Origin of the sequence: Methylocystis sp. H4A, assembly GCF_015709545.1 — a bacterium.
In the GTDB taxonomy this organism is placed as follows: domain Bacteria; phylum Pseudomonadota; class Alphaproteobacteria; order Rhizobiales; family Beijerinckiaceae; genus Methylocystis; species Methylocystis silviterrae.
Genome location: NZ_JADNQY010000028.1, coordinates 233,441 through 348,783, shown reverse-complemented (window position 1 = coordinate 348,783; position 115,343 = coordinate 233,441). Strand labels below are relative to the sequence as shown.

The following is a 115,343-nucleotide window of genomic DNA, read 5'->3' as shown; positions in this document are numbered from 1 at the left end:
TTTCCGCGCACGGCAAATGCGCCAACCGTGATTTTTATTCATGGGGCTATCAAAACTCGCCATTTCACGCAGCGCCTCGCGCCCCCTAGGCTTGCTGAGAGTTGCGCCGTCTCGTCGTTCGCCATTCTGGCCGCCGTTCGGGAAAGAGCCGCACAGAGAGCTAACTTTCGTGGAGGACCGCATGACTGGCAAATCCCTGGATATTCCAGCACGGCGATATACAGGGGAAAAGGCGAGACTGAGCCGCGCCTATGATTATCTGATCCTGGTGCTCGCGTTATTCCTTTTCATTGGCTCCTTCCACTTGCATGTCGCTCTGACGGTCGGCGACTGGGATTTCTGGCAAGACTGGAAGGATCGGCAATGGTGGCCGCTCATCACTCCCCTGATGATGATTACCTTCCCCGCGGCGGTACAGGCCGTGCTTTGGCCAAACTTCAGGTTGCCGCTTGGCGCGACGCTTTGCATCTCATGCTTGCTGATCGGCACATGGATCACGCGCTTCTTCGCCTATCACATGTGGAACTTTTTCCCGATAAACGAAGTCTTGCCAGCCACGATGTTGCCGAGCGCGCTCGTCCTCGACGCGATTCTGATGTTGAGCAACAGCCTGACTGTCACGAGCATCTTTGGCGGCATGGCCTTCGCCCTGCTTTTCTATCCGACCAATTGGCCGATTTTCGGCATGTTTCATGTGCCGGTGGAGTATGGCGGCGCACAGCTCACCGTGGCCGACATCTTCGGCTTTCAATACATCCGCGCGGGGACGCCTGAATATCTTCGCATTATCGAGCGTGGAACGCTGCGAACCTACGGCCAATATGCGACGCCGTTGTCGGCGTTTTGTTCGGCGCTGCTTTGCACCCTGATGTATCCACTCTGGTGGTATCTGGGAAAAGCATTTGCCACGACAAAATACGTCAAGAATATCTGAGGGAGAGGCAACGAGATGAAAAAGACGCTCAAGACTCTCTTCAGCGCCGCGTGCCTCGGATTATGCGCCGGCGCGCTCGCTCCCGAAGCAGCGCTCGCCCATGGCGAAAAGGCCCTGGAACCTTTCGTCCGCATGCGTACCATCCAATGGTACGATGTGGCGTGGTCGAAGGCAAAGCTCAATGTCAATGAAGAGGTTGTCATCACCGGTAAGTTCCACGTCAACGCGGACTGGCCGCGCGGGGTGGCGCAACCGGACGCGACCTATCTGAATGTCTCCGCTCCGGGGCCCGTCTTCATTCGGACCGAGCGCTACCTCAACGGACAATCGTCCGTCAGCTCCTCCGCTTTGAAACTCGGCGGCGACTATGAGTTCAAGATTGTGATGAAGGCCAGGATCCCTGGTCGCTTCCATCTTCATCCTTTCTTCAATCTGCATGATGCGGGCTCCGTCGTGGGCCCGGGCCAATGGATGGAAGTCGAGGGCGATGCCTCCGCATTCACTAACCAGATCAAGACGCTCGATGGCAGCGTGATCGACATGGAGACATATGGGCTCGCGAATGGCGTCGCCTGGCACGGCTTCTGGATCGCGCTCGGTTCGGCGTGGCTGCTTTGGTGGGTCAGGCGTCCGCTGTTTATTCCACGCTATAAAATGCTGCATGCCGGCCAGGAGGCGAGACTTGTCTCCCCGCTCGACCAGATGATAGGCGCGGCGATCATCTTCGCAGTTCCGATGATCGTATTCGGCGCGAACTTCGTAACGGATCTAAAATATCCAAACGCCATCCCGCTGCAAGCCGCAATGGATCAGATCGATCCGCTTCCGCCTGCCGTCGACATTGGAGCGGTGCAGGTCAAGATTCAGCGCGCCGAATATAATGTGCCTGCTCGTGCAATGATCATGACCGCGCTGCTTCATAACGGCTCCGACCATCCCGTCCGGGTTGGCGAGTTCGCGACCGCGAATGTGCGCTTCCTCAACCCCGCGGTTATCCAACCGCCACAAGGCGAAGGCGCCACTTTGGCTGCACGCGAAGGCCTGAGCATCGACACGGCCGATCCCATCGCGCCGGGCGAGACGAGAACGATCCGCATCACGGCTGAGGATTCGCTTTGGCAGCGGGAGAGGCTCGACGGCCTGATCCGCGACGCGGATACGCGGATGGGAGGCTTGCTTTTCCTCTATGACAACGCGGGCCAACGCTATGTCTCCAGCGTATCCGCTCCGGTCATCCCGAAATTCTACTGACAATCTCGCGCGGCGGGGCAAATAGCGTCGCGCGCGCGAAAACACTTCAAGCCAACCAAAGGAGCGGCCATGAGCATCACCGCGCAAACAATCGCCCGAACCACACCGCGGGCGCCGTTCAATCTGCCCTGGTATCTGAGAGACCTACCGAAGTATCTCCTGACTTTTGCCGTGATGACCGTCATCTACGTCGGGTTCAGAATGTATCAGGGCGCCTATGCCATTTCGACTGGTCTAGATTCTTCCGATCCTGCGTTCGATGTTCATTGGATGCGATTGCTCTACCTCGAAGGCGCATTTCTGGCGATCGTGTTTCCGACGCTGTGGGGCTATCTCTGGTTCACCCGCGACCGAAACCTCGACAAGATTACGCCAAAGGAGGAGATTACGCGCTACTTCACGCTGACGATGTGGATCAGTATCTACACATTCGCTGTTTATTGGGCCGGCAGCTATTTTGCGGAGCAGGACAATTCCTGGCATCAGGTTTCCGTCCGCGACACGCCTTTCACCGCCAACCACATCATCGAGTTCTACTTCAACTTTCCCTTCTACATCCTCATGGGCGGCTCGGCGTGGCTGTACGCGAGGACGCGCCTTCCGCTTTACGCCGATGGGATTTCTCTCCCTCTGACGCTTGCGGTCGTCGGTCCGTTCATGATCTTCGTTAGTGTGGGATTTAACGAGTGGGGCCACACCTTCTGGTTTCGCGAGGAGTTCTTCGCGGCGCCGATTCACTGGGGCTTCGTCACTGGCGTGTGGTTTGCCCTTGGTGTCGGCGGAATTTTGCTGCAACAGGTGATGCGTCTCATTCAACTGTTGGACCAGATCGAGGACGCGGCCTGACACAGGCGTCTGCAGCGAGTGCGTGCGTCCCGACGAACCCTCGGGGCGCCCGTTTCCAAGATGCGATCCGCATCGAAGCTTGCGCCCGGTTCGCACCCGCTAAAATAGGAGAGATCAAATGCCTCTCGTGCGCATCGATCTCATCAAGGGCAAGCCTGTCGAATATTGTCGTGGCGTCGGCGACGTCGTCTATCACGCGATGATCGAGGTCCTGAAGGTTCCAAAGGACGACCGCTTCCAGGTGATCGCCGAACATCCAGAACACGCCCTCATTGCCGCCGAGAATTACCTTGGAATCAAACGCACGCAGGACTGCGTGTTCATTCAGATCACGCTCAATGCAGGTCGGTCAGTCGAGCAGAAGAAATCCTTTTATCGAGCGGTGGCGAAAGAACTTCATTCCCGCCTGGGACTTCGCGTTGAAGACGTCTTCATCAGCCTCGTCGAGGTTCCTAAGGAAAACTGGTCGTTCGGGAACGGCGAAGCGCAATACGCTGATATGTGAGTCTTGGAATGACAATTGGCCGATTGACGATCAAAAGCATCAGGGCGCGGCCCTTGATCCTCAAATTGGAACGCCCGATCGTCGCCAGAATAGCGACGATCTCCGACTGGCCTGTGATCCTCATCGATCTTTTCACGAATGAAGGAGTCGTTGGGCGAAGCTACCTCGAACCGTACACGGCAAAGGCGATGAAATACATCGTCGCCGCCTTGGAGGATTTTGGCGAGCTTCTCGAGGGTCATGCCGTCGCGCCGACCGAGATATTCGAGCTCACCCGCAAGTCTCTCCATTTCGTTGGCTACCAGGGCGTGAGCATGATCGCCGTTTCGGGTCTCGATATGGCGGCGTGGGACGCCTTGGCGAAGGCCGCGAATCTGCCGTTGTGCGTGCTCCTCGGCGGCGCGGTTGGGCCAGTGAAGGCATACAACAGCAACGGTCTTTGGCTGACTGATCCAGCGCAGTTAGGGGAGGAAGCAGCGAGACTAATCCAAGAAGGAGGATTTGCCGGACTGAAGATCCGGCTAGGCCGCGCAACCGCAGATCTGGATTTGCGCGCTGTCGAGACTGTACGCGCTGCAATTGGCCCCGATGTTCATTTGATGGCGGATTTCAATCAAGGGCTCGATCTTGCTGAAGCGCTCGTGAGGTGCCAATCGGTCGACAGCTTGGGCCTGGATTGGATCGAGGAACCCATCGTTTACGACAATCTGGATGGATATGCGCGCCTCGCTTCGCAACTGAAAACGCCGTTGCAGATAGGAGAAAATTTCTACGGTCATCGGGATCTGCACCGTGCGCTTCAAATGAAGGCGTGCGACCTCGTTATGCCGGATTTCATGAGGATCGGGGGCGTAACCGGCTGGCTAAAATCGGCAGCGATTGCGGCGGCATTCGGGGCGCCCATTTCTACGCACCTCTATCCAGAGGTCGGCGCCCACGTCATGCGGGTTTCAGAAACGTCGCATTGGCTCGAGTGGCAGAATTGGGTCAATCCAATCCTGAAGCAGCCCTACGAGGTCGTAGACGGCATGTTGCATATACCCGCTGTCGCCGGAACTGGCCTTGATTGGGACGAAGCTGCTATTGGACTCAGGGACTGACTGCTTCTGCGGCGCGCGCTCCATGCAAACGGCGTGGATGCGAACCCTCGAAATGGCGACATGCGGCGGGAAGCTGAGACCCTGATATCGGCGCGTTCAATGCACAAAAACCATTTCAAAATCTAACGCTTGTCTCAAGAATCGTATAGCCTCCCTGACCGCTATACTGATCACGTACATAGCCGCCCGCGACACTCGCATAGAACGGTCCGATCTCCATGAGCGTGATATGCGCACCAAACATTGGCTGAAGGTCGCCCTTATAAGAATTTAGCGCCGCATGCGGTCCAAAGAATAATTTTCCCTTCAACAAAACTGGGAGCGAGTCGTTGAATGGAAATAATACTCCCGGCTTTACTTCAAAATACCCCCATCGGAATGCTGTCGTGTAGATCGCTGACGCGAAGAGCATCAGATGATCATTCGGCGTGGCCCTGAACTCCAGACTTCCTAAAACGCCAAACTCGGTTGCGGCGAAATCGCTTATGTCGGCTGGCGGAATTCGCAGCGCGGAACTCCGCATATTCGCGCCGAGGTAACCTTCAGTGGTTATTCCCACCCCGAGAAATCCGCTCACCTCCCATTTCTTATCGATGAGCGCGTAGCCAATCTGCGCGCCGACAAAACCATCTGACCCGTAGTATTTGCCGACCGTGCCGATATGGGGAAGCGCGATGTCATCCACCTCCATTGCAGAGGCTATGACATTCTCGGCATCGCTCCCCTTCACATCAGAAGCATAGCCCCCGAAACCGCCTGTTGCTCGAAGCCGCCAGCCCGACTCTTCAAGCGAAGACTCGATCGCAGCCGTTGCAGTGAGCCACTCGTACCATGATCTTCGAGTCGTAGCCCATGACCAAGAGTAGAACTCAACGCTGGGTGATCGCCTCAGTGGCTGGGCGATCGCACTTTTCGTAGTTTCCTGCCCAGCGAGGTTCGAAACATCTACCGCTTTCGGCGACATCAATAGTGAACAGATTGCTGCAACGCCGCTCGCGCAATTCATTCTTGGGCTCCCGGGCTTACGCTAAGCCTCGATCCAGGGATTTTCCGGGCAATTTTTAAAGATGAGGGAGATTTTCAGTTTGAGTGCTTTTTTCGCCACACATATGCGTCGCGGCAGCTCCTCTCCAACGAGATCGTGGGCAAACGCGTCGCCTCGTATTCCGCCGCGCGCTCCAGTCGGTCTTGCAGACTCATTCTCTAACGCGCGGTCGTTTAATATCTTGGTCCTAGCAAAGCGGTTCCGAGATGAAATTCAATTTTTTGACTTAGAGCATCGATCAGAACGACTTCGTTTCTCGAACAGCCATCGTGGCTATGGTCGCGGCGACGACCATGGCGGTCGCATTCGTCATTTGGCAACTGACGGACCTTCTCCCAGCGGTTTTCGCGACGATTCTCATCGCGCTCGCTTGGCGTGGCGTCGCCGGGCGAGTTTCCGCGAGCCGATGTGTCCAATGGCGAGCGCCGCGCGCGCGACTTCAGGACGCGTCGTTGCGGCCGCGAACCCCGTCATGCGAAATCCTAAGACCGCTTCCTGCGCTTCATGAATAAACGCGCCAGAAGGCCGGCGAGATAGCCGCCGATCGTGATCGCGAAATAGACAATAATCACGAAGGCCCAGCGGTCACTCGCGGAAGCCACTCTGCGGAATACATCCGTGAGGTAGTTTAGATCGATGAACCTGTTCGCGAACAGCCCGCAAGCCACGGCGAGCACTGGCGCGATCCACCAAGGAGCCCTGAAATAGCCAAGGAGCATGGCGAGCACAAATACGATCAAACCGAAGATGTGCACAAATTCTAGGAAAATCGCTTGGAAAAGCAAGCCGATGAATCGGATCAGCCAAAGCATCTGACGCCTCTCTGCGCGAGCTCAGACCATTATGTTATCCGAATTCAACCGCAGCAACCATATGGTTTGCCCGGCGCGTCGACCGGGATCGTTCAATGAGCGTCGCCTTGATCGTGCAGCGCGCGCCAAGGCCGCGGGCGCCAGACTATTTGGAGCGAAGCGCGGAAGCCCCCTGCGCCGCTCAGGCGGTTTGCCGGGCCGAGGCGCATATTGCCCATTTTCATCGACCGTGGCGCGCCAAACGGCGTCGCGCGCCTGTTCCGGACGATTCGTCGGGATCACGCGAACGAATACGCGTGAAGCTCGTCCGAATCGACGGCTTCGCTCATCTCAGGCCAGCCGCCTTCAAAATGGCGTCGGCGTCCGCCAGCCATACAGCGTCGTCTTCCTTGAGGCGCAAAAGAACGCGCCGCAACGCGAAGGCTCCGTCAGGCGTGCCGACGACAAAGGGATGAATTCCGATGACCACAGTCGTGGCGCGTCGCGCTGGATCGGCGCGAGCCTCAATGACCAGTTCCGATATATAGTCTAACCAGAGCGTCTCGATCTCTCTGGTCGTTTTCATCCGCGCCAGATATTGCCCCATGTCGACGGTCACGGCCGGATAGGGCAGCAGGATGAGCGAGCCTTCCGGCGTCTTCAAACGTGAGATGACATCCGAATCCATCTGGTCGAGCGTGTAGGCGACGCCTTCGGCGGCCATCGCCCGCATCGTGTCGCGATTGGCGTAGACGCTCGGACTCGACCAGCCCGTCGGCCTGACGCCCGTGGCTTCGGCGATGAGATCCAATGTGCGGCGAATGTAGGTCTTCTGCGCAGCGATCCCACTCCGGAGCGGCAACATGCGGCTTGTGTTGTTCATGCCGTGCGCGATGAGCGGCGCATTCGGCAGCATCGAACGGAACTCCTTCCAGACCGATGGGCGCTTGCCGAAAAATTCCGCATTCACCACGATGGTGAGCGGCACATTCAGTTCTTTAAATAGCCGGCCGACGCGGACAACGCCCCAGTCGATCCCGTATTGACGGAACGCCTCGTTCACGAGGTCAGGCTTTCGCGACGCAAGATCTGGACGGAAGATCGGACCTTTGCCGAAGCCGAACTCCTCCACGAAGAACGCAAAGCTGACTGCGACCTTTTTGCCGCCAGGCCAGGCGGCGGTGTGAATCGCATCGCGCTCGAAACCCGTGACGGGGTCAATGCGATCTTGCGCACCGCTCTCGAGGGGAAGCAGAACGGCAAAAAGGAGCGCAACTCCGACGATAAAACGAGGTTCAGGAGCCTTTCGAGCCGTGACCGCGGCTACAGGATTCGAATTCACGGAAGATCGCTCAAGCTCTTAGCGCCGGGCCCCGGCGTGATCAGCGTCGGCCATTGACGCGAGCCGAACGGCACTTGCGGCGGCAGGACCACATTCATCTTGCGCTTCGCGTCTTCGTCGATGATCGCTTGCCGCGCGTCTCCGCCCATCAATTCATAATCCATGAGGTGGTAATTGCCGAAGAATGCGGCGCCCACCGATCGGTCGGCGATGATGCGCGTCAGCGAGTCCAACATATCGTCGGGCGTCGTGGTGAAGGATATCGTCTCGATCAGCATCAAGCGATCATTGATGGCCTCGGGGCCGAAGAACTGCGCGAGCACGCTAAACAGGACGTTGTTCTGGCGGGCGACATAGATCGTATTGCTGGCCGCATAGGTTTTGTCCCAGTCGGCGCCAAGCATCTCTTTCCATCCGCCGATGACATCCATCCAATGGGCGACCTGGGTCTGCGCCGCCCAGGCGATATTTTTCTTCAGCAGCGGCGACTGCGTCTTGGTGAATTTTTGCAGGCCTTCCGCTGAGATCGCATTGCTTTTCAGGCACTCGTCCATGAACGCGATATTGTTTCGCAGAATGCTTCGATTGTTTGTTCGCCAGTCTTTTTGCATTCCGCTCGCATCAAGCGTGTCGAGCGCGGATTGCATGCGGCTCCTATACGCCGCCAACGCGCCGCGCCATGTCGTGTCCTTGGGACTGTTCAGATACGGAACGACGACTTCGGCCAACGCCATGGTGCTGTGGCCAACCGATTTCAGCAACTGGTAGACGATCGGCGCCTGCGGCGCCTCAATCGGCGCCATGCCGGGGCGATAAAGGATAAATCGCCCGCCGGCGCCGGAAAACAGTCCCAGAATGACCGGATGCTTGGCGAGGATGTTTTTCTTGAAGATCTGTGCGGCGTCGCCATACAGCTGGAACATCGTCGTATTCAGCTGCAGCACATTTTTGTTGGCGATTTCGGCCGGGCTGGCCGTCTCGACGCCGACAAGTCCTGTGAAATAGCTTGGCGACTCCGTCGCGCACGCGGGCGAAGCCGATAATCCAAAGACGACAATCGACGACAGCAGCTTGCGGAGACCGCTCGTCGTGAGCGTGATGGGCATCATGAGACTCTCCAGTGAGATGAGGACAGCATAGGCGCGGCACGGACGAACTGTGTCGACGATAGATTCGGGGGCGTCGTGCGATCGCCGGAAGGCGCGCCGGGTTCGCTTATCCTCCGCTATTTCGGGCATACTGCCCCGGTGTTGATCCAGGCCTTCACGAGCGCCCCCGCCTCCTTCTGCGTTCCCGGCGCGGGTTGGCGGCCAAATCCTGGCGACCAGGCCCAGCCTACGAGCGTGTCGCCGCCAATGTGACGTGCAAGCGCGTCCAGCGAACGGCCGCCATTGCGCGCCTGATCTTTGATCTGCGCGCAGATCTCACCGAGCGTTTTGCCTTCCCAGGCCGTCTCACGCGGCGCGAGACGCCATTCGTGGTGACCGGGAACGCGGCCGGGATCAAAATTCGCGTCCTGATGGCAGATCGGACAGCGCATCGCCGTGAGGCCTCGGCCATCGGGTCCTCGCTCGACCGGCGGCTGGTGAATCCGGCCCAGTTCACCCTGATGCGGGCGATCGCCGGCGGGATGGCAGTTGACGCAGCGCGGGTTGGTCAGGACCTTGCCAAGCTCGGTAAACAAAGCCGCGGACCGCGTCGCGGCGTCGCTAATGGCGGCAAAACTTTCTGGAGTTGCGAGCGTCGCCGATCGGCTGTCGGACGTCACGCATGTCGCCAGCCCCACGACCGCTGCGAGAACCGCAAATTTCATCTTCGGTCCCCCTCCTGCGCCGCACTCCTGCGAAACGCGTTTCGCTAGGTCAAATATCGTCCCGGATTGGCGAGAATGACGTCGCGCACGGCCTCGTGATATTTGATGTAGCCCGTGCACCGGCACAGATGCCCGTCAAAAGCGTCAGCGATCGTTTTCTCGAGATCGGCGCGCGCCACCGGCGTCTTCGCCAGACGCTCCAGCAGAACCTGTCCCTCGTTCAAGAAGCCGGCTGTGCAATAGCCGCATTGGAAGGCGAAATGGTCGATGAACGATCTTTGCAGCGCAGTGAGCTCGCCGTTCGTCGCAAGCCCTTCCACGGTCCGAATGGATTTCCCGTTGAAGCTCGCCGCCGGAACGATGCAGGTTGGGCTGGTGTGGCTCGTCCCGTCCGGATCGTCGATGATCACCGCGCAACTGAGGCACTGACCGGCGCCGCAGCCAAACTTTGTGCCGGTGAGCCCAAGGCGCTCGCGCAAGAAGTCATTCATGGTCAGCTCGTCGCGCACCTTCACCGGGCCGTATGCGCGGCCATTGATCCTCATGCGCACAGTCGTCACGTGAGCGCTCCCTTGAGCATTTGTTGAGTCACCGGCAAGGCCTGGAAGCGACGCCCCGTCGCGTCGAAGATCGCGTTCAACAACGCCGGAACGATGGGAATCATGACGACCTCAGCCATGCCCTTTGGCGGATCGTTCGGCAGCGGGGGCAACAGTTCGATCTCGAGTCGCTGCAAAGGCAGGTCGGACCCGCGCGCGATCAGGTATTGCCCGAGATTCCACTGCCCATTGCCGGGTCCATCTTCATAAAGCGGCAGCGATTCGAGCAGCGCGTAGCCGACGCCCATCGCGAAACCGCCCTGCGCCTGGCCAAGCACGATTTCAGGCGTCAGCGCGCGACCACATTCGAGGACGGTATATGCCCGGTCGATGCGCAAGGCGCCGGTGTCGCGCTCGATCTCGACACGGACCAGCGCGCCGCACAGCGATGTGTAGGAGGTCCCGAACCGGTTGAACACGGTGGGTGGGTATTTGACGTCGGCGCGATCTAAGCGAACGAATTTTCCCGAGCCTTTTCGCACGGCCAGCGCATCAATTGCCGCCGTCCACTCTTGTCCGCCGATCGCAAAGGTCGCTTTCGACCATGCCCAGCGAGAGAAGCTGTGCGCCATCGCCGCGGTCACGCCTTTGCGCGCATGGGCCCTTGCGGCGATCTCCGATAGCGGCAAAGGTCTCAAACCCGGCATCACGAGCCGCCCCTGCTCCCAATGCGCCGCCTCCCATTTCGCGGCTCTCGGATCGGTTGGCGCGAGTCCCCACAGTTCGAGCGCGGCGGGCCACAACCCGAACCGGAAGATGACGCGGGCCGCTTCGGACGCCGAATGAGTCCCCGCGTGCGCGCCAATCGAGGAACTGGTTGGCGAACTGATCGCCGGAACCCAGCGCGGATCGCGTTGCGCGGCGTCCTGCGTCGCCTGGTCCATCGTGTAAGGGTCGCCGGAGGTGACGAGCCCGAGCGCGGCGAAACGGTCGACTTCCGCAACTGCGACTTCGTCGGCGACGGCGCCGAGATGGGCCGCGACCCGGTTCGCAAGCGCCGTCCCTATGCCGTTCCCCATCTCGACGTGATCGCAGTGGATGGAGATCCGACCCTTCGGGTCGATGTCCACCGACGACAATGAAGTGTCGGCTCCACTGCCGTAATCCTTGGTGACGCAAGCCACGCCCGTGCCGACAACACTTCCTGGGCGCCGCCCACGCGCTTTCTCTTCGGCGCGCTGTCGCCAGATCGCATGCTTTTCCAGTCTGTCGAGGATCTCGGGCGTGCGAACCACGACGTCATACGTGTTCCCCGCCATTGTCCGACCGCCGGTCTTCAGCGCGTTGCGTCGGCGGAATTCGATCGGATCGATCGCCAGCGTCGACGCCGCTTCGTCAATCAACACTTCCAGCGCCGTCATCGTCTGCAGCGTGCCATAGCCGCGCATCGACCCTGCCGTCACGCCGCGTGAATGCAGCGCGACGGTGGTGACGTCGACTTTTGGAACATCGTAGACGCCGATCGCGGCGTTTGCGGAAACGGCCGCCACGCTGGCCGAATAATTGGCGAGGCCGCCGCCATCCAGCACATGGTCAGCGGCGAATGCGGAAATTTTGCCTGTCGCTCGATCAACGCCGATGCGCGTGTGTATCTTGAATGCATGCCGCTTAATTCCCCCCTGGAACTGCTGATAGCGATCTTGGGCGAGCCGCACGGGGCGGCCGCGAAGGAACATCGCCGCCAGCGCGACGTAAAGCGGAAACGGCGTATGGTCGCGTCCGCCAAATCCGCCGCCCATATATGCGAAATGCGCATTGATATGCGCCGGCTTGAAGTTGGCGCGGGCGTTGCCCAGCAGCGTTGCGACTGAGGTTGCGGCGTCGTATGGCGACTGCACGCCGAGCACGAGCTCCAGGTTTTTGCGGTCGGCGTCATACCAAGCGAGACCGCATTCGGGCTCGAGAAACATTGGATCAACGGATTGGGTCTCGAATTCGCGATCGAGAACGAGAAGGCTTGGAGTGTTGGCGTCTAGTTCGGCGCGGATCTGTTCGCCGTAGTCTGCCGCTTTAACGTAGGCGCCGCCCGTCGGCTCCGGGAGCCGCGCCCATATTGGACGCTCTCCATTTTGAAAGAAGCCCGGACTAACCCAGCCTTCCTTGACCGGCGAGTACACATCGGGCGCATCGGGCGTTGCGCCGGCAACGCGCGTGAAACGAAACGCGCCGTAATTACGCTCGACGACGGGGCCGGTTTCCGCGCCGAATTTCAGGAGCGTTTCATTGCGTAACGCGAGCCGCGCCTGATCGAAAGCGTCGAAGCTTTCATAAATCAACAGAGCCGCCGGCTGACCGAGATACAAGGGTGTCTTGCCAACCGGGCAAAACAGGTCGCCTGAATAAAATTCGGGAACGCGAGCGCCGATGCGCGCGAGATCCGTCGCGGTAACGACCACGGAAGGCTTCAGCGCGCCGCTCAAGCGCGTGAGATCGACGCCCTCATATATGTGCGTGGCGTTCGCCGTCCGAATGAGCATGGCGTGCGCGGTATGCGTCGGCCATCCCGGGAGATCCGCCGCGCGGAAATCGGACGCGTACAGCTTCGCGCCTGTGACTTTCGCGACTCCATCAATCCGGCCCGCGCCTGTGGCGGCCGGATTCCAGCGTTGTCTTCCGGGCAGCGTCTCGCGTGCGGCGAAACCGGGTTCATTCGCTAGGGCGAGACGCGACAGGCTGAGCGCAATGCCGCTCGCGGTGACCAATTTGGCGAACTCGCGTCGAGAAGCTTTCACGCTCCGACCTCTTGGTTCCACCTCGGCGACCGCCATCGGCGATGCTTTCATTCGCACGGGCATAGACCGCCGGCAAGCTCGACGCTCCGGGCCTTGGTCTTTACAAGCGCAAGTCCGCCGGAGACCAACCGACCAAATTGACGATGCAGTCGCCGTAAGCGCTTTGCGCGATTGGCTTCTCACCAACCGCATCGCAACGCCATCGCGTTTAGCCGCCCGACAGGTCGGTCGTCGTTCACTGCGACGGCGTTATCGCAGTCGTCGATCACAGCGAAGGGATCGCCGCCGTGACGAAGTCGCGGCCAACGGGCGTCGCGCTCGCTACACCGTCGCGCGCAGTTGCGCGACCCGCACCGGCACGGGCGGATGCGAGAAATAGAAGGTGGCGTAGAGCGGGTCCGGCGTCAGCGTTGCGAGGTTGTCGCGCGTCAGCCGCGTCAGGGCCGAGATCATCGGCTCCTTGCCGACGATATCGCGGGCGAAGGCGTCCGCTTCGAACTCCGCCCGGCGCGACCGCCACGCCAGCAAAGGCGACAGGACATGCGAAATCGGCTCTCGCGCAAGCAGCAGCGCGACGAGCACCACGCCGGGGTCGTTCGGCAGGCCGAACCAGCCGGCGAAGACATCCGAGCCGAAGGCCCACCACAGCACAGCGAAACCGACGAAGGCGATCGCGGCCGCCAGCGCCAGCATCTGCCGCACATGGCCGAATTTAAAGTGGCCAAGTTCATGAGCGAGAATCGATTCGATCTCGTCCGGCGAATGTTTCTCGAGCAGCGTGTCGAAAAAGACGATGCGCTTGGCTTTGCCGAAGCCGCTGAAATAAGCGTTGCCATGCGTGGAGCGCGTCGAGGCGTCCATCACATAGAGGCCTTTCGACTCGAAGCCGCATCTGACGAGCAGCGCCTCCATGCGCCGCTTCATGGCGCCGTCTTCAAGCGGCGAAAATTTATTAAACAGCGGCGCGATGACCGTCGGATAGATCACTGTCATCGCAATCGCGATGGCGATGAAGACGACATAGGCGATAAGCCACCATGTGTCGGGGGCGGCGCCTAGAAGCCAGAACATGCCGAAGAGCAAGGGCGTCGAAATGGCGAGTTCCAGCGCGCCGGACTTTGCTTGGTCGACGAGAAACTTTTGCGGCGTCAGCCGGTTGAATCCGAACTTTTCTTCGAGCCAGAAGGCGCGCGCTGCGGCGAAGGGCATGTCGATCAAACTGCCGATCACGCCGAAGACGAGAACGAAAAGAACGCTGCGAACGAGGCCAGGTTCGACGAAGGCGGCGATCACCGCATAAAGCGGCGCGAGCCCCAGCGCCAGCCACGCGATAGAAATCACGGCGTCGAAAATCGTTTCGGCGACGGAAAATTCTGTTTTTGCGATCGTATATTCGGCGGCGCGGCGATGATCGTCGAGCGTGACTTCCTGCGCGAAATCCGCAGGCACCTGATTGCGATGGGCCTCTACGGTCGCCGTCTGCCGCATGCGCAGATACACGCCAAGTCCGGCGGAGGCGGCGATCGCCAGACAAATCACGACGCCCATTGCGCTCATTCTTCTCTCCCGCAAACTTTCATGCGGCAATATAGGAAAGCGCGCCCTGCTTTGCGAGAGCGCCGCCTTATGTCGCCGCCGAGCTGGGCCGCTGTGCGCGCGCGCCGTCGATAGCGCGCATCTCACGTTTCATGCAGACGAGGGCTTCTCCTGACCGGTTGTATGGACGAAAGCCTGGACACAGTTGATGTCGTCGGCGCTTCGGCTTGACCACGACGTCGGCGCGCTGTTTGAAAGCGCGATCTCGACCCGCGGCGGGTGAGCGACTTCGATCTCGGCGCGGAGACGCGCGCGACAAGCGAACCCATCTGCGATGCGACGAACGCGTCGAACCGCCATGAAGAACGCTGGTCGAGTCTGCTCGATGTCTATAATTTGGCGATGACGCCTGCGACTCTCCTTAAGGCTGAGAACGCCATCCAGCGGAGGCGCGAAACGGAGTTTGCCTTTGAGACTGTCGTTCGCCATCGCGACTATCGCCGCTCTTCAAGGAGCGGCCGGCGTGTCTCTCGCCGCCGCCGCGGCCCATGCCGACGCGAGTCCTTTTCTCGCGACCGCAAGCCAATTTCTCATGATCCACGCCGCCGCCGGCGTCGGCCTCGCGACGCTTATACGCACGACGCCGCGGCCAAAGGCGAATTGGCTCGCGGCTATCGCGCTGGCGCTCCAGGCGGGGGTCACGCTGTTCGCGGGCGACCTTGCGGCCCGGGTCTTTTTATCGGGGAGACTGTTTCCTCTCGCCGCGCCGATCGGCGGCGGGCTGACGATCCTGAGCTGGTGCGCTCTCGCCGTCTGGGCGGCGTTCGCCATGTTCGCAGCAAATTCGCTGCAAAAGCCGCCCGCAAGCTAGACAACTGCGGCATTCCGCCCCACCATTTATTCATGTCGGTTTCCAGCTCCGGCCTTTCGTCCTCGGCCGCTCCAAGCGATGACTCCCAGCGCACGAGCGATCCATTGCTCGGGCGACGGCTGCTGATTGTCGAAGACGATCCCTATATCGCGCTGGCGCTGGAAGAGACCCTCGCGGAATTCGGCTTAGTTATCGCGGGGATGGCGCGCAGCGTCGACGAAGCGGTGCGGCTATCCCGCGAGGACGGAGTCGATTTGGCCTTGCTCGACGTCAATATCGGCCACGAGAAGATTGATCCGGTCGCCGACGCGCTCGCCGCCCGCGGCTGCCCCTTCATTTTCACGACGGGGTGCGGGCGCGCGGGACTGCCCGAGGCGCATCTTGAGCACGCCATGGTCGAAAAACCGTTCTACGTCGAGGAAATCCTGACCGCGCTCCGCAGCGAACTGTCGCGCGCCGAAGAGCGCTAGGCCCAGCCTTTTCGTCACTATTTTTCGCCACTATATCGCCGCCCTTGGCCGCGACAAGCGACGTCTCAAGACTCGCTTCAGGAGCACGCGGCTGCAGCCCTCCGCCATAACCGACAAGCCCTCCGAATCGCTGAGAGCGCGCCGCCCTTCAGGCGCTGCGCTTCGGCTGTTGGCGACGGCCTTGGCGGCGGGGGCAGCCCTGGCGGCGATCGCCGCCGTTGTTGCGCCGTGGCTGTTCTCGCCCGGCGCTCTCATAGACGCCGTCGCCGATCAGCTCCAAGGCTCTTCGGGGCTTTATGTCGCCGCGCGCGGCCGAACGAGCTTCTCGCTCTTTCCGCGTCCAAGCATCGCGGTTGAAGGCGTCGCCTTCGCCGATCGCAATGGCGCGCTGCTCATCGAGTCGAGCGAGCTGCGCGGCGACGTCGACGTTCTGCCGCTGATCGCGGGGCGCCTCAGAGTCGCGTCGGTGAAGCTCATACGGCCGCGCGCTCACATCGATCTTGACAGAAAGCCGGCCGGAGCGCCCGGCGCAGCCGCCCGAGCGGCCGCCGCAAAGCCGGCGACGCTCGAAGCCGCAGCGGCCGATAACGTGCGGTTTGGCGTGGTGTCGATCGTCGACGGCGACGCACGGATCACCTACCGCAGCCGCGTCTATGCGCTGGAGCGAATCAGCGCGAATTTTGAATGGCGCCGCATCGGCGAGGCGGCGGCCCTGACCGGCGCGTTCGATTTCAACGGCGAACGGCTCGAGGCGATCTTATGGGTCGCGCGTCCAGGAGCGTTGTTGCGCGGAGAACCCTCCGTTGTGACGACCCGGCTTGACGGCAAGAGCCTTCGGGCTGAAGCGCAAGGCGTGGGACAACTCGGAGCCAACGCCCGCTTTGAGGGGCGCGCAGCGGCCAGCGCGCCTTCGGCGCAACAGGCGCTGCAGCTCTTCGGCGTCGCCGCGCCCCTGCCCGGCCCCTTCAATGACGCGCAATTCTCCGCGCAAGCGACGCTCGCGCCCGGAGAGGCGCACTTCAAGGGCGCACGTCTCTTTGTCGACGGAAACGAGTTTCGCGGCGATATCGACCTGCAGAAAGAGGACGGCCGCCCAACGCTGACGGCGGCGCTCCAAAGCGAATTCCTCTCACTGCGGCCGTTTCTCGCCGACGCGCCGCCGCTTGTCGCCGCGAACGGACAGTGGAGTAAGCAGCCGTTCAATCTCCCGGACCTCTCCGGCGCGGACGTTGATCTGCATCTCTCCGTCGGCCACGCCAGGCTTGGCCGACTCAAGGTCGAAGACGCCGCCATCGAAGTCAGTTTGCGCGACGGCGCCGCGGAGTTCGCGATAACGCAGGCGCACGCCTATCGCGGCGGACTCAAGTTTCGGGCCTCGATCGCGCCTTCGCCCGATGGGCTGGCGCTGCGGGCCGATGCGCAAACAACGGCGGTCGAAGCAGGCCCGCTGCTCTGGGACGCTTATGGAAAACCTGTTCTGGCGGGAGCGCTTAACGCCACTCTCGCGGTCGACGGCACGGGCGATCGGATGGCCGCGCTGATGCAGAGCCTGAACGGGCGCGCCAGCGTCGCTCTCGTCGACGGCGAGATATCCGGCGTCGATCTCGAGAAAGCGCTGCGTCGATTGGAGACGCGGCCTCTATCGAGCGCCGTCGACATCCGCTCGGGCCGCTCGACGCTCGACGCCGCGAGCGCCACCGTAAAGATAGAGAACGGCGTCGCCGACATCGCCGAGGGCGTCGCGCGAGGACCCGGCTTTACGCTTGCCTTCGGCGGCTCGGCGCGCCTTCCGGAGCGCAGTCTCGCGGTCAGAGCCGTTGCGCGCAAAGCCGACAGCGCCGGTCTGACCGCCGAGTCGGCGCCAAGCATCGCCCTCGAACTCGCCGGCCCCTGGGACGAATTGGCGTTGGGGCTGGACGCGCAAGCCTTCATCCGCCGCTCCGACGCGGCCGCTCCGCTGCTGCCGCGACTGAATCCGCCGCCGCAGGACGGACCGGCGGCGCAATGACGCGAGAAGGTTAAACGTCCTCCAACTGCGTTTCGTGCAGCAGCCTTGTCAGTTCGTCAGGGATATCGAGATAGCGAAAGCGGCGAAGCTCGAAACCAACCTCGACAACGCCCCAGGGCGGCGCATAGGTCCGCCAGGGCGAAACTTCCCCAAGAATGACGACGTGACCGCCATCGATGCCGCGGGCGATCCGCGCGACCGTGTAAATGGCGCCACGGGCCAAGCCCTCGCAACGACCATAGGGGCCCGCGGTCGCGTCTACGCAAACCACCTCGGCGCCAGGAGGCGTTTCAGGACTGATCATTTAGCGACCTCGTTCTGCGGCGCGATGAACGCGCGCTCCTAATTCAATTATGGAGCGCGCGTCGGCGGACGAAAGAGCCGACGCGCCGCATAGCGATCACCAGACTTTCAAAAAGCCTAAAAATCCTCTCTTCAGCTTCTTGCGGTCGAGCGCGCTGAGTTCGTCATAGACGCGGCGCGCCGAGGCCCGCAGTTCCAGGAGCCTGTCGTCCGAGACGTCGAAATCAAGAACGGCGGACTTCAACTCGCGGCGCGCCTGGTCCAGCCGCGCCTGCGCATCCGCAATCAACGCATTCAGCATCATTACCCTCTTCGATGGTGACGTCGCCCCGAACTATAACGCAACTGCGGAGAAAACGAATCCGAATGCGGCGCCTGTGGGCCGCGCGGTCCGCTCCATCTGCGCTATCGTTAAGCGCGCGCCTTCAAATTGACGGCGCCCATTTCTCGCGTGAGAAAGGCGAGGCCTCGGAGGGAATCGAACCCCCGTACAAGGATTTGCAGTCCTCTGCGTAGCCACTCCGCCACGAGGCCTTAGCACGGCGTGCGCCGCGTGGGCTCGCTCATACAGGAGGCCGTCATGGCGAGCAAGCCAAGTCGCGCGAGCCAAGTCGCGCGAGCCAGCTCGCGCGAACACGCGCGTCAATAGGGACGGCCGTCCTTATGCGTCATGATCCAGTGGCCGTCCGGGCCGAGCGCCGCGGCGAGGTCGTCGTCGGGATAGCTCGCCGCGTCGCCAGCCGAGCGGTCGCCAATTTCCAGATAAACGACGTCGCGATCGGTCCGATTGACAAGGCAGTGGGCTGCGCCCTGCGCGGGGAAGCCCGCGCACATGCCGGCGCGCAGGAGGATCTCTTCATCGTCGCGCAGCAGCGTCGGCTCTCCCTCCAGGATAAAGACGAATTCGTCCTGCCGGCTGTGGCGATGCTTCAGCGCCGACTGCGCGCCGGGGGCGAGCGTCGTGAGATTGACGCCGAAATTGGTCAGCCCAAAAAAGTCGCCAAGCGACCGTTTCTCGCGCCCACGAACCCGCGCCGCGAACGGGTCCGGGTAGCTCGAGCGCTTGGCCCGAGGGGCGACATCCGCCGCCTCGACTGCGGCCGACATGGGCCTATTTGGCTTTTCCATGGCGCAGCTTTCCTTCAGGCCCCTGGACGAGCCAATTTGACAGGGGGCGCCCATTTTGACCATCTTCCGCCGCTCGCCAAGCCGGCGCGCCTCCTGGAATAATCACGAAATGAATGTCGTAATCGTCGAATCAGCGGCCAAAGCGCAGACGATCAACAAATATTTAGGCAAGAATTTCAATGTGTTGGCCTGCTACGGCCATGTTCGCGACCTTCCCGCCAAGGACGGATCGGTCGACCCCGACCAGGATTTTCTCATGGTCTGGGAAATGGACGCCAAGGGCGCAAAGCGCGTCGCCGCCATCGCCGAGGCGGTGAAGGGCGCCGACAAAGTTATCCTCGCGACCGACCCCGACCGTGAGGGAGAGGCCATCTCCTGGCACTTGCTCGACATTTTGAACAAGAAGCGCGTGCTCAAGGATAAGAAGATCGAGCGCGTCGTCTTCAATGCGGTCACCAAGTCCGCGATCCAGGAGGCGATGGCGCATCCGCGCGAGATCGATCAGGCGTTGGTCGACGCCTATCTCGCGCGCCGCGCGCTCGACTATCTCGTGGGCTTCACCCTGTCGCCGGTGCTGTGGCGCAAACTCCCCGGCGCCCGTTCGGCCGGCCGCGTGCAGTCCGTCGCGCTTCGCCTCGTCTGCGACCGCGAGCTCGAAATCGAGAAATTCGTCGCACGCGAATATTGGTCGCTCGTCGCCCATCTGAAGACCAAGGCGGGCGAACCCTTCACGGCGCGACTGGTCGGCGCCGACGGCAAGAAGATTTCGCGGCTCGACATCGGCGCGGGCCAGGAGGCCGAGGACTTCAAGAAGGCGCTGGAGACCGCCGCCTTTGTCGTGCGCTCGGTCGAAGCGAAACCCGTCAAGCGCCACCCTTACGCGCCCTTCACGACCTCCACCTTGCAGCAGGAGGCCTCGCGAAAGCTCGGCCTCGCGCCGGCGATCACCATGCGCATCGCCCAGCGGCTCTATGAAGGCGTCGACATCGGCGGCGAGACGGCGGGTCTCATTACTTATATGCGAACCGACGGCGTCGACATGGCGCCCGAAGCGGTCGCCAGCGTACGCGGCGTGATTGGAAAGACCTATGGCGACCGTTTCGTTCCCAAGGTTCCGCGCAAATACACGACGAAGGCCAAGAACGCGCAGGAAGCTCACGAGGCGATCCGCCCGACCGACCCCACGCGACTGCCCAAGGAAGTGGCCAAATATCTCGAACCCGAACAGGCCAAGCTCTATGAGCTGATCTGGACGCGCACCATCGCCAGCCAGATGGAGTCGGCCGAGATGGAGCGAACCACCGTCGACATCGACGCGAAAGCCGGAGACCGCGCGTTGGAGCTGCGCGCGACGGGTCAGGTCATTCGCTTCCCAGGCTTTCTTGAACTCTATCAGGAAGGCCGCGACGACGGCGAGGACGAGGACGGCGGTCGCCTGCCGGCGATGGCGCAGGGCGAGCCGTGCACGCGCGAAAAAATCGACGCCACCCAACATTTCACCGAGCCGCCGCCGCGCTTCACGGAAGCGACGCTCGTCAAGCGCATGGAGGAGCTCGGCATCGGGCGCCCCTCGACCTACGCCTCGACGCTCGCCGTGCTGCGCGACCGCGACTATGTGCGGATCGACAAGAAGCGCTTGGTGCCCGAGGACAAGGGACGCCTCGTCGTCGCCTTCCTCGAAAGCTTCTTCTCGCGCTACGTCGAATTCGACTTCACCGCCGACCTCGAAGAAAAGCTCGATCTCGTCTCCAATAATGAGATCGACTGGAAACAGGTGCTGCGGGACTTCTGGAAAGATTTCTCGGCCGCCGTCGACGGCACCAAGGATTTGCGCGTCAGCGAGGTGCTCGACAGCCTCAACGAGCTGCTGGGTCCCCACGTCTTCCCGCCGAAGGAGGACGGAAGTGATCCTCGGCTCTGCCCCGCCTGCAATAGCGGTCAGCTCTCGCTGAAAGTCGGCAAATTCGGCGCCTTCGTCGGCTGCTCCAACTATCCCGAATGCCGCTACACGCGCACGCTATCGCCGCCGACGGGCGACGCCGCCGACGCGGCGAGGCCGGGCGTGAAGGTCCTAGGCGTCAATCCCGAAACCGGCGCGGAAGTCACGCTGCGGGATGGCCGCTTCGGCGCCTATGTGCAGGAAGGCGAGCAGGAAGAAGGCGGCGAAAAGCCCAAACGCGCTTCGCTCCCCAAGAGCATCAGGCCTGACGATCTGACGCTGATGCAGGCCATCGCCCTGCTCGCGCTGCCGCGCGAAGTCGCCAAACATCCGACGAGCGGCGAACCGATCGTCGCCGGCATCGGGCGCTTCGGGCCCTATGTCCAGCATGGCAAGACCTACGCCAATATCGGCCGCGACGACGACGTGCTGAGCATCGGAGCCAACCGCGCGATCGATCTCATCGTGCAAAAGGAATCGGGCGGCTCCCGCTTCTCGCGCGGGTCCTCGGAGCCGGCGCGCGTGCTGGGCGATCACCCTCAGGGCGGATCGGTGACCGTCAAGGCCGGCCGTTTCGGTCCTTATGTGAACTGGGGCAAGGTCAACGCCACGATCCCGCGCGCCGTCGATCAGGCGTCGCTGACGCTCGAACAGGCGCTCGAGCTTCTCGCCGAGAAGGCTGCCGGCGGCGGCGCGACGGGCGGCGGGGGACGCTTGCTGGGCGAGCATCCCGAGGGCGGCAAGGTCACGGTGCGCCCGGGCCGCTTCGGCCCTTACGTAAATTGGGGCAAGATCAACGCGACGCTGTCCAAGGGCGCTTCGGCCGAGGACGTGACTCTGGAAGAGGCCCTGCAATTGATCGAAGCCAAGGGCGGCGCGCCGAAGAAATCGGCGAAAAAAGCGCCGGCCAAGAAGGCGCCCGCCAAAAAGACGCCGACCAACGCCAAGAAGAAAATCGAAGACAGCGATGAAACGCCTTTTGACGAATCCCAGCCCGTAAAGGTCGCCGGGACGGTCGCAAAGAAACCTGCGGCCAAGAAGGCGCCCGCAAAAAAGCTGGCGACGAAAAAAGCTGCGGCGAAGTAGAGGAACGCCTTCTCGAATTTCGTCGATCTTGAAGCAGCGTTTCAACTTTGTCGCCAGCGTCCTATATGTGTGATGCCGAGTCCGGTTGAAGTGCAGCCCGCCGCGTCGAACGGCGATTTTCTTGCCTCTTTTGAGCGAGCCCTTGGCGAAAGACGACACAGCAAAACACACGCCCTCCCGCGAAGACATCCTCGCCTTCATCACCCGCGAAACCGAGGCGGGCGGCCCGCGCAAGATCGGCGTGCGCGAAATCGCCCGCGCCTTCGGCGTCACTGGCGATGACCGGATCGCCATCAAGCGCCTGCTCGCCGAGATGGCGGACGAAGGCATCCTGGAAAAGCGCGGCAAGCGCGTGAACCGCAAGGGGACGCTGCCGCCGGTTGCGCTCGTCGACATCATCGCGCGCGACCGCGACGGCGAGATGATCGCCGCGCCCGTCGAATGGGACGAGGACGAGCTGGGGCCGGCGCCGCGCATCCGCATCCACGCGCCACGCCGCGCCCGGCCGGGCGAGCCCCTGCCCGGCGTCGGCGATCGCGCGCTGGTTCGCGCCGAACCCGACCGCGACGCCGGACCGGACGAGCCGCCCTATGTCGGACGCGTCGTCAAACTCCTGTCGCGCCAGCGGCAACGTGTGCTCGGCGTGCTGCATATCGAAGCGAACGGCGCCGGCCGCATTCAGCCGATCGATAAGAAGCAGGCGGGACGCGAACTCGCCGTCGCCGCAGCCGACATCGGCGCAGGCAAGCACGGCGACCTCGTCTCGATTGATCTCATCGGCAAGACGCGCTTTGGCGCGCCGCGCGCCCGCGTGCGCGAAACGCTCGGCTCGGTGACGGGCGAAAAGGCGGTGAGCCTCATCGCGCTGCGCGCGCATGACATTCCGGATGTGTTTCGCGCCGAGGCGACGGCGGAGGCCGAGCGCGCGCAGCACGCGTCTCTGCACGGCCGCGAAGACTGGCGCGATCTGCCGCTCGTCACCATCGATCCGCCGGACGCCAAGGACCACGACGACGCGGTTCACGCCGCGCCCGACGGCGCGCCGGACAATGACGGCGGCTTCGTCCTTACGGTCGCGATCGCCGACGTCGCGCATTATGTGACGCCGCGCTCGGCGCTCGACCGCGACGCCTTGGAGCGCGGCAATTCGGTCTATTTCCCGGATCGCGTCGTGCCGATGCTGCCCGAGCGCATCTCCAACGACCTGTGCTCATTGCGGCCCAATGAAGATCGGCCGGCGCTCGCCGTGCGCATGCGCGTCACCAGCAAGGGCAGGAAGATCGACCATAGTTTTCATCGCGTGATGATGCGCTCGCACGCCAAGCTCGCCTATGCGCAGGCGCAGGACGCGATCGAGGGGCGCACGGATGAAACGACGAAGCCGCTGCTCGGCCCGGTGCTGCGGACGCTTTACGCCGCGCATGAAGCGCTGCAGCACGCCCGCAATCTGCGCGCGCCGCTCGATCTCGATCTGCCCGAGCGCAAGATCCTTTTGAAGAAAGACGGCTCCTTCGACCGCGTCATCATTCCGCCGCGGCTCGAAGCGCATCGGCTCATCGAAGAATTCATGATTCTGGCCAATGTCGCGGCGGCCGAAACCTTGGAGCAGCATCGCCAGCAGCTGATCTATCGCGCCCATGACGAACCTTCGCGCGAGAAGGTCTCGGCGCTCTCGGAATTCCTGGCGACGATCGGCGTCAAGCTCGCCAAGGGCCAGGCGCTGCGCCCCGCGCATTTCAATGTGATCCTGGGTCGCGTGAAGGGCTTGGAGCATGAGAACATCGTCAACGAGATCATTCTGCGCACGCAGGCGCAGGCCGAATATACGCATGAAAACTACGGGCACTTCGGCCTCAATCTGCGCCGCTACGCGCATTTCACCTCGCCCATTCGCCGCTACGCCGATCTGATCGTGCATCGCGCGCTGATTCGTGCGTTGAAATTCGGCGAAGGCGCCTTGCCGGAAATGCCGGTTGGCGAACTCGCGGAGATCGCCGCCCGCATCTCGGCCGCCGAGCGGCGCGCCATGGCGGCGGAGCGCGAGACCGTCGATCGGCTCATCGCGCATCATCTCGCCGACCAGATCGGCGCGCGTTTTCAGGCGCGCATTTCCGGCGTCACGAGATCCGGTCTGTTCGTGCGCCTCGCCGAGACAGGGGCCGATGGATTCGTGCCGGCGGCGACGCTGGGCCGCGAATATTACGCCTATGACGAAGCCGCGCATGCGCTCACCTCGCGCTCCGGCGTCAGCTACCGGCTGGCGGATATTATAGAAGTGAAGCTGATCGAGGCGGCGCCGATCGCCGGCGCCTTGCGCTTCGAAGTCGTGAGCGGCGGCGAACGCCGCGCGCCGCCGCCGCCGCGGGCGAAAAAGGAACGTGAGCGAAAGCCCGCGCGCCGCAAACGATAGTTTGGTCGGGGTCTGGCTGATCCGTTCGCTTGGGCCGCTGTCATTCCCGACAGGCCGAAGGCCTTATCGGGAATCCAGAGCCGATTCCAAGAACGCTGGTTTGCTCTGGATTCCCGATCGCGCGCTTTGCGCGCGTCGGGAATGACTGGCGAGCCGTTCAAACGGATGTTGTTGATGATCTAGCCCTACGATTGACCAGTCACAACACTCTCGATTTCTCGCCAAACGCCGTTGCGCTTCTCAAGAATTACCGCCTCGATAAAAGATTCGGGGGGTAACGGCGTCACCTTACCGTCTCGCGATCGGATGAATTGCCGTTCTTGAACGAATTTGACGAACGCAGCCTTGCGAAATCTGGTGTCGAACACCGGAAAAGAATATTCTGAACGTCTATAGTAATCAGACAGAGGAGAAGCTTCAATCTCACGTTTGTCTAGCAATTTCGTTTTGCTCTCGAATGCTTCAAACAACACGTGATATTCCTCTTTGTCCTGATCCTCAGTACAGAAAGCTTCAGGCTGCTTACCTTCCGGATCGAATATTTTCTTGACTTCATAAAAACCTGAAGGATTTTCAGCGACCAATCCCGCCAGCGCCTTGATTCCGAAATATTTCCGCGATAAATCCTCGGGAATACTCGTCCACCTCCAGGTCGCCGCATAGAAGCAGCGCGGCACTGAATCGCGAGCCACTTTGGGGTGCATGACCCCATAGGCGCGAAAGAGCGCGATAGCCTCTTTCACGACCCGCTCCTCCGCCTTCTCCGCCAGAGCGACGCCTGAAAGCAATATGGCGGCGAGCGCGAAAGCGGTCGCTATGCGATGTTTGAAACTCAATTTGGCCTCCATCGAAAAAGTTGAGTTCACGCCTTCGAGAAAACGCATAGCTCCGCCGCAGGGCTATTGTGTCCGAAGTTACGCGGAGCGCGCCGCGCCCTCCAATGATTCTACGCGAGCGAAAAGCCGATAGGCTCAGCGCGCTTCACGCGCCCCTCGCGCAGATGAAGACCTGGCGGCGCCGGCCCCAGCACTCGCCTGTTCGATAGACCTTGCCGAGGCTGCGGCCGCCGAGGCTCGCCGTCCACGTCCGTCCATGATCTTGCGTCAGAACAACGGCGTCGTCTCCGGCGTTGAGCGTCAGCGTTGAGCGCGTGGGCTGGCGGAGCATGCAGCTGCGCTCGAAGAGAACCCGTCCATCGACCTTGACGAAGCATTTGGCGCGGCGACCCTCGTTCGCGGGCTCGTCCTCGCGCTGGCTTTCGCGCGCCGCAGTCCGCGCCGCTGGCGCCTCGTCGCCCGGCTCCGCCGTCGCGGCCGTATCAACGGGCGGTGCGTCGTCGAAGGCGGTTTTCGGCAGCGCCGCATCGAGCGGCGGAACCGTCGCCGCGCCGAGCGCCGGCGCGGCGGCGGGAACGTCGGTTTTTTGGGGCGGCGGCAGCGGCTCGGGCAAGGGCTCCGCAGCGGCCTGAGCCTGCAGAAGCCGTTCCTTCAGCTCCTTGGAGTCGAGCGTCGACGGCGTCGGAGGCGCAATTGAGTCCGGCGGGGCGCTAACGGTAAGCGCCGAGGATGGCGCGACGTCGGCGGCCTGCGCGGCCTCGGTCACGGGCGCCGGCGGCTCGATCCGCACAGGCGTCGTCGGCGTTTCGACCTGACGCACCGTCGCGCCATCGGCGCGCGGCGCGCCTCTCGAGGCGAAAGTCGCGACGACGCCGACGCCTCCGAGCAGGATGGCCCCGGCGACGACATAAAACCAGATCGGCGCTCTGAATGACGCGGCGCCCTGGACCGCGCGCCACTCGCCAGCGACGTCGCTCGAAAAATCCTTGATCCAGGCCATCGCGCGCGTGTTGCGGAAGGGCTTTTCCAAGCTTTCGAGCTCTCTTAAGAGGCGCCGCTTCTCTTGGAGTATCCGCCGTTCAAAATTCTCCAACTCCGCGACTTTGCGCCGCTTTTCGAGTGTTACGCTCATACTACTCACTCCAAGCGCATTCGCGTGAAGACGAAGGAAGCACTTCTTCACGTCGATACATGCAGGCGCTGCGCTTCGACGACGCGCGCGAGCACCAGCTACTTACGAGATATTTCCTCCCGCCCGAGTATTGCCGCGCAATTCGCCGGAGTCGTTCCAGCCACACGCCGCTTCTCTTGTGGATTAACCAACAAAATTATGGCTGTTCTTTGCCGCATCCTCTTGACGAGGCTCGAATCGCTCTTGGCTCAGGACTGGCCCGGCGCGCCTTCTTGACATCGTTCGCGCCGCACGTATGTTGCCGGCCAATTCGCTCCCGGCGCGTTCAGCGACCGGGACGATTTCATTTCTCTGATAGACTGGGATGAGCAATGGCCAAGTCCGCCATGATCAAGATCAAGCTCCTGTCCACGGCGGATACGGGCTATTTCTACGTGACCAAGAAGAACGCGCGCACCAAAACGGAAAAGCTCGTCTTCAAGAAATACGATCCCGTCGTGCGCAAGCACGTGGAATTCAAGGAAACCAAGATCAAGTAAGCGCGCGCAGATACAGCGCGCGCCTCGTCGAGGCGTTCGTCACAATCGCTGGTCTAGCCAGAAGGAGCGTCGCCGCAGTGACGCTCCGATATTTTTTGGCTGGAGAAGAAACCGCCTTGGGGAAGGCGGCCGACTGACGATGGCTTCAAGGAGGCCACTCCAACCACCGCCAGTCGGCCAACCCCACGGACCCAGGAGATGCGGCGGACCTGAGCACTCCGCAGGGTATTCAAAGTTGTGCCGAATACGCATCAAACGCTTACGCACGCCATGGGTCTTCTTACAGGCCCTTCGACGCCGCCAGACGCGCAACTCATTTGGCGCAGTCACGTTACTCCGGCTGCACAAAAATGCAACTATCTGATATGAATTTTCACAGACGCTGAGTTGTGAAGCGTTTGTGCGATATCGAAACAAATAACATCGCGCTGCGATGAACGCGGCGCCGGAGGAGTAGATGGCTTCTGGATTCCGCTTTGTTCTCGGCCTTGTGGCCGGCGTCTCGATCGCCCTGACGCTTTCCGCTTGCGGCGAACATATGCCCGGCGACGCCACGGGCGCGAAGGTCTTACGCAATCTTCTGGAGAAGAATGGCGTGGACGCCAAGCTCGTGTCCTTCAAGAAGGTGCAGGGCCGCGAAGTGAAGCGCGAGAACGTCGACGCTTACGAATTGATGTATGAGGCTGAAATTCTGTTTCCCGAGGGGTTCGAAGCCAAATGCGCTGATGAGCGCGAGCGCGGAACCTGCGCCTTTCTCGGCCTCGACAACGATCGGACATTCACCAAGGCCGAAGTGCACACGAGCGAAGGCACACTGCATTTCGTGAAGAGCGAAAAGGGCTGGATGGCCGAGGATAGCAACGCCTATTAGCGCCGTGCAGGCGCTCGCGCCGATCGTCATTATTCCGGCGCGTCTACGCTCGACGCGTCTGCCCGGCAAGGCGCTCGCCGAAATCGACGGTCGGCCCATGATCGTCCATGTCTGGGAGCGCGCATGCGCCGCAGCGCTCGGACCTGTCGTGGTCGCGACCGACTCTCCCGAGATCGCGCGCGCGATCGAGTCGGTCGGCGGACACGCGGCGCTTACGCGCGGCTCTCACGCTTGTGGCAGCGATCGCATCGGCGAAGCCTTGCGGGCGCTCGACCCACATGGCCGCCATGGCGCCGCCGTCAATCTGCAGGGCGACCAGCCCTTCCTTCCCGATGGGGCGCTCGAAGCAGCGCTCGCGCTTCTCGACGATCCAGCCGTCGACATCGGCACCCTCGCCTGCCCGGCGCGCGCCGAAGACGCTGGCGATCCCAACGCCGTCAAGCTCGTCGGAGCCTCGCTCGCGCCTGAACGGGTTCGCGCGCTTTACTTTACGAGAGCGCCCGCCCCCCATGGCGATGGGCCGCGATTGAAGCACATCGGCGTCTACGCCTTTCGCCGCGCCGCTCTGGAACGATTCGTCGCGCTTCCGCCCTCTCCGCTCGAATTGCGTGAGCGCCTCGAGCAGTTGCGCGCGCTCGAGGCCGGCATGCGCATCGACGCCGCTGTGCTGGACAAAGGCGCCCCATCGGTGGATACGGAACGCGATTTGACCGCGCTGCGCGCCACGGCGCGCGAACAGGACGCAAAGTGACGCAATATATCGCCTACCAGGGAGAGTCCGGCGCGAACTCCGACCTCGTCTGCCGTCAGGCCTATCCGCAACTGACGCCGCTCCCTTGCGCAAGCTTCGAGGACGCCTTCGCGTCGGTGACCGAGGGGCGCGCCGCGCTCGGCATGATCCCGATCGAAAATTCCATCGCCGGACGCGTCGCGGATATTCATCATTTCCTGCCGCATTCGGGTCTGCATATCGTCGGCGAACACTTCCTGCCGATCCATTTTCACTTGATGGCGCCCAGGGGCGCGACGCGGCAGGGGCTCAGAAGCGTCTACAGCCATGTCCATGCGCTGGGTCAGTGCCGCCGCGCCATCCGCCAATTCGGCCTCGCGGCGCACACCGCCGGAGACACTGCCGGCGCCGCGCGCGAAGTCGCCGAATGGGGCGATCCGACCAAGGCCGCGATCGCGCCGCGACTCGCCGCCGACATCTACGATCTCGACGTGCTGGCGGAGAACATCGAGGACGAGGCGCATAACACGACGCGTTTCATCGTGCTGTCGAAGACCAAGCATTGGGCGGCGCCGAGCGCGGGGTCGACCATCACCACCTTCATCTTTCGCGTGCGCAACGTGCCGGCCGCGCTCTACAAGGCGCTTGGCGGCTTCGCCACGAATGGCGTCAATATGACCAAGCTCGAAAGCTACATGGTTGACGGCGAATTCGCCGCGACGCGCTTTCTCGCCGACGCCGACGGACATCCCGAGCAGCCGGCGATGGCGCGCGCGCTCGAAGAACTGCAGTTCTTCTCCAAGGAAGTGGAGATTCTCGGCGTTTATCCCGCGAGCGATTTTCGCCTCACCAATATCCGCGCCTTCGCCTTTGGGGATTGACAGGCCTCAAGAGCAATTGCTTTCCTTGCCGGCCTTCTTCAGCGGGAACGGACTGTCGCCTCAAGCGACGCTTCGTTCGCGCCATGAGCGACGTCCTTCGAGACGCAAGCGCCCGTCAGAACGGCCAAAATGGTTTTAGGAGCAAGCGCTCGAAGGGAACAGCCCATGGCCGTCGCCTATGATCCCAACAATATTTTCGGCAAGATTCTGCGCGGAGAAATCCCTGCGCATAAGGTCTTTGAGGACGACGTCTCGCTCGCGTTCATGGACATCATGCCGCGCGCCGAGGGCCATGTTCTGGTGATTCCCAAGGAAGGCGCGCGCGGCCTCCTCGACGTCTCGTCGGAAACGCTCGGCCAATTGATGAAGCGCGTGCAGCACGTCGCCAAGGCGATCGAAAAGGCGTTTGCCGCCGACGGCCTGACGCTGCATCAATTCAACGAAAGCGCCGGCGGACAGGTGATCTATCACCTGCACTTCCACCTGTTGCCGCGTTGGGACGGCGTCGCCCTGCGCCCTCCGGGGACCATGGCGGACGACGCTAAGCTCGCTGAACAGGCGGAGAAAATTCGCGGCGCAATGGCGCCGTTCGAAGGATGAGGTTGCTGCGGGGCCGGCTTGCCTGATCGGGCAAGCCTTTGACCAGGCGAGCCTTGCTGGAAAAAACTATTCTTCGCCGACCTTCGCCGGCCTCAGCGCCACCGGGCGCAGCAGGAAGGACGGCACGTGGTCGCCCAGTCCTATGACGGGCGGCCCATCGTCTTCATGATGGCGCTGGCCGCGTTCACGGCGCTCTGCGGCCGGCGGCGCGGCCGGCGCCCCATAGGCCGGAGGCCGCACGCCTTCTCCATCGGCCTTGACGCGGCCGCCCCGCTGACGGCCCATGCTCACGGGCCCCTCGCGTTCGGCGGCGGCTGGCCGGCGGTTGACGGGCGCTTCGCGATCGGTGGCGGCTGGCCGGCGGCGGCTGACGGGCGCGTCGCGCTCGGCGGCGGCGTCTGGCCGGCGGTTGACGGATGCTTCACGGTCGGCGGGGGCGGCTGGCCGGCGGCCGCGCTCCCGGCGCGGCCCGCGTTCGGCGCGCTCGCCGCGGCGCTCTTGCGGGCGGCTCGTCTCCATCGGCGGCGGCAAGGCGTTGAAGCCCGGCCCCTCCCAATCGATCGCCTTGCCGATGAGGCTCTGGATCTGGTCGATATATTTCATGTCGTCTTCGGTGACGAGCGTGATCGCCACGCCCGACCGGCCGGCGCGGCCGGTGCGGCCGATCCGGTGCACGTAATCTTCGCTGTGCGTCGGGACGTCGAAGTTGAGCACATGGCTCACGTCCGGAATATCGAGGCCGCGGGCCGCCACATCCGAACACACGATCAGCGACACATCGCCAGTCTTGAACGCGTCGAGCGAGGCCATGCGCGCCAGCTGATCCATGTCGCCGTGCAGGGCGCCGGCGGAAAAGCCGTGCTTGACGAGCGAGCGATGAAGGGTCGCCACGTCGCGCTTGCGGTTGCAGAAGATGATCGCGTTCTTGAAGTTATCGGCGTCGCGAATGAGGTTGCGCAACGTCTCACGCTTGTCGGCGTGGCCCCGCGAAGCGACGAGAACCTGCCGGATCGTGGTCGCCGTCGTCGCGGCGCGCGAGACTTCGCACCGGATCGGATTATGCAGAAAGGCTTCAGTCAGCCGCGTGATTTCGGGCGGCATGGTCGCGGAGAAGAAGAGCGTCTGCCGCGTGAACGGCACCAGCTTGCAGACGCGCTCGATGTCGGGAATGAAACCCATGTCGAGCATACGGTCCGCCTCGTCGATGACGAGAACTTCGATGCCGGTGAGCAGCAGCTTGCCGCGATCGAAGAAGTCAAGCAGGCGGCCCGGCGTTGCGATCAGCACGTCGGCCCCGCGCATGATTTTGGTTTCCTGCTCGCCGAAGGCGACGCCGCCGATCAGCAGCGCGACATTGAGACGATGGTTCTTGCCGTATTTTGCGAAGCTTGCTTCGACCTGCGCGGCAAGTTCGCGCGTCGGCTCCAGAATGAGCGTTCGCGGCATTCTGGCGCGGGCGCGGCCGCTTTCGAGACGGCTCAGCATCGGCAGGGTGAAAGCGGCGGTCTTGCCGGTGCCCGTTTGGGCGATGCCGAGAATATCGCGCCCCTGCAAGGCGGGTGGAATGGCCTGCGCCTGAATTGGCGTGGGGGTCGTATAGCCGGACGTTTGGACGGCTGCGAGAACCTTTTGGGAAAGGCCCAGTTCTTCGAATGTCATTAATTATCCTGAATTACGGCCCGCATGTGCGGAAATTCCGCTTGCGCGCTAGCCGTAAAGAAGCGCGCGTGGATGTTGAGAGAAGTCGCCGTCGTCGCCGCAACGGCTATCTGGCCCGCCGACGGTCCGCCGCAAAGAAGCGCGGGCGATAGCCACGGGAATGCTTTAAGGGCAATTGCCAGATTGTCAATAAATATATGCGCACGTCGGGCCGCGCACACGGGGGTTGGTCGCAAAAAAACTAATGATCGGCGATTTCGCCAGCTTCGCCGCAAGGCGTCAACGCCTTCCGCTCTTTGCGCTTGTCTGGGATCGTGCCTGTCGGCAAACGGTCGACGTCGGCCTCGCGTTGTTCTGTCGGCGCCGGCGCCTCGTGTTGCGGCGCCGCCTTGGCAAGGCCGCGCAGATCGGCTTCTGCGCCCCTCGAAAAGCGCGCCGGCGCTCGCGTTTGGGGAGGCTCAAACATATTTGAGAGCAGCTTGGCGCCGAGCACGCTGCACAAACAAGCGGCGATCGACAGCGCCGCGAGACTCCAGACGCCCGCCGGAAGGCCGGCGCGGGGGTGGCTTAAACGGCGATGCTCGAGGGGTCGACGCACTTGAATGCCTGAAGGTTAGCGGTGTGACGCTAATCTAGCGGAGGTGAATTTTTTATTGATGCGGCTTTCGACAAAACTCGCCGACGGCGCGTCGCGCGACCCCTTGCCAAGCCGCTGGGAAAGCTCAAAACTAGCGATGTTCTTGATTTCCCTCACCGTGGAAATGGCCCAGATTCTGCGAGGCGACCCTAAAAGAACCACTGAGCCGACCTACATGAAAAGGATCGAAAGGGTGAAGACGTGGCGGCGGAGGATTTAACGCTAGCGATGGCGGCTAGTGCGCCGCGAGCGGCCAAGGAGCCGCGCAAGGGAGGCGACGTCGGTCCTGGGGCCGGAACAGCGCTCGTCACGCGAACGCGTCCTCAGACGCGCAAGCCCAATATGTATCGGGTGCTTTTGTTGAATGACGACTACACGACGCAGGAGTTCGTGGTGATCGTGCTGCGGAAATATTTCAACAAGTCCGTCGAGGAAGCCACGCGCATCATGCTCCACGTCCACAATCACGGCGTCGGCGAATGCGGCGTCTACACCTACGAGGTCGCTGAGACCAAAGTCACCCAGGTCATGGATTTTGCAAGGAAGCATCAGCATCCTCTGCAGTGCATCATGGAAAAGAAATAGGACGAGCGCATGCCGACCTTCTCGCGCAATCTCAAGCAGACCCTCGACCGTGCGCTCGCCTCCGCCCGCGAGCGGCGCCATGAATATGCGACGCTCGAGCACCTCCTGCTGAGCCTCGTCGAGGACGTCGACGCGTCGGCGGTGCTCCGCGCCTGTTCGGTGGATCTCGACGTCCTGACCAAGAATTTGCGCGACTACATCGATCGCGAGCTCGACAACCTCGTCAACGAAGACGCGGATGAATGCAAGCCGACCGCCGGGTTCCAGCGGGTCGTGCAGCGGGCGATTATCAGCGTCCAGTCATCTGGCCGCGAAGACGTCAGCGGCGCCAATGTACTTGTCGCGCTGTTCGCCGAGCGCGAAAGCCACGCCGTCTATTTCCTGCAGGAGCAGGACATGACGCGCTATGACGCCGTCAATTTCATCAGCCATGGCATCGCCAAGCGTCCGGGGCTTTCGGACGCCAGCCGGAGTCCGCGCGGCGTCGAGGAAGACGGCGAGCGCAGCGAAGGCCGCGAGGGCCGCGACGGCGAGAGCCGCAAGAAGGAAGGCGCGCTCGAGGCCTATTGCGTCAATCTCAACAGGAAGGCGCGCGACGGCCGCATCGACCCGCTGATCGGCCGCGAGCCGGAAGTGCTGCGCACGATCCAGGTTCTGTGCCGCCGGCAAAAGAATAATCCCTTGCTCGTCGGCGATCCCGGCGTCGGCAAGACGGCGATCGCCGAAGGCCTCGCGCGTAAGATCGTCTCCAACGAGGTCCCGGAAGTTCTCGCCGGGGCGACGGTGTTCGCGCTCGACATGGGCGCGTTGCTCGCCGGCACGCGCTATCGCGGCGACTTCGAAGAGCGCCTGAAGCAGGTCGTGAAGGAAATCGAGAATCACAAGAACGCGATTCTCTTCATCGACGAGATCCATACGGTGATTGGCGCGGGCGCCACCTCTGGCGGCGCGATGGACGCCTCCAACCTCCTGAAGCCTGCGCTGGCGCAGGGGGTGCTGCGCTGCATCGGCTCGACGACCTACAAGGAATACCGGCAGTATTTCGAGAAGGACCGCGCGCTCGTTCGCCGTTTCCAGAAGATCGACGTCAATGAACCCTCGATCCCCGATGCGATCGAAATCGTGAAGGGGCTCAAGCCCTATTTCGAGGAGTTCCATAAGATTCGCTACACCAACGACGCGCTGAAGGCGGCGGTGGAGCTCTCGGCGCGTTACATTCATGACCGCAAGCTGCCGGACAAGGCGATCGACGTGATCGACGAAACCGGCGCGGCGCAGATGCTGGTCGCGGAAAACAAGCGCAAAAAGACCATCGGACTGAAGGAGATCGAAACGACGATCGCCACCATGGCGCGCGTGCCGCCGAAGACCGTCTCCAAGGACGACGCCGAAGTTCTCGCGCATCTCGATGAGACGCTGCGGCGCGTCGTCTACGGGCAGGATAAGGCGATCTCGGCGCTGACGTCGGCGATCAAGCTCGCGCGGGCGGGTCTGCGCGATCAGGAGAAGCCGATCGGCTGTTATCTCTTCTCCGGGCCGACCGGCGTCGGCAAGACGGAAGCCGCGCGCCAGCTCTCGACATCGCTCGGCATCGAGCTCGTGCGCTTTGACATGTCGGAATATATGGAGCGCCACACGGTGAGCCGGCTGATCGGCGCGCCTCCCGGCTATGTCGGATTCGATCAGGGCGGACTGCTGACCGACGCCATCGACCAGCATCCGCATTGCGTGCTGCTGCTCGACGAAATCGAGAAGGCGCATCCCGATCTCTACAACATCCTGCTGCAGGTGATGGACCACGGGAAGCTGACCGATCACAATGGCAAGACGATCGACTTCCGCAACGTCATCCTCATCATGACGACGAATGCGGGCGCGCAGGATCTTGCCCGCACGCCGATCGGCTTCACGCGCACGCGCCGCGATCTCGACGACAGCGAAGCGATCAATCGGCTCTTCGCGCCGGAGTTCCGCAATCGTCTCGACGCCATCGTGCCTTTCGGTCATCTGCCGGTCGACGTCATCAAGCGCGTCGTCGACAAATTCATCATGCAGCTCGAAGCGCAGCTTGCCGACCGCAATGTCACGATCGAACTCACCGACGAAGCGCGCAGCTGGCTCGTCGAGCACGGCTATGACGAATCGATGGGCGCGCGGCCGATGTCGCGGGTCATTCACCAGCACATCAAGACGCCGCTCGCCGACGAGGTGCTGTTCGGCCGCCTCAAGAATGGCGGCGCTGTGCGCGTCGTCGTCGTCGGCGACGACACCGGAGCGAAGTCGCTGGGCTTCGTCTTCCCGGAGGGTCCGGTGTTGCCGCGGCCTGAGCGCGACATCTTCGAGGCCGGCAAGAAGCGCGCCGCGGAGGAAGCCGCGGAGGGAGATGACGCGGCGATTCGCGCTGCGGATGCGGAACGCGACGAACGTCCGGCGCCGCTGAAGAACTAAACGCCCAACGCAGCGCGCCCCGCACAACAAACATGGGCCGCATCGCATGCGCTGCGAGGCGGCTCCTACTTTTGAGGCGAAGGCGTGGCCGCGGCGGCCGTGAGGGACTTTAAAGCGTCCGCGCTTTCTTGGGTTTCGCCGGCGCCGGCGCCGCCACGGATGGTTTGCGCGCCATCGCTTCGGCGAGATAGCGCCCCGTGTGGCTGCGCGTCTCCTTGATGATCTGTGATGGCGGTCCGGTCGCGACGATCTCGCCGCCGCCGTCGCCGCCCTCCGGGCCCATGTCGATGATCCAATCCGCCGTCTTGATGACTTCGAGATTGTGCTCGATCACGACCACCGTATTGCCCTGCTCGACGAGTTCATGCAGCACTTCGAGCAGCTTGGCGACGTCATGGAAATGCAGACCGGTCGTCGGCTCGTCGAGAATATAGAGCGTGCGGCCGGTCGAGCGGCGCGACAGCTCCTTGGAGAGCTTGACGCGCTGGGCCTCGCCGCCGGACAGCGTCGTCGCCTGCTGGCCGACATGGATATAATCGAGGCCGACGCGCTTTAAGGTTTCCATCTTGTCGCGGATCGACGGCACCGCCTTGAACAGATTCGCCGCCTCCTCGACCGTCATGTCCAGCACGTCGGCGATGGACTTTTCGCGATATTTCACTTCAAGCGTCTCGCGATCGTAACGCTTGCCCTTGCACACGTCACAAGTGACGTACACGTCCGGAAGAAAGTGCATCTCGATCTTGATGACGCCGTCGCCCTGGCAGGCTTCGCAGCGCCCGCCCTTGACGTTGAAGGAGAAGCGTCCCGGCGCATAGCCGCGCGCCTTCGCCTCCGGAAGACCCGCGAACCATTCGCGAATAGGCGTGAAGGCGCCGGTATAGGTCGCCGGATTGGAGCGCGGCGTGCGGCCGATCGGCGACTGGTCGATGTCGATGATCTTATCGATCTGCTCGAGTCCTTCGAGGCGATCGAAGGGCGCCGGGTGCTCATGCGCGCCGGAGAGTCGCCGCGCGACCGCCTTGTAGAGCGTTTCGATGACGAGCGTCGACTTGCCGCCGCCCGAGACGCCAGTAACGCAAGTGAAAAGGCCAAGCGGCACTTCCGCCGTGACCTCCTTGAGATTATTGCCGCGCGCGCCGAAGAGCTTGAGCCAACGCCCGGCCGTCGGCTTGCGCAGCTTGTGACGAAGGATCACCTGCTTCTCGCCGGTCAGATATTGCCCGGTGAGCGAAGCGGGATCGTTCATGATCTCCTGCGGCGTCCCTTGCGCGACGATTTTACCGCCGTGAATGCCGGCGCCGGGTCCGACATCGACGACATAGTCCGCGGCGAGAATCGCGTCCTCGTCGTGCTCGACGACGATGACGCTGTTGCCGAGATTGCGCAGCCGCCGCAGCGTGTCGAGCAGACGATCATTGTCGCGCTGATGCAGCCCGATCGACGGTTCGTCCAGCACATAGAGAACGCCGGTCAGCCCCGAGCCGATCTGCGACGCCAGGCGGATCCGCTGGCTTTCGCCGCCCGACAGCGAGCCTGAATTGCGCGACAGCGTCAGATAGTCGAGGCCGACATCGACGAGAAAATTTAGCCGGTCGCGAATTTCCTTCAGGATGCGGAAAGCGATTTCATTGCGCTTCTTGTCGAGCGCGTCGGGCAGCGCGCGAAACCAGTCGAGCGCGGCGCGCACGGAAAGCTCCGAGACTTCGCCGATATGTTTGCGCGCGACTTTGACGGCGAGCGCTTCGGGCTTCAAGCGAAAGCCTTCGCACGCGAGGCATGGCGTCGCCGACATATAGCGGCCGATCTCGTCGCGCGCCCATTCGCTGTCCGTCTCCAAATAGCGGCGTTCGAGATTGATGACGACGCCTTCGAACGGCTTCTTCACGTCATAGGCGCGAAAGCCGTCGTCATAGGAAAAGCGGATCTCCTCCTCGCCCGAACCGTAAAGAATGACGTTTCGCGCCTTGTCGGAAAGCGTCTCCCACGGGACGTCGAGCCGAAACTTGTAATGCTTGCCGAGCGCTTCGAGCGTCTGCTGATAATAGGGCGAGGTCGATTTCGCCCAGGGCGCGATCGCGCCTTTGCGCAGCGTCAGCTTTGGATTGGGCGCGACGAGGTCGGCGTCGACCTTCTGCTCATGGCCGATGCCGCCGCAAACCGGACAGGCGCCGAAGGGATTGTTGAAGGAAAACAGCCGCGGCTCGATCTCGGGGATGGTGAAGCCCGACACCGGACAGGCGAATTTCGACGAAAACAAAATGTGATGCGGGGCGTAATGCGTCGAGACGTTCGCCGCCGGCTGCACGGGCGCGATTAGGACGTTCTGGCCTTTCGGGACATCGGCGAATTCGACGACGGCGAGGCCGCCCGACAAGTCGAGCGCGGTCTCAAAACTGTCGGCCAGTCTCGCGCTCATGTCGGGACGCACGACGATGCGATCGACCACGACATCGATGTCGTGCTTCAATTTCTTGTCGAGCGCCGGCACGTCGGCGATCTCATGATAGGCGCCGTCGATCTTGAGGCGCTGGAAGCCCTTTTTCGTATATTCGGCGATCTCCTTTCGGTATTCGCCTTTGCGACCGCGCACGACCGGCGCGAGCAGATAGAGCCGCGAGCCTTCAGGAAGCGCCAGCACGCGATCGACCATCTGCGAGACGGTCTGGCTCTCGATCGGCAGCCCTGTCGCTGGCGAGTAGGGCACGCCGACGCGGGCCCAGAGCAGACGCATATAGTCGTGAATCTCGGTGACTGTGCCGACGGTCGAGCGCGGGTTTTTGGATGTCGTCTTCTGTTCGATGGAGATCGCCGGCGAAAGCCCATCGATCTGATCGACGTCGGGCTTCTGCATGATCTCCAGAAATTGCCGCGCATAGGCTGACAGCGACTCGACATAGCGGCGCTGGCCTTCGGCATAGATGGTGTCGAAGGCGAGCGACGACTTGCCCGAACCGGACAGGCCGGTGAACACCACGAGCTTATCGCGCGGAATCGTCAGATCGACGTTCTTGAGATTATGTTCGCGCGCGCCGCGGATGGAGATGGATTTAGAGTCGCTAGGCTTAATTGATGCGCCCGCTCGCGCGTCCTTTTGCTTGATGATCGCCATTCACAAAGGCCGGAAGGAGAGTGGAAGCGTCATTTAGGCGCTGAGCAAGGCAAATGCCACGCGCCGATGGATAAATCCATCTGAAGCCTATCCGATGCTTGATCAGCTCCTTTGCATGTCAGCCTTGATATCGCGCCCGCATAGCGATATCATTGATATCAGACGCGGAGGCTGGCGTGCCTGACATTCTGTTGAGAGACGTTCCCCCGGAAATGAAGCGGCAGATCGAGGATCTGGCTCACGGGCATAAGCGCAGCATTTCGAGCGAGGCGAAAGTGTTGCTTGAACGCGCTTTATCCCAGGCTGTCCGGCCAGAGCGCGCTCGAGGCGCCGGAGGACTCGGAACGCGGCTCAAGGGTCTCGTGCCGCAAGAGGATTGGACGGACGATTTCATTCAGCCTCGTGATCAAAGCGACCGCGCCCCGCCGGATTTCGAATGATCTTGCTCGACACGAACATCGTCTCTGAAATGATGAAACCGACGGGCGACGGTAACGTCCGACGCTGGATGGACTCCTATTCTGAGGTCGATTTCTTCATCGCGACGCCAGTCATCGCGGAGCTTCGTTTTGGTCTCGCTCTGCTGCCCGACGGCCGCAAGAAGGAGGCGCTGACCAGGGCTTGCGATACGATCGAAGCGGAGATTTTCGCCGGCCAGATACTCACTTTCGATCAACGCGCGGCGCATGCCTTCGCGCGGCTGCGGGGGAAGCGGCAGGCGCTCGGCAAACCGCTCAATGTCATGGACGCGCTGGTCGCGAGCATCGCCTCGGCGCACGCCATGACTCTCGCGACGCGCAACGTCGCGGATTTCGTCGATCTCGACATCGCCGTCGTCAATCCGTTCGAAGCGCGCTAGCTATACGCTTTGGAAATCCCCCGCAGTCATTGCGAGGAGGCGCTGCCGACCAAGCAATCCAGAGGCGGCGGCGGACGGCTGGATTGCTTCGCTTCGCTCGCAATGACGGGCGGTTTTGACGCGAAAGGTGATACTAAAGTATTGCGTTGCTCCCGTTACGCGCGGCAGGCGCCAATACCCTCATGACCGCCAATCCCTCCGCCACCCGCAAACCCCTCTACCGCCACCTCTATGTCCAGGTGCTCGCGGCCATTGCGCTAGGCGCGCTGTTCGGCGGGCTGGCGCCGGAGGCCGCCGCGCAGGACTGGGTGAAGGCGCTCGGCGACGGATTCGTCAAGCTCATCAAGATGGCGATCGCGCCGATCATTTTCTGCACGGTCGTCTCCGGCGTCGCCCATATCGAGGACGCGCGCAAGGTCGGCCGCGTCGGCCTGAAGGCGCTCCTCTATTTCGAGATCGTCTCCACATTCGCCCTCGCGCTTGGCCTGCTGATTGGAAATCTTGCGCAGGTCGGCGCTGGCTTCGCCGGAAAACCCGACCCTGCCGCGATCGCCAAATATACGGCGCTCGCGGAAAAGCGCGGCGGCGTCGATTTTCTTCTCGACATCATTCCCGACAGCGCGATCGGCGCCTTCGCCAAGGGCGACATTCTGCAGGTTTTGTTGTTCTCGCTGCTCTTCGGCTTCGCGCTTTTAGCCCTCGGCGAGCGCGGCCGCGCGCTGCGGGTGATCATCGACGACGTCGGCCACGCCATGTTCGGCGTCATCGCCATCATCATGAAGGCGGCGCCGATCGGCGCGTTCGGCGCCATGGCCTATACGGTGGCGAAATACGGCTCAGCCGCGCTTCTGTCGCTCGCCGGACTCGTCGGTCTGTTCTATCTCACGGCCGGGCTCTTCGTCGTCTTCGTGCTGGGCCTCATCGCGCGCGCGGCCGGCTTCAACATCTTCAGCCTTATCGCCTATCTGCGCGACGAGCTGCTGATCGTGCTTGGGACATCCTCATCGGAAAGCGCCCTGCCCGCTCTGATGGAGAAGCTGCAATGGCTCGGCTGCTCGAAGTCGGTCGTCGGACTCGTCGTGCCGACCGGCTATTCCTTCAATCTCGACGGCACCAACATCTATATGACGCTGACGACGCTGTTCATCGCGCGCGCGATGGGCGTCGAGCTTGATCTGTCGCATCAGGCGACCATCCTCATCGTCGCAATGCTGACGTCGAAGGGCGCGAGCGGCGTTTCCGGCGCGGGGTTCATCACCCTGGCGGCGACGCTGATAGCGGTCGATCCGCAGCTGGCGCCGGGCATGTCGCTCGTGCTCGGCGTCGATAAATTCATGAGCGAGTGCCGAGCCTTGACGAACTTCATCGGCAATGGCGTCGCCACCATCGTGGTCGCCGCCTGGGAGGGCGAGCTGGACCGCGCGCGGCTGACGGCGGGGCTCGCACGCAAGATTGATCCTTCCGATGTCGCGATCGGCGTCACGACGGAGTGAGGCCGGGAGCCCGCAGGCGCACCTAGCCGTTAAGCTTAGGAAAAGAGAACAAAATTCCGCTGTGCTTGCATGACGTTACGACCGATGCTAGAACAAAAAATGAACATCAATGGTCTCCTGGCGCCACATCAGCTGTGGACAAGCCGAGCCGGCGCGCCCTAGGACCGGCCTTTGCACTAGAGTGCCACGCGTCAACAAGCGGAGAGCGATATGGCGGGCAGCGTCAACAAGGTGATCCTGATCGGCAATCTCGGCCGCGATCCTGAGGTGCGGACGCTGCCGTCGGGCGATCGCGTCGTCTCTTTTTCGGTGGCGACCACCGAGTCCTGGCGCGATAAAAACACCGGCGAGCGCAAGGATCGCACCGAGTGGCACAATGTGTCGATCTTCAACGAAAATCTCGGGAAGATCGCCGAGCAATACTGCCGCAAGGGCTCCAAGATCTATCTCGAGGGCCAGTTGCAGACCCGCGAATATACCGACAAGGACGGCAATCAGCGCAAGGCGACCGATGTCGTGCTGCAGCGTTTTCGCGGCGAGCTGACTCTGCTCGACAGCAAGGGCGGACGCAGCGAGGGCGATTACGACAGCGGCTATAGCCAGAGCGGCGGCTCCTTTGGCCGCTCCTCGCCGATGGAGCGCGGTCCCACCGAGCGGCGTCCCGCCCCGGCCGGCAAGCTCTCCGACCAACTCGACGACGACATTCCCTTCTGATCCCAGAAGCGTCCTAAGACCGCCCGCGCGACGCATATTCGAGGATGATGTCAGCCGCCCGAGCGCTCGGCGTTCGACCTCTCTCGAGCAGGCGCGCGCGGACGCGCTGGAAGGCCGCGAGCTGCGCTTCGCGCGCGGCGCTCTCGCGCAAGAGCGGCCTCAGCGCCTCGGCGAGCGCGCGCGGCGTCGCGGCCTCCTGCAGGAATTCCGGCACAATATTCTCGCCGATGATGAGATTGGGCAGCACGATCGATTCGACTTTGACGAGAAAGCGCAGCAGCGATTCGGCGCGCGAGACCTTATAGGCGACCGCCATGGGAACTCCTGCGAGGGCCAGCTCCAGCGTCGCGACGCCGGACGTGACGAGCGCGGCGCGCGCATTTCGGAAGGCGGCGAATTTCTCCGCCTGGCCAATCAGACGCGGCGTCAACGGCCATCCCAGCAGTTCGCGTCGCAAGGTCTTCTCAACATTCGGCGCGACAGGAATGACGACCTCGAAGTCGGCGCGTTCGCGCAAGAGAAGTTCGAGCGCATCGCCGTAGATCGGCGTCATGCGCCGCACTTCCGCAAGACGCGACCCGGGCAGAACGAGCAGCGACCGCGCCGCGCCGCGATCGTGAGAATGCCGCGTCAGCTCGTCGAGCCGCTCGACGAGCGGATGGCCGACGTAGACGCATCGCGGGCCGCCAAGGCGAAGATGCGCCTGCGGCTCGAAGGGCAGCAGCGCCAGCAGGCAATCGACATAATCGCGCATTGCGCGCGCGCGGCCGGGCCGCCACGCCCATACGGTCGGGCTGACGTAATCAACGATCGGCAGATCAGGTCGGGCGGCCCGGACGCGGCGCGCGACGCGATGGGTAAAATCCGGCGCGTCGATGATGACGAGACAATCCGGCGCCTCATCGACGACCGCGCGCGCCGTCTGTGCGATGCGCCGGACAAGGCGCGGCAGCCGCGCCAAAACAGGAACGAGGCCCATTACCGCGATGTCTTCGAGCGGAAACAGCGACGCAAGGCCCTCGCGCGCCATCGCCTCGCCCCCGACGCCGGCGAAAACGGTCTCCGGACACGCGGCGCGCAAAGCCCGCATCAGCGCTGCGCCGAGCTGATCGCCAGAGGCTTCGCCGGCGACAAGGAAGATGCGCGGCGCGCTCATGGCGATTCAGCGCGCGCGCGAGGCGCGCAAAGCGGCCGCGTCGACGGCGCGCGCAGAAATTCTATGATCGCTGCAATGTCTGCGTCGCCGGCGAAATCCCGTGACAGACAGTCGATGCGTTCGCTCAGCGCGCGCGCCTCTCGCGCGAAGAGCAGACGATACGCCCGGCGTAGCCGCTCGATACGCTCCGGCGCGAAACCGCGCCGCTGCAGGCCGACGCGATTGAGGCCGAAAAGATGGGCGCGGTTGCCCGACGCGAGCGTAAAGGGAACGACGTCGGCTTCGACGCCCGAGAGGCCGCCGACGAAGGCGTGCGCGCCGATGCGCACATTCTGATGCACCGCCGTCGCGCCGCCGATCATCGCATGGTCCCCAATCTCGACGTGCCCGCCCAGCAGAACCTGATTGGACAGTATCACGTCGTCGCCCAGCCGACAGTCGTGAGCGACGTGCGACGCGGCAAGAAAGACGCAGCGCGCCCCAATACGCGTGCCCTCCCCCGCGCCTGCATTGATCGTCACGCCTTCGCGAATGACGCAATCGTCGCCGATCGTCAGCGCGCCCTGCGCAAGCGCAGCCTTGATATCCTGCGACGGCAGTCCCGCGGCGGCGAAGGGGAAAATCCGGGCGCGCGCGCCGATCCGCGTTCGCCCGCCGACGACGACGTGGGAGAGGAGAGTCGCGCCGTCGCCGATCTCGACGCCCGCGCCGATATGGCAAAACGGGCCGATGGCGACGCCGGCGCCGAGCCGCGCGCCGTCTTCGACGACACAGGACGGATGAACCGAAGGGTTCAATGTCGCACTCGCCGCGCCGGCGCTAGAGCGCGTTGCGAAAAAGTGGATTCCGGTTTTTCGCTCAAAGCGCGCTCTAAACTTTGGGAATCGATCACGTTATCTGCATTTGGGCGATTCCGCCCAAATGCAGCGTGATCTAGGCGCCCATCATGACGCTGATCTGCGCCTCGCAGACCAGCGCGCCGTCGACCATCGCGCGCCCGGAATACCACCAGATGTTTCGCTTCTGCGCGGTTTTGGCCATGTGGAATTCGACGCGGTCGCCGGGCGTCACCGGCTTGCGGAATTTCGCATTGTCGATCGTGACGAAATAAACGAGACGCGACCGATCCGCGCCTTTTAGCGCGCGGATGGCGATGACTCCGGCGGTCTGCGCCATCGCCTCGATGAGCAGGACGCCGGGCATGATTGGACGCTCGGGAAAGTGCCCCTGAAACTGCGGCTCGTTGATCGTGACGTTCTTCACGCCGACGCATGATTCGTCGCCGCGGATGTCGAAGATGCGATCGACGAGCAGGAACGGATAACGATGCGGCAGTTGGCTCATGATCTGCAAAATGTCGGCGCTCTCCAGAGTCGCGCCGGCCGCGGCCTCGGGCATTTCTTCCTCCTTATCGAGGGCATGGCGAGCGCCATCCCATGTGTCTTGATTGTCTTACGTCGGCTTGTCCTTGCGCGCGAGTCGGTCGAGCAGCGCCGCGCCGCGCAAGAACCGCCGCAATGGTCGCGCTGGCGCGCCGCCGACCCGCGCCCCGGCCGGCAGGTCGCGCATCACCCCGGATTTGGCCGCAACCGCTGCGCCTTCGCCGATTGTGAGGTGGCCGCCGACGGCGGATTGCCCGCCAAGCGTGACGAAATCGCCGATCTCACAGGAGCCGGCGAGTCCAGATTGGGCGACGATGGCGCAAAAACGGCCGATCACCACGTTGTGGCCGATCTGCACGAGATTATCGATTTTCGTTCCCTCGCCGATAATCGTGTCGCGCGACGCGCCTCGATCAATCGTCGTATTGGCGCCGATCTCGACATCGTCCTGCACGATCACGCGACCGACCTGCGGCGTCTTGAGATAGCCTTCGCGAGTCGGCGCGAAGCCGAAGCCATCCTGCCCAAGCCGCGCCCCCGGGTGAATGACGACGCGGTCGCCGATCAGCGCATGCGTGAGGCTTGCATGTGCGCCAATCGAACAGTCGCGGCCGATGCGCACATGCGGACCGATCACCGCCTGCGGCCCGATAATCGTTCCCGCGCCGATCTCAGCGCCCGGCCCGATCACGGCGCCGGGATCAACGACCACGCCCGGTTCGAGTCGCGCCTGCGGATGCACCGCCGCTCCCGGAGAAACGCCGCTGGATTGGAATAAGGAGCCGGGCCGCAGCGCGTCCGGAAAGAGATGCGCGGCCGCGAGCGTCATCGCGCGCTGCGGATCGTCGACGAGAAGCGCGACGACGGCGTTAGGCAGCAGGTCAAGATGGCGCTCGCGCAGGAAGCAGGCGGTCGCTCGGCACTCCGAGAGCGCCTTGCGATAGCGCGGGTTGTCGTAGAAGCAGAGGTCGCCCGGCCTGCTCCAATCGAGCGGCGCGACGCTTATGATGAGGGGCGGCGCGAACTCGCCCGCCGCGGGCGCGCCGTCAGGGCCGCCGCGAATTTCTGCGCCGGCGATCTGCGCAATCTCGCTCAACGGCGCGGGCCGCGCCAACGGAAAGAAGGCCGCTGCGCTCACGCTGTAAGGACCTGTGCGGCGGCCCAAGCCGGCCCTTGAGCCGTCCGCCGGGCGTGGTTCGCCCGGCGATCGTCTCCGATCATTAGAAGTTGGTGCCGCCGCTGAAGCGGAAGTTCTGCGTGATGTCGCCATAGACCTTCGAGGTCACGACGGCGTAATCGAAGCGGATTGGTCCCATCGGCGAATTCCACAGCACCGAGGCGCCGACCGACGAGCGGATCGCGAACTTGTTCGCGATCGGCACCACGCAATTGCCCTGGCCGAAGCCCGCCTGCTCCGTATAGGCGCCGATGCAGGTCACGCCGGGAATCGTCGGCATATTGTTGGCGAAGTTCGTCTTACCGCTGAAATTCCATAGCGAACCGGCATCGGCGAAGAGCGCGCCTCTCAGCCCGAGATCCTTCGGCAGGCCCCAGAACGGGAACTGAACTTCGAGCGATCCGCCGACATAGTTGGAGCCGCCCAGCGAGTTGCCGCGGTTGTTGTTGAAGCTCGTCAGAACGTTCGAATCGCGCGGACCGATGCCGCCCGGCGCGAAGCCGCGCACCAGGCTGGGGCCGAGGTTGAAGTTGTCCTGAATACGCGGCTTGTAGCCGCCGAAGGTCGACAGATCGCCGCCCTGCAGACGGGCGATGCCGACCACATCGTCGAGATAGGGAATCTCGCGGAAGTAGCGAATGTCGCCGGTCGTGCGCAGATAGCGCGTGCCGCCGCCGAGACCGGCCACGTCCTGATTGAGCGAGGCCAGCCAACCATTATGCGGGTTCTTGAAGTTGTCGATGGTGCTGTAGTTCAGCGAATAGCCGACAAGCGACGTCAGCAGCCCCCCCTGCGACTCCTTGATCGCGAGCGAGGCTTCGCCGTTCGATTGGCAGTTGACCAGGAGGTTCGGATAGCCGCCGGACTGCGGGTAGAACGGACTGAAACCAGGCGTGTAGCCAAACACCGGCACCAAACAGTCGTTGTAAGGACGATTCTTGTCGTTCGGGATTGAGATCGTCGTCTGATAGATCGAGTAGTGCGGCGAGAAGCTGAGCTCTTCGGTGATCGGTATGCCGAAGCGCAACGTGCCGCCGTAGGACGTCGAACTGTAGATCGAGTAGTTATAAGCGTCCTGTCGACGCACGAAGACGTCGAAGCCGGCGGCGATGCGCTGGTCGAGGAAATAAGGCTCGGTGAAGCTGAACGTCACGCCGCGGGCGATCTGGCCGCCCTGCACCGAAAGGCGAACCGCCTGGCCGCGACCCATGAAGTTGCTTTCCGACACGGACACTTCGGCGATGAAGCCCTGGTTGGTCGAATAGCCGCCAGAGACGCCGAAGTTGCCGGTGGGCTGATCTTCAACGTCGACGTTCAGGATCACGCGGTCGGGCGATGAGCCCGGCTCATTGGTGATTTTCACCTTTTTGAAATAGCCGAGGCCATTCAGCCGGCGTTCGGCGCGGTCGATCAGGACGCGGTTATAGGCGTCGCCCTCGCCGATATCGAACTCGCGGCGAATGACATAGTCGCGCGTGCGCGTGTTGCCGCGAATGTTGATGCGTTCGATATAGACCCGGGGTCCTTCCTCGAGCAGGAACTGGATCGCGACCGTCTGATCGGCCGGATTGCGTTCGCCGCGCGGGCGCGCCTGGGTGAAGGCGTAGCCCCGCTTGGCGATTTCGCGCGACAAAGCTTCGACGGTCTTCTCAACCGCGTCGCCGTTGTAGACGTCGCCCGGCGCAAGCCGCAGCAAATCGTTCAACGCCGCGCCGTCGACGTCGGGCAGATGGGATTCGACGCCAACGGACGACACGCGATACTGCGGGCCTTCGTTCACGACGATGGTGATGATGTAGCCGGCGACCGTCGGATCAAACTGCACGTCGGAGCTGATCACGCGGAAATCGGCATAGCCGTTCTTGAGATAGAATCGACGAATGAGTTCGAGGTCCGCCGCGATGCGGTCGGGATCATAAACGTCGCTTGTCTTGAGGAACGACAGGAAGTTCATTTCCGTCGTCTCCATCATGCCGACGAGACGGCGTGTGGAATAGACCTCATTGCCGATGAATCGGATCTCCTTAACGCCGGTCTTGTCGCCTTCAACGACGGTGAAGACCAGGTCGATCCGTCCGTTCGGCAGATCAACCGTCCGATAGCTCACTTTCGCCGCAGCGCGTCCCGACCGACGATAGACTTCCGTCAATCGCGCGACGTCGGCCTCGGCCAGCTGCGGGTTGAATGCTGTGCGGGCGCGCGAGCGCACCTGCTCCTGCAAGATGTCAGTCTTGACCTTGCTGTTGCCCTCAAATGCGATGCGATTGATGTCGGGCGCGGCGAACGCCGGAACGCTAAACGCCAGCAGAGCGGCCACAACCGCGAACAGGAACGATGATTTCCAAATGCCGCTGATTGAGCGCATATAGTGCAGGTCCTCGTCGCAACGTCGCCGCCCGGGCCGCGGCGCGAAACTCATGTAAATTCGCCGACGATCGGCGCTTCGCCAGCGTTGAGCGATTCTTTCTACAAGGTTTGCCCGACCCTGCAAATGCAGAATAAATGGTGTTTCCGCAATTTGTCGAAGGCGTGACGTTAAAGCCACGATTCATGGTCAGCGCATGGTTAAGACGTGGCGCCGCAAGCGTCATCATGTCCAAATTACGACAGGAATGGCGCGCTTACACGGCGTCCTGCGCGCCGCATAGTTACAACCGGCTGCGTGCGCGCTAAAGCGCGTGCCGATCACATGGAATCATGTGATCGATAAGGAAGCTCAAAATCAAAATAGCGAGCAGGCTCTCATCGAAAAAGTCTGTCGACTTTTTCGGAACCTACGCTACGAGCCTGAGCCGGTGAGCTTGTGAATGAGTCGCGCGATGTCGTTATAGGTCGAGAAAATCATCAGCGCGCCGACCATCGCGAGACCCACTCGGAAGGCGACTTCCTGCGCGCGCTCGTTGAGCGCGCGGCCGCGCGCCGCCTCAATCGCGAAGAACAGCAAATGTCCGCCGTCAAGCAGCGGCACCGGCATGAGATTGAGCAGACCGATCGAGACTGAGAGAATCGCGATGAGGCTCAACAGCGGCGCGATGCCCACCTTGGAGACCGCCTGCGCCATTTGCCCCGAGACTTGCGCGATGCCAATCGGTCCGGAGAGCTGATCGGCGCTCTCCCGACCGGTGACGAGTCCGCCGATGTAATTTCCCGTGCGGCGCACGACCGTCCATGTTTCCTGCACGCCCATCGCCACCGCGTCGGCGGGTCCGTAGCGTTCCTGGCGGATGTCGGCCGCGGCCTTTGAGGCCTGAATGCCCAGCATGCCGATTCGGATTTTGCCGATCGCGCTTTCGACCTCGCGCAGGGCGGGAACGACCGGAAGCGTCAGCTGCTGATCGCCGCGTTGAATCACGAAGATCAGTTTCTTGTCGGCCGAACTCGAAACGATTTCCTGCAGATTCGAAAAGGAGCCAACCGGCGCGCCGTCGACGGTCAGCACCAGGTCGCCGGCCATGAAGCCCGCAGCGGCGCCAGCCCCATCAGGGGTCAACGAGCCGACGCGCGGCGCATAGATCGTGCGTCCGTAAACCCCGAAGAGAACTGCGAAAATCGCGATCGCCAGAACGAAATTCGCGAAAGGACCGGCGAAGACGATGGCGGCGCGCTTCCATACCGACTGCGCGGCGAACGTCACTGCGCGCTCGGTCTCCGGCATCGCGCGCACGGCTTCGGGGTCCGGCGCGCTTGCGGCGTTGGCGTCCCCATGGAAGCTGACATAACCGCCGAGCGGAATGCTGGCGATGCGCCAGCGCGTGCCGAGACGATCCACCCGAGACCACAGCTCCGGTCCGAAGCCTATGGAAAAGGCGTCCACCTTCACGCCGCACCACCGGCCAACGATGAAGTGTCCAAATTCGTGCACAAACACGACCAGCGTGAGAACGAGCACGAAGGGGATGAGATAGAAGGCGGAGGTCGTCAGGAAGTCTAGCAAAGCGCTGTCTCGCAGGTCTCGCTTGCGCCAAGCCTGCCGGCGGCGCGCGCCATGATCACTGAAGCAACATGCCTGAAGCGGCACGCCCGGCCAAGGCCGATCGTGATCTTTCTCTGACAATATGGTCCACCGCGAGGGCATCCTCAACTGTTGCGGGCGCATTTGCGGTTCCGTCGCGCAAAGCGGCCTCGCAGGCCTCGGCCACATGGCGAGCGATCCCGTCGAAGGAAATGCGGCGATCGAGGAAGGCTTCGACGGCGATTTCATTGGCGGCGTTGAGCACCGTCGGCAGGCCGCCGCCGGCGCGCAGGACCTCGAGCGCCAGTTTGAGCGCCGGAAACCGTTCAAAATCAGGCGCCTCGAATGTCAGCGTGGCGATTTTCGCCAGATCGAGGCGCGGCGTCGGGGTCGTCAGCCGATCAGGATAGCCGAGACAGTGGGCGATCGGCGTGCGCATGTCCGGCACGGCGATTCCCGCGGTCACCGAGCCGTCGGCAAAGGCGACGAGGCCGTGGATGATCGACTGCGGATGGACCACGACTTCGAGCTTTTCGGCCGGAATGCCGAAAAGATGATGAGCCTCGATCAGTTCGAGCCCCTTGTTCATCATGCCGGCCGAATCGACGGTTATTTTCGGGCCCATCGCCCAATTGGGATGATTGAGCGCCTCCTCGACGCTCGCCTCGGAGATGCGCTCCTTGCTCCAGGTGCGGAAGGGGCCGCCGGAGGCCGTGACGATCATGCGTTCGATGCGGGAGGGGTCCTCGCCGCCAAGCGCCTGGAAAATGGCGTTGTGCTCGCTGTCCATCGGCAGCAGTTGCACGCCCATTTCCGCCGCCTTCCGCATGAAAGGCACGCCGGCGCAGACGAGACATTCCTTATTGGCGAGCGCCACGTCGCGGCCGGCGGCGAGCGCGGCGTAGGTCGGCTCGACGCCGGCCGCGCCGACGATGGCCGAGACCACGAGATCGGCGTCGCGCAGCGCGGCCTCGATGATCGCCTCGCGACCCGCGGCGACCTGAATGTTGGTCCCGGCGAGCGCCGCCTTGAGCGCCGCATAGGCGCTCTCGTCACGGATGGCGGCGAATTCGGCCCTGACCGCGCGGGCGACGCGCGCGAGCGCCTCGACATCGCGGCCGCCCGCCACCGCCGACACCGAAAATCCTTCCGGATCGCGTTCGAGAAGGTCAACTGTCGAGCGGCCGATCGAGCCCGTCGCGCCCAGCAGCACGATGCGGCGCGGGACCGGCGCCGGCGGCTGGGCCGGGGCGTGCGCGTGAAACTGTCCGTTTGCTAATGTCATTGGGTCCCGCCCTACCAGAAGAAAAGACCGGCCGCCACCGACGGCGCGCCGCGCAGCAGGCCCACCGCCGCCGCGAAGGCGCTGGCGAAGATGAAGCCGTCGAGCCGATCCATGGCGCCGCCATGGCCGGGAATAAGCTGGCTCGAGTCCTTCACGCCGAAGCGGCGCTTGACCGAAGATTCGAAAAGATCGCCGACTTGCGAGAAGGCGGCGGCGGCCAGTCCGACCAGGAACACACGCCAGCTCGCAAGTTGCGGGCCGGCGCCGAGATAGACGGCGACGAGGCCCAGAAATGCGCCGCAGAGAACGCCTGTGATCGTGCCCGACCATGTCTTGCCGGCCGAGACGCGCGGCCAAAGCTTCGGTCCGCCGATCAGCCTGCCGCCAAAATAGGCAAAGACATCGGTGCCCCAGACCACGGCGAACAGGAAGGCGATCGCGAGCGCGCCGAAATCGGGCGACTCGCGCAAAAGACATACGGAGAAGGCGAGCGCGCCGGCGTAGACAACGCCCGTCGCCGCCCAGAGGCGACGCTCGGCTCCCGCCAGCGCCGCGCCCGCAAGGGCAAAAACCGCAATCGCGAGCGCGGCGGCGCCCGGCATGAAGACGCGTCCGAACGCCGTTGCGGCGGCGACCGCCGCGCCGCCGACGGCGATTCTGGCGGCGCGCCCGTCGCCGCCGATCAAGCCCTGCCACTCCCAATTCACCGCGAAGGCGGCCGCCAGCCAGAAGAGCGCGAAGACGTCGCCGCCAAGATAGAGCGCGCCGAGGGCGGCGATGACCATCGCTGCGGCGGATGCGAGGCGCGGCCCAAGGTCGGCGAAGCCTCCGGCAGACGGTTTTTTAGGCGACTGGCCGGCGCGGCTTAGGTCGCTTCGATCCGCCGTCATGAAGCGGTCTTGGCGCTGCGCGCCGCGGCCTCAAGCCCGCCAAACCGGCGATCCCGATGGGCGTATTCGGCGATCGCCGCCGAAAGCGCCGCTTCGTCGAAATCCGGCCAGAGAATCGGCAGGAAGACGAATTCGGCGTAAGCCGCCTGCCAGAGCAGGAAGTTCGACAGCCGCTGTTCGCCCGACGTGCGGATGATCAGGTCCGGATCGGGAATGTCCGCGGTGTCCAGCCGCCGCGCGATCGCGTCGGCGTCGATCTCCTCGGGTCTCAGTCGGCCTTGCGCCACCATTTCCGCAAGCGCGCGGGCCGCCGCCGCGATCTCCTGCCGCGCGCCGTAGTTGAACGCGACGACGAGTGTGAGTCCGGAGTTCGCCTGCGTCATCTGCTCGGCCTCGCGCAGCAAGTCCGAGATGTCGGGTGCGAGGTCGGCGCGCGCGCCGATGACGCGCACACGCACATTGCTCGCGTGCAATTCCGCCAGATCGTTGCGGATGAAGCGGTGCAGCAGCGTAAGAAGGCTTTCCACCTCCTCGCGCGGTCGCGACCAGTTTTCCGCCGAGAAGGAATAGACGGTCAAATAGCCGATATTGAGCTTGATCGCCGCCCGCACGGTGCGGCGCAGCGCCTCGACGCCGCGCCGGTGTCCTTCGAAGCGCGGCAGGCCCCGCTTCGCCGCCCAGCGGCCGTTGCCGTCCATGATCAGCGCGACATGACGCGGCGCCGTGCGCGCGCGCTGAGCGTTCGTTTGCGCCTCCAAAATGTCGCTTTCCGTCATATTCGAGTTCCAAATGGCCATAGGACCTGCGCCAGACGACGCCGCAGCTTCCTAGACCTGCATGATTTCCTTTTCCTTGGCGGCGAGCGCGGCGTCGATCTCCTTCACCGTCTCGTCCGTCGCCTTCTGCACCTCTTGTTCGTGGCGCTTCTCGTCGTCCTCGGGAATCGCGTGATCCTTTAGCAACTTCTTGAGAATGTCGAGGCCGTCGCGGCGCACGTGGCGCACGGAGACCCGCGCCTCCTCGGCGTATTTATGCGCGACCTTAACGAGTTCCTTGCGGCGTTGCTCGTTCAGTTCCGGCATGCGGATGCGCAAATTTTGACCTTCCACCGTCGGCTGAAGACCAAGATTGGCCTCGCGGATCGCCTTGTCGACGGCGATGACCAACGCCTTGTCCCACACCTGCACCGAAAGAAGGCGCGGCTCGGGCACGCTGACGGTGGCGACCTGATTGAGCGGCGAAACCTGCCCATAAGCTTCAACATGAATCGGATCGAGCAAGCTCGTCGAGGCGCGTCCCGTGCGAAGCCCGCCGAATTCGTGCTTGAGCGTCGCGACCGCGCCCTGCATGCGGCGCTTCATATCGGCAAGGTCAAAAGTTTCCGCCATGTGCACAACCTGTCTTTGATCTGTCGCCGCTCTCACGAACTCTCGCGCGGCTCGGCTTCTTATAATTTCGAACGTGGCGTGGCAAAAAGGCGCACGCCGCCGCCTTCGCCGGCGCTGCGGCTCCGCGGCGCAAGATTTATTGCACGATTTGTCGTCGGGCGCGAAAGGGTCTTACGGCGCAACAAGGGTCGCGCGCGCCCGACCGGAAAGCGCCGCGTCGATGGCGCCGGCCTCGGCGATCGAAAAGACGAGAATCGGGATCTTGTTCTCACGGGCGAGCGCGAAGGCCGCCGTATCCATCACCGCCAGATTTTTGGCGATCGCCTCGTCATGGGTCAAACGGTCGTAGCGCTCCGCGGTGGGATCGCGCTTGGGATCGGCGGTGTAGACGCCGTCGACCTGAGTGGCTTTGAGCACCGCGTCGGCGGAGAGCTCCGCGGCGCGCAACACCGCGCCGGTGTCCGTGGTGAAGAAGGGATTGCCGGTGCCTCCGGCCGCGATGACGACGCGTCCCTTGGCCAGATGATGCAGGGCGGCGCGACGCGAAAAGGATTCGCATATGGATGGCATGGTGACCGCGGACAGGCAGCGCGCCTGCCGCCCCTGCCCTTCGACCGCCTGCTCCAGCGCCAGCCCGTTCATCACCGTCGCCAGCATGCCGATCGAATCGGCGCGCGCGCGCTCGATGCCGGTGTCGGCGCCCTTGATGCCGCGAAAGAAATTGCCGCCGCCGACGACGACGGCGATCTCATGTCCCGCCGCCGCGGCGGTCGCGAGGTCGGCGGCGATTCGGGCGATCGTGACGGCGTCGAGACCATGCGGCGCAGAACCCTGCAGGGCTTCCCCGGACAGTTTGACGACCACACGCTTGAATCGTCGCGTCGACGTGAGGTCGGACATGAGGCGGATCTCGCTGGCTGAGGCGGGGCGCGTTCTTCATACGGAGGCCGGGCGGCGCCGGCAAGTGAGGCGCGTCACCCAAGCTCTGGATGAGGCCTGTGTATCGAGCCCGTGGGAGCCGACTCAGCCAAACATGCCGACACCGACATGGAGAACAAACCAACCGCCACGCGCCGGTCAGGGCGTTATTCACGACACTTGATTACGGCCCCACCTCGCCGCCGGTCGCGCCGAACACCTGGCCTGTCGCGAAACTCGCTTCGCTGGACGCGAGCAGCACGTAAAGCGGCGCGATCTCCGCCGGCTGTCCCGGGCGGCCCAGCGGCGTGTCGGCGCCAAATTCGGCGAGGTGATCGGGAAACTGTCCGCCGCTCGGCTGCAGGGCCGTCCAGAACGCGCCCGGTGCGACGGCGTTGACCCTGATGCCTTTGTCGGCGAGCTGCTTCGCCAGACATCTGGTGAAGTTGAGAATGGCGGCCTTGGTCGCGGAATAATCCAGCAGATGCGGCGAAGGGTCGAAGGCGACGATCGAGCTCGTATTGATGATCGACGATCCCGGCTGTAGGTGCGGAAGCGCGGCTTTCGTAATCCAGAACAGCGCGTAAAGATTGGTTTGAAACGTCCAGTCGAGATCCTCGGTCGTAAGGTCGAGGATCGATTTGCGCGCATGCTGACGCGCGGCGTTGTTGACGAGAATATCCAGGCCGCCGAGATCGCGCGCCGCGTCGTCGACGAGCTTGCGGCAAAAGCCTTCGTCGCGAATATCGCCCGGGAGCGCCACCGCATTGACGTCGGCCTCGCCCATGAGGTCCATGACCTCCTTCGCGTCCGCCTCCTCCTCCGGCAGATAATTGATCGCGACGTCAGCGCCTTCGCGCGCAAAAGCGATCGCCGCGGCGCGGCCAATGCCGCTGTCGCCGCCGGTGATGAGCGCCTTGCGGCCAAGGAGACGCCCCGAGCCTCGGTAACTCTCTTCGCCATGATCGGGACGCGGCGTCATGAGGCCGGCGAGACCCGGCCAGGGCTGCGTCTGCTTCTCGAAGGGCGGCTTGGGATAGAGTTCGCGCGGATCGCGCAGTTCCCGCGCGGACGGCGCATCGTCAAAGCCGAGCACGGAGGTCGCGGCGTCGATCGCGCTCTCAACGCGCGGTCCGCGAATCGTTGCGTCGGCGGCGGTCTTCTTGGCGCGCATGCGCTGCTCCCTCTGCTCGATCTTCGCCCTGCGACGAAGATCAGGTCAGGAGCTAAACGCCGCGCGGCTGCGATTGTTTCGCGAGGCCGCGACAACCAAAAGCATCGCCAACAGCTATTGCATCTTCTTTGCGCACTCGGCCCCAAGGATAAGGCGAAGGCGAAAGTCGCGGCGGCGATGTGTGGGGAGTGACGGCGCGGACTTTCAGCCGTCATGGCCGGGCTTGTCCCGGCCATCCACGCGGCGCCGCTGAGTAGACCCGTGGATGCCCGGCACAAGGCCGGGCATGACGCGGAGAGGTTCGCGGAAACAAAAAAAGGCCGGGGTAAACGCCCCGGCCCGCACTAACCTTTTCACCACAAGCGGAGGAATGTCTTACCCCTTCACAGCCGCCGCGACCTCGGCGGCGAAGTCGCTCGTCTGTTTCTCGATGCCTTCGCCGAGCGCGTAGCGCACGAAGCCCTTGATGGCGATCGGCGCGCCGGCCTTGCCTTCGATCTCCTTGACCGCCTGGGCGACGTTCTTGCCGCCGTGATCCGGGTGGTTCGAGACCTGATCGAGCATGCAGACCTCCTTGGCGTAGGTCTTGATGCCAGAGTCGATGATCTTCTGCAGCACGTTTTCCGGCTTGCCGGCGTTCTTCTCGGCAAGCAGCTTCTTCTCGCGCTCGACCGTCGCCGGATCGAGTCCCGAAGCGTCAAGCGCCAGCGGATTGGCCGAGGCGACATGCATCGCGAGCTGGCGCGCGAGCGTCGCCAGCACGTCCTTGTCGCCTGTCGATTCGAGCGCGACGATCACCGCGATCTTGCCCTGGCCGTCGACGACCTGCGCATGCACGTAACGGCCGACGACGCCCGCGCCGACGCTGAGCGCGGCGGCGCGGCGCAGCGTCAGGTTCTCGCCGATGCCCGCGATCGCATGGGTGATCGCTTCGCTCACTGTTCCGCCGCCGGGATAGGCTTCCTTGCCGAGCGCCTCGACGTCGCTCGCGCCGCTCTTTAAGGCGACTTCGGCGATGTTCTTCACAAGCGTCTGGAAATCGGCGTTGCGGGCGACGAAGTCCGTCTCCGAATTCACCTCGACGACGACGCCCGAATTCTCTGAGACGAGCGCGGCGACAAGCCCTTCGGCGGCGACGCGATCGGCTTTCTTCGCGGCCTTGGAGAGGCCCTTCTTGCGCAGCCAGTCGACCGCCGCTTCGAACTCGCCGTCCGTCTGGGTGAGCGCCGCCTTGCAATCCATCATGCCCGCGCCGGTGCTCTCGCGCAGTTCCTTCACAAGGGCGGCGGTGATCGTAGCCATGGCTGAAATTCCTTCTCGGAGAGTCATGCGACGACGCCGGCCCACTGGACCGGCGCGCGCGTCTTAAGCATTGGACTTGACGGATTGATCAGGCTGCGAGGAGCGCCTTCGCCTGATCGACCCAGCCGTCGCGCGCAATGCGGCCGTTCAACTTCAATTCGCCGTCGAGTTTTTCGACGTCCGCCGGAGTCATCGCGGCAAGCTGCCAATAGTGGTAGACGCCGGCGTCGTTCATCTTTTTGACGAGCTGCGGGCCGACGCCGTGCAGCTTGGCGAGATCGTCCGGAGCGCCGCGCGGCGCCGACAGCAATTCGAAGGCCTCGACAGGCGTATCTGCTTCCGCGCCGGCGACCTCGGCGGGACGCAAATCTTCGCGGACCACCGGGCGCGCCTCGAGGGCGGGCTCAAGCGCCGGCGACTCATCGGCGCCGATATCGATTCCCACCGAGCCCTGGCTGCGCGAAATGCCGTCGATGGCGGCTCTCGCCACGAGATCGCAGTAGAGCGCGATGGCGCGGCCCGCGTCGTCGTTTCCGGGGATCGGATGGCTGACGCCGTCCGGATCGCAATTGGTGTCGAGCACGGCGACGACCGGAATCTTGAGGCGATTCGCCTCCTTGATCGCGAGCTGCTCTTTGTTGGTGTCGATCACGAAGATCAAATCCGGCGTGCCGCCCATATCCTTGATGCCGCCGAGCGCCTTTTCGAGCTTGTCGCGCTCGCGGGTCAGCAGCAGGCGCTCTTTCTTGGTGATGCCCGATGCGCCGGCCGAAAGCTGCTCGTCGAGCTTGCGCAGACGGGTGATCGATCCGGAAATCGTCTTCCAATTGGTGAGCGTGCCGCCCAACCAGCGGGAATTGATGTAATATTGAGCGCTCCGCTTGGCGGCGTCGGCGATCTGTTCCTGCGCCTGGCGCTTGGTGCCGACGAACAGCACGCGTCCGCCTTTGGAGACAGTGTCCGAAATCGTCTTCAGCGCCTGATGGAGCAGCGGCACCGTCTGGGCGAGATCGATGATGTGGATGTTGTTACGGGCGCCAAAGATATAAGGCGCCATCTTCGGGTTCCAGCGATGCGACTGATGGCCGAAGTGAGCGCCGGCCTCCAGGAGGCCGCGCATGGTGAAATCGGGCAGAGCCATAGTGTCTTTTCTCCGGTTGAACCTCGGCGAGAGATGAAAGAGGCCGGAGAACCGGCCACCGGAGCGACGTCTTGAGGCAGACGCCGCGTAACCCTCGCCTGTGGAATGCCGCGCTTATAGGCGATGCGCCTACGTCCGGCAAGGGCCGCCGCCGACCAACCCGCGCGGACGCTTTAGCCGTTCGATGCGTGGCTGGCGGATCGGCGTTCGAAGGGAACGCGAGGACAGGAAATGCGCTTAATTTTTTGCAACGTCCGCGACCTCTTGTCGCATGTTAACGATTTGAATCTCAACGGTAATATTGATTTTTTGGCGGCGCTTTGAGCCCCCGCAAGAGCGCATTGCCATCCGATCGGAAACAAGCTAGGCTCCCTCTCGATGCGGCAAGCATTCACGTAAAATCAAGAACAGGGGGAAAACGCATGGCCGTCAACGTTCACAATACCGGCGATATCGGCAAGATGCTGCTTTGGATCGCCGCCTTCGTCGCGTTCGTCGTCGTCGCTCTGACCTGGGTTCCGGACTGGATTTCTCCTGAAGGAACCAACGGCACGGGCAACCGCGGCGGCATCCAGGGCGATGGCGTTGGCTCTACCGCCCGCATGATCCAGTAAAACATACCCCTGCCGAAAAGACTCGCCGGGCGCGCAAGCTCCCGGCCCTTGTCTTTCTGGCGGGCGATCGGCCGGTTACCGCGCAGATCATTTTGGAGCCGACGTTCTCGACGTGATCGAGCGTCGGCTTCCACTTTTTCGGACGCTTAGAGCGCTTCCTGATCACAGGGAATCATGTGATCGATAAGGAATCGCTCAAAATCAAAATGCTGGAGCAGGTTCTCCTCGAAAAAGTCTGTCAACTTTTTCGGAACCTGCTCTAACGCGCCCGACTCCACACTTGCGACAGCCGACTCCAATATTGCGACGCCCAAATATTTTGCGCGGCCGGTCCAGCTTCGACGAAGACGGCGCTGAGCAGGATCAGCAACCCGCCCAGCATCGCCGGCCCGGTGAGGCGCTCGGACAGCAGGATGGCGCCCGACAAGGCTGCGAAAACGCTCTCCAGCGACATGATGAGCGCGGCTTCGGCCGCTGGCGTATAGTTGAGCGCCACGATTTGAAGCGTGAAGGCGATCCCCCCGGAGCAAAGCCCCGCATAGAGAATCGACGGCAGGGCGGCGATCAGGCCATCGAGCGAAAAAGGCTCGGCGCCAAGGCCCACGACGGTTCCAAGAACGCCGATGACGCCAAACTGCGCGAAAGCCAAAAAATACGGCCGATCGGTACGAGCGAGAAAGGTCGGGACGAGACTGATCCCGGCCGCCCACGCAATATCCGCAATCAGAACCAAGGCGTCGCCCGACGTCCAACTCTGGAGCTGCGCGTTGTCCGTGAGAAGCCAGGCGCCCGCGATAGACCCGAGGCCCGCGACGAGAACGACCTGCCGGGGTCTAACGCCGGTCTGCGCAAAGACGAACACTGGAACGAGCACGACATATAGCGCCGTGAGAAATCCGCCGTTTGTCGCCGTTGTCGTGGCAAGGCCGACTTGCTGCAAAGCGGCGGCGGCGAAGACGCAAAAGCCGATAAGGCCGGCGAGAGGCAAATCGCCCTTTTTCAGCGGAGAGCCGCTGTGACGGCGCTCGTAGAGCGCCAGCGGCGCGAGCGCGGCGCACGACAGGAGAAAACGGACGCCGACGAAGGTGACGGGGCCCATAAGCTCGCCGGCGTTTTTTTGGGCGATAAAGGCCGTCCCCCAGATGAACGCCGCCAGCACAAGCAGCAAATCGGCGCGAATGCGGCTCATAATATGCCTGTGCTCTTTAGCCTTTGACGTCGCTGCTCCAGTCGCTCACTCCCTGCATTCCACGCATCGGCGAGCGCGCGCCAGAACGCGAGGGCGGCTCTATAAATTGGCGTCGCCAATAGTCCGAGCGACGAATGCGGGTCCGCGGCGTCTTCCTCGACCCCGTATTTAAGGCGCGGGTTCTTGGTCGATGGCATCTCGAGCGATCCGAACATCCAGTCCCAAATGGCGAGAACGCTGCCAAAGTTGCGATTGAAGTGCTGCGGATCTGTCGAATGATGGATCTGGTGATGCGCGGGGCTTAGGACGACGTGTCCCCAAATCCCGCGAAAGGGAATCCAGAACTGCGAATGTTGAAGATGCCCGATCGTCCAAAGGAAGAAGATGAAAAGGATGTTCTTCCCGTCGACCGTGAAGGATTCTGTGGTTCGCCCAAAGACCCAAGCCAATATGCCTGACGCGGCACCAATGAACGTCGCGAGCATGTAGCCGAAAATGATGTTGTCGATCGGATGATTGCGAAAGTTCGTCACCGGGGTAAGCACCTCGGCGGTGTGATGAACCTTGTGGAACTCCCACAAAAACGGAATTCGATGCTTGAGGTAGTGATCGACCCAATAGCCGATCTCATAGGCCAAAAAGAGCGCAGCGGTAGAGAAGAGCTTTATCGAAAGGTCACAGCAAGAGACCGGCGCAAAAGCGCCAAACGAACCGCGCAGCGCGGCGCTCACGAGCGTCGCGACGGCATTCGACGATAGAACGAGCGCGCCCACCACGACCGGCATGAGAACGACGCTCAGGATGAAGAGCTTGACGTCCGCGGCAAACGATTTGGATAGCAGAAGTCGCTTGTCGAAGATCGCCCGCGCCATGGCCCGCGGGTTGACGCGCCCCCGGCGCATCTTGCGCTGATAGGCCAGCGCGACAACGGCGATGAGAAACGTCGTCGCCAGGGAATAGACCGAAAAAATCGATCCCGCCGAAAACAGTTCGTTGGAGATCCTCGCAGCGGAAAAGCGGAGCGCGCCGTAAACGTCCATCGAGCTTTCGGGTCCAGATGATGTTGAGAGTTCAGCCTAGGACTGACGCGCCTCGGGATGCCTGCTCGCGTCGCTGGCGCGCGTCCCTGTCCGTCACGGAACTGCCTGCCCGCAAAGCGTATTCTCTACGCGAGCCGCTGCCAAGAGCGATATGCCGGCGGCCTTCAGAGCATAGGCTCCAGATTAGAATTCGATTCCCTCCTGCGCTTTGACGCCGGCGCCGAAATGGTGCTTGACGAGAGTCATCTCGGTCACGAGATCGGCTGCGGCGATGAGCTCCGGCTTGGCGTTGCGTCCGGTCACGACGACGTTGAGATCGTCGCGACGCGCGGCGAGCGCGCCCAGCACCTCCTCCAGCGGCAAATGCTCATAGCGCAGCGAAATGTTCAATTCGTCGAGCACCAGTAGGCGAATGTGAGGGTCGTCCATCAGTTCGCGCGCCTTCTCCCAGGCGCGCCGCGCCGCCGCCGCGTCGCGCGCGCGGTCCTGGGTCTCCCAGGTGAAGCCCTCGCCGAGCGTATGCCAGGCGACTTGACCGAATTCTTGACCGAACTCTTGGCCAAGCTTTTCGAGCATATTGCGCTCGCCGGTGCGCCACTGGCCCTTGCCGAACTGAACGACGCCAATCTTCCAGCCATGGCCGAGCGCGCGAAGCGCCAGCCCGAAGGCCGCCGTCGACTTACCCTTGCCGGCGCCGGTGTGGACCATCAGCAAGCCTTTGCGGGCGACCGTCTTGCCGGCGACCTCGGCGTCCTGGACGGCCTTGCGCTTCTCCATCTTGAGACGATGGCGGCGCGCCTCGTCGTCTACATTCATCTCGGTCACAAGCGCTCCTCTGCCCGTTTGACGGAAGCCTAAGCCGCGCATATGACTAGTCGAGACGGTCCTTCGCAAGAAGTGAAAAGGGAACGCGGCGCGGGCATTACGCCTTTTTCCGCGGCTGCCCCCGCAACTGTAGCCGGCAAGGTCCGCGCCATCTGCCACTGAGCGTGATGCTTGGGAAGGCGGCGCGGTCCGACGACCCGGGAGCCAGGAGACCTGCCGTCAGGGCGATCGTTTTCGGATCGCCGCGCGCATCGCATCGCCGCCGGTGGGGCGGCAGGGAGACCGATATGAACGTCAAATCCGTTAATTCCACCGCCTTCGCCGCTTCGAGACTCGACGCGCTGAAGGCCGCCGTCGTTGCGCTCACTCTCGGCTTTGGCCTTGTTTGGCTTGCGGGCTTCGCCTATCCAGAAAGCGTGCATGACGCGGCGCATGACACGCGCCACGCGCTCTCCTTCCCCTGTCACTAGGCCGCAACGCGCTTGATCGCGCGCGTTTTGACGACCGGCCTTATCGCCGGCCTTGTCGCCGGGCTTGCGGTCGCAGCCCTGCAGCACTTCACCACGACGCCGCTCATCCTCGCCGCCGAGGTCTATGAGGCGGCGCAGCATGCGCATGACGGCGGCGACGCGGGCGCAGCGCTTTCCGGCCTGAGCCGCACAGCGACGACCAGCCTCGCGACGATCGCTGTCTCGATCGGCTACGCGCTCATATTGCTCGCCGCGATGCTTCTCTCTGGCGACGCCATCGCGCCGCGCCGCGCCGCGCTGTGGGGCGCCTGCGCCTTCGCCGCGACGGGGCTCGCGACGAGTCTGGGCCTCGCGCCGCAGCTTCCCGGCATGGCGGAAACCGAACTCGCCGCGCGTCAAATCTGGTGGCTCGCGACCGCGCTGTCCACCGGCGCCGGACTGTTTGCCCTGTTGCGGCTTGACTCGACGGCGGCAAAGATCGTCGCCGTCGCGCTGATCGTCGCGCCGCATTTCTTCGCGCCGCAGCCCGCGACGCCCGAGAGCACGGCGCCGGCGGAGCTCGCCGCGCGCTTCGCGGCCGCCTCGCTCGCCGTTCAGGCGATCAGCTGGGCGCTCGCCGGCGCGCTCGCCGGTCTCGTCTGGCGACTCTTATCGCGTGAACAGGAGGCGTCATGAGCGGCACCAAAATCCCTGCAACGATCGTCACCGGCTTCCTCGGCGCGGGGAAAACGACGCTTATTCGTCATGTGCTCGAGAACGCCAAGGATCGGCACCTCGCGCTCGTCATCAATGAATTCGGCGACGTCGGCGTCGACGGCGAAATCCTGCGCGCCTGCGGCGTCGAAAACTGCCTGGAAGAAAACATCGTCGAACTCGCCAACGGCTGTCTGTGCTGCACCGTCGCCGACGATTTCATCCCGGCGATCGAAGCGCTGCTCGCGCATGAAAAGCGTCCCGACCACATCATCATCGAAACATCAGGACTGGCGCTGCCCAAACCGCTGATAAAGGCGTTCGATTGGCCGGCGATCCGCTCGAAGCTGACCGTTGACGGCGTCATCGCCGTCATCGACGGCAAGGCCGTGGCGGAGGGCCGTTTCGCCGACAATCTCAACGCGATCGCGCAAGAGCGCGAAGACACGCGGACGATCGATCACGACAATCCGCTTGAAGAGGTGTTTGACGATCAGCTTGCCTGCGCCGATCTCATCATCCTCAACAAGACCGATCTGCTGGGCGCCGACGAAGAACGCGACGTCGCGGATCGTCTGGCGCTCGGCGCTCGGAAAGCGGCGAAGATCGTGCGCGCCAGCGGCGGGCGAGTCGATCCGCTCGTGCTGCTCGGCCTGTCGGCGGCGGCGGAGGATGATCTGGCCACCCGTCCGTCGCATCATGACGCCGAGCCCGGACACGACCATGACGACTTCGACAGCTTCGTCGTCTCTCTCTCGGCCGTCGCCGATCCGGCGGCGCTGGTTGCGCGACTCGCTGAAGCGGCGCGCGCGCATGACGTGCTGCGCATCAAGGGCTTCGTTGAAGTCGTCGGCAAGCCGATGCGCCTGCTCGTGCAAGGCGTCGGCGCGCGCATCGAACATCATTTCGATCGGGCGTGGAAGCCCGATGAGCCGCGCATGAGTCGCGTCGTGATCATCGGCGAGAAAGGCCTTAATCGCGACGCGGTGATCGCGACGCTGGCGCAGCCGTGATACGCCATGCATCTTCTGCCGCGCGATCTCCATAATCTCGACGACGCCGGCGCCGCCGTCGATCTCGGACAATCTCCAGCAGAGATCGTGTTTCTGTCCTTTTCGGATTCCGAGCTGCGGCTGCTGGCGCGACTTTATGAGCAAAGCGGCGCGAGCCTCCCGAGCTTTCGCTGCGCGTCGCTGACGCAATTGAAGCACCCCTACTCCGTCGATCTCTATCTCGACGCCGTGGCGCGACATGCGCGGCTGATCGTCGTGCGGCTGCTCGGCGGCAAGGACTATTGGGCTTATGGCGTCGAACAGCTTGAGGCGCTTGCGCGCGCGAAGCGTATTGCGCTTGCGATCGTTCCCGGCGATATGCACGACGACGCGCGTCTGAAGCAAGCGTCGACGCTCGGCGCGGAGACGCTCAATCGAATCTGGCGGTTCTTTCAGGACGGCGGTCCCGACAATCTGCGTTCGTTTCTCGGTTATGCATCGACTCTCATCGGCCGTCCGGCGCAGTGGCGGGAAAGCCTTCCCGTCGCCAACGCCGGACAATTCGAATTCGCGCGCCGCGCCGGCGGCGAATTGCGCGCGACGATCGTCTTCTATCGCGCCATGTTCCTCGCCGACGATGTCGCGCCGATCATCGCGCTCGCCGACGCGCTGGCGCAGCGCGGCTTCGCGGTCGAGGCGGTTTACGTGGCGAGCCTGAAAGAGGCCGAGAGCGAAGCTTTCGTATCGCGTGCGCTCGAGACTTTCGCGCCCAACGTCATCCTCAACGCCACGGCCTTTTCGGCGCGGCGCGACAGCGGAAGCGTGCTCGATTGCGCGGACGCGCCGGTGCTGCAGGTCGCTCTTGCCACCTCTTCGCGCGATGCGTGGGCCGCTTCGATGCGCGGCGCGAATGGCGCAGATCTCGCGATGAATGTCGTCTTGCCGGAAGTTGACGGTCGCATCTTCACGCGCGCGATTTCCTTCAAGGAGGAAGCGCCGCTGCGTCTTGCGGCGGAATTCAGCGAGACGCGTCACGCGCCTGAGCAATCGCGCATCGACTTCGTCGCGGACCTCACGTTGAACTGGGCGCGGCTGCGCCGCAAACCCAACGCAGAAAAAACCCTCGCGCTCATTCTCTCGGATTATCCGGCGCGGCGCGGCCGCGGCGGCTACGCCATCGGCCTCGATGCGGAAGCAAGCGTGCATGAGATCGTCGCGGCGTTGATCGATGCGGGATATGACCTTGGCAATGACGCTGACAACGCGCTCCCCTCTCCCGCGGGCGGGAGAGGGTGGCCCTGCGCAGCAGGGTCGGGTGAGGGCCCTCATCCGTCGTCGCTCCGCGACGACACCTTCTCCCGCCAGGGGGAGAAGGTGCACGCGTTATCTTTGTTGCGATGCCTTGAAGACCAGACGTTCGTCGTCAGTTTTTCGCTCGCCGACTATCTGGCGTTGCTCTCGAACGTCTCCCCCGACTTCGTCGCAAGCGTCAACGACGCCTGGGGCGCGCCGCAGGATGATCCTGCCGTCGTCGACGGCGCCTTCCGCTTTTCCTGTCTCGAAGCCGGCAAGCTCTTCATCGCGCTGCAGCCCGATCGCGGCGCGCGCACGGAGCGTTACGAGACCTATCACGACGTGCAGCGCCCGCCGCGTCACGCCTATGTCGCCTTCTATCTTTGGCTGCGGCATATGCGAAAGATTGACGCGCTCATTCATCTTGGCGCGCATGGCACGCTGGAATGGCTTCCCGGCAAATCGGTCATGCTGTCCGAGGCGTGCGCGCCGGAAGCCGTGCTCGGGCCGACGCCGCTCATCTATCCGTTCATCGTCAATGATCCCGGCGAAGCCGCGCAGGCGAAGCGCCGCACATGCGCCGTGACCATCGGTCATCTGACCCCGCCGCTCGTCGACGCCGAACTCTTCGACGCCGCGGCGAAAGTTGAAACGCTGCTCGACGAATATGCGACGGCGAGCGCGCTCGACGCGCGCCGCGCGCGACTCGTCGCCGGCGCCATCATCGATGAAGCCGAGCGCAGCGGCCTTGCCGTGGAATGCGGCGTCTCGCGCGAGATGGACATCGCCGAGACATTGACGCGCCTCGACGCCTGGATGTGCAACCTGAAGGACATGCGCATCGGCGACGGACTCCATGTCTTCGGGCGCGCCCAAGCAAATTCAGACGCGGATACCGCGCGCGACGCCTGCGCGCGCGCCGAATGCAACGCGCTCATCGCCGCGCTTGCGGGCCGCTTCGTCGAGCCCGGCCCGGCCGGCGCGCCATCGCGCGGGCGCGCCGACGTTTTGCCGACCGGCCGCAATCTTTATTGCATCGATCCGCGCCATGCGCCCACACAAACGGCCTATGACATTGGCCGTCGCGCCGCCGCCGAGGTGATGACGCGCCACGCGCAACTGCATGGCGAATTCCCGCGCTATATCATGCTCGACCTGTGGGGCAGCGCGACGATCCGCACCGGCGGTGAGGATTTCGCGCAAGCGCTCGCGCTTCTCGGCGTCGCGCCGCGCTGGGACACGGCGAGCGCGCGCGTCATCGGCTTCGAAATTTTGCCACAGGCGCGGCTCGAGTTTCCGCGCGTCGACGTGACGCTGCAGGTCTCGGGGCTGTTTCGCGACATGTTCGGAAATCTCATCGCGCTGTTCGACGACGCCGTGCGCGCGGTCGCCGCGCGCGATGAAGACGCTGAAATCAATCCGCTGAAGGCGGCTGACGATCTGCGCCGCGTCTTCGGGGCTGCTGACGGCGCTTACGGAATTGGCGTGAGCGATCGCGTGCTGCGCGGCGAATGGTCGGACCGCGACGATCTTGCGCGCGCCTATCTTTGCGCCGCCGGTCACGCCTATGATCGCGCGGGCGAAAGCGACGAGGCTGTCGCCGCGTTCAGCGCGCGCGTCGCTGACGCCGACGCGCATATCCATGTGCAAGACATGGCGGAAGTCGACGTTCTGATCGGACCCGCCTTCGCCGATTACGAGGGCGGTTTCGCCGCCGCCAACGCCATGCTTGGCGGCGACGCCGATTTGGTGCATATCGATGCGACGCGGCCGGAACGGTTACGGCCGCGCGCTCTGAAAGACGAAATCGCGCGCGTCCTGCGCATGCGGCTCGCCAACCCCCAATGGCTTCAAGGCCAGAAGCGGCACGGCCACCGCGGCGCCGGCGAAATCGCCGAGACGATAGACAATCTCTATGCTTTCGCCGCGACAAGCGGCCTCATCAGCGATGCGCAATTCGATCTCGCTTTTGACGCGACCTTAGGCGATGATGCGACGCGAGTTTTTCTCGCCATGGAAAATCCTCGCGCGCTCACCGCAATCGCGCGCGTTTTTAGCGAAGCGCTCGCGCGCGGCTTGTGGAATACGCAACGCAACAGCGTGCGCGGCGCCTTAAGCGATATCGAACGCCAGGAGGGAGGGCGTCTTGCAGCCGAGGCCTGAGATCAAGGGCTGGTGTCCCGGAGCCTTCGCGCCGATGCCGAGCGGCGACGGTTTGCTGATCCGCGCCAAGGCGGTCGGCTCTCGCATGAGCGCGGCGCAGGCGCGCGAGATCGCGAGAATTGCGGACAACTGCGGCAATGGGCTGATTGATCTCTCGCAGCGCGCGCAACTGCAACTGCGCGGGATCAGCGAGGCGACGATCGCCGAAGCCCTGCGCGGCCTCGAGGCGATCGGCATGCTCGCGCCGAGCGCCGACGCCGAACGCGTGACGAATGTCATCGCGTCACCGCTCGCCGGCCTCGTCGCCGGCGCTTTCGACGCCAACGTCATGGCTGTGGAGCTTGCTGCGGAATTGCAGCGCGACGCGGCGCTTCGCGCGCTTCCGCCGAAATTTCTGTTTCTTCTGGATGATGGCGGCGCGCTGTCGCTTGCCGACGTCGAGGCCGACATTCGGATCGAAGCAATTGCAAACGGCGATGTCGCAATTCGCATCGCCGGCGTTCCTGATCGCGCCGTAGTCGTCGCGGCCGGTGACGCGCTCGACGTTGCGTTGCGCTTTGCGCGCGCCTTCGTGGAGCTGCGCGACCGTCATGCAAATAGCTTCAGGCGCGTCCGCACGTTGGTCGAGGCGCTCGGCGCCGACGCGCTGCCACGCGCGGCCGGGCTCGTCATGCGCGTCTCCAGGGAAGCGCCGGCGCCCGCGTCCCGCGCGCATATTTATGGGGCGCAACGCTGCGGCGCGCTCGCTTTCGCCGGCGTCGGCGCGCCCTTCGGTCGCTGGCGCGCAGATGAACTCGCCGCCGTGGCCGATCTTGCACAAAGCGAGGGAACCGGCGAACTGCGCCTCACGCCGTGGCGCGCCTTGCTGATCGTCACGCCCGATAAAGACAATGCGCGACGCGTCGTCTCGCGCGCGCAAGACCACGACCTCATCACGTCGGCCGACGACAAGCGCCTCGCCGTCATCGCCTGTCCCGGCGCGCCGGAATGTCCGCAGGCGATCGCCGAGACGCGCGCGCATGTGATGGATCTCGCGCCGCTTGCGCAGATGATCGGCGGCGCTGACGGCGTTGGCCTTCATCTTTCGGGCTGCGCGAAAGGCTGCGCCCGGCAGAGCGCCTCGCCGATCACGCTGCTTGCCAACGCCGAAGGGTTCGATCTCATCGAGAATGCCGGCGCCGACGGCGCGCCGAGCTTCAGATCGCTGACCTTCGAGGCCGTGATGCGCGAACTCTCCGCGCGCGCAAGCGGTCGGACGCAATGAGCCGCCGCTTCGACTATATCCACGAAGGCGCGCAGATTTATGCGCGCTCTTTTGCGACCATTCGCGCCGAGTCGAACCTCGCGCGTTTCACGCCCGAGCAGGAAAAGATCGCCGTGCGCATGATCCACGCCTGCGGCATGGTGGAACTCGCCGACGACATCGAGTTCTCGCCGGATTTTGTTGCGGCGGCGCGCGACGCGCTGCAGAAAGGCGCGTCGATTCTATGCGACTCCAACATGGTCGCGCATGGCGTCACCCGTTCGCGTCTGCCGACGGAGAACCAGGTGGTCTGCACGCTGCTTGAGCCGCGCGTGCCGGCGCTCGCCGCCGAGATCGGAACCACGCGCAGCGCCGCGGCGCTGGAGCTGTGGCGCAACCGACTGGATGGCGCATTGGTCGCGATCGGCAATGCGCCCACCGCGCTGTTCCGTCTCCTCGAGATGATTGACGAAGGCGCGCCGCCGCCGGCCGCCATCATCGGCATGCCGGTCGGCTTCGTCGGCGCGGCGGAATCGAAGGACGCGCTGCGCGAATATGGGCGCGTTCCCTTCGTGATCGTGAAAGGCCGCAAGGGCGGCAGCGCCATGGCCGCCGCCGCCATCAATGCGCTGGCGAGCGAAAAGGAATGAACGCGCTCGCCTCGACCTCGCATGAAGCCGTCGCGACGCTCGGCGCGCTGATCGGCGTCGGACTCGGTCCTGGCGATCCGGAGCTTGTGACGGTGAAGGCCGCGCGCCTCATCGGCGCGGCGAGCGTCGTCGCTTTCTTCGCCAAGCGCGGACGCGCAAGCCACGCGCGCGCGATCGCCGCGCCCTATCTCGCGCCGGGGTGCGAAGAGATTGCGCTGCTCTATCCGGTGACGACGGAGATTCCTTTCGATCAGCCGGAATATGTCTCGTCGCTTCAGCACTTCTATGAAGATTGCGTGATGCGCATTCGCGCCCTGCTCGAAGCCGGTCGCGACGTGACGCTGCTCTGCGAAGGCGATCCGCTGCTCTACGGCTCCTTCATGCATATGTTCGCACGGCTTGACGCGCGTTTTCGCGTCGAGATTTGCGCCGGCGTCTCCGGCATGTCGGGGTGTTTCGCCGCGGCGCGCCAGCCGATGGCCTGGGGCGACGACATTCTCACCGTTCTGCCCGCGACGCTCGACGAAGACAGACTTGCGTCGCGCCTCGCCGAAACCGACGCCGCGGTGGTGATGAAGCTTGGCGGCAATTTCGCCAAGCTGCGCCGCGCGATGACTCGCGCCGGCGTCATCGATCGCGCAATCTATGTCGAACGCGGCGCGATGCCCGGCGAAAAGATCATGCGCTTCGCCGACAAGCGCGACGATGACGCGCCCTATTTTTCGATGGCGCTGGTGCCGGGGCGAGGCCGACGCCCTTGAGCGGCGCGCTTGACATTGTCGGCCTCGGTCCGGCCGACGCGCGATGGCTGACTCACGAGGCGCAGGCGGCGCTCGACGAGGCGCAGGACATTATCGGCTATGCGCCTTACGTCGCGCGCGTTCCCGAGCGCGCAGGACAGACACGGCTTGCAAGCGATAACCGCGTCGAGATCGACCGCGCGCAGGGGGCGCTGGCGCGCGCCGCGCAGGGTCGCCGCGTGGCTGTCGTCTCCGGCGGCGATCCCGGCGTCTTCGCCATGGCGGCGGCGGTGTTCGAAGCGGTCGATTGCGGCCCGCGGGAGTGGCGCGATCTCGACATTCGCGTGCTGCCCGGCGTCTCGGCGATGCAGGCGGCGGCGGCGCGGCTCGGCGCGCCGCTCGGCCATGACTTTTGCGCGATCTCGCTCTCCGACAATCTCAAGCCGTGGGACGTCATCGCCAAACGGCTGGAACATGCCGCGCAAGGCGACTTTGTCATCGCGCTATATAATCCCGCGTCCCGCGCGCGGCCGACGCGCATCGACGACGCCTTTGCGCTGCTGCGTCGTCATCTTCCCGGCGAGACTTTCGTCGGTCTGGCGAAGTCCGTCGGGCGTGAGAATGAGGAGATCATTCTGACGCGGCTCGACGAAGCCGCGGGCGACAAGGTCGATATGTCGACGCTTGTCGTGATCGGCGCCAGCGGCACGCGGCGCATCGCGCGCGAGGGCGCGCGCGACTGGGTCTATACGTCGCGGAAGGCGACATGAACGCGCCATGGCTGTCGCTGATCGGCCTCGGCGAAGACGGCGCCGACGCCCTCACGCCGGCGGCGCGCGCGCTCGTGGCGCAGGCCTCGCTGATCGTCGGCGGCGCGCGACATCTCGCGATGATCGACGCGCCGGCGGAGCGCCTGCAATGGCCCTCGCCGCTCTCTGACGCATTGCCCAGAATTCTCGCGCAGCACGGCAAACCCACGGTGGTTCTCGCCTCAGGCGATCCCTTCTTCTACGGCGTCGGCGATCTCATCGCGCGCCATGTCGCGCGTGACGAGATTTTCTGCGTTCCGTCGCCCTCGGCGTTTTCACTCGTGGCCGCGCGGCTCAAATGGAGCCTGCAGGATTGCGCGCTGCTTTCGCTGCACGGCCGCGCGTTTGAGCTTGTGACGCCGCATTTGCAGCCGCGCGCACGAATTATCGCGCTCTCCTGGGACGAGACGACGCCGGCGCGCCTCGCGCGCCATCTAGCCCTGCGCGGCATGGGCGGATCGCGCCTCCATGTGCTCGAGCGGCTCGGCGGCGCTAAGGAGCGGCTGCGCGCTGCGCGCGCCGACGCCTTCGGGCTCAATGACATTGCGCCGCTCAACACGGTCGCCGTCGAAGTGGAAGCCGGCGAAGACGCAGCGGTCATTCCGCTTGCGCCGGGCCTGCCCGACGATTGGTTCGAACACGACGGGCAGCTCACCAAGCGCGACATCCGCGCCGTGACGCTCTCCGCGCTCGCGCCGCGCAAGGGCGAATTGCTGTGGGACGTCGGCGCCGGCGCCGGCTCCGTCGCCATCGAATGGATGCTGAGCGATCCCGCAAACCGCGCCATCGCCATCGAGCGCGACGCGGCGCGCGCGGCGCGCATTGCGCGCAACGCGCTGTCGCTTGGCGTTCCGGATCTGCGCGTCGTCGCGGGCGAAGCGCCGCAAGCGCTCGCCGAACTCGATGCGCCACAGGCGATCTTCATCGGCGGCGGCGCCGATGCGGCGACGCTCGCCGCCGCATGGGACGCGCTCCCTCGCTTCGGACGCATCGTCGTCAACGCCGTTACGATTGAGACTCAGTCGCTGCTCGCCGACGCCTATCGCGACAATGGCGGCGAGCTCATACATCTGCAGATAGCGCATGCGCGTCCCATCGGCCGCTTCCATGCGCTCGATCCAGCAATGGCGGTCACGCAATGGCGAGCGACAAAGAGATGAACGCGACATACGCCTTCGGGCTCGGCGCAAGACGCGGCGTCGCCGCGAACGATATCGTCGAACTCGTGCGCCGCGTCGCGCAGACGCATAACGTCGATCTGAGCGAGGCGAGGCTCTATGCGCTTGAAAGCAAGGCGCAGGAAGCCGGGGTGCACGAGGCGGCGCGCGAACTTGGGCTTGAACTTGTCTTTCTGCCGCTCGCCGCGCTGCGCGCCCGCAAGGCGACGGCGGCGACGCATTCGCCGCGCGTGCAGGCGATGTTTGGAGTCGGCAGCGTCGCCGAAGCCGCGGCGCTTGTCGGCGCCGGACCAAACAGTCGCCTCGTCGCGCCGCGCGTGACGACGCCGGTCGCCGCCTGCGCTCTGGCGAAGCGCGGCGAAGAGAACAAGTCATGACCGTGCATTTCATCGGCGCGGGCCCCGGCGCCGCCGATCTGCTTACCTTGCGTGGGCGGGATCTCATCGCGCGAAGTCCGGTGTGCCTATACGCCGGCTCGCTCGTTCCTGCCGGCGTGCTGGCGCATTGTCCGCCGGGCGCGCGCATCGTCGATACCGCGCCGCTGTCGCTCGACGCCATCATCGCAGAAATGCAGCAGGCCCATGACGCCGGCCTCGATGTCGCGCGGCTGCATTCGGGCGATCTTTCGATCTGGAGCGCCGTTGGAGAGCAGATGCGCCGCCTCGACGCGCTCGGCATTCCTTGCACAATGACGCCTGGCGTGCCGGCCTTCGCGGCGGCGAGCGCCGCGTTGAAGCGCGAACTCACGCTGCCCGAAGTCGCACAATCGTTGGTGCTGACGCGCACGTCGGGGCGCGCCTCATCGATGCCTGAGAGCGAAAGGCTCGCGACATTCGCGCAATCCGGCGCGACGCTCGCGATCCACCTCTCGATCCATGTGCTGGCGCGGGTCGTGGAAGAGCTGGCGCCCTACTATGGCGGCGGCTGTCCCGTGGCGCTCGTTTATCGCGCCTCATGGCCGGATGAGCGCGTTGTGCGCGGCACGCTCGCCGACATCGAGGCGCGCACGGCCGAGACGCCGATGGAGCGCACCGCGCTCATTCTCGTCGGACCGGCGCTCGCGAGCGAAGATTTCCGCGAAAGCGCGCTTTACGACGCGGATTATGATCGGCGCTTTCGGCCGAGCGGCGAAAGGTGAACGCGCCTGGCCTGCTGATCGGCGCGGCGCGCTCCTCATCGGGCAAGACGACGCTGACGCTCGGCCTGATGCGCGCGCTGACGCGGCGCGGCTTGCGCGTCGCCCCGGTCAAATGCGGGCCGGACTATATCGACCCTGCCTTTCACGCCGCGGCGACCGGCCGCGCCGGCGTCAATCTCGATTCATGGGCGATGGATGCGGCGCTGATCGCGCGGCTCGCCGCGCGGGCAAGCGAGGGCGCGGACATCGTGGTCGCCGAAGGCGCGATGGGGCTCTTTGACGGCGCGCCCGGCGGCGCGGCGGGAATCGGCGCCAGCGCCGACATCGCCGCTATGCTCGGCTGGCCGGTCGTGCTCGTTCATGACGTCTCCGGCCAAGGGCAGACGGCGGCGGCGATTGTTCGCGGCATCGCCGGACACGACGCGCGCGTAAAGGTCGCCGGCGTCGTATTGAACCGCGTCGGCTCCGAGCGGCATCGCAGACTCGCCGGCGAAGCGATCGAGGCGCTGGGCATCCCGGTGTTCGGCGCGCTGCCCCGCAACGAGGCGGTTTCCCTCCCCGAACGCCATCTGGGGTTGGTGCAGGCGGGCGAAACGGCAGGTCTCGACGGGCGTCTCGAGGCGCTCGCGGACTTCGTAGACGCGCATGTGGATATCGCGGCGATTGTCGCTTGCGCGACGATCGCCGCAACTGGCGATGTCATTCCCGACGCTTCGCGCAAGCGAAGCGATCGGGAATCCAGCATGACGCCAGACGCGCCTGTCGAGGCTCTGGATTCCCGATCGCCCGCTGCGCGGGCGTCGGGAATGACAAGCGTCGTGGCGCTTCCGCCGCCGGCCCAGCGCATCGCGGTGGCGCGCGACGACGCTTTCTCCTTCTTTTATCCGCATCTCGCGCAGAGCTGGCGCGACGCCGGCGCGGAGCTTTGCTTCTTCGCGCCGCTCGCCGACGAGGCGCCGCCCGAAGATTGCGATCTCTGCTGGCTGCCGGGCGGCTATCCGGAGTTGCACGCCGGTCGGCTGTCGGCGGCGCAGTCCTTCATAAAGGGGTTGCGGCGTTTCGCTCAGAGAGGATGGCTCCACGGCGAATGCGGCGGCTACATGGTTCTCGGCCGCGCGCTGATCGACGCGGCGGGCGAGGCGCATGAAATGGCCGGACTGCTCGAACTGGAAACGAGCTTCGCCCAGCGGAAATTGCATCTCGGCTATCGGCAGGCGCAACTCGCGGCAGACCACCCGCTGGGCGCTGTCGGATTTCGACTGCGCGGCCATGAATTTCACTACGCGACTGTTCTTCGTGAAGAAGGCCTGCCCTTCGCAATGGCGCGCGATGCCTATAGCGACGACGAACGCCCAGCCGGACTGGCGAGAAACGGCGTCTCCGGCTCGTTTTTCCACCTGTTGGCATAAAAAAGGGCCGCCGGACGAACCAGCGGCCCAAGTCAAGGGAGGAAACGCCCAAGGAGGGCTACGAAGCAAGACAACTCTCGCTGCGTTGCACTGTTATATTGCTGCGCCGCACAAGCGTCAAGATATTTTTCGCTACACGGCAAAGCTTCAGCGAGTCGCCGCCCATCGCCTTGGACAGAAAAGAAAGCCGCGCCTAGGCGCGGCTTTGAGTTTGCTCGAAGGATCCGAGGGTCTTAAAAAGATCTGGACGAATGAGCGGCCGCGGATTTCCTGACGCCAATCGAGGCTGGCGGCGTCGGAATATTTCCCGCATCCCTGTTCGAACGCACCAATTTTTTCACGCTGTTGGTTGGGCTTGGATCCGAGGCTGCGAGCGCGGAGAGGTCGCGGTGGTCGCTGCGCATCGGCGCCAATGCGACGACGCGGGTTCGCCGGCTTTCGTCAGCGGCCTTCGCCGCGGCCAAGGTCACGACCGGCGATTTGGCGGCAGCCGCCCCAGCGCCTCGGTTCGGCTTCTCGTCGAGGGCGATTTCGGTGGGCGGAAGGATCGTTTCCGGCCGGCTGACCTCTGGAACCCGCGACGCAAAGGCGGGGTGCTGGCCGCCGTCCTGATAAACGATCCGCACCGGCTTCACGCCGCTTTGCGCGAGTTGGGCGATTTTGGCTTCGTCCTTCGCGGTCTTCTCGGCCACCGCCTGGGCGATCTCCGGGTCCTGTTTGAGCGGCGGACAGGCGGCCTCCGGATCGAGATTGGCCGAGCCGGCGGCGTTGAACACGTAACGCCGGTTGCAAAAGGCGACTTGCGGCTCCTGCAAGCTCACCTCGAAATGATCGGAGCCTTCCTTGAGCTGCTTCCAGAAGTCGATGTTGGGATCGAGACGGTGCCTGGCGAGATTTTCCGCCGTCATCTTGAAGGGGAAGGATTGCATCTGGATCGCGCGTTGACCGCCGGCGAGCGACGAGCGGGCGATCGCGTAGATTTCCGCGATCTGCTTGTCGGTCATCGAGAAGCAGCCGGCCGACGAGCAGGCGCCATGCACCATGATGTCGCCGCCGGTGTGGCCAAGGGCGCGATCGAGCGCGTTCGGATAGCCGACGTTGAACGACAGATAATAGCTCGAGTTCGGATTCATCTGCGCCGGGCCGATGGCGTAAAAGCCTTCGGGCACTTGGCGGTCGCCCTGGCGACGCTTGGGTCCGAGCTGACCCGACCAGCGGCACATCGGAAACGTTTTCAGATGGACGTAACGACCATCGGACCGCATCTTCCAGATTTCGAGCTCCGCTTCCTTTTTGTAGGCGCGGATCAGCATCGGCGCTTCCTTGGTCGTGCCGGCCTGCTCCATCAGCGCGACAGTCTCGGAGGGGATCGGCGCAAGCGAGCGATGCGCGAGACCGCTCTGCTCGCAGGCTGAGAGCGCGAAGGCGGCCAGGACGGCAAGCCCCAGCGCCGGCGCCGGCGCAATGCCTCGAGTCTTCATAATGTCCCCTCTGGCGGCGCAGTCGCCTCGCGAAGGTCTCGGAAGCGAGCCGCCGCGCCTGATCAGGAAAAACAAATAATGGGACGAGACCGTGTCCAAATCAGCGGAGAATCGCGCGCCTACGCGCTTTTAGGGCCAATCTTCTGGAATTTACGTTAACGCTTCTCTTCAAGTTTCCGGCCCATGGCCAAAAACTTGTCGGCGCGGAATTGTCTCAGCTGTTCGCGCGACAAATTCGCCAGGCCGGCAAGCTCTTTGGCGAGCGCCTCTCCGACTGCGCCAATCGCCGCCTGGGGATCGCGATGGGCGCCGCCCGGCGGCTCCGTCACGATCAGGTCGATGATGCCGAACTTTAAGAGATCCTGCGCTGTGATCTTCATGCTCGTCGCCGCCTCTTGCGCCTTGGCGGAGTCACGCCACAGAATTGAGGCCGAGGCTTCGGGCGACGCGACGGTATAAACTGAGTGCTCAAGCATCAGCACTTTGTTGGCCGCCGCGATCGCGATCGCGCCGCCGGACCCGCCCTCGCCCACCACCACCGCGACATTGGGCACGCCGAGCAAGAGCGATACGTCGGTTGAGCGGGCGATCGCTTCGGCCTGCCCGCGCTCTTCGGCGTCGATGCCCGGAAAAGCGCCAGCCGTGTCGACAAGCGAGACGACCGGCAAACCGAAACGGTCGGCGAGCTCCATCAGGCGGACCGCCTTGCGATAGCCTTCCGGCCGCGCCATGCCGAAATTGTGATGAAGACGACTCGACGTATCCGAGCCCTTCTCCTGGCCGATGACGCAGATCGGCTCGCCGCGGAACCGCCCGAAACCGCCGACGATCGCGAAGTCCTCGCCGAACAGCCTGTCTCCGGCGAGCGGCGTGAACTCGTCGACAAGCTGCCGCACATAGTCAGAAAAATGTGGCCGCTGCGGGTGCCGCGCCACCTGAATCTTCTGCCAGGGCGTCAGGCCGGCGTAGAGATCCGCGAGCGCCTTCGCGGCTTTGGCCTGGAGCTTGCTGAGCTCCTCGCCGATCGACACGGCCTCTCCGTTTCCGGCCAGCGCGCGCAGTTCGTCGACCTTGGTTTCGAGTTCTGCGACGGGCTTTTCGAAGTCGAGATAGGAGCGCATTGAGGCGGCGTTTTCCTTTAGGCGAGGGACGCCTCGCGGGCGCGGGCAAACTCGCCGCAACCGGCTTTGAAGTCAAGGAACACAAAGCGCCAGCGGCGCAGTTGCGAAACCCGATTCATCGCGTCAATGTCGCTGCGACGGGGCAGGTTTCATCATGCGGGAATGGTCGTTCCATGGCGTCTGCGCAAGAGCCGGTTAGCCGCTACATTCGCGCGGCCGACGGGCTCCGCTTGCATTATTTCGACTATCCCGCGCCGCCGGGCGGCGGCGGGGGGGCGCTCCCGGTCGTGTGCCTGCCGGGGCTTGCCCGCTCGGCCGATGATTTCGACCGCATCGCCAGGACCCTGCAAGCCGACGGCCGGAGGATTCTTGCGCTCGACTATCGTGGACGCGGCCGATCCGACTGGGATCAGGACTGGCGACGCTATGACTTCAACGTCGAGCATGCCGACATCATGGCTCAACTTGCCGACGCGGGCGTCGCGCAAGCGGTGTTCATCGGCACGTCACGCGGCGGTCTTCACACGATGCGCATCGCGGCGCGCCGGCCCGGCATCGTGCGCGGCGCGGTGCTCAACGACATCGGACCGAAGATCGAGCATGCCGGCCTGCTCCGCATTAAGCGCTACGTCGGCAAGCTGCCGCCCATCCCGTCTATGCGCGAAGCAATCGCGCTGATGCGAATGACCGCCGGCGTCAATTTTTCCGGCGTCTCGCCGCAGGAGTGGGAGGATTATGCGCGGCTTACCTTCGTCGAGAAGGACGGGAAAGTTCTGCTGCGCTACGATCCGGAATTGTCGCATACGCTCGACTCTGTCCTGCCCGACGTTGCGCCAAAGGAACATTGGGACGACTTCGCCGCGCTGTCGGATGTTCCGATTCTCGCCATTCGCGGCACGAACTCCGACATTCTCTCGCCCGAAGTCTTTGACGAGATGGCGCGGCGCGCGCCGCGCCTTGAACAGGCCTGGGTCGAAGGCCAGGGCCATGCGCCGCTGCTGCTCGATCAGCCGACGATTGCGCGTATCGCGGACTTCGTGCGCCAATGTCCATAAATCGCGCATCGCCCACTGCTAAGGCGCATATCCCTGCGCCTGATTAAGTCGGGAGATCGCGACGCCGACATTGATCTCGGCGTTCGCCTGCATGCGCTGCGCCTCGAGTTGAATCTGCCGCACGCGATAAAGATCGAAGGCGCTGATCTCTCCGAGCTTGAAGGCTTTGCGCGACAGTTCAAACTGTTCATTGGCGACGGTAAGACGGCTGTTGGCCAGTTTCGCCGCGCGTTGCGCCGCCGCCAGCGATGCGTGCGCCGCCTTGATCTCGGCGACCACGACGAGCTTCGCGCGCTCATATTCAGCGGTGGCGCGATCCATTTCGGCGAGCGCCTCGGCGCGTCTCGGCTCATTTCGGCCGGCGGTCGGGAGCGGAAAGCGGATGCGCACCCCCACCGTGGTCGCATCCGTGCGCTGGTTCGTGATCGGATCCAAGAGATCGAGCGAACGGTCAGTCGCATATTGATCATTATGTTCCTGCCGGCCGAAAATGCCGATCTCCGGACTGGGGATCGGCGTCGCGTCGACAAGCTCCGCCTGCGCTCTGGCGCGCGCAAGCGCGGCGACGGGCGCGCGCAGCGCAGGATGCTCCTCGATGTCGATCGGCGGCCGCACGGATTCAAGCTTCCCATCCGGCTGCGCGCCGCCGGTCAGGCCCGCGTAGGTGGCGCGCGCCACCTTTACCGCGCCCTCCGACTGCGCAAGCTCCGTTTCGGCGGCGAGCGTTTCGTTCTCGGCAAGCAGCGCATCGGTCTGAGCGGCGTCGCCAAGCTCGACGCGGCGCGTCATGTCCGCGCCGATGTCGCGGGCGGTGGCGACGCGATTGCGCGCAACGGAGACTTCGCGCGCCGCGCGCTGCGCAGTCCACCACGCGTCGCGCAAAACGCCGGCGACTTCTAATCGACGAAGCGCCAGTCGCTCTTCAACCTCGAAGAGTCCGGTCGTGACAGTTCCCGCATAGGCGTCCCGCTGCCCGGGCAGCCACAAGGGCATACCGACCTCAACTTCGGTTTCATTGTAGTTGCGTAAATTGCCAGCGACCGAGTTTCGCTGCAAGCCCTCGACGTAGGGCGAGCCTGGCGTAATCGAATTGGCCGTCGCATAGCGCGCCGAGGTGGCGCGAAACTGCGCTTCGAGCGAACGGCTCTGCGCATCAACCAAGACGGCCATCTCAAGATGTTTCGCTAACACGCCGCCGCTTCGCTGGGATGGCGGCCGCGCGCCGGCTTTCTTGGGCGATGTCACGCGCGCTTTCTTGGGTGCAGCTTTGACAGACGCTTTGATCTGCATCTCCGCCGGCTCGCCCTGCTCCTGTGCAAAGACTCCCGTCTCGAAAGGCAAAGCGAACACAAACAAGAAAAATGCCGTGTAGACCGCGCCCATCCTCATGCGCGCGCGTCCTCGCGCGCACGCATTGGCGCGGGTTGCCGCTTCGCGCGCGCGCGGAACTTCTGACGAATGACCAAGCCCAGATTCGCGGTGCGATCATAAAGAATCGGCAGCAGGATCAAGGTCAGCACCGTGGCCGAGATCAACCCTCCGATGACGACGATGGCGAGCGGGCGCTGGATCTCGGCGCCGGGCCCATGCGCGAACAGGAACGGGATCAAGCCGAAGGCCGCGATGGTGGCGGTGAGCATAACGGGCCGCATGCGCCGACGCGCGCCCTCTAACACCGCTTCGCGCGTGCTGCGCGTGCCTTCAGCCACAAGCTTGTTGATGTAGGAGATGAGCACGACGCCATTGAGAACCGCGATGCCGATAAGCGCGATAAAGCCGACCGACGAGGGCACGGACATGAATTCTCCCGAAAGCCACAGGCCCAAAATGCCGCCGATCGCCGCGAAAGGCACATTGCAGAACACCAGCGTCGCCTGCAGCACCGAGTTGAAGGTTAGATAAAGCAAGAGAAAAATCAGCGCCAGCGCGATCGGCACGACGATCGCGAGTCGGGCCGACGCGCGTTGCTGGTTTTCGAACTGGCCGCCCCATTGATAGCGATATCCCGGCGGCGTTTTTACGTTTTTAGCGACGGCTTTCTTGGCTTCGTCGACGAATCCGACAAGATCGCGTCCCGTCACATTGGCGAGGACGGTGGCGAAGCGACGGCCTTCCTCGCGAATGATCTGGATCGGCCCGTTTTCCACGCGCACGTCGGCGAGTTGTGACAGTTCGACGACTTTGCCTTCCGACGACACCATCGGCAGCCGCGCGAAATCGACGGACGAGCGGCGCGAGGTCTCCGAGCCGCGGATGACGAGCGGCGTGCGGATCGGCCCTTCCAGCACGATGCCGACCGGCTGACCGTCGACCCACACGCGCAGCGCGTCCTGAATCTCGCCGGCGTTGAGGCCAAAGCGCCCGGCAGCCAGCCGATCGACGCGCGCCGTCAGATAGCGCATGCCGTCGTTCTGCAGACCGAAAACGTCGCGCGACCCCTTGATCTTGCGCAATGTCGCGGTGACCTCGCGGGTGAGGCGGTTGAGCTCGTCGATATCGTCGCCAAATATCTTGACGACGACGTCGCCGCGGGCGCCGATGATCATTTCCTGCACGCGCATGTCGATCGGCTGCGAAAAGGCGTAGGAAATGCCGGGCATGCTGTCGAGAACGGCGCGAATCTCGCCCATCAGCCAATCTATATCCTTGCCGCGCCATTCGCTTTGCGGGGCAAGCGTCAGGAAATTATCGGTGTCGTTGAGGCCGACGGGATCGATGCCGAGCTCGTCGGCGCCAGCCCGGGCCATCATTCCCTTGACTTCCGGCACGCGCTCCATGATCGCGCGCTGAATGCGCATGTCGGTCTCCGCGGCCATATTGACGCTGATCGTCGGATGTTTGCGGATGGTGATGACGGGCGTGCCCTCGTTCATCACCGGCATAAAGGTCTGGCCGATGCCCGCATAGGCGGTGAAGGCGACGACGAGGCCGATGATAGCGGCGGCGCCGACGATTAAGGGCTTGTCGAGCGAGCGCTTGAGCAAGGGCTCGTAGACTGCGGCGAGCTTGCGCACCAGCCAGGGCTCATCGGCATGGCCGGGCTTCAGCAACGTCGCGCTCAGCGCCGGAACGACGGTGAGGGACAGCACGAGCGCCGATCCGAGCGCGAAGGCGATGGTCAGCGCTACCGGCGCGAACAGACGCCCTTCCAGCCCTTCGAGAGAGAGCAGCGGCAGAAACACGGTGACGATGATGACCACACCGGAAGTGAGCGGGACGGCGACCTCGCGAGTCCCTTCGAGCGTCATGAAAATGCGATCGGAAAGACTGACGTCATGCGCATGCGCCATGCGATGTTCGACGTTCTCCACGACGACGACCGCGCAGTCGACCAAAAGTCCAATGGCGATCGCAAGACCGCCGAGCGACATGATATTCGCCGAGAGTCCCCACCAGCGCATGATGCCGAACGTCGCGAGCGCGGCGAGCGGCAAAATGACCGACACGACGATCGCGGCGCGAAGATCGCCAAGAAACAAGACGAGCAGGATGACGACGAGGACGATCGCCTCGATCAGCACCTTCTGTACGGTCCAGACCGCCTTGCCGATCAATTCGCTGCGATCGTAGAAGATTTCGATCTTGGCGCCTTTCGGCAGCGTCGGCTCGATTTCTGCCAGCCGCTCCTTCACGCCCTTGACGACCATGCTCGCGTCGGCGCCGCGCAGACCCAGAACGAGCCCCCACACCGCCTCGCCTTCGCCGTTACGCACGACGACGCCGTTGCGCGGCAACGCGCCATTGCGCACTTCGGCGACGTCGCCGACGCGGACGATGCCGGTGTCCCGCGCGGCGATGACGACAGACCGTATTTCCTCCAGCGATCGCAAGCGGCCTTCGGCGCGCACGAGCAACGCTTCCTCGCCATCGCGCACGCGCCCCGCGCCGTCGTTCTTATTGTTGTTGGAAAGCGCCGACTGGAGCATCTCCACGGTGACGCCGCGAGACGCCATGGCGGCTGGGAACGGCGCCACTTCGAAGGTGCGCACGAAGCCGCCGAGCACGTTGAGGTCGGCGACGCCTGGCAAACCACGGATCGCCGGGCGTATCGTCCAATCGAGCAAAGTGCGTTGCTCCGTCGGCGTGAGGTCGCCGCCGACAATGGTGAACATCAGCATCTCGCCGAGTGGCGTAACGATCGGCGCGAGGCCGCCGGAGACGCCGTCCGGCAATTGGCTCTGCGCCTGCGCGAGACGCTCGTTCACCTGCGCGCGCGCCCAGTAGATGTCGGTCCCTTCCGAAAATTCGAAGGTGATCAGCGTCACCGAATAACGCGTCATCGAGCGCATGCGAACGAGGCTGGGAATGCCTTTCGCCGCGAGCTCGATCGGCACGGTGACGCGCGCCTCCAACTCCTCTGGCGTGAGGCCCGGCGCGCGCATGGCGACCATCACCTGCACCGGCGCGACGTCCGGAAATGCGTCGATCGGCAGTTTGAAATAGCTGACCGCCCCCCACGCGGCGATGCCGAGCGCGCCAAGAAAGACGAGCAGCCGCTGCTGGAGCGCGACACGGATCAGTCTTTCAAGCATTGCGAATTGTCACCTTTCGGCCTCGGCGAGTTCCGCCAGCAAGGTCAGCAGGCCGCGGGTCGCAACGCGCTCGCCTGCCTTAAGCGCGCCCTGGACGGACGCGGATTGCGGCGTCTCGGAAAGTAGCGTCACCGGGGTCGCGACAAAGCCTTCCGGCGAGCGCACGAACACCCAATTGTGATTTTTGAAGTTCACCAGAGCGTCCGAGGAAACCCGCCACTGGGAAGCGTCGCTGCCCTTAAGGCGCAGGATCGCCTGAACCGCTTGGCCAGGGCGCAGCGGACTCGATCCAGTCCGAAACTCGGCGACGGCCGTGACCGACTGCGTCGCCGCGTCCACGGTGCGGCCGATGCGAATAAGTCTGCCGTCAATGCCCGCCAAGGGCAAATGCACGCGGTCGACGTTGTCGAGGGCTGCGGTGCGGCCAAGGGGCACTTGCAGATTGACCCAAATGGGGTCGAGCCGCGCAATGGTGATGAGCGGCGCCGACGCCTGCACGCGTTCGCCCGTCGTTCCGTGTCGCTGCAGCACGGTCCCGGCGACCGGCGCGCGCACGACAAGCGAGCTTGCGAGCTTGCGCTCGCGCTTCAGCGTCTCGATCTCCTTATCCGTCATGCCGGCCAGTGACAGAATTTGCCCGCGCTCATCCAGCGCCGAACGCGCCTGAGTCGCCTCGGCGCGCGTGACGATCAATCGCCGCTCGGCGATGATGTGCTCCTTGAACAACTGCTCGTCGCGCCGCAGCTTCTCGGCCGCGAGATTCGCCTCCGAGACAGCGTGCAGGAAGGCGCGCTGGGCCTCGATGAGCTCCGACGACTTCAGTGTCGCAATCGGCGCGCCTTGTTTGACATCCTCGTCGATTGCGACGAGCAGAGTCTCGACTAGACCGGCGGCGGGGGCCGCCACGATGAGGAGCTGCTGCGGCGGCACGGCGACGACGCCCGGCACGACGAGTTCGCCCATGCCCGACTCCCGCTCGATGGGCTGAGTCTCGACGCCGGCGACGCGCATCTGATCTTCGCTGATTTTGACGAGGATCGGCTGCAGGTTCTGTGTCTCGGCGGGCGCGCCTTGCGCTGTTGGAGCGCTGAAGGTCAGAAGGCCGCCGAGAATGAAAAAGCCCGAGAGAATGCAAAGGCCAAAGAAAGGAGCAAGCGCCCGCCGCATGTGAGTGATCATGAACCTTCGCTTTACAGGCCGTCCGCCTGCCTTCCGCTGTCGAGGGCAGCGGGACGCGTTCCAAAGGCGAAGCGGCGCACGCTAAAGTGACGCGCGCAACAGCGGCCGCCGCATTCCTACGGCGCCGCGATGGCGCTCATCTTGCCCGGACGCGGCGACAGGCTCAAGGCAATTCGGCCGCTCGCCGGAGATTTTCCAAAAAAAACAGGCCGTGCGCTTCCGTATTCGTCGGCTCTGGACGTCGCAAACGACGGCTACCGTTCTATAATCACCGCAGAAACGTGGCCCTAGCCCTGAGGAAGATATGCGTCATCCTTCGACCGCCGCCATTCGGCTCGCCGATTACCGTCCTGCCGATTTCGCGATCGATTCTGTCGAACTCGATTTCAGCCTGCATCCGACCAAGACCCGCGTCTCCGCGCGACTGGCGCTGCGCCGCAATCCAGCGGGGGATTCTTCTGCGCCCCTCGTGCTCGACGGCGACGAGTTGATGCTGCTGGGCGTGAAGCTCGACGGCCGGACGCTCGGGCCCGGCGAATATGAAGCGACGCAGGATCGCCTTACTCTCGCCAATGTTCCTGACGCGCCTTTCACGCTGGACATCGACACGGAGCTCAATCCGAGCGGCAATACGCAGCTTTCCGGACTCTATCGCTCCGGCTCGGCCTATTGCACGCAGTGCGAGGCGGAAGGTTTTCGCCGCATCACCTATTTCCTAGACCGACCCGACGTGCTCAGCATCTATACGACGCGCATCGAAGCCGAGAAAAGCGAAGCGCCGATCCTGCTGTCGAACGGCAATCCGGTCGAGCATGGCGATGTCGCAGGATCCAATCGCCACTATGCCCTCTGGCGCGATCCGTTCCCAAAGCCCTCTTATCTGTTCGCGCTCGTGGGCGGCGATTTGGGCGTTGTGCGCGACGCATTCACGACAATGTCGGACCGTGGCGTCGAACTGGCCATCTACGTCGAACATGGCAAGGAATCGCGCGCGGCCTATGCGATGGACGCGCTGAAGCGCTCGATGCGCTGGGACGAAGAGAAATTCGGCCGCGAATATGATCTCGACGTGTTCAACATCGTCGCCGTTTCCGACTTCAACATGGGCGCGATGGAGAACAAGGGCCTCAACATCTTCAACGACAAATATGTGCTCGCCTCACCCGACACCGCGACCGACGGCGATTACGCCGGCATCGAAGGAGTCATCGCGCACGAATACTTCCACAATTGGACGGGCAATCGCATCACCTGCCGCGACTGGTTCCAGCTTTGCCTCAAGGAAGGGCTGACGGTTTTCCGCGACCAGGAATTTTCGGCTGACATGCGTTCGCGCGCGGTGGAACGCATCGGCGACGTGCGCGGCCTGCGCCTCGCGCAATTTCCCGAAGACGCAGGTCCGCTCGCGCATCCCGTGCGTCCGGACGTCTATCAGGAAATCAACAATTTCTACACATCGACCGTTTACGAGAAAGGCGCTGAAATCATCCGCATGCTGCGGACGCTGATCGGCGACGACAACTTCCGCCGCGGCATGGATCTTTATTTCGAACGCTTCGACGGGACGGCCGCGACGATCGAAGATTTCCTGTCCTGCTTCGCCGCCGCGTCCGGCCGCGACCTGACGCATTTTGCGCTTTGGTACAGTCAGGCGGGGACGCCCGTCGTGACGACGTCAGGCGACTACGATCCCGCCGCCCAGACGTTTGCCTTGAAGCTGAGTCAGCAAACGCCCCCAACGCCGGGTCAAAGCGACAAGAAGCCGGTTGTGATCCCGCTGGCGCTCGCGCTCTTTGGCGAGAACGGGCAAAAGCTCGATCTCGTCAGCGAAGACGCGGCGCCGACTGAACTTGCCCGTGGTTTGATCGAACTCGACCGCGCCGAGCGCGTCATCCGGTTCCGCGAGATTCCCTCACGGCCCGTAGTCTCGCTGCTGCGCGGCTTTTCCGCGCCTGTGCGCCTCGAGCCGGCGCCGGCAAGCGAGGATCTCGAACGTCTGCTCGCCTGTGACGACGATCCGTTCAATCGCTGGCAGGCGTCGCAAAGCCTCGCCCTGCGGGCGATCTTCGGTCGGCTCGAAACCGGCGCATTGGACGCCCGGGGACTGAGCGAAGCGCTGCGACTGCTGCTCGCCAAGGCGGAGGACGATCCGGCGTTGGTCGCACAGGCGTTGTCGCTGCCGTCGGACATCGACCTTGCGCGCGAAAAGGGGAATGACGTCGACCCGGATCAGCTCTTCGAGGCGCGCATGGCGTTGCGCGCGGAGATCGGCAGGTCGCTCGGCTCAGAGCTCGACGCGATCCACGCGCGCTTTTCCGCCGCTGGCGCCTTTACGCCCGACGCCGCGAGCGCGGGACGCCGCGCGTTGCGCAACGTGACGCTGGATCTCCTGGCCGCGGGCGATGCTGAAAAAGGCCGATCGCTGGCCACGGCGCAGTTCGAAACCGCCGGGAATATGACCGACAAGCTCGCCGCGCTCGCCACATTGGCGCTTCTCGGCGGCCATGCGCGCGAGGAAGCCTTCGCCCGATTCTACGCGCAATATGCCGGAGACGCGCTCGTCATCGACAAATGGTTCTCGCTGCAGGCGATGATTCCGGAAGCGGCGACCACACAGCGCGTATTGGGTCTGATGACGCATCGGGAATTTTCGATGAGCAACCCCAACCGCGTACGCGCGTTGATCGGCGCCTTCGCGAACGGCAATCTCACGCGCTTTCATGCGCTCGACGGGTCAGGATACGATTTGCTGACAACCGTGGTTCTCGAAGTCGATACTAAGAATCCCCAGGTGTCCGCCCGGCTGCTCTCGGCGCTGCGGTCCTGGCGCACGATGGAGTCGCGGCGCCGCGATCTCATTGAAGCCCGGCTCAAGCATATCGTCGCGCAGGAAAATATCTCGGCGGACCTGCGGGATATCGCCACGCGGGCGCTTGGCTGAGGCGCTTGACTGAGGCGCCCAAAAAAGAGTCATTAACGTCGCGTTAAGATCTGGACAATCGCGCGTCGAGAGATTCGAATGAAGGTGATTCGCTCGTAAGTCGCGTTCGCATCACATTCATTTTGGAGACCATCGATGGCGCGCGCTCCCGCTGCCCGCGTGAAGACTCACGCCCATACCGTATGGGGAGCGTACCGGTTCGATGAGAACGGCGCAAAGCGGCCGAAGGACTTCTCCTGGCTGCGCCCTTTGGCGTTCGCCGCCTGCGCGGTTTGCCTCGTCGCTCTCGCCGCCTTTGTCGTGTCGCTGACCAGCGCGATGCAGGATCGACTGGTCGAGCAGGCCATCGACGATCTCGACCTTTTCGTGCGCGCCGTGTCGCAGGACCTGCGCGATAAAATCAAGACCGACGCGCAAAAGCCGTTTGGCGCGCCGCTCAATCAGCTCGTGCCGCAAGGCGCTCTCGCGCGAGGACGACGCATTCTGGTGACGGACGAGCGCGGCCGCGTCGCCGCCGCCTTTCCGCCGATTCCTTCGAAAGACCTCACGCTGTCGCAAGCCATCGGCGCCGAAGATGCGCTCGTCGACTTCGCCGACAACGCCGGCGTCTTGCGCGTCACTTTGCCCGATGGCGTTCCGGCGCTTGTGAGCGTCAGGAAGCTGCCGACGCCCTTCGGCCAGGTGGCGATGATTTATCCCGTCGACAATGTGCTCGGCGAGTGGCGCGTGATCGCGTCCCGTTATGCGCTGCTGTTCGCCTGCACCACGCTGCTGCTGCTCGTCATCGTCCTCGCCTATTTCCGCCAGAGTTGGCGTCGTCAGGAAGTCGAACGCGCCAACACGCTGATCCGCAGGCGCCTCGAGGCGGCGCTTTCGCGCGGCCGGTGTGGCCTTTGGGAATGGGACATTGCGCGCGGCCGGATCTACTGGTCGGACTCCATGTATGAAATGTTGGGGCTGCCGGCCGAGCGGCGTTCGCTCTCCTATGCCGAATTGAGCGCGCTGCTGCATCCCGACGATGGCGACTTCCAGTCGATGGCCGACATGGTCGCGAGCGCACGAACGAATAGCGTCGATCACGAGTTTCGGCTGAAGAACGCCGCCGGCGAATGGATATGGCTGCGCGCGCGAGCGCAGATTGTCGAAGATAGTCGGGAAGCCGGCAAACATCTTATTGGAATCGCCATCGACGTTTCGGAGCAACGCGCGCTCGCCGAACAAACGGAGATGGCCAATTTGCGCCTGCGCGACGCGATCGACGCGATTTCCGAAGCCTTCGTGCTGTGGGACTCCAAAAACCGTCTCGTGACCTGCAATTCGAAATTTCTCTCGTTGCATGGCCTTTCGCTGGAAGCCGCATCCGCCGGAGCGAACTATCGGCAGATCATGAGCTGCGCCATCGCGCCGTTGATCCGCACCCAGGTCGCCTCGCCCGACGGACCTTCGCCAGACGCCCGCACCTACGAGGCGCAGCTCATCGACGGGCGCTGGCTTCAGATCAACGAGCGCCGCACCAAGGATGGCGGCTATGTTTCCGTGGGCGCCGACATTACGGCGCTCAAGCGCAACGAGGAGAAGCTGCGTGAATCGGAGCGCCGCCTCACCGCGAGCGTCGCCGATCTGACCCGCTCGCGACAGACGCTGGAGATGCAGGCGCAGCAGCTCGCGATTCTCGCCGAGCAGTATCATCACCAAAAGGCCGAGGCGGAAGCCGCCTATGTGGCGAAATCGGAATTCCTCGCCAATATGAGCCACGAGTTGCGCACGCCGCTCAACGCCATCATCGGCTTTTCGGAAATGATGGAGGCGGAGCCTTTCGGCGCGCTCGGTTCGCCAAAATATCTCGAATATTGCTGCGGCATACGCCAGGGCGGCAATTACCTCAACGAAGTGCTGTCCGACATTCTCGACATGTCGCGTCTCGAAGCGGGCCTCATCCGCCTTGCCGAACGGGAGATCAACGTCGCCGAGGCGCTGCGCAAAGCCGTCGGAGCCTGGCGCGGGCGCGCCGAAGTAAAGAACATCGAGCTTGTCGCCGACGCCCGCGAAAACCTGCGTTGCGTCGGAGACGAAGCGGCGATCGTCAAGACGCTGAGCATCTTTTTGTCCAACGCTGTCAAATTCAGCGAATTCGGACGCGTGGTGCGGGTGCGCGCGCGAGCCCACGGCGGCGCGATCGACGTCTATGTCGAGGATTCAGGACGCGGCATCGACCCGCGCGCCATCCCCAAGCTCGGCAAGCCGTTCGAACAATGCGCCGATCTGATGGAAAACGGCATGCGCGGATCCGGGCTCGGCCTCGCCATCGCCCGCGCCCTCATCGAGCTGCATGGCGGCGCGCTGCGCGTCCGCTCCCGTCTTGGAGAAGGCACGGTCGTCATGATGCGCTTGCCGGCGGCCTCGGCGACGGTGACGCCATTGAAGGCGCGCGCCGTCGAAGCGAGCGGGACCACGAAGATTGCGCCTTATGCGCGCTCCATCCGCGCCGTGGGACCGACAGTTGTACGCATTGCAGGCAGCGACAGCGCCACGCGCAATCCAGGCGCATTATCTTCTATCCGCAACGCGCCGTGATGCATCCGCGCAACCGCCGCCGCGAGCGACAAGCCGAGACCTGAACCCGGCCGCGAACGGGAATTCTCAAGCCGCACGAAACGTCCCACCACGCGCTCGCGATCCGATGGCGCAATGCCGGGTCCGCGATCCGCGACGACGATTTCCACACGATCGCCGACGCGCCGCGCCTCGATGGCGATGCGCGGCTCATCGCCTGTCCCGCCATATTTCAGCGCGTTGTCGACGAGATTCACGAGCGCCTGCCCGAGCAGTTCGCGGCTGCCGGTGATCGCAAGTCCGTCCTGCGCCGCGACATCGAGGCGGACGCCCTGCTCTTCGGCGACGGGCTCATACATCTCGGCGATGTCGCGCACGACGGCGTCGGCGTCGAAGCTCGCCATGTTGTCGCTAGAATAGCCGGCCTCCGCGCGCGCGATCATCAACAAGGCGTTGAACACGCGGATAAGGTTGTCCGATTCTTCGATCACGGCGGCCAGCGCCGCACGATGCTCGCTGTCCTCGGCGTCCGCGCGCAGCGCCGCCTCGGCCCGGTTGCGCAATCGGGTCAAGGGCGTCTTGAGGTCATGCGCGATATTATCGGAAACTTCGCGTAAACCCGCCATCAGCTCGCTGATGCGCTCGAGCATAGCGTTGAAGTTTTCGGCCAACCGGTCAAGTTCGTCGCCGGCGCCAGAGATGGCGAGTCGCTCGTGCATATCGCCCGCCATGATGCGGCGCGCCGAGCCCGACATCACGTCGACGCGCTCCAGCATGCGATACGAAACGAACAGGCCGCCTAGCGCGCCGACGAGCGCGAGCCAGAATAGCGACACGCCGAGCGCGCGGCGCAATATGCCGCGAAGCACTTCATGATCTTCGATGTCATGGCCGATAAGCAGGCGAAAGCCGCCGGGAAGAAGGAACAGCCGCAGCAAGGCCGGATGCTTGACGCCCGGCTCGCCGCGTCGCTCATAGGTCGTCTCGACGAGTTCCGTGCCGCCGGAGGGCGTGAAATTCGGCGACTCGATATTGCCGACGATGACGTCTCCGGCATGACTCGAGAGCAGATAGAGCGAACCGCCGGGCGCGCGCACGCGGCGCTCCACCGCATTGACGAGCTGGCGCAGGCCGCCCTGCGCATATTGTTCGGACAGCGCCCGGATTTCAGCGTCGACGGTCTGCTCGATCTGCTCATCGAGCACTTCCTTGACGCGTGCGCCGACGCGCGCGAGCACGAGTCCCGCGCCAATCGAGAACAGCACGAGATAGGCGATCGACAGTTTGAACGCTGTCGTGCGGAAAAGCTTACCGAGCGCCGTCACGGATCATATACCCAGTCCCGCGGATCGTGTGCAGAAGCGGGTTCTCGCGGCCTTTGTCAATTTTTGAGCGTAAACGGGAAATATGCACGTCGATGACATTGGTCTGCGGATCGAAATGATAATCCCAGACATTTTCGAGCAACATGGTGCGGGTCACCACCTGGCCGGCATGTTTCATCAGATATTCCAGCAGCCGGAACTCGCGCGGCTGAAGCACCACCTCCTGGCTGCCGACCGTCACCTTGTGCGACAACCGATCGAGCTCCAGATCGCCGACACGATATTGGGTTTCTTCGCCTTTTGGCCCGACGCGGCGGCGCGCCAGCGCCTCGACCCGCGCCAGCAGCTCCGAAAAGGCGTAGGGTTTTGGCAGATAGTCGTCGCCGCCGGCGCGCAAACCCTTCACGCGGTCGTCGACCTGGCCGAGCGCGGAGAGAATGAGCGTCGGCGTTTGAACGCCTTGCTCGCGCAAGCCCGAGATCAGCGACAGCCCGTCCATCTTGGGCAGCATCCTGTCGACGATCAGCACGTCGTAATCGCCTTCGCTGGCGCGTCCATAGCCCGCGAGACCATCGGCGGCGTGTTCAGCGACATGGCCTTGTTCGCGGAACGCCTTGACGAGGTATTCGCTCGCTTCGCTGTCGTCTTCAATGATCAGAATGCGCATGTTTCACTATAGCTGAGATTGCAAAAAAACGGCAGGCCGGCGCATTGCGCGCCAGCCTGCCCCGCGTTCGGGCGCCAGGAGGGGACTGGCTCTGCCCGACGCTCTTCGTTGCGGAGACCGGCTGCGGGCGGGTGCAGTGACGACGGCCTCAACGCAAGAAGTTCCTCAAGCCGCCTTAGCCGGCGCCGCCTTTCACCGGAACAGCGATGAACTTCGCGCCATCCGCAGATTTCACACGCAGCAGCACCGAACGCCGTCCCTCCTTGCGCGCCGCCTCGAGTGCGGAGGCGAGGTCGCCACGGGAGTTCACCGGCTGCCCGGCGGCCTCGATAATCACGTCGCCCCTGCGCAATCCCTTTTGCGCGGCGGCGCCGGAGGGATCGAGATCCGTCACGAACAGCCCTTCCCGGCCTGCGCCGCGCACCTCGGCCGCCGGGGCGACCTCGAGCCCAAGGCCGGACAGTTCCGGCCCCCGCTCCGAGAAGCCTTCATCATCGGCGCGCGCTTCCCGTTCGTCGGGAAGGACGCCGAGTTTCAGCTTCACCGTCTTTTCGGCGCCCGAGCGCAGAAAAGTGATGTCCGCCGTCTTGCCCGGGCCAAGGGTCGCGATGCGGCGCGCGAGATCGCGCGACGTGTCGATCTTCTCGCCGTTGACGGCGACGATGACGTCGCCGGACTTCAGGCCGGCCTCTTCCGCCGGAGCGCCCCGCTGCGGCTGCGCGATCAGCGCGCCTTTCGCGGACTTCAGCCCCATGCTGTCGGCGATTTCCGGCGTAATGTTCTGAATCTTGACGCCGATCCAGCCACGCGACACGGAGCCTTTTTCCTTGAGCGCCGCGACCACGTCCTTGGCCACCTCGGCCGGAATGGCGAAGCCGATGCCGATCGAACCGCCCGAAGGCGAATAGATCGCCGTATTGACGCCGATCACATTGCCGCGCGAATCGAACGCCGGACCGCCGGAATTGCCGCGATTGACCGGCGCGTCGATCTGCAGGAAGTCGTCGTAAGGGCCGGCGCCGATGTCGCGCCCGCGCGCCGAAACGATGCCGGCGGTGACTGAACCTCCAAGACCGAAGGGGTTTCCGACCGCGATCACCCAGTCGCCGACCCGCGGCGCTGCGGAGCCCCAGTCGACATAGGGCAGCTTGGCGCCGTCGCTGATCTTGAGCAGCGCCAGGTCGGTGCGCTTATCCGTGCCGACAACCTTGGCGGGCAGCGTTCTTCCGTCGTCGAGCGCAACGTCGACTTCGCTGGCATGATCCACAACGTGGTTATTGGTGACGACATAGCCGTCCGGGCTGATGATGAAGCCAGAGCCCTGCGACATCGTCATGTGTTTTTGCGGACGCCCTCCCTGACCTTCGCCGAAGCGCTTGAAAAAGCGATACATCGGGTCGTCGGGCGACACGTCCGGCATCTCGAAGATGCCGCCGCCGTGCTGATCATCGACAGCCTTGACCTTGATGGCGACGACGGCGGGCTTGACGCGCTCGACGACGTCCGCAAAGGAGGCGGGTCCGGCGGCGGTGACAGATCCTGAAAGCGGCGCTTCGGCGTAAGCCGGCGCCAGCGGCGCCGGACCGATCGCAGCGCTAAGCGCGAACGCCGCCGCAGCGCCCATCAGCGCCAGACGGGACGCGCGCCGCGGCGCTTCTGCGGCGCGGGCGCGAGGATTGTTTGCGATAGGCATTTTTCGAAAATCTCCATCTTGAACGACGCCGCGTGGAGGAGAAGCGCAACGTCGCCGCAAGATGGAACATGGAGATTGCCGCTTTGCCGGCCAATGGCGGCGGGATGAAACTTTCGTAAGGCGCTAGGTCCCACGGAAACGGTCGCAGGCGAACGCGCCTGAGACACGCGGGGCGTGAGAGCATTGCTGACACGCCTGCGCCGTGATGGCGCGCGGCGCTCACAGCCAGCCGGCGCGGCGCAGACGATAGTACAGATAGCCGCAGATACTCACCGTCATGCCGAGGACGACGTAATAGCCATACTTCCAGTCGAGTTCGGGCATGTGACGGAAGTTCATGCCGTAGATGCCGGCGATGGCGGTGGGCACCGCCAGAATCGCGGCCCAGGCGGCAAGCCGGCGCGAAATGTCGGTTTGCTGGATCTGCGCATTCATCAGGCTCGACTCGAAAGCGAAGGCGAGCGTCTCACGCATCGTGTCGATGCGTTCCTGGACGCGGCGCAGATGGTCGCGAACGTCGCGAAAATGCGGCCGCATTTCCCGGTCGATGGCGACGACGTCGCTGCGCTCCAAGCGACGGCAGACGTCCGAAAGCGGCGTCACGGCGTTGCGCAGATGCAAGAGGTCGCGCCGCAAACTATAGAGCTGCTCGATTTCCGGCTTGCCCATCGTCGTCGCGAGAACATGATCCTCGATGTCCTCGACCTGATCGTTGATCGCGTCGAGCACCGGAAAGTAGTTGTCCACGATGAAATCGAGAATGGCGTAGACAATGAAGTCTTCGCCCTCCGTGAGGCGTTCCGCGCGCGCCTCGCAGCGTTCTCGCACATGCGCATACGAGCTCGATGCGCCATGGCGCACGCTCACGACATAGCCGGCGCCAATAAAAATATGCGTCTCGCCGAAGGCGATGTGGCCGTCGACCATCTGCGCGGTGCGCGCGACGATGAAAACGCTGTCTTCATATTCTTCGAGCTTGGGAAACTGATGCGCCTTGAAGGCGTCCTCGATCGCGAGATGATGCAACGCGAACTGTTCGCCGACGCGCTCCAGCAGCTTTTGTGACGGCTCGTGGAGTCCGATCCAGACGACATAGCCTTCGCGCTTGGTCCACTCTCCGGCCTCATCGATCTCGATATCGGCGATCTTACGTCCGCCGTGATAGACCGCCGCTGCGACGACCCCGGCTTCCTTAGGCTTTGTCGCGGTCGCTCGCTCGTCCATGCGCGTCCTCGACCGGTCAGGACGGCTTTGATCCGCCGCGCGCTACGCCGACTTTTGCAGGTCGCAACACGCGTTCGCCGATCATGTAGCCTTGCTCAACGACCTGAGCCACCGTGCCTGCGGGTTGCGTCTCGTCGGGAATTTCGAACAGCGCTTCATGCTGATTGGGATCAAAGCGCGCGCCTTTGGCGTCGATCTTCCTGACGCCGAAGCGCGCGAGCCGCGCGAGGAAATCGCGCTCCATCACGTCGACCCCCTCAAGCAGCGACGCGACCGCCGGCTCGGCGCGCGCCTCCTCGGGCACGCTCTCGATGGCGCGGCGTAGATTATCGGCGAACGACAGCATCTCCCGCGCGAAATTCGCCACGCCATAAGTCTTCGCGTCGGCGATCTCGCGCTCGGCGCGACGGCGCACATTCTCGACTTCGGCGAGCGCGCGCAGGAGCTTGTCCTTTAAGCCCGCATTTTCCGCATATAAATTTTCGAGCTCGGTGAACGGCTCCGGCTGCGCAATGTCGGATTCCGCCGACGGCTGAGACAAGGACGAGGGCTCTGCAGCCGCCCCCTTCTCCTTTGCGTCAGCCTTCTTGTCCGCCTTCGTTGGATCGCTCATGCTGTCACCATCACTCTTTCGTAAAGGCTTCGATATCTGCGCGCGAAACGTCAAAATCAAGTCGCGGCGGCGGCGGGCGTCCTGGCCCCGCGCACGCCCACGCCGCGAAACACATCCAAAAGCTGGCGCTTGATTGTCGCCTGCCGCTGGGGAGAGGCGATCTTCGCTCCCGTCAAATCCGTGACATAGAAGGCGTCAACGGCGCGCTCGCCAAAGGTGACGATATGCGCCGAGGCGATATTGAGATTGAGCCGCGAAATCGCGTTGGTGAGTTCGAACAGCAGCCCCTCGCGGTCGAGTCCCGAGACCTCGATGACCGTATAGACGTTCGACAGGCTGTTATCGACAACGACCTCAGGCGCGACAGAGAAAGCATCGGTCGGCAGATGGGCTTTCGCGCGCGCCCGCAGCTCTTCGGACACGACGACCTCGCCGCGCAGCGCCCTGGCGATGAGGCCGGCGATGCGCCCGGCGCGGCGCATCTCGTCTTCGTCAAAATCAAAGGCGCGCGAGAAGAAGATCGTGTCGAGCGCGAGGCCATCCGCAGTGGTGAAAATATGCGCGTCGACGATATTCGCGCCGCCTGCCGCGCAGCCGCCGGCGATGATCGACAGCAGACGCGGGTTGTCGGGCGCGACGACGGTCAGCTCCACGGCGCCTCGCGTCCTGTCGAGTTCGACCGCGGTTGCAAGCGGCGCCGATGCGCCGTTCATCTGGCGAAGCAGCTCCGCGTGACGCAGCTTGCGGGCGACGTCAACCTTGAGCCAATAGGCCGGATAGTGACGCTTGGCGTAGGCGTCGAACGCCTCGTCGCTCCACTCCGGAAGCGCCGCGCGCAGCTCGGCTTTCGCGGCGGCGACGCGACTCTTGCGATCAACCGCCGAATGGCCGCCGCCGAGCACAACCTCGGTCTCCCAATAGAGCACGCGCAGCAGCTGCGCCTTCCAGGCGTCGAGCACGCCGGGCCCGACCGCGTTGATGTCGCAGACGGTGAGAACGAACAGCATCTTCAGCCGCTCCATCGTCTGAACGATAGCGGCGAAATTTTCGATGGTGACGCGGTCGGAGAGATCGCGGCTCTGCGCGAAGCTCGACATGGTGAGATGATGCTCGACGAGCCAGGCCACGGACTCGGTCTCGCCGGGGGTGAAGCCCAGACGCGGACACAGGCTGCGCGCCACCTCCATGCCGGCGCGGGAGTGATCCTCCTTTCGCCCCTTGGCGATATCGTGCAGGAACAGGCCCAGATAAAGCACCTTGCGGTTGACGATCGTCGGCAGGATTTCGTCAACCAGCTGCTGATGCTCCGGCATGCGTCCGGCTTCGAGATCAGACAATCCGCCGACCGCGCGCAGCAGATGCTCGTCGACGGTGTAATGATGATACATATTGAATTGCATCATCGCGACGATCTTGCCGAAATCCGGAATGAAACGCCCTAGCACGCCGGTCTCATTCATCCGGCGCAGCGTGATTTCGGTCATGTTGCGCGAGAGCAGGATTTCGAGAAACAGCCGATTGGCTTCCTTGTTCGCGCGCAGATTGGCGTCGATCAGACGCAGCGACAGAGTCACCGCGCGCAGAGCGTCGGGATGCAGCGGCAGGCCGTGATGATCCGCCATCCAGAACAGCCGGATGATGTTGACAGGATCGCGCTTGAACACATCGGCGTCGACGATGCTGATGCGGTCGTGATCGACGATGAAGTCGCCTTGCGGGGCGCGGCTGCGCCGGCGCCGAAACGGCTGCAGGAAGCGCTCGAAGATGGCGCGCGGCTTCGCCTGCTTTTCTTCAAGCGCCGCGCAGACGATCGCGGTGAGATCGCCGACTTCCTTGGCGACGAGAAAATAGTGCTTCATGAAGCGCTCGACCGGCGACAGTCCGCTGCGGTCGTGATAGCCAAGACGCTTGGCGATCGTCGTTTGCACGTCGAAGGCGAGCCGCTCCTCGGCGCGTCCCGTCGCGAAATGCAGATGACAGCGCACGCGCCACAAAAACTCCTCGCAGCGCTCGAACAGGCTCAGCTCCGCCGCGGTGAAGAGGCCGGCGGCGACGAGTTCCTTCGCCTCACGGACGCGATAGACATATTTGGCGATCCAGAACAGCGTGTTGAGATCGCGCAGGCCGCCCTTGCCTTCCTTCACATTGGGTTCGACGAGATAGCGCGAAGCGCCGGCGCGGATCACGCGCGCGTCGCGTTCGGCGAGCTTGGCGGAGACGAATTCGCGCGTATCCGAACGGGCGACCTCGCGATCGAAGCTCTCGCGGAACTCGCTGAACAGCTCGGCGTTGCCGAGAATGAAACGCGCTTCGAGAAGCGTGGTTCGAATGGTCATGTCGGCGCGGGCCTGACGCATGCACTCGGCGACGGAGCGCGTGGCATGGCCGACCTTCTGACGTAGATCCCAAAGAATATACAGGATCGCCTCGATGACGCTTTCGCCCCACGGAGTCTGTTTGTAAGGGACGAGAAACAGCAGATCGATGTCGGAGCCCGGCGCGAGCGTCCCGCGTCCATAGCCGCCAACCGCGATAATGGCGAGACGCTCGGCAAACGTCGGATTGTCGACGACGTAAACGTAGCGCACAACATAGTCATAGATGGCGCCGATCAGCTCGTCTTCGAGCCCTGAAATCAATCTCGCGCACGCCAGTCCCGAGCCGCGCGCCTCAAGCCGGGCGCGCGCAATCTCGCGTCCTTCCGCCAAAGCCGAGCGAAACAATTCGACGATCGCCGTGCGTCGCGCATGGCCGCGCTCCCTCTTGCAGATCGCCGCGATGGCCGGCGCGAGCGCCTGCCGCAGACCGCGAAACTGCTCGTTGGGATCAAGGCCGGCGAAAACGCTGAGCGGCGCCACTTCGTTCATGGAGTCAATTCCGGCGATCGGCCCGATGCGCGCAGGGCGCGCAGACGCGCCTCGATGGCGTCGAAGAGCGGCGGCGCGAGATCCGGCCCGCCGATGCGTTTTAGCGCGCGGAGCCCCGTCGGCGAGGTCACGTTGATCTCGGTAAGCCAGCCATCGATCACGTCGATGCCGACGAAAACCAATCCGCGCCGTTTCAGCTCCGGCCCGAGCCTCGCGCAGATTTCCTGCTCTCGCTTGTCGAGTTCGGTAGCCGCCGGCGCGCCGCCGCGCACCATATTCGAGCGTATGTCGTCATCGGCCGGAATCCGGTTGATCGCGCCCATCGCCTCGCCGTCAATGAGAAGGATACGCTTGTCGCCCTTCACGATCTCCGGCAGGAAGCGCTGCACGACCCAGGGTTCACGGAAAGTCGTCGCGAACATATCGAACAGCGAACCGAAGTTCGGATCGCGCGGCGCGACCTTGAACACCGCGGCGCCGCCATGGCCGTAGAGCGGCTTCATGACGATCTCGCCATGCTTGACGCGAAAGCGCTCCATCGCCGCGCGGTCGCGCGTGATCAGCGTCGGCGGCATCAGATCGGCGAACTCCATCACGAAGATTTTTTCCGGCGCGTTGCGCACATGCGCGGGGTCGTTGACGACGAGAGTCCGCGGCGCGAGCCGCTCCAGAAAATGCGTGGAGGTAATATAGGCGAGATCGAACGGCGGGTCCTGACGCAGCAGCACGACGTCCATGGCGCCGAGTTCAAGGTCCGTCGCCTCGCCGAGCGCGTAATAGCGCGAAGGATCGTCGAAAACGTCGATGCGATGCGCGCGCGCCGTCAGCCGGTCACCTTCAAGCGACAGTTGATCCGGCGTGTAGAACCATAGGCGATGGCCCCTGCGCTTCGCCTCCAGCATCAGCGCGAAGGTCGAATCCCCAGCAAAATTAATGCGTTCCAAGGGGTCCATCTGGACCGCAATCTCGAGCATTGATCCCCCTGCCCCGGCCGCCGCCGCCCTGCGCCGGCCCTTGGGAACGGCGCCGCCGCCCGGCGACACATAGCAGGAGAACCGTGGCCCTGCGCAACCCTCAATCGCCCAGGCGCCAGGGCGATCGGGGTGGGGTTCCTCATCCTGAGGAGCGTGCGCAGCACGCGTCTCGAAGGGCGAGGAAGCCCGTTTTCGCGTATTTTTCCTCACCCGATTCCCCTGGCCCCGGCCCTCAGCGGACGCGGCGGCGCGGGTCAGATGACGTAATCGAAAGAATCATAGGCGAGGCCGCGGAGGATCTGGTCCATATCGCGCGCCGGCTCCATACGCGATTCGGTCCCGACCACCTTCGCCGGAACGCCGGCGACGATGGAATTCGGCGGAACCGACTGCAGCACCACCGAGCCCGCGGCGATCCGCGAACAGGCGCCGATCTCGATATTGCCGAGAATTTTGGCGCCCGCGCCGATCATGACGCCGCGCCTGACCTTCGGATGACGGTCGCCCGCGACCTTGCCCGTGCCGCCCAGCGTCACATTATGCAGAATCGAGACGTCGTCGTCGACGACCGCCGTCTCGCCGACGACAAAACCGGCGCCATGATCGAGGAACAGCCCTTTTCCGAAGCGCGCGGCCGGATGAATGTCCGCCGCCAGCGCGTCGGAGGCGCGGCTTTGGATATAGAAAGCGAAGTCGTGGCGCCGCGCGCGCCACAGCGCATGCGCCAGCCGCGCCGACTGGATCGCGTGAAAGCCCTTGAAATAGAGCAGCGGCTCGATCATCCGCCCGCAGGCGGGATCACGCTCGACATAGGCGGCGAGATCGGCGCGGAAGGCTGTAGCGATCGCCGCGTCGTCGCGCACCGCCTGCAGGAAGGCGTCGGCGATCGGCTCGGCGTCCACGGCTGACGCGCCGAGTCTCGCGGCGATGCGATGCACCACCGCCTCTTCAAGCGACGCGCGATTGAGAATCGCGCCGAGCATCAGCGGCGTCAGCGACGGGTCGAGACGCAGCGCCTCCTCGGCTTCGCGGCGCATATGCGCCCACATCGCCTCCAGCGCGATCAGGTCTTCTGTCGGCGCGTCGGCGCTCATCATTTAGAACTTCACTTCCGGCGGCGATTGCGCGGCGCCGGCCGCGGAGAATTCCGCCATCGGCTTCGTGCCGGCGAAGAAGGTCTTCGCCCAGAGAAGCGTCGGAAAGGTGCGCAGCGACGTGTTGAATTCCCGCACCGCGTCGATGTAGTCGCGCCGCGCGACATTGATGCGGTTCTCGGTGCCTTCGAGCTGCGACTGCAGGGCGAGGAAGTTCTGGTTGGATTTCAGATCCGGATAGGCTTCGCTCACCGCGATCAGCCGGCCGAGCGCGCCCGTCAACTGATTTTGCGCCTCCTGGAACTGCTTCATTTTTTCAGGATCGGTCAGCGAACCCGCGTCAATCTTGACCGACGTCGCCTTGGCGCGGGCCTCCACGACGGAGGTGAGCACGTCCTTCTCCTGCCTGGCGTAGCCCTTCACGGTCTCCACGAGATTTGGGATGAGATCGGCGCGGCGCTGATATTGCGACTGCACGTCCGACCATTTCGCCTTGGCGTTTTCTTCGAGCGTCGGAATCGTATTGTAGCCACAGCCTGCAAGGCCCAGGCTAAAAAAAATCGCGGCGGCGACGGCGCGCCAGCGGGAAAAGTCGCTCATATAAATCTCCGTGAGAGCGGCGCGGCGCGCCAGCGATCATCGCGCGGAATGTAAGGCGTGGCCCTCGCCAAGGAAAGGGCGCGGCTTAGCGCCGAAATGAGGTAGAATGCGCCTTCGCCGGAGGGATGCGGAGCAAATGCAGATCGACGAGATCATTGGCAATTTCGAACTTCTCGATGAGTGGGAGGATCGCTACCGCTATCTCATCGAGCTTGGGCGCACGCTCGAGCCGCTGCCGAAAGAGGCCTATACGGACGCGAACAAGGTGCGCGGCTGCGCCAGCCAGGTGTGGCTCGAAACGACGCCGACGCGCGACGCCGACGGACGCACCGCGCTCGCGTTTCGCGGCGACAGCGACGCGCATATCGTGCGCGGCCTCGTCGCGCTCGTGCTGGCGCTCTATTCGGGGCGGCCGGCGCAGGAGATCGTCGAAACCGACGCGGCGCCGCTCTTTAAGGAGCTTGGCCTCGCCGAACATTTGACGCCGCAGCGCGCCAACGGCCTGCGCTCGATGGTCGAGCGAATTAAGAGGGAAGCCAGAGAGGCCATGGCGGCGTAGGGCTATGATTCTACGCGTCTTGCCCGGCCTTGAGCCTGGCATCCACGGTTGCGCCCCCGTTTAGCGTGAATGGCCGGACAAGCCCGCCATGACGGGCCGGCCTCGCGCCGCAGACTTCGCTCGCGCGACGGCTCCGCTCATGTTACGCCTGTCGAATATTTGAGAAGATCCGCTGGGGCATTTTATGGGACGTCAGTCGGCGATCGACGCCAAAGAAAGATATTTCCGTCGGATTTTTTTTGATGGCGCGGAGGCGATCGCAGTTCATGCCGCGCTCTGGGCGATCTTCGCCTGTCTCACCCCGATCAAGGCCGATGCTGCGCCACGCGCTTCGCATATACGTCATGCGCAATCGGCGGAGCATGTCGCGAAGCGTGGATCTTTGTCGCCGTCCGATAACAAACGGCTGGAAGCTTTGGTTCGCGAAGCGGAGGCTCTATTCAAGCAGGGAGAAAAATTTGGCGATAACGCCGCGCTTGTCGCCGCCATCGAGCGCTGGAAAAAAATTCTCGATTTACGGCCGCTCGATCGGGCGATGGCGCAACACAATCTCGCCAACGCGCTTCGTGTGCTCGGAGAGCGTGAGAGCGGAACGACGACCCTGCAACAGGCTGTGGCGGTCATCCGCGCGGCGCTAAAGGAATTAAGTCGCGAGCGGGTTCCACTCCAATGGGCAATGACCCAAAACAATCTCGGTAATGCGCTTCTTGCGCTTGGAGAGCGCGAGAAGGGGCCGGCGATGTTGCAACAAGCCATATTGGCTTACCGCGACGCGCTCAAGGAGTGGACACGTAAGCGAACTCCGCTCCAATGGGCTTTGACCCAGAACAATCTCGGCAATGCGCTTCGTTCGCTAGGGGAGCGCGAGAGTGGGACGGCGACGCTGCAACAGGCCGTCGCCGCTTACCGCGACAGCCTCAAGGAGTGGACGCGCGCGCGGGGTCCACTCGAATGGGCGGGTATGCACAACAATCTCGGCAATGCGCTTGACGCGCTGGGGCGCCGCGAGGGTGGATCGGCGACGCTGCAACAAGCCGCGGGGGCTTACCGTCAAGCGCTCAAAGAATATACGCGCGAGCGAGTCCCGCTCCAATGGGCGCTTGTGCAGAACAATCTCGGAAATGCGCTTACGGAACTCGGAGAGCGCGAGAGCGGAACGGCGACGCTGCAACAGGCAGTGGCGGCTTTGCGCGAGGCTCTTAAGGAATTTACGCGTGAGCGGGATCCGCTCAAATGGGCGATGACTCAGAATAATCTCGGCAACGCGCTGCGTTCGCTGGGGGAGCGCGAGAGCGGGACGGCGACGCTGCAACAGGCCGTCGCCGCTTACCGCGAGGCTCTTAAGGAATTTACGCTCGATCGGGTTCCGCTCCAATGGGCGACTGCGCAAAACAATCTCGGTAATGCGCTTCGTGCGCTCGGCGAGCGCGAGAGCGGGAGCGCGACGCTGCAACAGGCAGTGGCGACTTTGCGCGAGGCGCAGAAGGAATGGACGCGTGAGCGAGTTCCGCTCCAATGGGCAGGCACGCAGAACAATCTCGGCAATGCGCTTCGGGCGCTCGGCGAGCGAGAAGGCGGGACGGCGACCCTGCAACAAGCCGTAACGGCTCACCGCGAAGCGCTCAACGAAGGGACGCGCGAGCGGGCTCCGCTAGATTGGGCGGCCACGCAGAACAATCTCGGTCTTGTGCTTACGAGACTAGGCGAACGCGAGAGCGAGCCGGCGACGCTGAGACAGGCAGCGGCGGCTTTCCAGGAGGCGCTCCTCGAAAGGACGCGCGAGCGGGTTCCATTCGATTGGGCGATGACCCAGAACAATCTCGGCCTTGTGCTTTTGAAACTAGGCGAGCGCGATAGCGATCCGGCTACCCTGCGACGGGCCGCGGAAGCCTTCCGTGAGGCGCTCAAGGAATGGACGCGCGAGCGGGTTCCACTCCGATGGGCGACGACTCAGAACAATCTCGGCCTTGCGCTTATGCGGCTCGGGGGGCGCGAGAGCGGGATGGCGACGCTGCAAGAAGCGGTGGCGGCTTTCCGCGAGGCCCTCAAGGAAAGCACGCGCGAGCGTGTTCCCCTCGATTGGGCGACGACACAGAACAATCTGGGGAGTGCGCTAGCGACGCTCGGTGAGCGCGAGAGCGGTTGGGCGACGCTGCAAGAAGCGGTGGCGGCTTTCCGCGAGGCGCTCAAGGAAAGAACGCGCGAGCGTGTTCCACTCGATTGGGCGACGACACAGAACAATCTCGGCGGTGCGCTGGCGCGGCTTGGGGAGCGCCAGAGGGGAACGTCGGCTCTGCAAGAGGCCATAGCGGCCTTCCGCGAGGCGCTCAAGGAAAGGACGCGCGAGCGCGTTCCGCTCGATTGGGCGATGACGCAGAACAATTTGGGGGGTGCGCTAGCGAGGCTCGGCCAACGCGAAAGCGGGACAGCGACTCTGGAACAGGCCGTAGCGGCCTTCCGGGAGGCGCTCATGGAAAGGACGCGCGAGCGCGTTCCGCTCGATTGGGCGATGACGCAGAACAATCTGGGACTTGCGCTGGCGGCGCTCGGTGAACGCGAGAGCGGGACAAAGACGCTGCAACATGCTGTTGTGGCCTATCGAGCGGCGCTTGAGGAATGGACGCCCGAAGCTGCTTCCTACCAGCACGAATTAGCGCAGCGAAATCTCAATCGCGCGCAGATGTTAATAACGCGACGAAGAAGATAGCATTCGCGTACAAATCGAGATTGCTGCACTGGCGCGATCCGCGCTCGACGGTTGAGCGCATCCGAGGGAAGCGCGCGAGGCGATGGCGGCGTAGGCCCCCACCCCAACCCTCCCCCGCTTCGCGGGAGAGGGAGTCAGACGCTGCGCTTCGTCGACGCCGCGCTTTCCCGACAGCTCAAATGCGCTCGACCACAAAAAGCAGCCATCTTCAGATCGGCTCGGCGTGCAGAGTTTCGCACCAATGGTCCCGCCGATCTCTCAGAGCGCGCTCACGCCCATAGACAAGCTTCTCGACATCCACCCGTTCAACAATCTCGAATGTGAAGCTTGCGGCGCCATGTTCTCGCCAGGCGGTCTGCAGTGAGCGATGTGGGTCGACGCCCTGGCGAAGCGTGAACGACAGGCGGTTCCAGATCGTGGCGAGATCCGGCGCGCTGCCCGCCCATTGCTGGCCGGTCGTCGCGCAGCGCACGACATAGACGCCGGCGATCGCCTTGCGTTCCTTGTAGGCGGCGACGGCCGCTTTCCTATCCTCCGGCTTCAAGATCCACCCTCCAATTTGGCTACGGCCAGGCCGCTCGCGCTATTTATACCCGGATGATATTTACAAAAGCAAAATTACCCGGGTAATATACGGCTGCTTTAGAGAGTCCTTCATGCCGAAATTTCTGTCCAAGCCTTGCACCGCTTTCCAGGGAACGCGCCGAATAGCTGCGGGCCCGCTGATCGATGTCGCGCGGGCTGTAAAGGCGGCGATGGACGCCAATCCCAATTGCTCCTTTCTCACTTTTGACGATGCGACCGGCGCTGTGGTGGACCTCGATCTGCGAGGCGAGACAGCGGAAATCGTGGCGCGCTTGGCGCAACGCGCCAACGTGGGAGATCGTGTGAGGCGAGCGCCTCGCCGCCCTGACGTCAGCGATGGGACGCCGGAGCGCGGTCGCGGCCGGCCGAAATTGGGCGTTGTCGCCCGGGAAGTGACATTGCTTCCGCGGCACTGGGATTGGCTGGCCACGCAATCCGGCGGCGCCTCGCAAGCGTTGCGCAGGCTGGTGGATGAGGCGCGGCGCATGGATGGCGGCCGGAGCCAGGTCCGCGCCGCGCAGGCCGCGACCTACGCCTTCATCTCGGCGATGGCCGGCGACCTTGCGGGATTCGAGGAGGCGACGCGCGCCTTGTTCGCTGGGGATCCTAAGCGGTTCGCCGAACATAGCCGTGCTTGGCCGCCGGATATCCGGTCCTACGCCGAAACCCTCATGACCACTGGACTCGCCACGCCGCAACAGGGAGAGCGGGCCGATGCAGACCTACCTTGAACCAACTCAAAAGGCAGGGCGCGCGCTCTTTATGCGCGGCATTCAAGGCGAGGTCGTCATGCTCAACCTGCTGCGCTTGCGCCAGGAGGCGGACTATGCCGCTAACCCCGAATTGGCCCCCGCGCAGCCGATCAGCGGCGCCGAGGCCTATGATCGCTACATCGCCCATACCCTGCCATATCTGACCCAGAGCGGCGGAGCGCTCCTCTTCCTTGGTGAAGGCGGCCCGTTCCTGATCGGCCCCGAGGGCGAGCGATGGGACCGCGCGATGCTCGTGAAGCAGAGCTCCGTGCAGGCCTTCATGGCCTTCGCCGGCCACGACGCCTATCTCGCCGGCCTCGGACACCGGACGGCCGCGGTCGAGGATTCGCGATTGCTGCCGCTGGTCCAATATCCGCTTCCAGACGTTGATCGAACATGACAGCAAGCACGAACGCCGCCGTCGTCGATGAACTCATCTGGCGGCGGCTACCCACCCTCCCCTTGAGGGGGAGGGTCGGACTGCGAAGCAGTCCGGGGTGGGGTGACCCCCCACCCAACGCTCTGCCCGCATCCTCTTTCTTCGGCGCTTCGCGTTGGTCACCCCACCCCGAAGCGCTGCGCGCTTCGACCCTCCCCCTCAGGGGGAGGGTAATCACACTCTCGGCCGATAATCCTCGGCGCCCCAATGCAGCAGCGCCTCGGCGCGGTCGCGGCCGCGCGCTTCGACCGCGAGCCCGTAGTGGCGCGCCAATCGATCAAGCGCGATTTTGAGCACGACTTTCGCCGAGCGGGGCGGCCAGCCGCGCTCGCTTTCGACGATCTCCATGCCCTTGAGATAGCCGCAGACGTCGGTCAAGAGGCCCGCCAGTTCCGGCCCCACCGCGTCGACGGCGCGCGCGAGGCGCCGGCGCGCGTCGATCGCAACCTCGGAGACGGCGCCGGCGTCGGCGCCGCGGCGCGCGGCGTTGATCGACGCCTCCCAATTCGCGGTCACGCGCTGCAGGAGCTGCGCCTGCTCGATGTCGCGGCGGAAGCGTTCGCCGGCTTCGAGCTGCGCGGCGTCGAGAAAGGTACGCCCCTCGCGGTCCTTTCGCCGCGCCAGCCAGGCGAGCGGGCTTTCCGCTTCATTGACGAGCGTCGGACGCGCGGCCTTTTCGAGCTGGCGCAGCGCATAGGATGCGTGCTGGGCGCGAAACGGCTCCGCCTGATCGACGTCGGGCGCGGATAATCGGCGCAGATGCGCGCGGCCGGCGTCGGTGAGGGCCAGCCGCCGCTCGCCGCCGTCCTGCTCCCATCGGACGAGTCCTTCGGCGAGCGCGGCGTCGGAAGCGGCCGCCGCAAATCGCGCGCGCGCCACGGTGACGCCTTTACGCGCGGCGAGCACGACGAGCGTCGAGGCTTCGAGCGGGCTGAGCGCGCCGCGCGCGCCCGGCTCGGCAAGCGCCTGCAGCAGCCGGCGCATGGCGCGGCCGGTTGCCTCCCGGGTCGGGGCCCCCGATCTTTTCTTCATTGCGCGCTCCCTTGGGAAAGGAGGGCGCAGATCATGTCGCGCTGCGCGGCCAGCGCGGTTTCGAGCCGGCGGGCGCCGGCGTCGAACAACGGATCGTCGCGCAAGTCTTCGATCGTCGCGCAGGCGTGACGGACAGTGGCGCGGTCGCGCGCGAAAGCTTTGGCGCAGGCCGAAACGCTGGCGCCGAGCGCGACATGGTGGAGATAGACGGCGAGCTGACGCGCCCTCGCGACCGAGGCGCGGGAGCGGCGAGGCGAAAAGAGATCGGCGAAGGGCGCGCCCTTAGCGGCGGCGGCCGCGGCGGCGCTAAGCCCTGGAATAAGCGTCGGATCGAGAAACATCGAGGTCTCCAGCTGGGTGGCGGGCAAACGTAAGCTGGAAAATAATCCTATTCAAGGATAAAATACTTATCCTCACCCGTCCAAGGGAAAGCATTCTGAGCGTCACGGAGGATGATCCATGACGCACAGGCCAGTTCACACCCCGCAAGACGACCGCTCCGCCCGCTTCGCCACAGAAGCTGGCGCGGCGCTCGACGCCGCCCTCGTCGCGGGGCTCAACGCCTATGATCGCACCCGCGCGCTGGCGCGTTTCCATCGCCTGTCGCCTGACACGATCGCCAGCGAAACGCCCGACGCGGCGCGCGCCGCGCTCAAGGAAATCGAGCGCGCGATGCGCGGCGAACGCGCCCGCCGCGGCCATTGGAGCTATGATCTCAACCGGCATATCAGCCTGCTCGTCGCCCATCGCGCCGAGACCGCGCGGCTTCATCGCCTGTTGAACCGCGCATGAGCGCGGCCGCGCTTCCGCCCACCTGCGCGATGCTTTAAGCTTCGCGCTTTCCGTTAGAGACGCAAAGGCCGGCGATGTATCTGGAGAAAATTCTGGCGCTGTTGGCTGCGGCGCTCGTCGCGGTCGGAGCCGGCATCGGCCTGACCTGGCTGGCCCTTAACCCCGCGCCGCGCATGGCCGATGCGGGATCCGGGATCGCGGCGCCCGCCAACGGGCAAGTCGACAAGGGAAGCGCGCGGCAGCAGATCGAGGCCCTGATCGCCTCGACGCCGGATTATGCGCGCTACTTCGCAAGACTTCGCGAGACCTTCACGGCCGATTACGAAGCGGCGATCAATGATTTCGCCACCCGCCTCGCACAGACGAAGGAAGAGCAGAGCGTCGACTATTATCTTTCCGAGGCGGTGCGCCGCATCCGCACCTCGCGCGGCGCCCTCGCGGCGAAGGCCGAGCCTGAGCCGATCGCCCGCGTCTTCGAAAAGCAGCTGGAAGTGCTGCAGGCGGTGGCGCGGGAGGACAAACGCATGTGCGTCGCCTTCCTTTACGGCGCGACCAATCTCGACTTTCAGCGATTCGCCGCCTCCCGCCGCCAGATCGTCTCCGACATGGCGCTTGCGGGATTAGAGGCGATCGTCAGCGGACAAGCCAATAAGATCGATAGGACCGCGCCGACGGAGGCGGACTTTCGCCTGTTGGAGACCGCGCTCGCCGCGCGGGGTCTGAGCAAGGTCGAGATCGACGCGCTGCTCGACGGCAAAATGCCCACGCCGCCGCTCGAAGACGCACGCATGTGCGGCGCCGGGCAGGCCTATTTTGAAGTGCTGAAAACCCTACCCGAACCCGCCCGCACGAAAGTCTACGGGCTCGCGCTGGAGCTGATGGCGCGCTCGTAGAGCAGCTTTCCGAAAAAGTTGACAGACTTTTTCGATGAGAACCTGCTCCAACATTTCATATTGAGCGAATCCTTATCGATCACATGATTCCATGTGATCGGGAAGCGCTTGGCGTGTCATGGCCAGGGCGATCGGGTGAAGGGCTTCCTCATCCTGAGGAGCGTGCGCAGCACGCGTCTCGAAGGACGAGGAAGCCCGTTTTCGCGTATTTTTCCTCACCCTCGTCCTTCGAGACGCCGCCTGCGGCGGCTCCTCAGGATGAGGGTGAGGAAAACAACCTTCACCCGATCGCCCTGGTGTCATGGCCCCGCATGCGCCGGCGGCGGCGGCACAGCCGGCGCAGCATCGCCTCCCGGCTTCGCGGGCGCCTCCAGCATCTGGCGCAGTTGCGCGACGGCGATCCGGATCAGCGCGTCGCGCGGCCGCGCCGGCCCGATCTCGACCGCCGCCATATTCGCCATAACCTTGGCCAGGTTTTCGGTCGGCAGGCCGGCGGCGGTGAACAGCGCCAGATCCTCGTTGGCGCCGCCGACGACGCCCTGGGCCATATTGGCCGCGTAAGTGGCGATCCGCGCCAGCTCCCCCGAGCAATTCGAAACGCCAAACGGCGGCAGCCGCGGCGCGGGCGACGGCGGCAGGTCGGCGATTGTCGTCTGGGGCGCAGGTCGGATCAGCTCGGCGAGCTTTTCCCGCCGCGCCGGAAGCTCGGAGACGCCCGCCATGATCGAGGGCGCCGGCATCAGATCGACGGGCTTTGCGAGCGGTCGCCGCGCCGTCTTCAGATTGACCCCGCCGCGCCCATGCGACGCCAGCCAGCGCGCGCGAAGCGTGTTTTGAATGCCGCGCGGCGCGATCGCCATGGGCGCGACGCGCTGCGGCGGCATGCGCGCCATGCCGCCGCGCGACGCCGGCAACCCGGGAGCGGCCGCCGGCCGCCGAGGCGCGCTGGGCATGACGACGAGCGAACATTGCGCCGGAGCCCAGCGCTCGACGATGGCGCGCGCGGTGCGCCGCCCATAGTCAACGTAATATCGGCGCAGCAGCAGCGCCGCGACGGCGGCGCCCTCCTCCGCCGATGCGAAGGCGACATGGCCATCGGCGTCGGCGGCGATCTCGCCGCTCCAGCCCGCGCTCTTGATGCACCAGTAATTGTTGAGCTTGATGCAGCGGGCCGGTTCGCCCGCTTCGGCGCCGAACGCCCGGCGGATCGCGGCGACAGGCGCCATCTCCAGCGCCAGCGCGCTTTCCAAGCGCCAGTTGTCCACGGCGCGCGTTTGAGGCTGATAGGCGGGGCTTGGCGTCGCCGCGAACGCCGACGAGGGCGCGACGAGCGCCGCCGGCGCCTTGTGCGGCGCGGCTAGGGCCAGCATCGTCAGGAGCGCTTCGATCAGCATGGCCGCTCTTTGCGGGTTTGCGACTGCGCTAGATCACGCTGCATTTGGGCGGAATCGCCCAAATGCAGATAACGTGATCGATTCCAAAAGTTTAGAGCGCGCTCAACGCGAAAAACCGGTTCCCACTTTTTCGCAGCGCGCTCTAGTCGGGGTCTTCCGTCGCCTCGCCCCGTAGAATGCCCGGCGTGACGAAGCGCGCAAGTCGCGCCCCGCCCCTGCCGACGTCCCCCCAATGATCGCTCTCAAAGTCGAGCATCGCCAGCGCCGCCGTTGGGAATTTAGAGCGCATCAGCGCCAAGTCATCGGCCTCGCCCGAGCCGGCGAGCCATGAGGCGAGTTCGGCAAAGCCGGGATTGTGACCGACGGCGAGCAGCGTCGCGACCTTGTCAGGCGTCTGCCGCAAAATCTCGACCAGATGGTCGACGGTCGCAAGATAAATCGTATTCTCGATCAGATGCGTGACATGGCCTGGAAACGCCTCAAGCACCTGGTCGAGGGTCTGCTTGGCGCGACGCGCATCGGAAGCGACGGCGAGGCCCGGCACGATGTCGGCGTCTCGCAGATACTCGCCCATGCGCCGTGCATCCTCCATCCCTCGACGGGTGAGCGGACGTTGGCGGTCGCCGCCGGCCGAATGCCGGTCGGCCTTGCCATGGCGCAGGAGCAGGAGTCGACGCATGCGGCCTCTCTATCACGGCGCCGCCGCGCCGCCACGCGCCGCCCCTCGCTAAACGCCGGCTGCGACGAAACTACGCGCCTCTTTACCCCGAAAGGCGCGGCGTGCAAGCTCTCCCCGTTCGTCTTCCCAAGGTTTTCTAATGCGCAAATCCCTCGCCATCGGCGTCGTGACGTCGCTTTCGCTCATGAGTTTCGCCGCGCCTTCGCCGGGCGCCGGCGAAAAGCCGCTCACGCTCGACAATCTCGTCATCACGCTCGGCGCGACGACCTATCGTATCCCGCACATCGAAATCGAAGGCGCGAGTCTGCCGCTGACGGAATTGGCCGCGCTGTTTTTGAGCGGCGACGGAAATGTCGCGGCGCGTCTTGCGCGTATTTCGGCGCGGCGAATCGCCGTGCCTTCCATGTCGAGCGAAAGCCGCAGTGATTCAAACATTGAGCGCGCCGCGTATCGCAAGCTGCTCTTCGAAAATGTCGTTTCGGGACGCGCCGCGACCGTGCGCGGCGACGGCGGCGAGGAAACGATCGAATCCGCGAAGGGCGGCGTTCAGCGCGTTTCCTGGGGCGCCTCTGTCGCCAAGGGGGTCGATCTTGCCGAACTCGCGCGTCTGGCGCTCTCCACGCGCGGCGAGGCCAATGAGCCTCTGAAGCTATTGGTCGAGGAGGAAGTCGTCGAGTCTTCGCGCCTTGAAGACGCGAGCGCCAATCTCGTTCTGACGACAGGCCGCCTGAAGATTGAGGGCGTGCGCGGCCGCGCGCTGCGGACTCCCGGCGGCAAACTCGTTGAAAGATTCGAGAAGCTCGATCCGGCGAAGCCCGAAGGTGATCCCGCGCTGATGCGCGATGTTCTGGATGCGCTTCAATCCTTCGAGGCGGCGTCGATCGAGGTCGACGACGTCGTCGCCACCGGCAAGGGCGAACCCGCAGGGAAGCCGTTCACGGCGAAGATCGCGCGCGCCGGCCTGCGCAAAGTGGCGGGCGCCGGCGCCGGCGAGATGTTTTTCGACGATTTTTCGCTCGCCGCGTCGGACGGCGGCCATCTGTCGGTCAAGCGATTTGCGCTGAATGAAGTGCAGCTGGCTCCGGTTTTAGAGGGCGCCGCCTATCCCAAGCTGGCGCGCATCGAGGTGCGCGGCGTCGCCGCCGATTTGCCTGACCCCAAGACCAGCGAAACGTCGCGAATGAAATTCAGCGTCGAGAACGCCAGCGCGACGTTCGACAATTTTCTTGCATCGACGCCGACAAAATTCTCCGGCTGGATCGACAATTTCGTCGTCGATCTTTCGGCGCGCGGCGAAACCCAGTCAACTTCGCACTTCTTGGCGCTCGGCTATCGCGAGCTCGCGCTCTCCGGCGTCGCCGCCGGCGAATGGCGCGAGAAGACGTCCGAAGCGGCGCTGGAGCCTGTCGCGATCGACGCGAAGAACATGGGCGTCGCGCATCTCTCGGCGCTCTTCGGCAATGTGTCGAGCGCGGCGTTCTCGTCCTCGCCCCTCATTTCGCGCGCCGCCATGCTCACAACATCGATCAAGTCGATCGATCTGACGCTCGAAGGCGACGGCCTCGTTGATCGCGTGCTCGCGCTCGAAGCCAAGGAGCAGAAAACGTCCGTCGAAAAGGCGCGCGCCGATTACGCCAAAGCCGCCGCGACGGCGATTATGGCGCTTGGCGGCGCCGGCGCGAACGCCAAGCGCATCGCCGACGCCGTTGCGGCCTATATCGAGAAGCCGAAGCGCCTGGATCTGCGTTTTGCCGCGCCGAAGGGTGTGAACGCTATCGACGTTCTGGCGCGAAAGCCGAGCGAGATTTTGGAAGCTCTTGAGGTGGAGGCGAGCGCCGATCGATGATGACGCGCGAGATTGCACACGAGCTTCTTTAGCCCCCACGGCCAGTCCAGACTATACTTTGTTAAACTTCAGCTTTCACTCTATACATTCAACAAAGCCGCCGCGCCTTTAAAACAGCAAAACAAATATACGTCAGTATCAATTCTGTAAGAAACTGCACGGAGAATACAAATGCCAATGCGACGATAATGAGCATTACGGCCGGATGGCTCTCCAGTAATTTTTTTATAAGCAGAGCGCTTTTATATGCTCCTGGATAGGAGACCAGCCAAAAACCCCCTATAGGTAAAATAATCCAAACGGCATAGCCTAGCGGACCCTTGCCAGAACGCTCCATTGCTTTAACATGCTCAAGGCTTGACGGGCGTCCAAGTAACGCCAAACCTATAGAAAGCGCAATCCTGAGGCCCGCTATTATGCACGCGGCCAGCGCCAAAATATCCAACTGATGGAATACTGTATCATTGTCACAAAATGCGTCATATTCATTACAAAAAACGTCATATTGACGCGCAACAAAGCCAAATATATACTGTTTACTGACTGCAATTTGATTACCATCCGAAACATACCTGGATAAAGACTCAATAATTGGGGATATCAGCATTAACAATGGCGTAAGCACAACCGTGATGGCTGCTGCGCCTAATAGAACCGTAGGCGTATCTATTTTCGGGTATTTTGTTTTATCCGATGAATATATGACAGTTGTTACACTAAAGACGAGAAGAACAATAAACATAAGGCTGAATATTTTTTCATGCAGCGTTTCGAACATTCTAAACCTCAGCCTCGCCGCTTGACAACTGTCACCGCCCGAGCGGCGACGGTCACAACTTCAACAATGTCGTTGCCAGTTAGCTTCTCGCGCTGCTCCGCCATAGTCAGAGCCGACCATTCTAATTCAACCAACGCCGCGCCGCCGGAACGCCCCGCAGCGCAAAAATCAATTGGATGTTGAAGTCTGAACTGCACTCGTATCACTCTGGATCGCTGCCCCTATAAGTCTCCGCCGTTGCGGCAGGAACGTCGCTGCCGACTAGCGTCGCGGCAAGCAGAAGCGCGCCGAGGCGCTGCCTGCCCCCGACGGCCGACAATGACTTGCGCAAATATGTGTTCAAAAGCCTCAAGCAAACCTTCCCGCGATTCCGCCGCTAAACGGGGCAGGCATGGCATATAGTCGCCGAAACAGTAACCGCTCTGCCTACGCCGTCAAGCCGACCCGCATAAGCAACCAAGGCTCCGAATCCAGGTTAATAAGGCGTCATCTCACCGCGTCATGGCCGCGCTTGTCGCGGCCATCCACGCGCCGTCTCCGCGCGATGCGTTTCGCGATGTCCCGGCGTGGATGCCCGGCGCAAGGCCGGGCATGACGGCTGAAAGTGAGCTGAAATTAACCCCAGTTCGAAGCCCTGGCATAAGCAAAGCGCGCTTTTGCGCTGGCGACAGCCCCATCGCGACGGCGCGCGCCATCGTAGCGGCGGCTCGCCGTCATCGCCCGGAAAAATTCGGCTCGCGCTTCTCGAGGAACGCGGCGCGCCCTTCCATGTAATCCGCGCTGTCGAAACAGGCGCTCGTCAGCGCTTCACACTGCTCATGCGACGACGCGCCGGGCAGGCGCGCGGCGGCGCGGATCGCCGCCTTGGCGGCGCGCAAGGTCAGCGGCGCGCCAGCGGCGATGGTTTCGGCCAGCGCATGCACCGCGCCTTCGAAACTCTCAGTGGCGAAAAGTCGGCTGACGAAGCCGCGCTCCTTGGCTTCATCAGCGGTCAGGCGACGCGCCGTGTAAAAGAGATCAAACGCCAATTGCGGGCCGACGGCGGCGACGACATAGGCCATCGCCGCCGGCGGATAGCCAACGCCGAGCTTCGCCGCCGGAATCGCGAACGTCGCTTGCCCATCGGCGATGCGCAGGTCGCAGGCCGCGGCGATTCCGAATCCGCCGCCCATGCAGAAGCCCGACACGGCCGCGATCGTCGGCTTGGAAAGATTCGAAATCGAGTCGAAGGCCTCGACATTGGCGTGTTCATAGATGCGCCCGCCTTCGCTCGTCGCGCGCAGGTTGGAGAATTCGCTGATGTCGGCGCCGGAACAGAACGGCAGACCCGCCGCCCCGCTGATGACGAGGACGCGCGCGTCCTCCGCCGCGTCTACGGCGCGCAGCAGCGGCGGCAGCGCGCGCCACATCTCAAAGTCGAACGCGTTCCGCTTGGCGGGATTTTCGATGTAGAGGCGCGCCACGCCGAATTCGATCGTAACGCGCAGCTTCGGGGTCGGAGATATGATCGCCATTGTTCCTCGGAAAGCAAAGTTTCAACGTCGCCGGATCGCTCGCTAGGAGCGCATGTTGGCGTGTCTTGGACCACATTCGCCGACCACTCTAAGCCGACACACGCAAAGCGACGAACCAGGCGCCAACCGCCGCGGCCAGCGCTGCAACGCGACGCCATGTCGCGTCATCACCCCCTCGTCGCGACCTCATGCCACAGCATTCCACGCGCTGATCAAGATTAAGATCGATGTCGCATTTAAAGGAAATCTCCTGCCAGCCGTGGAGCAGCGATGGCGATGAGACCGGACACATTCGCGTCGCCTGGCGCCCTGCGGCTGACTTTAGCCTTTGCGGTTTTCCTCCACCATACGACCAGTTTCAACCTCGGCATGTCCGCCGTGCTGGTCTTCTTCGTGCTCAGCGGCTACTGGGTCGCGGCGATGTGGAAGAACACCTATTCGAAAACGACGTCGGCCTATTTCACCTATCTCGTTTCGCGCGTATGGCGCATCGCGCCGGTTTTCGCTCTCTGCTCGGCGATCGCTTGGGCGCTGCTGCTCTGGCGCGGCGACGCGCCCGTCGCCTTCGGCGGGCTGTTGCATCAACTCTTCTCCAACATCATGATCCTCGGCTACAGCGCGCTGCCGTTCCAGGCGAACATTCCCGGCTGGTCGCTGGATGTGGAATTGCAATTCTATCTTATCGCGCCGGCGATCATCTTTCTCATTTCGAGAAACATCTCTCTCTTGCTGATGTGCCTTGTCGTTTCGGCCGGCGCCCCTTGGCTCGGAGGCTCCGCCACAGTCGCGCCTTTCCTTTTGTTTTTTGGAATCGGCGTCGCGGCGGCGAGCCACGATTTGAAGCCCGATCGCGCCTTCGCTTATCGCGCGTTGTTCACGACGCTCGCGACGCTGTTCCTCTGCACGCTGATCTTCGCCAAGGACATGATGCTCGGCGAAAAGCCGGATCTGCTCGCCTTCAGCGACAAGATGAATCTCGTCATCGCGGTGATGATGACGCCCTGGGCGCTCTATACGACGCAGCAGGCGAGCGGCGCCAAGGACCGAATGCTCGGCGAGCTTTCCTACATCTTCTATCTGCTGCACTGGTCGGTGCTCGGCGCCCTGAAGACGGGCGAAGGCTCCTATCTCGATCGCGCCCTGCTCTGCTCCGAGGCGCTGCTCATCATCTTCGTCGCCTCCTACCTGATCTGGCGGCTGTTCGATCGGCCGATCAATAGATTGCGCGCCGCCTGGGTGCATGGCCGACTTATGGACGCTCCGGGCGTGATCCCCTCGGCGACGTCGGCAAGCGCCGCGCCCGCATTCGGCTGGAGCGCTTCCCGATCGCATGGACTCATGTGATCGATACGGAATCGCTCAAAATCAAAATGTTGGAGCAGGTTCTCATCGAAAAAGTCTGCAACTTTTTCGGAACCTGCTCGAGCATGGCCTCCCT

At 63.7% G+C, this 115,343-nt stretch carries 98 protein-coding genes, 1 tRNA gene and 1 riboswitch; of the genes, 44 read left to right on the top strand and 55 right to left on the bottom strand.

Annotated elements, in window-relative coordinates; translation table 11 throughout:
* Positions 1 to 169 precede the first annotated feature (169 nt).
* From amoA to IYW40_RS18285, 5 genes are all read left to right on the top strand, one after another.
* The gene (gene amoA / locus IYW40_RS18305; protein WP_348644307.1) at positions 170 to 934 is read left to right on the top strand and encodes a bacterial ammonia monooxygenase, subunit AmoA; all 765 of its coding nucleotides are present in this window, start codon (positions 170 to 172) and stop codon (positions 932 to 934) included.
* Positions 935 to 949: 15 nt separating this feature from the next.
* Complete coding sequence (gene amoB / locus IYW40_RS18300) at positions 950 to 2,185, top strand: bacterial ammonia monooxygenase, subunit AmoB (protein WP_196401695.1); 1,236 nt, start codon at positions 950 to 952, stop codon at positions 2,183 to 2,185.
* 69 nt (positions 2,186 to 2,254) lie between these two features.
* Positions 2,255 to 3,031, top strand: coding sequence for a bacterial ammonia monooxygenase, subunit AmoC (gene amoC, locus IYW40_RS18295; RefSeq protein WP_196401694.1), 777 nt, complete (start codon positions 2,255 to 2,257; stop codon positions 3,029 to 3,031).
* A gap of 118 nt (positions 3,032 to 3,149) precedes the next feature.
* Positions 3,150 to 3,536, top strand: a complete 387-nt coding sequence (locus IYW40_RS18290; protein WP_196401693.1) for a tautomerase family protein — start codon at positions 3,150 to 3,152, stop codon at positions 3,534 to 3,536.
* A 65-nt stretch (positions 3,537 to 3,601) separates the two neighbouring features.
* Positions 3,602 to 4,636 (top strand): enolase C-terminal domain-like protein, encoded by a 1,035-nt coding sequence (locus IYW40_RS18285; protein WP_246720904.1) that lies wholly within the window; start codon positions 3,602 to 3,604, stop codon positions 4,634 to 4,636.
* Positions 4,637 to 4,751: 115 nt separating this feature from the next.
* On the opposite strand, the gene bcsS is transcribed toward IYW40_RS18285, so the two are convergent.
* The 8 genes from bcsS to IYW40_RS18245 form a co-directional block, all read right to left on the bottom strand.
* Positions 4,752 to 5,642, bottom strand: a complete 891-nt coding sequence (gene bcsS, locus IYW40_RS18280; protein ID WP_196401691.1) for a cellulose biosynthesis protein BcsS — start codon at positions 5,640 to 5,642, stop codon at positions 4,752 to 4,754.
* 521 nt (positions 5,643 to 6,163) lie between these two features.
* A complete protein-coding gene (locus IYW40_RS18275) occupies positions 6,164 to 6,493 on the bottom strand; it encodes a hypothetical protein (protein ID WP_196401690.1) in 330 nt (109 codons plus the stop codon).
* 325 nt (positions 6,494 to 6,818) lie between these two features.
* Positions 6,819 to 7,814: a polysaccharide deacetylase gene (locus tag IYW40_RS18270; protein WP_196401689.1), complete on the bottom strand. Its 996-nt coding sequence runs from the start codon at positions 7,812 to 7,814 to the stop codon at positions 6,819 to 6,821.
* Entirely contained in the window at positions 7,811 to 8,923 is a 1,113-nt protein-coding gene (locus tag IYW40_RS18265; RefSeq protein WP_196401688.1) for a hypothetical protein, read from the bottom strand. Before IYW40_RS18265 ends, IYW40_RS18270 begins: the two co-directional genes overlap by 4 nt.
* Positions 8,924 to 9,039: 116 nt before the next feature.
* Positions 9,040 to 9,627, bottom strand: coding sequence for an Isoquinoline 1-oxidoreductase subunit (locus tag IYW40_RS18260; protein ID WP_196401687.1), 588 nt, complete (start codon positions 9,625 to 9,627; stop codon positions 9,040 to 9,042).
* 44 nt (positions 9,628 to 9,671) lie between these two features.
* The gene (locus tag IYW40_RS18255) at positions 9,672 to 10,187 is read right to left on the bottom strand and encodes a 2Fe-2S iron-sulfur cluster-binding protein (protein WP_196401686.1); all 516 of its coding nucleotides are present in this window, start codon (positions 10,185 to 10,187) and stop codon (positions 9,672 to 9,674) included.
* Positions 10,184 to 13,009, bottom strand: a complete 2,826-nt coding sequence (locus IYW40_RS18250) for a molybdopterin cofactor-binding domain-containing protein (protein ID WP_196402213.1) — start codon at positions 13,007 to 13,009, stop codon at positions 10,184 to 10,186. Before IYW40_RS18250 ends, IYW40_RS18255 begins: the two co-directional genes overlap by 4 nt.
* A gap of 270 nt (positions 13,010 to 13,279) precedes the next feature.
* Positions 13,280 to 14,515: a M48 family metallopeptidase gene (locus IYW40_RS18245; protein WP_196401685.1), complete on the bottom strand. Its 1,236-nt coding sequence runs from the start codon at positions 14,513 to 14,515 to the stop codon at positions 13,280 to 13,282.
* A 448-nt stretch (positions 14,516 to 14,963) separates the two neighbouring features.
* Between IYW40_RS18245 and IYW40_RS18240 the strand changes: the two genes are divergently transcribed.
* The 3 genes from IYW40_RS18240 (at position 14,964) to IYW40_RS18230 (ending at position 17,843) form a co-directional block, all read left to right on the top strand.
* The gene (locus IYW40_RS18240; protein WP_196401684.1) at positions 14,964 to 15,365 is read left to right on the top strand and encodes a DUF423 domain-containing protein; all 402 of its coding nucleotides are present in this window, start codon (positions 14,964 to 14,966) and stop codon (positions 15,363 to 15,365) included.
* 104 nt (positions 15,366 to 15,469) lie between these two features.
* The gene (locus IYW40_RS18235; protein ID WP_232365934.1) at positions 15,470 to 15,835 is read left to right on the top strand and encodes a response regulator; all 366 of its coding nucleotides are present in this window, start codon (positions 15,470 to 15,472) and stop codon (positions 15,833 to 15,835) included.
* 181 nt (positions 15,836 to 16,016) lie between these two features.
* A complete protein-coding gene (locus IYW40_RS18230) occupies positions 16,017 to 17,843 on the top strand; it encodes an AsmA family protein (protein WP_196401682.1) in 1,827 nt (608 codons plus the stop codon).
* 10 nt (positions 17,844 to 17,853) lie between these two features.
* Here the strand turns inward: IYW40_RS18230 and IYW40_RS18225 are convergent, their stop codons facing one another.
* The 4 genes from IYW40_RS18225 to IYW40_RS18210 all read right to left on the bottom strand — a co-directional run bounded on the left by IYW40_RS18225 (position 17,854) and on the right by IYW40_RS18210 (position 19,274).
* Entirely contained in the window at positions 17,854 to 18,147 is a 294-nt protein-coding gene (locus IYW40_RS18225; RefSeq protein ID WP_014892642.1) for a hypothetical protein, read from the bottom strand.
* Positions 18,148 to 18,243: 96 nt separating this feature from the next.
* Positions 18,244 to 18,450 (bottom strand): hypothetical protein, encoded by a 207-nt coding sequence (locus IYW40_RS18220; protein ID WP_246716804.1) that lies wholly within the window; start codon positions 18,448 to 18,450, stop codon positions 18,244 to 18,246.
* Positions 18,451 to 18,609: 159 nt separating this feature from the next.
* Positions 18,610 to 18,680 (bottom strand) — tRNA-Cys (locus IYW40_RS18215).
* Between the two features lie 108 nt (positions 18,681 to 18,788).
* A complete protein-coding gene (locus IYW40_RS18210; protein ID WP_196401681.1) occupies positions 18,789 to 19,274 on the bottom strand; it encodes a cupin domain-containing protein in 486 nt (161 codons plus the stop codon).
* A 109-nt stretch (positions 19,275 to 19,383) separates the two neighbouring features.
* On the opposite strand from IYW40_RS18210, the gene topA reads away from it, so the two are divergent.
* Positions 19,384 to 22,299 (top strand): type I DNA topoisomerase, encoded by a 2,916-nt coding sequence (gene topA / locus IYW40_RS18205; protein WP_196401680.1) that lies wholly within the window; start codon positions 19,384 to 19,386, stop codon positions 22,297 to 22,299.
* A 142-nt stretch (positions 22,300 to 22,441) separates the two neighbouring features.
* The gene (gene rnr / locus IYW40_RS18200) at positions 22,442 to 24,709 is read left to right on the top strand and encodes a ribonuclease R (RefSeq protein WP_196401679.1); all 2,268 of its coding nucleotides are present in this window, start codon (positions 22,442 to 22,444) and stop codon (positions 24,707 to 24,709) included.
* Positions 24,710 to 24,894: 185 nt separating this feature from the next.
* Here the strand turns inward: rnr and IYW40_RS18195 are convergent, their stop codons facing one another.
* Both IYW40_RS18195 and IYW40_RS18190 read right to left on the bottom strand, forming a co-directional pair.
* On the bottom strand, positions 24,895 to 25,593 hold the full coding sequence (locus IYW40_RS18195) for a hypothetical protein (RefSeq protein WP_196401678.1): 699 nt from the start codon (positions 25,591 to 25,593) through the stop codon (positions 24,895 to 24,897).
* 97 nt (positions 25,594 to 25,690) lie between these two features.
* Positions 25,691 to 26,677: a hypothetical protein gene (locus IYW40_RS18190; RefSeq protein ID WP_196401677.1), complete on the bottom strand. Its 987-nt coding sequence runs from the start codon at positions 26,675 to 26,677 to the stop codon at positions 25,691 to 25,693.
* 371 nt (positions 26,678 to 27,048) lie between these two features.
* Here IYW40_RS18190 and rpmG point away from each other — a divergent pair, with 371 nt between their 5' ends.
* The 5 genes from rpmG to IYW40_RS18165 all read left to right on the top strand — a co-directional run bounded on the left by rpmG (position 27,049) and on the right by IYW40_RS18165 (position 30,298).
* Complete coding sequence (gene rpmG, locus IYW40_RS18185; protein ID WP_014892635.1) at positions 27,049 to 27,216, top strand: 50S ribosomal protein L33; 168 nt, start codon at positions 27,049 to 27,051, stop codon at positions 27,214 to 27,216.
* Between the two features lie 457 nt (positions 27,217 to 27,673).
* Complete coding sequence (locus IYW40_RS18180; protein WP_196401676.1) at positions 27,674 to 28,087, top strand: hypothetical protein; 414 nt, start codon at positions 27,674 to 27,676, stop codon at positions 28,085 to 28,087.
* A 4-nt stretch (positions 28,088 to 28,091) separates the two neighbouring features.
* Positions 28,092 to 28,838 carry a 3-deoxy-manno-octulosonate cytidylyltransferase gene (locus IYW40_RS18175; RefSeq protein WP_196401675.1) on the top strand — a complete coding sequence of 249 codons (747 nt, stop codon included), beginning with the start codon at positions 28,092 to 28,094 and terminating at the stop codon, positions 28,836 to 28,838.
* The gene (locus IYW40_RS18170; protein ID WP_196401674.1) at positions 28,835 to 29,698 is read left to right on the top strand and encodes a prephenate dehydratase; all 864 of its coding nucleotides are present in this window, start codon (positions 28,835 to 28,837) and stop codon (positions 29,696 to 29,698) included. Before IYW40_RS18175 ends, IYW40_RS18170 begins: the two co-directional genes overlap by 4 nt.
* A gap of 165 nt (positions 29,699 to 29,863) precedes the next feature.
* On the top strand, positions 29,864 to 30,298 hold the full coding sequence (locus tag IYW40_RS18165; protein ID WP_196401673.1) for an HIT family protein: 435 nt from the start codon (positions 29,864 to 29,866) through the stop codon (positions 30,296 to 30,298).
* A 66-nt stretch (positions 30,299 to 30,364) separates the two neighbouring features.
* Here the strand turns inward: IYW40_RS18165 and IYW40_RS18160 are convergent, their stop codons facing one another.
* Together IYW40_RS18160 and IYW40_RS18155 are read right to left on the bottom strand one after the other, a co-directional pair.
* A complete protein-coding gene (locus IYW40_RS18160; protein WP_196401672.1) occupies positions 30,365 to 31,957 on the bottom strand; it encodes a DEAD/DEAH box helicase in 1,593 nt (530 codons plus the stop codon).
* Positions 31,958 to 32,198: 241 nt separating this feature from the next.
* Positions 32,199 to 32,555: a hypothetical protein gene (locus IYW40_RS18155; protein ID WP_196401671.1), complete on the bottom strand. Its 357-nt coding sequence runs from the start codon at positions 32,553 to 32,555 to the stop codon at positions 32,199 to 32,201.
* Positions 32,556 to 32,822: 267 nt separating this feature from the next.
* On the opposite strand from IYW40_RS18155, the gene clpS reads away from it, so the two are divergent.
* Positions 32,823 to 33,179: an ATP-dependent Clp protease adapter ClpS gene (gene clpS / locus IYW40_RS18150; protein ID WP_123175299.1), complete on the top strand. Its 357-nt coding sequence runs from the start codon at positions 32,823 to 32,825 to the stop codon at positions 33,177 to 33,179.
* Positions 33,180 to 33,188: 9 nt separating this feature from the next.
* Entirely contained in the window at positions 33,189 to 35,627 is a 2,439-nt protein-coding gene (clpA, locus tag IYW40_RS18145; RefSeq protein WP_196401670.1) for an ATP-dependent Clp protease ATP-binding subunit ClpA, read from the top strand.
* A 109-nt stretch (positions 35,628 to 35,736) separates the two neighbouring features.
* On the opposite strand, the gene uvrA is transcribed toward clpA, so the two are convergent.
* Positions 35,737 to 38,739, bottom strand: coding sequence for an excinuclease ABC subunit UvrA (gene uvrA / locus IYW40_RS18140; protein ID WP_196401669.1), 3,003 nt, complete (start codon positions 38,737 to 38,739; stop codon positions 35,737 to 35,739).
* 436 nt (positions 38,740 to 39,175) lie between these two features.
* Between uvrA and IYW40_RS18130 the strand changes: the two genes are divergently transcribed.
* The 3 genes from IYW40_RS18130 (at position 39,176) to ssb (ending at position 41,805) form a co-directional block, all read left to right on the top strand.
* Entirely contained in the window at positions 39,176 to 39,598 is a 423-nt protein-coding gene (locus IYW40_RS18130) for a type II toxin-antitoxin system VapC family toxin (protein ID WP_196401667.1), read from the top strand.
* Positions 39,599 to 39,780: 182 nt separating this feature from the next.
* Positions 39,781 to 41,091, top strand: coding sequence for a C4-dicarboxylate transporter DctA (dctA, locus tag IYW40_RS18125; protein ID WP_196401666.1), 1,311 nt, complete (start codon positions 39,781 to 39,783; stop codon positions 41,089 to 41,091).
* 210 nt (positions 41,092 to 41,301) lie between these two features.
* A complete protein-coding gene (gene ssb, locus IYW40_RS18120; protein ID WP_018407593.1) occupies positions 41,302 to 41,805 on the top strand; it encodes a single-stranded DNA-binding protein in 504 nt (167 codons plus the stop codon).
* Positions 41,806 to 41,818: 13 nt separating this feature from the next.
* Here ssb and lpxB read toward each other — a convergent pair whose 3' ends face one another.
* From lpxB to IYW40_RS18050, 14 genes are all read right to left on the bottom strand, one after another.
* Entirely contained in the window at positions 41,819 to 42,961 is a 1,143-nt protein-coding gene (lpxB, locus tag IYW40_RS18115) for a lipid-A-disaccharide synthase (protein WP_196401665.1), read from the bottom strand.
* A complete protein-coding gene (gene lpxA / locus IYW40_RS18110) occupies positions 42,958 to 43,758 on the bottom strand; it encodes an acyl-ACP--UDP-N-acetylglucosamine O-acyltransferase (RefSeq protein ID WP_196401664.1) in 801 nt (266 codons plus the stop codon). The genes lpxB and lpxA overlap by 4 nt, the downstream gene beginning before the upstream one ends.
* Before the next feature lie 136 nt (positions 43,759 to 43,894).
* Positions 43,895 to 44,359, bottom strand: coding sequence for a 3-hydroxyacyl-ACP dehydratase FabZ (gene fabZ / locus IYW40_RS18105; RefSeq protein WP_196401663.1), 465 nt, complete (start codon positions 44,357 to 44,359; stop codon positions 43,895 to 43,897).
* Positions 44,360 to 44,413: 54 nt separating this feature from the next.
* Positions 44,414 to 45,481 (bottom strand): UDP-3-O-(3-hydroxymyristoyl)glucosamine N-acyltransferase, encoded by a 1,068-nt coding sequence (gene lpxD / locus IYW40_RS18100; protein WP_196401662.1) that lies wholly within the window; start codon positions 45,479 to 45,481, stop codon positions 44,414 to 44,416.
* 82 nt (positions 45,482 to 45,563) lie between these two features.
* On the bottom strand, positions 45,564 to 47,885 hold the full coding sequence (gene bamA, locus IYW40_RS18095; protein WP_196402212.1) for an outer membrane protein assembly factor BamA: 2,322 nt from the start codon (positions 47,883 to 47,885) through the stop codon (positions 45,564 to 45,566).
* A 414-nt stretch (positions 47,886 to 48,299) separates the two neighbouring features.
* The gene (locus IYW40_RS18090; RefSeq protein WP_196401661.1) at positions 48,300 to 49,454 is read right to left on the bottom strand and encodes an RIP metalloprotease; all 1,155 of its coding nucleotides are present in this window, start codon (positions 49,452 to 49,454) and stop codon (positions 48,300 to 48,302) included.
* A 55-nt stretch (positions 49,455 to 49,509) separates the two neighbouring features.
* Entirely contained in the window at positions 49,510 to 50,757 is a 1,248-nt protein-coding gene (dxr, locus tag IYW40_RS18085; protein ID WP_196401660.1) for a 1-deoxy-D-xylulose-5-phosphate reductoisomerase, read from the bottom strand.
* Between the two features lie 11 nt (positions 50,758 to 50,768).
* Positions 50,769 to 51,647 (bottom strand): phosphatidate cytidylyltransferase, encoded by an 879-nt coding sequence (locus IYW40_RS18080; RefSeq protein WP_196401659.1) that lies wholly within the window; start codon positions 51,645 to 51,647, stop codon positions 50,769 to 50,771.
* Positions 51,644 to 52,423, bottom strand: a complete 780-nt coding sequence (locus IYW40_RS18075) for an isoprenyl transferase (RefSeq protein ID WP_123177459.1) — start codon at positions 52,421 to 52,423, stop codon at positions 51,644 to 51,646. Before IYW40_RS18075 ends, IYW40_RS18080 begins: the two co-directional genes overlap by 4 nt.
* A 51-nt stretch (positions 52,424 to 52,474) precedes the next feature.
* The gene (gene frr / locus IYW40_RS18070; protein WP_014892614.1) at positions 52,475 to 53,035 is read right to left on the bottom strand and encodes a ribosome recycling factor; all 561 of its coding nucleotides are present in this window, start codon (positions 53,033 to 53,035) and stop codon (positions 52,475 to 52,477) included.
* A 171-nt stretch (positions 53,036 to 53,206) separates the two neighbouring features.
* The gene (gene pyrH / locus IYW40_RS18065; protein WP_196401658.1) at positions 53,207 to 53,935 is read right to left on the bottom strand and encodes a UMP kinase; all 729 of its coding nucleotides are present in this window, start codon (positions 53,933 to 53,935) and stop codon (positions 53,207 to 53,209) included.
* A 202-nt stretch (positions 53,936 to 54,137) separates the two neighbouring features.
* A complete protein-coding gene (locus IYW40_RS18060) occupies positions 54,138 to 55,127 on the bottom strand; it encodes an SDR family oxidoreductase (protein WP_246720902.1) in 990 nt (329 codons plus the stop codon).
* A 375-nt stretch (positions 55,128 to 55,502) separates the two neighbouring features.
* Positions 55,503 to 56,429, bottom strand: coding sequence for a translation elongation factor Ts (tsf, locus tag IYW40_RS18055; RefSeq protein ID WP_196401657.1), 927 nt, complete (start codon positions 56,427 to 56,429; stop codon positions 55,503 to 55,505).
* Between the two features lie 88 nt (positions 56,430 to 56,517).
* Positions 56,518 to 57,570 (bottom strand): 30S ribosomal protein S2, encoded by a 1,053-nt coding sequence (locus IYW40_RS18050; protein WP_196401656.1) that lies wholly within the window; start codon positions 57,568 to 57,570, stop codon positions 56,518 to 56,520.
* Positions 57,571 to 57,992: 422 nt separating this feature from the next.
* On the opposite strand from IYW40_RS18050, the gene IYW40_RS18045 reads away from it, so the two are divergent.
* Positions 57,993 to 58,184 (top strand): hypothetical protein, encoded by a 192-nt coding sequence (locus IYW40_RS18045; RefSeq protein WP_196401655.1) that lies wholly within the window; start codon positions 57,993 to 57,995, stop codon positions 58,182 to 58,184.
* Positions 58,185 to 58,443: 259 nt separating this feature from the next.
* Here IYW40_RS18045 and IYW40_RS18040 read toward each other — a convergent pair whose 3' ends face one another.
* The 3 genes from IYW40_RS18040 to cobO form a co-directional block, all read right to left on the bottom strand.
* A complete protein-coding gene (locus tag IYW40_RS18040) occupies positions 58,444 to 59,373 on the bottom strand; it encodes a DMT family transporter (protein ID WP_196401654.1) in 930 nt (309 codons plus the stop codon).
* Complete coding sequence (locus IYW40_RS18035) at positions 59,370 to 60,413, bottom strand: sterol desaturase family protein (protein ID WP_196401653.1); 1,044 nt, start codon at positions 60,411 to 60,413, stop codon at positions 59,370 to 59,372. Before IYW40_RS18035 ends, IYW40_RS18040 begins: the two co-directional genes overlap by 4 nt.
* Before the next feature lie 183 nt (positions 60,414 to 60,596).
* The gene (gene cobO, locus IYW40_RS18030; protein WP_196402210.1) at positions 60,597 to 61,229 is read right to left on the bottom strand and encodes a cob(I)yrinic acid a,c-diamide adenosyltransferase; all 633 of its coding nucleotides are present in this window, start codon (positions 61,227 to 61,229) and stop codon (positions 60,597 to 60,599) included.
* A gap of 48 nt (positions 61,230 to 61,277) precedes the next feature.
* Positions 61,278 to 61,474: riboswitch (cobalamin riboswitch) on the top strand.
* A gap of 51 nt (positions 61,475 to 61,525) precedes the next feature.
* Between cobO and IYW40_RS18025 the strand changes: the two genes are divergently transcribed.
* The 12 genes from IYW40_RS18025 to IYW40_RS17970 are packed head-to-tail and all read left to right on the top strand — an operon-like array spanning position 61,526 to position 74,016.
* The gene (locus tag IYW40_RS18025) at positions 61,526 to 61,708 is read left to right on the top strand and encodes a CbtB domain-containing protein (RefSeq protein ID WP_196401652.1); all 183 of its coding nucleotides are present in this window, start codon (positions 61,526 to 61,528) and stop codon (positions 61,706 to 61,708) included.
* Positions 61,709 to 61,720: 12 nt separating this feature from the next.
* The gene (locus IYW40_RS18020; protein WP_196401651.1) at positions 61,721 to 62,383 is read left to right on the top strand and encodes a CbtA family protein; all 663 of its coding nucleotides are present in this window, start codon (positions 61,721 to 61,723) and stop codon (positions 62,381 to 62,383) included.
* Positions 62,380 to 63,414, top strand: coding sequence for a cobalamin biosynthesis protein CobW (gene cobW / locus IYW40_RS18015; protein ID WP_196401650.1), 1,035 nt, complete (start codon positions 62,380 to 62,382; stop codon positions 63,412 to 63,414). Before IYW40_RS18020 ends, cobW begins: the two co-directional genes overlap by 4 nt.
* Before the next feature lie 6 nt (positions 63,415 to 63,420).
* Positions 63,421 to 66,849, top strand: a complete 3,429-nt coding sequence (gene cobN / locus IYW40_RS18010) for a cobaltochelatase subunit CobN (RefSeq protein ID WP_196401649.1) — start codon at positions 63,421 to 63,423, stop codon at positions 66,847 to 66,849.
* On the top strand, positions 66,833 to 68,113 hold the full coding sequence (gene cobG / locus IYW40_RS18005) for a precorrin-3B synthase (RefSeq protein ID WP_196401648.1): 1,281 nt from the start codon (positions 66,833 to 66,835) through the stop codon (positions 68,111 to 68,113). Before cobN ends, cobG begins: the two co-directional genes overlap by 17 nt.
* Positions 68,110 to 68,742 (top strand): precorrin-8X methylmutase, encoded by a 633-nt coding sequence (locus IYW40_RS18000; RefSeq protein WP_196401647.1) that lies wholly within the window; start codon positions 68,110 to 68,112, stop codon positions 68,740 to 68,742. Before cobG ends, IYW40_RS18000 begins: the two co-directional genes overlap by 4 nt.
* Positions 68,739 to 69,503 carry a precorrin-2 C(20)-methyltransferase gene (locus tag IYW40_RS17995; RefSeq protein WP_196401646.1) on the top strand — a complete coding sequence of 255 codons (765 nt, stop codon included), beginning with the start codon at positions 68,739 to 68,741 and terminating at the stop codon, positions 69,501 to 69,503. The genes IYW40_RS18000 and IYW40_RS17995 overlap by 4 nt, the downstream gene beginning before the upstream one ends.
* Positions 69,500 to 70,252, top strand: coding sequence for a precorrin-3B C(17)-methyltransferase (gene cobJ / locus IYW40_RS17990; protein WP_196401645.1), 753 nt, complete (start codon positions 69,500 to 69,502; stop codon positions 70,250 to 70,252). The genes IYW40_RS17995 and cobJ overlap by 4 nt, the downstream gene beginning before the upstream one ends.
* On the top strand, positions 70,249 to 71,451 hold the full coding sequence (gene cbiE / locus IYW40_RS17985) for a precorrin-6y C5,15-methyltransferase (decarboxylating) subunit CbiE (RefSeq protein ID WP_196401644.1): 1,203 nt from the start codon (positions 70,249 to 70,251) through the stop codon (positions 71,449 to 71,451). The genes cobJ and cbiE overlap by 4 nt, the downstream gene beginning before the upstream one ends.
* Entirely contained in the window at positions 71,430 to 71,846 is a 417-nt protein-coding gene (locus IYW40_RS17980; protein WP_196401643.1) for a cobalamin biosynthesis protein, read from the top strand. The genes cbiE and IYW40_RS17980 overlap by 22 nt, the downstream gene beginning before the upstream one ends.
* Complete coding sequence (gene cobM, locus IYW40_RS17975; protein ID WP_196401642.1) at positions 71,843 to 72,607, top strand: precorrin-4 C(11)-methyltransferase; 765 nt, start codon at positions 71,843 to 71,845, stop codon at positions 72,605 to 72,607. Before IYW40_RS17980 ends, cobM begins: the two co-directional genes overlap by 4 nt.
* Positions 72,604 to 74,016 (top strand): cobyrinate a,c-diamide synthase, encoded by a 1,413-nt coding sequence (locus IYW40_RS17970; protein ID WP_196401641.1) that lies wholly within the window; start codon positions 72,604 to 72,606, stop codon positions 74,014 to 74,016. Before cobM ends, IYW40_RS17970 begins: the two co-directional genes overlap by 4 nt.
* Positions 74,017 to 74,249: 233 nt before the next feature.
* On the opposite strand, the gene IYW40_RS17965 is transcribed toward IYW40_RS17970, so the two are convergent.
* Positions 74,250 to 75,497 carry a murein L,D-transpeptidase family protein gene (locus IYW40_RS17965; RefSeq protein WP_196401640.1) on the bottom strand — a complete coding sequence of 416 codons (1,248 nt, stop codon included), beginning with the start codon at positions 75,495 to 75,497 and terminating at the stop codon, positions 74,250 to 74,252.
* A 155-nt stretch (positions 75,498 to 75,652) separates the two neighbouring features.
* Complete coding sequence (locus tag IYW40_RS17960) at positions 75,653 to 76,618, bottom strand: acetyl-CoA carboxylase carboxyltransferase subunit alpha (RefSeq protein ID WP_196401639.1); 966 nt, start codon at positions 76,616 to 76,618, stop codon at positions 75,653 to 75,655.
* Positions 76,619 to 76,791: 173 nt separating this feature from the next.
* Between IYW40_RS17960 and IYW40_RS17955 the strand changes: the two genes are divergently transcribed.
* Entirely contained in the window at positions 76,792 to 77,673 is an 882-nt protein-coding gene (locus IYW40_RS17955; RefSeq protein ID WP_196401638.1) for an alpha/beta hydrolase, read from the top strand.
* 18 nt (positions 77,674 to 77,691) lie between these two features.
* Here IYW40_RS17955 and IYW40_RS17950 read toward each other — a convergent pair whose 3' ends face one another.
* The 3 genes from IYW40_RS17950 to IYW40_RS17940 are packed head-to-tail and all read right to left on the bottom strand — an operon-like array spanning position 77,692 to position 83,384.
* Positions 77,692 to 79,062, bottom strand: a complete 1,371-nt coding sequence (locus IYW40_RS17950; protein ID WP_196401637.1) for a TolC family protein — start codon at positions 79,060 to 79,062, stop codon at positions 77,692 to 77,694.
* Positions 79,059 to 82,205, bottom strand: coding sequence for a CusA/CzcA family heavy metal efflux RND transporter (locus IYW40_RS17945; RefSeq protein ID WP_196401636.1), 3,147 nt, complete (start codon positions 82,203 to 82,205; stop codon positions 79,059 to 79,061). Before IYW40_RS17945 ends, IYW40_RS17950 begins: the two co-directional genes overlap by 4 nt.
* A gap of 9 nt (positions 82,206 to 82,214) precedes the next feature.
* The gene (locus IYW40_RS17940) at positions 82,215 to 83,384 is read right to left on the bottom strand and encodes an efflux RND transporter periplasmic adaptor subunit (RefSeq protein WP_196401635.1); all 1,170 of its coding nucleotides are present in this window, start codon (positions 83,382 to 83,384) and stop codon (positions 82,215 to 82,217) included.
* Positions 83,385 to 83,688: 304 nt separating this feature from the next.
* Between IYW40_RS17940 and pepN the strand changes: the two genes are divergently transcribed.
* Together pepN and IYW40_RS17930 are read left to right on the top strand one after the other, a co-directional pair.
* The gene (gene pepN / locus IYW40_RS17935; protein ID WP_196401634.1) at positions 83,689 to 86,325 is read left to right on the top strand and encodes an aminopeptidase N; all 2,637 of its coding nucleotides are present in this window, start codon (positions 83,689 to 83,691) and stop codon (positions 86,323 to 86,325) included.
* A gap of 135 nt (positions 86,326 to 86,460) precedes the next feature.
* On the top strand, positions 86,461 to 88,899 hold the full coding sequence (locus IYW40_RS17930) for a PAS domain-containing sensor histidine kinase (protein WP_196401633.1): 2,439 nt from the start codon (positions 86,461 to 86,463) through the stop codon (positions 88,897 to 88,899).
* On the opposite strand, the gene IYW40_RS17925 is transcribed toward IYW40_RS17930, so the two are convergent.
* The 9 genes from IYW40_RS17925 to IYW40_RS17885 all read right to left on the bottom strand — a co-directional run bounded on the left by IYW40_RS17925 (position 88,791) and on the right by IYW40_RS17885 (position 99,935).
* The gene (locus tag IYW40_RS17925) at positions 88,791 to 90,203 is read right to left on the bottom strand and encodes a HAMP domain-containing sensor histidine kinase (protein WP_196401632.1); all 1,413 of its coding nucleotides are present in this window, start codon (positions 90,201 to 90,203) and stop codon (positions 88,791 to 88,793) included. The two genes, IYW40_RS17930 and IYW40_RS17925, sit on opposite strands and share 109 nt — an antisense overlap.
* Positions 90,187 to 90,870 (bottom strand): response regulator transcription factor, encoded by a 684-nt coding sequence (locus tag IYW40_RS17920; RefSeq protein ID WP_196401631.1) that lies wholly within the window; start codon positions 90,868 to 90,870, stop codon positions 90,187 to 90,189. Before IYW40_RS17920 ends, IYW40_RS17925 begins: the two co-directional genes overlap by 17 nt.
* 175 nt (positions 90,871 to 91,045) lie before the next feature.
* Positions 91,046 to 92,563: a Do family serine endopeptidase gene (locus IYW40_RS17915; RefSeq protein WP_348644306.1), complete on the bottom strand. Its 1,518-nt coding sequence runs from the start codon at positions 92,561 to 92,563 to the stop codon at positions 91,046 to 91,048.
* A 219-nt stretch (positions 92,564 to 92,782) separates the two neighbouring features.
* Positions 92,783 to 93,787 (bottom strand): magnesium/cobalt transporter CorA, encoded by a 1,005-nt coding sequence (gene corA / locus IYW40_RS17910; RefSeq protein WP_196401630.1) that lies wholly within the window; start codon positions 93,785 to 93,787, stop codon positions 92,783 to 92,785.
* 16 nt (positions 93,788 to 93,803) lie between these two features.
* Positions 93,804 to 94,400 (bottom strand): nucleotide exchange factor GrpE, encoded by a 597-nt coding sequence (grpE, locus tag IYW40_RS17905; protein ID WP_196401629.1) that lies wholly within the window; start codon positions 94,398 to 94,400, stop codon positions 93,804 to 93,806.
* A gap of 56 nt (positions 94,401 to 94,456) precedes the next feature.
* On the bottom strand, positions 94,457 to 97,267 hold the full coding sequence (locus IYW40_RS17900) for a [protein-PII] uridylyltransferase (RefSeq protein ID WP_196401628.1): 2,811 nt from the start codon (positions 97,265 to 97,267) through the stop codon (positions 94,457 to 94,459).
* Positions 97,264 to 98,241, bottom strand: a complete 978-nt coding sequence (gene gshB, locus IYW40_RS17895; RefSeq protein ID WP_196401627.1) for a glutathione synthase — start codon at positions 98,239 to 98,241, stop codon at positions 97,264 to 97,266. The genes IYW40_RS17900 and gshB overlap by 4 nt, the downstream gene beginning before the upstream one ends.
* Positions 98,242 to 98,495: 254 nt before the next feature.
* Positions 98,496 to 99,335 (bottom strand): serine O-acetyltransferase, encoded by an 840-nt coding sequence (gene cysE / locus IYW40_RS17890; protein ID WP_196402208.1) that lies wholly within the window; start codon positions 99,333 to 99,335, stop codon positions 98,496 to 98,498.
* Positions 99,336 to 99,338: 3 nt separating this feature from the next.
* Positions 99,339 to 99,935, bottom strand: coding sequence for a LemA family protein (locus IYW40_RS17885; protein WP_196401626.1), 597 nt, complete (start codon positions 99,933 to 99,935; stop codon positions 99,339 to 99,341).
* Positions 99,936 to 100,071: 136 nt separating this feature from the next.
* On the opposite strand from IYW40_RS17885, the gene IYW40_RS17880 reads away from it, so the two are divergent.
* Both IYW40_RS17880 and IYW40_RS17875 read left to right on the top strand, forming a co-directional pair.
* Positions 100,072 to 100,494: a SufE family protein gene (locus tag IYW40_RS17880; protein WP_196401625.1), complete on the top strand. Its 423-nt coding sequence runs from the start codon at positions 100,072 to 100,074 to the stop codon at positions 100,492 to 100,494.
* 184 nt (positions 100,495 to 100,678) lie between these two features.
* On the top strand, positions 100,679 to 103,201 hold the full coding sequence (locus IYW40_RS17875; RefSeq protein ID WP_196401624.1) for a tetratricopeptide repeat protein: 2,523 nt from the start codon (positions 100,679 to 100,681) through the stop codon (positions 103,199 to 103,201).
* A 208-nt stretch (positions 103,202 to 103,409) separates the two neighbouring features.
* On the opposite strand, the gene IYW40_RS17870 is transcribed toward IYW40_RS17875, so the two are convergent.
* Positions 103,410 to 103,745 carry a GIY-YIG nuclease family protein gene (locus IYW40_RS17870; protein WP_196401623.1) on the bottom strand — a complete coding sequence of 112 codons (336 nt, stop codon included), beginning with the start codon at positions 103,743 to 103,745 and terminating at the stop codon, positions 103,410 to 103,412.
* Between the two features lie 112 nt (positions 103,746 to 103,857).
* Here IYW40_RS17870 and IYW40_RS17865 point away from each other — a divergent pair, with 112 nt between their 5' ends.
* The gene (locus IYW40_RS17865) at positions 103,858 to 104,517 is read left to right on the top strand and encodes a DUF2239 family protein (RefSeq protein ID WP_196401622.1); all 660 of its coding nucleotides are present in this window, start codon (positions 103,858 to 103,860) and stop codon (positions 104,515 to 104,517) included.
* Positions 104,501 to 104,938, top strand: a complete 438-nt coding sequence (locus tag IYW40_RS17860; protein WP_196401621.1) for a DUF1330 domain-containing protein — start codon at positions 104,501 to 104,503, stop codon at positions 104,936 to 104,938. The genes IYW40_RS17865 and IYW40_RS17860 overlap by 17 nt, the downstream gene beginning before the upstream one ends.
* 213 nt (positions 104,939 to 105,151) lie before the next feature.
* Here IYW40_RS17860 and IYW40_RS17855 read toward each other — a convergent pair whose 3' ends face one another.
* Entirely contained in the window at positions 105,152 to 106,009 is an 858-nt protein-coding gene (locus tag IYW40_RS17855; RefSeq protein ID WP_196401620.1) for a DUF6456 domain-containing protein, read from the bottom strand.
* Entirely contained in the window at positions 106,006 to 106,350 is a 345-nt protein-coding gene (locus tag IYW40_RS17850) for a helix-turn-helix domain-containing protein (protein WP_154451079.1), read from the bottom strand. The genes IYW40_RS17855 and IYW40_RS17850 overlap by 4 nt, the downstream gene beginning before the upstream one ends.
* A gap of 118 nt (positions 106,351 to 106,468) precedes the next feature.
* Here IYW40_RS17850 and IYW40_RS17845 point away from each other — a divergent pair, with 118 nt between their 5' ends.
* Together IYW40_RS17845 and IYW40_RS17840 are read left to right on the top strand one after the other, a co-directional pair.
* Positions 106,469 to 106,801 carry a DUF6477 family protein gene (locus IYW40_RS17845; protein ID WP_196401619.1) on the top strand — a complete coding sequence of 111 codons (333 nt, stop codon included), beginning with the start codon at positions 106,469 to 106,471 and terminating at the stop codon, positions 106,799 to 106,801.
* A 74-nt stretch (positions 106,802 to 106,875) separates the two neighbouring features.
* Positions 106,876 to 107,694: a hypothetical protein gene (locus IYW40_RS17840; protein ID WP_196401618.1), complete on the top strand. Its 819-nt coding sequence runs from the start codon at positions 106,876 to 106,878 to the stop codon at positions 107,692 to 107,694.
* A 299-nt stretch (positions 107,695 to 107,993) separates the two neighbouring features.
* Here IYW40_RS17840 and IYW40_RS17835 read toward each other — a convergent pair whose 3' ends face one another.
* Positions 107,994 to 109,088 (bottom strand): hypothetical protein, encoded by a 1,095-nt coding sequence (locus IYW40_RS17835; protein ID WP_196401617.1) that lies wholly within the window; start codon positions 109,086 to 109,088, stop codon positions 107,994 to 107,996.
* A 142-nt stretch (positions 109,089 to 109,230) separates the two neighbouring features.
* Positions 109,231 to 109,767: a histidine phosphatase family protein gene (locus tag IYW40_RS17830; protein ID WP_018407534.1), complete on the bottom strand. Its 537-nt coding sequence runs from the start codon at positions 109,765 to 109,767 to the stop codon at positions 109,231 to 109,233.
* A 139-nt stretch (positions 109,768 to 109,906) separates the two neighbouring features.
* Between IYW40_RS17830 and IYW40_RS17825 the strand changes: the two genes are divergently transcribed.
* Entirely contained in the window at positions 109,907 to 111,613 is a 1,707-nt protein-coding gene (locus IYW40_RS17825) for a hypothetical protein (protein ID WP_196401616.1), read from the top strand.
* Positions 111,614 to 111,701: 88 nt separating this feature from the next.
* Here the strand turns inward: IYW40_RS17825 and IYW40_RS17820 are convergent, their stop codons facing one another.
* Complete coding sequence (locus IYW40_RS17820; protein WP_196401615.1) at positions 111,702 to 112,391, bottom strand: hypothetical protein; 690 nt, start codon at positions 112,389 to 112,391, stop codon at positions 111,702 to 111,704.
* A gap of 713 nt (positions 112,392 to 113,104) precedes the next feature.
* Positions 113,105 to 113,905 carry an enoyl-CoA hydratase gene (locus tag IYW40_RS17815; RefSeq protein WP_196401614.1) on the bottom strand — a complete coding sequence of 267 codons (801 nt, stop codon included), beginning with the start codon at positions 113,903 to 113,905 and terminating at the stop codon, positions 113,105 to 113,107.
* Between the two features lie 270 nt (positions 113,906 to 114,175).
* Between IYW40_RS17815 and IYW40_RS17810 the strand changes: the two genes are divergently transcribed.
* On the top strand, positions 114,176 to 115,249 hold the full coding sequence (locus IYW40_RS17810; RefSeq protein WP_196401613.1) for an acyltransferase: 1,074 nt from the start codon (positions 114,176 to 114,178) through the stop codon (positions 115,247 to 115,249).
* Positions 115,250 to 115,343 lie beyond the last annotated feature (94 nt).

Bases quoted from the DNA above. Each gene is read 5' to 3' on its own strand.
- amoB (WP_196401695.1), top strand. From the start codon at position 950: ATGAAAAAGACGCTCAAGACTCTCTTCAGCGCCGCGTGCCTCGGATTA.
- amoC (WP_196401694.1), top strand. From the start codon at position 2,255: ATGAGCATCACCGCGCAAACAATCGCCCGAACCACACCGCGGGCGCCG.
- IYW40_RS18290 (WP_196401693.1), top strand. From the start codon at position 3,150: ATGCCTCTCGTGCGCATCGATCTCATCAAGGGCAAGCCTGTCGAATAT.
- bcsS (WP_196401691.1), bottom strand. From the start codon at position 5,642: ATGAATTGCGCGAGCGGCGTTGCAGCAATCTGTTCACTATTGATGTCG.
- IYW40_RS18275 (WP_196401690.1), bottom strand. From the start codon at position 6,493: ATGCTTTGGCTGATCCGATTCATCGGCTTGCTTTTCCAAGCGATTTTC.
- IYW40_RS18265 (WP_196401688.1), bottom strand. From the start codon at position 8,923: ATGATGCCCATCACGCTCACGACGAGCGGTCTCCGCAAGCTGCTGTCG.
- IYW40_RS18260 (WP_196401687.1), bottom strand. From the start codon at position 9,627: ATGAAATTTGCGGTTCTCGCAGCGGTCGTGGGGCTGGCGACATGCGTG.
- IYW40_RS18250 (WP_196402213.1), bottom strand. From the start codon at position 13,009: ATGAAAGCATCGCCGATGGCGGTCGCCGAGGTGGAACCAAGAGGTCGG.
- IYW40_RS18245 (WP_196401685.1), bottom strand. From the start codon at position 14,515: ATGAGCGCAATGGGCGTCGTGATTTGTCTGGCGATCGCCGCCTCCGCC.
- IYW40_RS18225 (WP_014892642.1), bottom strand. From the start codon at position 18,147: ATGATCAGTCCTGAAACGCCTCCTGGCGCCGAGGTGGTTTGCGTAGAC.
- IYW40_RS18220 (WP_246716804.1), bottom strand. From the start codon at position 18,450: ATGATGCTGAATGCGTTGATTGCGGATGCGCAGGCGCGGCTGGACCAG.
- IYW40_RS18210 (WP_196401681.1), bottom strand. From the start codon at position 19,274: ATGGAAAAGCCAAATAGGCCCATGTCGGCCGCAGTCGAGGCGGCGGAT.
- topA (WP_196401680.1), top strand. From the start codon at position 19,384: ATGAATGTCGTAATCGTCGAATCAGCGGCCAAAGCGCAGACGATCAAC.
- IYW40_RS18195 (WP_196401678.1), bottom strand. From the start codon at position 25,593: ATGCGTTTTCTCGAAGGCGTGAACTCAACTTTTTCGATGGAGGCCAAA.
- IYW40_RS18190 (WP_196401677.1), bottom strand. From the start codon at position 26,677: ATGAGCGTAACACTCGAAAAGCGGCGCAAAGTCGCGGAGTTGGAGAAT.
- rpmG (WP_014892635.1), top strand. From the start codon at position 27,049: ATGGCCAAGTCCGCCATGATCAAGATCAAGCTCCTGTCCACGGCGGAT.
- IYW40_RS18180 (WP_196401676.1), top strand. From the start codon at position 27,674: ATGGCTTCTGGATTCCGCTTTGTTCTCGGCCTTGTGGCCGGCGTCTCG.
- IYW40_RS18165 (WP_196401673.1), top strand. From the start codon at position 29,864: ATGGCCGTCGCCTATGATCCCAACAATATTTTCGGCAAGATTCTGCGC.
- IYW40_RS18160 (WP_196401672.1), bottom strand. From the start codon at position 31,957: ATGACATTCGAAGAACTGGGCCTTTCCCAAAAGGTTCTCGCAGCCGTC.
- clpS (WP_123175299.1), top strand. From the start codon at position 32,823: ATGGCGGCTAGTGCGCCGCGAGCGGCCAAGGAGCCGCGCAAGGGAGGC.
- clpA (WP_196401670.1), top strand. From the start codon at position 33,189: ATGCCGACCTTCTCGCGCAATCTCAAGCAGACCCTCGACCGTGCGCTC.
- uvrA (WP_196401669.1), bottom strand. From the start codon at position 38,739: ATGGCGATCATCAAGCAAAAGGACGCGCGAGCGGGCGCATCAATTAAG.
- IYW40_RS18130 (WP_196401667.1), top strand. From the start codon at position 39,176: ATGATCTTGCTCGACACGAACATCGTCTCTGAAATGATGAAACCGACG.
- dctA (WP_196401666.1), top strand. From the start codon at position 39,781: ATGACCGCCAATCCCTCCGCCACCCGCAAACCCCTCTACCGCCACCTC.
- ssb (WP_018407593.1), top strand. From the start codon at position 41,302: ATGGCGGGCAGCGTCAACAAGGTGATCCTGATCGGCAATCTCGGCCGC.
- lpxB (WP_196401665.1), bottom strand. From the start codon at position 42,961: ATGAGCGCGCCGCGCATCTTCCTTGTCGCCGGCGAAGCCTCTGGCGAT.
- fabZ (WP_196401663.1), bottom strand. From the start codon at position 44,359: ATGCCCGAGGCCGCGGCCGGCGCGACTCTGGAGAGCGCCGACATTTTG.
- bamA (WP_196402212.1), bottom strand. From the start codon at position 47,885: ATGCGCTCAATCAGCGGCATTTGGAAATCATCGTTCCTGTTCGCGGTT.
- dxr (WP_196401660.1), bottom strand. From the start codon at position 50,757: ATGACATTAGCAAACGGACAGTTTCACGCGCACGCCCCGGCCCAGCCG.
- IYW40_RS18080 (WP_196401659.1), bottom strand. From the start codon at position 51,647: ATGACGGCGGATCGAAGCGACCTAAGCCGCGCCGGCCAGTCGCCTAAA.
- IYW40_RS18075 (WP_123177459.1), bottom strand. From the start codon at position 52,423: ATGACGGAAAGCGACATTTTGGAGGCGCAAACGAACGCTCAGCGCGCG.
- frr (WP_014892614.1), bottom strand. From the start codon at position 53,035: ATGGCGGAAACTTTTGACCTTGCCGATATGAAGCGCCGCATGCAGGGC.
- pyrH (WP_196401658.1), bottom strand. From the start codon at position 53,935: ATGTCCGACCTCACGTCGACGCGACGATTCAAGCGTGTGGTCGTCAAA.
- IYW40_RS18060 (WP_246720902.1), bottom strand. From the start codon at position 55,127: ATGCGCGCCAAGAAGACCGCCGCCGACGCAACGATTCGCGGACCGCGC.
- tsf (WP_196401657.1), bottom strand. From the start codon at position 56,429: ATGGCTACGATCACCGCCGCCCTTGTGAAGGAACTGCGCGAGAGCACC.
- IYW40_RS18050 (WP_196401656.1), bottom strand. From the start codon at position 57,570: ATGGCTCTGCCCGATTTCACCATGCGCGGCCTCCTGGAGGCCGGCGCT.
- IYW40_RS18045 (WP_196401655.1), top strand. From the start codon at position 57,993: ATGGCCGTCAACGTTCACAATACCGGCGATATCGGCAAGATGCTGCTT.
- IYW40_RS18040 (WP_196401654.1), bottom strand. From the start codon at position 59,373: ATGAGCCGCATTCGCGCCGATTTGCTGCTTGTGCTGGCGGCGTTCATC.
- IYW40_RS18035 (WP_196401653.1), bottom strand. From the start codon at position 60,413: ATGGACGTTTACGGCGCGCTCCGCTTTTCCGCTGCGAGGATCTCCAAC.
- cobO (WP_196402210.1), bottom strand. From the start codon at position 61,229: ATGAATGTAGACGACGAGGCGCGCCGCCATCGTCTCAAGATGGAGAAG.
- IYW40_RS18025 (WP_196401652.1), top strand. From the start codon at position 61,526: ATGAACGTCAAATCCGTTAATTCCACCGCCTTCGCCGCTTCGAGACTC.
- cobW (WP_196401650.1), top strand. From the start codon at position 62,380: ATGAGCGGCACCAAAATCCCTGCAACGATCGTCACCGGCTTCCTCGGC.
- cobN (WP_196401649.1), top strand. From the start codon at position 63,421: ATGCATCTTCTGCCGCGCGATCTCCATAATCTCGACGACGCCGGCGCC.
- IYW40_RS18000 (WP_196401647.1), top strand. From the start codon at position 68,110: ATGAGCCGCCGCTTCGACTATATCCACGAAGGCGCGCAGATTTATGCG.
- IYW40_RS17995 (WP_196401646.1), top strand. From the start codon at position 68,739: ATGAACGCGCTCGCCTCGACCTCGCATGAAGCCGTCGCGACGCTCGGC.
- cbiE (WP_196401644.1), top strand. From the start codon at position 70,249: ATGAACGCGCCATGGCTGTCGCTGATCGGCCTCGGCGAAGACGGCGCC.
- IYW40_RS17980 (WP_196401643.1), top strand. From the start codon at position 71,430: ATGGCGAGCGACAAAGAGATGAACGCGACATACGCCTTCGGGCTCGGC.
- cobM (WP_196401642.1), top strand. From the start codon at position 71,843: ATGACCGTGCATTTCATCGGCGCGGGCCCCGGCGCCGCCGATCTGCTT.
- IYW40_RS17965 (WP_196401640.1), bottom strand. From the start codon at position 75,497: ATGAAGACTCGAGGCATTGCGCCGGCGCCGGCGCTGGGGCTTGCCGTC.
- IYW40_RS17960 (WP_196401639.1), bottom strand. From the start codon at position 76,618: ATGCGCTCCTATCTCGACTTCGAAAAGCCCGTCGCAGAACTCGAAACC.
- IYW40_RS17955 (WP_196401638.1), top strand. From the start codon at position 76,792: ATGGCGTCTGCGCAAGAGCCGGTTAGCCGCTACATTCGCGCGGCCGAC.
- IYW40_RS17950 (WP_196401637.1), bottom strand. From the start codon at position 79,062: ATGAGGATGGGCGCGGTCTACACGGCATTTTTCTTGTTTGTGTTCGCT.
- IYW40_RS17945 (WP_196401636.1), bottom strand. From the start codon at position 82,205: ATGCTTGAAAGACTGATCCGTGTCGCGCTCCAGCAGCGGCTGCTCGTC.
- IYW40_RS17940 (WP_196401635.1), bottom strand. From the start codon at position 83,384: ATGATCACTCACATGCGGCGGGCGCTTGCTCCTTTCTTTGGCCTTTGC.
- pepN (WP_196401634.1), top strand. From the start codon at position 83,689: ATGCGTCATCCTTCGACCGCCGCCATTCGGCTCGCCGATTACCGTCCT.
- IYW40_RS17930 (WP_196401633.1), top strand. From the start codon at position 86,461: ATGGCGCGCGCTCCCGCTGCCCGCGTGAAGACTCACGCCCATACCGTA.
- IYW40_RS17920 (WP_196401631.1), bottom strand. From the start codon at position 90,870: ATGCGCATTCTGATCATTGAAGACGACAGCGAAGCGAGCGAATACCTC.
- IYW40_RS17915 (WP_348644306.1), bottom strand. From the start codon at position 92,563: ATGCCTATCGCAAACAATCCTCGCGCCCGCGCCGCAGAAGCGCCGCGG.
- corA (WP_196401630.1), bottom strand. From the start codon at position 93,787: ATGGACGAGCGAGCGACCGCGACAAAGCCTAAGGAAGCCGGGGTCGTC.
- grpE (WP_196401629.1), bottom strand. From the start codon at position 94,400: ATGAGCGATCCAACGAAGGCGGACAAGAAGGCTGACGCAAAGGAGAAG.
- IYW40_RS17900 (WP_196401628.1), bottom strand. From the start codon at position 97,267: ATGAACGAAGTGGCGCCGCTCAGCGTTTTCGCCGGCCTTGATCCCAAC.
- gshB (WP_196401627.1), bottom strand. From the start codon at position 98,241: ATGCTCGAGATTGCGGTCCAGATGGACCCCTTGGAACGCATTAATTTT.
- cysE (WP_196402208.1), bottom strand. From the start codon at position 99,335: ATGAGCGCCGACGCGCCGACAGAAGACCTGATCGCGCTGGAGGCGATG.
- IYW40_RS17885 (WP_196401626.1), bottom strand. From the start codon at position 99,935: ATGAGCGACTTTTCCCGCTGGCGCGCCGTCGCCGCCGCGATTTTTTTT.
- IYW40_RS17880 (WP_196401625.1), top strand. From the start codon at position 100,072: ATGCAGATCGACGAGATCATTGGCAATTTCGAACTTCTCGATGAGTGG.
- IYW40_RS17875 (WP_196401624.1), top strand. From the start codon at position 100,679: ATGGGACGTCAGTCGGCGATCGACGCCAAAGAAAGATATTTCCGTCGG.
- IYW40_RS17865 (WP_196401622.1), top strand. From the start codon at position 103,858: ATGCCGAAATTTCTGTCCAAGCCTTGCACCGCTTTCCAGGGAACGCGC.
- IYW40_RS17860 (WP_196401621.1), top strand. From the start codon at position 104,501: ATGCAGACCTACCTTGAACCAACTCAAAAGGCAGGGCGCGCGCTCTTT.
- IYW40_RS17855 (WP_196401620.1), bottom strand. From the start codon at position 106,009: ATGAAGAAAAGATCGGGGGCCCCGACCCGGGAGGCAACCGGCCGCGCC.
- IYW40_RS17850 (WP_154451079.1), bottom strand. From the start codon at position 106,350: ATGTTTCTCGATCCGACGCTTATTCCAGGGCTTAGCGCCGCCGCGGCC.
- IYW40_RS17845 (WP_196401619.1), top strand. From the start codon at position 106,469: ATGACGCACAGGCCAGTTCACACCCCGCAAGACGACCGCTCCGCCCGC.
- IYW40_RS17840 (WP_196401618.1), top strand. From the start codon at position 106,876: ATGTATCTGGAGAAAATTCTGGCGCTGTTGGCTGCGGCGCTCGTCGCG.
- IYW40_RS17835 (WP_196401617.1), bottom strand. From the start codon at position 109,088: ATGCTGATCGAAGCGCTCCTGACGATGCTGGCCCTAGCCGCGCCGCAC.
- IYW40_RS17830 (WP_018407534.1), bottom strand. From the start codon at position 109,767: ATGCGTCGACTCCTGCTCCTGCGCCATGGCAAGGCCGACCGGCATTCG.
- IYW40_RS17825 (WP_196401616.1), top strand. From the start codon at position 109,907: ATGCGCAAATCCCTCGCCATCGGCGTCGTGACGTCGCTTTCGCTCATG.
- IYW40_RS17820 (WP_196401615.1), bottom strand. From the start codon at position 112,391: ATGTTCGAAACGCTGCATGAAAAAATATTCAGCCTTATGTTTATTGTT.
- IYW40_RS17815 (WP_196401614.1), bottom strand. From the start codon at position 113,905: ATGGCGATCATATCTCCGACCCCGAAGCTGCGCGTTACGATCGAATTC.
- IYW40_RS17810 (WP_196401613.1), top strand. From the start codon at position 114,176: ATGGCGATGAGACCGGACACATTCGCGTCGCCTGGCGCCCTGCGGCTG.